Source organism: Pseudarthrobacter sp. NCCP-2145, assembly GCF_023708005.1.
Classification (GTDB): Bacteria; Actinomycetota; Actinomycetes; order Actinomycetales; family Micrococcaceae; genus Arthrobacter; species Arthrobacter oxydans.
On record NZ_BRCG01000019.1, the window covers coordinates 1 to 90,158 of the forward strand.

The window sequence follows — 90,158 nt, forward strand, 5'->3', positions numbered from 1 at the left end:
GTGTGGACGGGACGGGCACGTGGGCCGGCAGGGGGCGGGTGGGTCGCGTGGTCCGGATGGCGTCCTCAACCAGGGCCAGCGGACGGCGCCAGGCGTCGGAACCGGGCTCCATGGTGTCCACCACGCCGATGAGCATGGCGAGCAACCGGAACATGTCCGTCATGGAAATGTCCGCCCGCAGGCTTCCCTGCCCCTGCCCGCGCACCAGCAGCACGCTGATGGATTCCATGAGTGAGCCGGTAATGCCGGTCAGGAGTTCGCGCCGCCCCGCGACGGCTCCCAGCAGGTTGGCGTCAGCGCTGGCCGCGTCCATGAGTGCTTCCAGGACCCGCAACAAGCCGGCGGCCCCGTCGATGTCCGCCAGGGCGCCGTCCACCACGGGATCCACGGTGAGGCGGAGCTGCCGGTTAAGGGCGGCCAGTACCAGCTCTTCCTTGTCCGCGAAATTGCGGAAGAGGGTGGCCGGGCCAACCCCTGCGGTAGCCGCGATGGTCTGCAGCGGTACCTCAGGCCCAAATTCGCGGAAGCATTGCCGGGCCGCCGTGATGATCTTGTCCACATTCCGCGCTGCGTCGGCACGGAGGGGCTTACGGGCGACTGCGAGGCTCATGCGAAAAGGTTAGCAACGGAGCTTTCAGCGAACACCGTTACTGCGCGGTAGGGGGTTATGTGACGCTCGCGGGCGCCATCCTGCCCTGTCACCGCTCGCAAGGCGTGGCACACTGGCCTCATGTTGCTTGCGTTTTCTGTCGCCCCGTCCGGCGCTCCCAGCGAAGGTTCCCGGCCCACTGACGCGTCAGTGCACGACGCCGTTGCCGCCGCCGTCAAAATCGTCCGGGAGTCGGGCTTGCCCAACACAACGGACTCGATGTTCACCACCATCGAAGGTGAATGGGACGAGGTCTTCGACGTCGTCAAGCGGGCAACGGAGGCAGTGGGGCGGTACGGCAGCCGCGTCTCCCTGGTGATCAAGGCTGATATCCGGCCGGGTTACACAGGGGAACTGACTGCAAAGGTGGACCGCCTGGAAGAAGCGCTCGCAGACGGTTCCTGACCCGCGGAGCCCCCGGGCCCGCCGTCGGCCTTTCGCCGGCACCAGGTTATTCTCCGGGCCCCTGCCGTCGCCGGCACCCAACTTCTCTGGATTCCAACGCCACCCCGTGCCAAACTGTGGCAATGTTTGAGCACCATCCCCGTCCGGAGTGGATTGCGGCGGAAGAGTTCCTGTCCGACGTCGTGGTCCATCCGGATCCTGCGCTGCAGCAGGCCATCAGTTCCGCCGCCGAGGCCGGGATGCCCGCCATCGAAGTGGCGCCCAACGCAGGCAAGCTCCTCAAGCTTCTGGTCCAGCTGTCCAGGGCCAGGCGCGTGCTCGAAATTGGCACGCTCGCCGGCTTCAGCACCATCTGGATGGGCCGGGGCCTCCCTTCTGACGGAACCCTGGTCACCTGCGAATTCCTGCCCAAGCACGCGGAGGTCGCGTGGGCCAACATCGATGCCGCCGGCCTGGGGGAAAAGGTGGAGATCCGGCTGGGTCCTGCGCTGGAGACCCTGGCGGCGCTGGAGGAGGAGGGCCGGGAGCCCTTCGATTTCATCTTCATTGACGCGGACAAGGAGAACAACAGCCGCTACCTGGACTGGGCCGTCCGGCTGGGAAGGCCGGGAGCCACGGTGGTCCTGGACAACGCCGTCTGGGAGGGGGCAATCCTGGACCCCGGAATGGACCCGGTCAACGCGCCGGGAATCATTGAGGCACTCAGGCTTCTGGGCGGGCACCCGCGGCTCGACGCCACCGTCATCCAGACCGTTGGATCCAAAGGCTGGGACGGTTTCGCGCTTGCACGCATCCGGTAGCACCCGCGCCGGGACCTTCCTGCCCAACAAACTGCTAAGTATGCTTAGAATCAGAATCCGGCTGGCGACCAGCCGGACCAACAGCAGCAGTGGAGGAAACTGATGAAAGCGTCACCCACCCTTGCCGGCAACCTTCAGACGGTGCTTACGGACCTCATTGAGCTGCACCTGCAGGGAAAGCAGGCGCACTGGAACCTCGTGGGCACAAACTTCCGCGACCTGCACCTGCAGCTCGACGAGATCATCGCAGCCGCCCGGCTCTTCGCGGACCAGGCCGCGGAGAGGATGCGCGCGCTGCATGCCCTGCCGGACGGCCGCAGCGGCACCGTCGCCGCCGGAACCCGGCTGGACGGGTTCCCCGAAGGCCTGACCTCCACCAAGCAGACCGTCAAACTCATCACCGCCCGGCTGGAGCGGACGGTCCAGACCATGCGGGATGTCCACGACGAGGTGGATGAGGAAGACCCCACCAGCGCCGACCTGCTCCACGCTGCCATCGAGCGGCTGGAACAGCTGGCCTGGATGGTCAACGCCGAAACCATGGCACCCACAGCCTCCGTCACCGAGCCGGTCGGCACCTAGGCGCCGCCGCCACGATGCAGGAACTCTCCAAAAAACACAGCGCACCATCCGCCGGGGACGCCATGCCCGGCACCAACGCAGCGGTCCGGCTCTCCGCCGGAAGGGAAGGTCCGGACTGCCTGGATCCTTTGTTCCAGGCAGTCTCCGCCGGTGCCGGCAACGTGCCTGTTTTGCTTGGCCTGGCGCAGGAAGCCGGAAAGGAGTGGCCGCGGCCCGGTGAAGGCAGCACGGGTCTTCTCTGGGAGCTGCTGGCCACAGTTGCCGCCATCGACGTTGCAGCTGCCCGGGTCTTCGAGCCGCACCTGGATGCCCTGGCAATCCTGGCCCAGGCAGGGCATGATCCTGCCCGTGCCGGCGGCGCGTGGGGTGTTTTTGCGGCGGAAGGTCCAGGCATGCGGCTCACCGCGGAGAGCAACGGTTCCGGGGTGCTTTTGAGCGGCGCCAAGCCGTGGTGTTCCCTCGCCCAGGTGCTTGACCACGCGGTTGTCACTGCCCACACGGACGACGGCGGCCGTGCGGCTTTCGCCGTGGACCTGCGCCACGCCGGCGTGACCTGCGAGGAACCGGAGTGGGTGGCCAGGGGGCTGCAGGAAATTCCCAGCGGGACCGTTTGGTTCGACCGGGTCCCCGCTGAGCCGTTGCAGGGAACCAACTGGTACTACAGCCGTCCTGGTTTTGCGTGGGGCGGCATGGGGGTGGCCGCGTGCTGGCTCGGGGGAGCCGTGGGCATCGCCCGCGACTACCGTGACTCGCTCCGTGCCGGACGCCTTTCCGGCCGGGAGCCGGACCAGGTTGCGCTGGCCTCGCTGGGCGAGCTGGACCGCACCCTGGCCTCCGCGCTGCAGTACCTGGCAGGTACAGCGGAAGGCATCGACCGGCGGGGACAGATGCCCGCCGACCAGGGGTCTTCCCATCAGCGGGACGCCGCGCGGGTTTCGCCTTGGAGCGATGCGCTGCGCGTGCGCGGAACCTGTGCCGCCGCCGTCGAACGCGTCCTGACTGTAGTGGGCAGCAACCGCGGGCCGGGACCGCTGGCCTTCGACCGAACGTATGCCAAGCGGATGGCTGACCTGGCGCTGTACGTCCGCCAGCACCACGGCATGCGTGACGACGCCCAACTGGGCTCCCTGACCCTGAAAGGTGACGCTTCGTGGTGACCTTCCTGCACACGGATGAGGGGACTGACGAGTCGGCCTGGTCCGCTCGGGGCCTTCCGGTCATTCCTGAGCTTCCACTCGGTCCGGAGGAGCTTGCTGCCATGCGGTTCCTGGTCCTTGCCGCCCACCCGGACGATGAGACGCTCGGAGCGGGCGGCCTGCTGGCGCGGCTGCACGCCCTCGGCGCAGAGGTGGAAGTGCTGTTATGCACGGCAGGGGAGGCCTCGCATCCCGGGTCGGCAACAGTCTCCCGGGAAGAACTGACTGCCAGGCGCCTGGCAGAGTTCGCCGCGGCCCTGGACCACCTGGGGCTGAACGGCCGCTGGCGGTACCTCGGCCTGCCGGACAGCGGCCTGGCGGAGCGCACTGCCGGCATCACCCGTTCGGTCAGCGAAGCCGCCGCAGCATTGGCCGGTTCTGCCGGCCGGCTCGCCATTGTTGCGCCGTACCGCGCCGACGGGCATGCCGACCACGATGCCCTCGGCGCTGCGGCCGCTGCTGTTGCCGCCGACAATGGATACGCACTCCTGGAATACCCCATCTGGTACTGGCACTGGGCCACCCCCGGGCACCCCGAATGGCAATCCTGGGTGAGGATGCCGTTGGAGCCCGGAGTGCAGTCCGTCAAGGAGCGGGCCATGCAGGAGCATGCCAGCCAGACCCGGCCGCTGTCTCCGCACCCCGGTGACGAGGTCCTCCTGAGCGGGTCCTTCCTGCGGCACTTCTCCCGCCCGTTTGAAACCTTCGCCTGGACTGCCCCGCAGGAGTTCATGCCCGGAAAACCAGGAAGCCCCGGTACCGTGCCGCGCACCAGCAAGGAAGCACAGGGCATCTTCGACGGCATCCACAGCCGGGAGCCGGACCCCTGGAAGTACACCACCAGCTGGTACGAGCGGCGGAAGCGCGCCCTGACGCTCGCAGCGCTGCCCTCTGAACACTATTCCGCGGCCCTGGAGATCGGTTGCTCCATCGGCACGCTGACGGAAGATCTTGCCCCGCGGTGCACCAGCCTGCTGGCCGTGGACGCCAGCGGTGCAGCGTTGGCGCACGCAGCGCAACGCCTGGCCCCATTTCCAGGCGTCACCGCCAGGCAGCTGACCCTGCCTGCCGAGTGGCCTGCCGGGAACTACGACCTGGTGGTGGTGTCCGAGGTGGGGTACTACCTCGCCGCCGGTGAACTCGATGCCCTTGCCGAAAAAATTAGGGACTCGATCCTCCCGGGCGGCACCCTGCTGCTGTGCCACTGGCGCCACCCCATTTCCGGCTGGGAGCTGGACGGTGAAGCAGTCCACACCCGGGTGCGCGACCGGTTGGCGTGGCCCACCGCCGGACTCTACCGGGAGCGGGACTTCCTGCTGGAGACCCTGATTGCGCCCCCGGCGGCGGTGCCTGCTTGACGCCCATTGACAGGGTGGCCGTGGTGATTCCGGTCCACAACGAGGAGGAACACCTGGGCCGAGCCCTGGCCGGCGTGGAGGCCGCCGCATCAACACTCCGGCAGGTCCAGCCGGGAACCGATGTCAGGGTTCTCGCGGTCCTTGACTCGTGCACGGACGGTTCTGCTGCCATAGCGTCCTCATACGCCGCCCGGAACAGTTGCTTCTCTGTCCTTCCGGTCGCCTTTCGAAGCGTGGGAAGGAGCAGGCGCGCGGGAATCTGGCGGGCCCTGGGTGCCGGGGCAGATGCAAGCCCTGGCGACGAGGCCGGGTTGTGGCTGGCGAACACCGACGCCGACTCGGTGGTTCCGGACAACTGGCTCGTGGGGCAGCTCGAGTTGGCTGCGGCGGGAGCCGATGCGGTGCTCGGGTCCGTGGAAGTGGACCCCGCCGGGATGGCACCTGAACTGCTCAGCCGCTGGCAGTCGATGCACTCCTTCGGGGAGGACCACCCGCACGTCTTCGGGGCAAACCTCGGCGTCCGCGGTTCGGCGTACCTTGTGGCGGGCGGGTTCCCGCGGCACCTCTCGCATGAGGACAGGGTGCTCGCAGGGCGGCTGCGGGAACACGGGTTTGATGTCAGGGCCACGGACACAATCCGCGTGCGGACATCCGGCCGCACACAGGCCCGCGCCCCGAAGGGCTTCGGGGCCTATCTGCGGACGCTCGGCATGGAGATCGCCTTGGCGCCGGAAGCATAAAGGCAGCCCCGGGGCGGCAGGATGTGCGGGAACGTGGTTTAGCGGGAACGTAATCAACGGGACGGGGCTGCTGCGGTTGCGCAGCAGCCCCTTTGAGAAGGACTAGTCCTTCCGGAAAGCGTCCTTGACCTTCTCGCCGGCCTGCTTTAAGTCAGCCTTGGCCTGGTCCATCTGGCCTTCGGCCCGGAGGCTTTCGTCGTCAGTCGCCTTGCCGGCCGCTTCCTTGGCCCTGCCGGCCATCTTCTCGGCGGCGTTGTCGATCTTGTCGTCCAAACCCATGGCATTTCTCCCTTCGGCTGGTGACCTGCGGCGATACGCAGGTCATGCTCCCATGCTAGCTAGCCAGGGGTTGCTTCAACAGATGGCTGGCTGCACCGGGGAGCCGCTGCCTGAGGCGAACGGCGGGAACGTGTCAGACCAGGTCGGGGGCGCTGGCGACGATGTAATCCGCGGCTGCAGGACCGGTCATGGAAAGGTTGTTGCTATCCGGGTTGATTCCGTGGGTTCCCAACGCCACCCACAGTGCTTCCGGCGGCTGAAGCTGGGCTTTGTGGAGGAGGCACCAGCTGGTGTAGAGGCCATATAGCTCATCGCGTCCGAGGCCCAGCCCCGGCTCCCTGTCCGCGACAACTGCTTCGGCAAGAAAATCTTCAAAATGTGTAGCAGGCATGTTCGCTCATTCGGGCTCGACCTTGATGCCGCCGTATCTGCTTCAGCGGCCCTGCCGGCCCCGGAGGGGCTCAACAGAGTAATCATGAAGGTATGGCAGGGCGGCTCGCTTTGTCCAGTTAGGCAGCCCAGTCTGGACAGGCTCGGCAGGCAGGCGGAAAAGCCCGGCTGGTGGAGGCATCACGGCATGTGGAGTGGACCGGTGGGGTTGGCTGGACCGCGTGGATCGAGGGGGCCGACGGCGACTGGGGGGACTGGCCTCGGTCTCAGAAGAGGCCATCTCACCGCCGGCCCCGCCTGCTCCCGGATCCCTTGTTAAAACCCGGGAAACCCAAACAGGACCTCCAAGACAATTTTCTCCCATCTTGAAGGTCCTGCCTAGTCCCCGCGGAATGCCCTACCGGGCGTCGTTTCCGCCCCGGTCTTGGTTTCCGCCCAGGGCGCGGTCGCGTACCTTGTCCCGGACCCGGTCCCGGTGCGGTTCCCGGGGCTCCCCGGAGCCGCGGCCCCCGTCCTGGTCCCGGCCCTCGTCCGAGGACTCGTCCCCGCCGTTCCCGGCGCTGTACTTCTCACGGATTTCCCGTCCGTGCCGGATGTCCTCTTCCTCCTGCTTCTGCAGCTTCTCGCTCTTCTTGGTGTCCCTTGGCGGCAACTGGATGGTTTCCTCTGCCTTGATGCCCGCCTGGAGCTGGCGGCCGCGCTCCATTTCGGCGTCGAATTCCGCACCGAAGAGCAGCGACATGTTGAGGATCCAGAGCCACAGCAGCATCACGATCACGCCGCCCAGGGCGCCGTAGGTCTTGTTGTAGTTGCCGAAGTTGCCGACGTAGAAACCGAACCCCAGCGACGCCAGCAGGAAGATGAAGAGGGCGATGCCGGACCCCAGGCTCATCCACTTGAATTTGGGCTGCTTGACGTTGGGCGTGGCGTAGTAGAGGACGGCGATGATCACGATGATCAGTCCCACCATGACAGGCCATTTGGCGATGTCCCAGACAGCGAGGAAGACGCCGCTGAGGCCGATCAGGCCGCCCACCGCTTCTGCTACCGGGCCGCTCAGGACCAGCATGCCGGCCAGGATGGCCACGATGACGACGGCGAGGAGGGTGACCACCAGCATGGTTCCGCGCAGCTTGACGAAGGGCCTGCCCTCATCCACCTCGTAGACCCGGTTCATGGCACGGCCGAACGCGCCGACATACCCTGAGGCGGACCACAGGGCGGTGGCCAGGCCAAGGACAAGGGTCAGCCCTGCGGCTGGTGCGCTGGCCAATTCTTCGACAGTTCCGCTGACGGTGTTGACCGTCTCGGCAGGGGCAAAACCACTCACGATCTGCAGCAGGGCACTGGTGGTTTTCTGGGGATCGCCGAAGAGCCCGATCACTGAGATGAGGGCCAGGATGGCCGGGAACAGTGACAGGACCGCGAAGTAGGTCAGGGCTGCGGCCTGGTCGGGGCACTGGTCTTTGCTGAATTCCCGAAGGGTCTTCTTGGCAATGTATTTCCAGTTCGGCTTGACGAGGTCTTTCGGACTCTCCGGCTTCCGGGAATCATCGGGTGCCGGGGCCTGGCCTGCTTTGGCGGTGCTGCTCTCGGATGCGTCATGAGTGGCCATGGGGTGTCCTCTCGATAAGGGGCGAAAAACGGACAGGCCAGCTCCGCGGTTGGCGGGGCCGGCCTGTCAGGTAGTGCTGGGTGCCTTGCGTGTGCCGCGGTGTACTGGATGCCGCTTAGGTGTTTTTGACGTTTGAGGTGGCGTCGGTGGCGCGGTCTTTGACGTCGGTGGCGGCGTGTTGGCCTTCTGCTTTGACGTTTTGGGCGGCGTCGGTGGCGGTGGCCTTGACGTTTTCCATGGCTTCCTGGGCGGGTTCCTTGAGGTCCTGGACCATGTCCTTGGCGGCGTCGGTGACCTGGGTGGCCAGGGGCTGGGCGGCGGTTTTGAGCTGGTCCGCGGCTTCGCGTTCTTTTTGGCTGGCCGGGATCAGGGAGGAGATCAGCATGCCGGCGCCGAAGGCGATCAGGCCTGCGGCCAGGGGGTTGCCCTGGGTTTTGGCCTTGACCTGGTCCGGTGCGTTGGAGATCGCTGTTCCTGCGTCGCCGAGTTTGGCCGCGGCGGTGTCCCTGGCTCCGTGCAGGGTGTCCCCGGTGGAGTGCAGTGCGTTGCCGGTGTGTCCGGCGCCGGTGTGGACGGTGTTGTGGACGGTGGTGCTGGCTGAGTCTGCTGCGCCCATGATTTTCTCCTTGACCCCGCTGACAGTGTCTTTGAGCTTGTCGGTCTGGCGGTGGACGATGTTGGACGGGGTGACTTTGTCTGCCACGGCGTCGACGTTGGTGCCCAGGCGTGCGCGGGTGGCTTCTATGTCTGAACGGATTGCGTCCGGGTTATCGCTCATCGGGTTACCTCACCTGGTTTTAGGGTTGGGGGTATTTCGGACAGGGTTTCCCCGGTCTGGGGCAGGCCTTTGACCTGTTTGAGTTCCTTGCGGCCGATCGAGGCCAGGACCGCGGCGATGATGCCCCAGACCACGGCGACGATCAGGGCGGCCCAGCCCAGCGGCATCAGGGCGCCCAGGGCGAACATCAGGCCCAGGGACAGGAACACCAGGACGAAGTGTCCTGCCACGCCTGCCCCGGCGAGCATGCCCGAGCCCTTGCCGGCCTTCGTGGCCGACTGCTTCAGCTCGGCCTTGGCCAGCTCGACTTCCTGGCGCATCAGCGTGGACAGGTCACGGGTCACGTCCCCGAGCAGCTCACCCAGCGAGGCGTTGTCCGCCTTCTGGTGCGCCGCACTCGGAGCGGGTTCCGGAATGGAGCTACTCATCACAGCCCGCCAGACTGGCCATCCCTGGAACGGTCCCGGGTGAGGGGATCGCCTGCCATGGGATCGTCGGCAAGGTCGCGGTCGCCCAGCGGATCATTGGCAATCCGGTTTCCGGACCACGGTTCTTCGACCAGCTGCGGACTATCCAGGGGGCTGGCGGGACGCGTGGGGTCGGAGTAGCTGCTGCCTGGTGCGCCGCCGTCGTATCCTGCCGTTGTGGTGGCCGGGCCGGGGAGCTGGACCGGAGGGGGCGGTACGGTGCCGCCCGCCGGCACGTAGGACTCGGTGTACCGGTCGCCGTAGGGCGTGCCGGAGTAGAGCCCTGCCGTGCCAGTGGCGCCGCTGGTGGATGAAGACTCCGGTGCCCCGGCTGTCAGCCCGCGGGTGAGGCGGCCGGCCAGGACGCCCGCTCCGGCTGCAAGCAGGAGGAAAGTTCCGGGGTTGTTGCGGGCAAACCGCTGGACCTCGCCGAGAATGTCCCCCGGCTGCTTGTTCTCCAGCCAGGACGCCATGGAAGAGGTGCGCTCCGCAGCCTGCCGGACCAGGTCGCTGGCCATTCCCTGCTGGTCTGGAGCGGTGGCCATGCTGTGCAGTTGGCTGGAGATGTTGCGCATGCCTTCGGCGGCCTTCTGCTGCTGGGTGCCGGCCTGGCTTGTCAGCCCGGACTTCGCCTGGTGCAACAGGTCCTGCGCGCTGTGCTTCGCCTCGGACGCCACGTGCGCGGCTTCTTCCTTGGCGGTCTGGGCAACGTTCTGGGCTGAGCCCTTCGCCGTGCGGGCGACATCAGCCGCTTCCTCCTTGGCCGCATCCTTGCGGGAGGTCCCCGTGCTGTCGTCGGCCTGGCCTGCACCGTACTGGGGAGTTGCGGCTGACGGGAAAGTGGCGGCGGACCGCTCACCCGGAATTCCTGTGGAGGCCGGGGGAGCCGTGGTTGCGGGATCCTCGGGCCATTGGTTCTCTGTCATCTTCGCTCTCTCTTTCCAAGAAGGCCGGTTGTTGATCAAGAACCAGCAGTACTGGCCGTAAAATAATAAGCATGATTACTAATAAAAGGTAAGTACCCTTGCTAAAGCAGTTCAAAACAGTTCCAGTGCAAAACGAGTTCAAAACAGCTCCAGCAGAGTCAGCCGGAAGGGCGCAGTCCGTCCGGTCACGTCAAGTGGAAAGTGGTGGGTAAGTTGGAAACAGCTCCATGGGTTTGGGTGGTAGTTGCCGTTGTTGTGGTGGTGCTGATTGTGCTGCTGTTGCTGGCAAGCGGACGGCGCCGGAAGGCGATCCAGCAGAAGCGGGACGACGAACACCGGGAGAAGGCGGCGGAAATCCGCCGCGAGGCCGAGGCGAAAGAACTGGACGCCCGGGAGCGTGAAGCGAAAGCCGCGCGGGCCAGGGCGGATGCAGAACAGGCTGCGGTGGACGCAGCCAGGTTGCGCCAGCAGGCCGATCAGGAGGCAACGGAAGCCAAGGCGCTCCGCGACGATGTGAATGAACGCGCGCGGAAGGCGGACGAGCTCGACCCTGACGTTCACAGCGACCGCCGAGGCGATGTGAATCCGGACCGCCGGGACCGCAGCAACCGCGAGCGCGTCAGCCACGAGGGCGTGCGGGATGGCGCCGCTGACGCAGGCCGCGGCACTGATGGCCGGGGTGTCCCCGGGGCCCAGCCGAGCCATGATGACCGCGGCGTTGCCGGCCATGATGGCGTCCGGCGCGGGGAGGCTGCCCGTGAAGGCGTTGCCCATGACGGCGTCCGGGACGACGGGGTGCAGGATGACCGCCCCGACCGGGGTTCCACCCATGACCGCAGCAGCAGCCGTGACCGGGAGGAACCGGGTTCGGGAATCTAGTCCGCGGGCAGTGCCGGTTTCCTTGGCTTAAGCACGGGGGAGGGAGTTACTCCTTCCCCCGTTCCCATGCCCCGGAGTACTGCCCGGACGGCATCCGTGGCAGGTATCGTCGGCTCCCAGCCGAGGATGCGGCGGGCCCTGTCGGTGTCCATGATGGGAGCGCCGGCAGCCATCTCCACCCATCCGGAGTCGGTGGGTTGGAGCCTCAGCCGCCAGGTCAGTCCGACGACCCTATGAAGCAGTCCCATGGGGATGGGGAGGATCCTGCGGGCGCCCAGGATGCGGGCAAGTTCCTGGGGCGTCAGTACCGGCTCTGCCGCAATGTTGAAGGCTCCGGAAGCGCGCTGGTCGATCACGCGCCAGTATGCATCCGCCACGTCATCAGCGTGCACGGCCTGGAAAACCAGGTCGTCCGGGGCGGGCAGGAGCGGAATCCTCAGTTTCCCCGGCAAGAGACGTGGTAGGAGCCGGCCGAGGAAATACCTGCCGATTTCACTTCCGGCATCGGACTGGAAAATCAGCCCTGGCCGGAGCCTTGCCACCGAGATGCCCGGTTCTGCTGCCATGACCGCGTCCAGGGCTGCTTCCTGCTCCGCCTTGTGCCGGCTGTAGTGCGAGCCCGCCATGCCGTTGACCGGCCAGGATTCGTCGCGTCGCTGATCTTTGGGCGCCTTGCTGTAGGCACCGACGGAAGAAGCGCACACCACCTGTTTCACCCCGGCCCTGGACGCTGCCGCGAGCACGTTCCTGGTGCCCGCCACATTGGTGCGGTACAGCTCTTCCAAATCCCGGTTGGGCTGGATCTGCCAGGCCAGGTGGACAACGGAATCCACACCTTCCAGGGCGGCATCAAGCTGGGCGCGGTCACTATCCAGGCCGATATCCAGGGTGTGCCATTCAACGCCGGAGTAGGGTTCCCGGCCGGTGTCCGGGCGGCGCCTGCTGATGCCCGTCAGTTTCAGGCTTCCCGGCTTTTCAGACAGCTGGGCCTGCAGCTTGCGGAGGAGTGCTGTTCCGGCATTTCCGCTGGCACCCGTGATGGCGATGTGCATGGCAAGGACTCCTTGGCGTGGCCTCTCGGTACGGCTGACACACAGAGCCTATATCCGGGAACCATTGTTTTATAAGCAACCTTATGATTTCCTACTTCTGAGTCTTGCCGCAGGCTTTCGGACCCCTACCAGAGGGAACCAACGACAATGCCCGAGTACTTTCCCGCACTTGCCGTGGATACGATGCCCGTCCACCAGCACCAGCCAAAACCCCTGCAAACAAGCCCTTCCGGCCCCAGATCGGGACGGTTGCGCCAGACCTTCGAAAACGATCTGGTCCTGGGCTACCTGGACCTGGCTGAGGCCTTGGCTGGCCGGTTTGAGGCGCGCGGACGAGAACGCGCGGACCTGAACCAGGTGGCCTACCTTGGGCTCGTGAAGGCTGCCCGCGGTTTTGACCAGTCCAAGGGCGACAGCTTTCCCGCCTATGCAGCCCCCACCATCACGGGTGAGCTGAAGCGGTACCTGCGTGACCGCACGTGGGTGGTCCGCCCGCCACGGCACATCCAGGACCTGCGCACCCGGATGTTCCGGGCTGAGCCGGAGCTCACCCAGTCGCTGGGAAGGAATCCCAGCGTGGCCGAACTGGCAGGGGCGCTGGACGAAGATCCCGCCGCCGTGCAGGAAGCCATCTCGGCCTCGAGCAGCATGCACCCGGACTCGCTGGACGCCGTTAACCCGCACTCCGACGCACCGTCCATCGGTGAGGTGCTGGCCTGCCCCGAGACGCCGCTGGAGCGCCTCGAGGAGCTCGCCTGCCTGCGTGATGCCATCCAGGACCTGGATCCCGCGGACAGGGAACTCCTGTACCGCCGCTACTTCTGCGAGGAGACCCAGGTGCAGCTGGGCAGGCGGCTGGGCATGTCCCAGATGCAGGTATCGCGCCGGCTTGCCCGGGTACTGGTGGCTCTCCAGCGCAGGCTGGAGGGCAGCGCGCTCCCGGTACAGGGGGACGCAGCGCACGGAAACACTTCGCACGGAAGGACTTCCCGGACGCGGACGGGCTAGCCGCCCGGCTCCCCTGGCCAAACGAATCGGAAGGGGCCCGGTATCCGCAGCGCCCGGATCCGCAGCACGGGAACCCGGAGCGTGAATTTCGGAGCCCCTCTCCGGCACCCAGCACCCCGCGGCCCAAGCCGCAGGAACACCCCGAATGACGCGCAACAGGCAGGCAATAACAGCCTTATCTTGCCTGTTCAGCGCCCGGGGACGAATAACAAACGACAGTTGAGAAAACCGTCCGGCCCTGTTTAGGGGTATCGGCAGAGGGGAACAGGGAGGACATGGTAAGCACCGAAACATCCAGGCTCAGGGCTGTCCTGTTCGACCGGGACGGAACCCTGGTGGTCGATGTGCCGTACAACGGGAATCCGGACCTTGTCCGGCCAATGCCCGGCGCCAAAGCGGTGCTTGACGCCCTGCGATCCGAAGGCATAGCCACCGGGGTGGTCAGCAACCAGTCCGGCATCGCCCGGGGCATGATCACTGCCGACGACGTCGCCCGGGTGAATGCCAGGGTGGAGGAACTGCTTGGCCCCTTTGACGTTTGGGAAGTGTGTCCGCACGCCGAACAGGACGGGTGCCTGTGCCGCAAACCGGCCCCGGGCATGGTCCACAGCGCCTGCCGGAAGCTCGGCATACCGGAGTCCGGCGCGGCACTGATCGGCGACATCGGCGCCGATGTCAGGGCCGCGGAGGCGGCCGGTGCCACGGGCGTCCTGGTCCCTACCCCCGTGACCCTCTCCGCGGAAGTGGCCGAAGCGCCGCTGGTGGCGCAGGACCTGGCCGGCGCCGTGCGCCTGCTGCAGGAGGGGCGGTGACGGGCCGCGTCCTGGTGGCGCGTTTGGACAGCATGGGCGATGTCCTCCTGTCCGGTCCTGCCGTCAGGGCCGTGGCCAATGGGCGGATCCCGGACGGCAGCAGGCCCAACCACGTGGTGATGCTCTGCGGCAGGCAGGGAGAAGCTGCCGCAGCCATGCTGCCGGGGGCCGCAGAGGTGTACAGCTGGGACAGCCCCTGGATCATGAACCCGGCACCGGCGATGACCGGCCCGCACGCGGACAGGCTTATCGACTATGTCCGGAACTCCAGGATCACCGAAGCCGTCATCCTCACGTCCTTCCACCAGTCACCCCTCCCGCTGGCGCTGCTGCTGCGGCTGGCGGGCGTCGAGCGCATTACCGGGGCGTCCACCGATTACGCCGGGTCCCTCCTTGACGTCCGGCTGAAACCGGGGGAGGACTTTCCGGAGGACCAGCCTGAGGCCGAACGCGCCCTGGGCATCGCGGAAGCGGCAGGGTTCAGGCTCCCGGCTGGCGACGACGGCAAGCTCCGCCTCGCCTCCGTTCCCGATGTCGCGGACCTGGTAGGGCACGATCCGTACATTGTGGTCCATCCCGGCGCGGCCGTCCCCGCCAGGGCCTGGCCGCCGCTGCACCACGCGGCCGCCGTCGAACTCCTCCAGGGTGCAGGGCACCGCGTGGTGGTCACCGGAGGCCCAGGCGAAACGTCCCTGACCGCCACAGTGGCAGGTCCCTCGGCGCTGGACCTTGGCGGCAGGACTGACCTCACCTCGCTGGCCGGCGTCATGGCGGGAGCCGGGGCAGTCATCACCGGCAACACCGGTCCCGCACACCTCGCGGCCGCCGTCGGCACTCCCGTTGCCTGCCTGTTCTCCCCGGTGGTGCCGGCCATCCGCTGGGCACCCTACGGGGTTCCGCTGGAACTCCTGGGGGACCAGAACGCTGCCTGCCGGCTGACCCGCGCCCGCATTTGCCCGGTTCCGGGACACCCCTGCCTCGACTCCGTCTCGCCCGAGGAAGTCGTGGCGGCAGTCGAACGGCTGATGGGCGGAGTGAGCTCTTTCAGTACCCACGTCAGTACCCGTAGAAAGGCCCGCAACAGATGAGAATCCTGCTCTGGCATGTCCACGGTTCCTGGACGGACGCCTTTGTGCGCGGCCGTCACGAGTACCTGCTCCCTGTCCTGCCCGGCGGCGGGCCGTGGGGGCTTGGCCGTGCCGGCCGGGACTGGCCCGCATCAGTGCGTGAAGTGGAACTGGCGTCGCTGGACGCTGACGCCGTGGACGCCGTCGTCCTGCAACGCCCGGAGGAGGTCGACGAAGTTGCGCGGGTCCTGGGCCGCCGGCCCGGCGCGGACCTGCCGGCCGTGTACGTGGAGCACAACACCCCCAAGGGCAACTTCCCCTTCACAAGGCATCCGCTCGCGGACCAGGCCGGGATCCCGCTGGTCCATGTAACGCACTTCAACCGGCTCGCCTGGGACAACGGAGCTGCGGTTTCAACGGTGATCGAGCACGGAATACCAGACCCCGGGCAGCTCTACACGGGCGAACTGGCGGAGCTCGGCGTGGTGGTCAATGAACCCGTCCGGCGCGGCCGCGTGACGGGGACGGACCTGCTGCCGGCCTTCGCCTCGGTGGCACCCCTGCAGGTCTTCGGTATGAAAACGGACGGCCTCGCCGCTGCCACCGGCGTTGACGCGCTCCGGCTGACCTCCCGCGGCGACCTGAAGACGCAGGAATTGCACCGCGAGCTGGCACGCTGCCGGGTCTACGTCCACCCGATGCGCTGGACCTCGCTGGGTTTGTCCCTCCTGGAGGCCATGCACCTGGGAATGCCGGTGGTTGCCCTGGCAACCACCGAAGCACCTCGGGCGGTGCCGCCGGAAGCGGGCGCCGTGTCCGCCGACATCGACGAGCTGCTCCGCTGTGCGCGGCGGCTGGTGGCCAACCCGGAGGAAGCACGACGGCGGGGAGCTGCCGCGCGTGAGGCGGCACTGGAGCGCTATGGGCTGGGCAGGTTCCAGGAACGCTGGGACGAGCTCCTGGGGGACCTGGCGGCTGAACCAAGGCAGCGCGGCAACAACGGCCTGGACGAGCGGATCCTTGTTCCGGCGCGGGAGAGGAAGACCCCATGAGAATCTCGATGATTTCAGAACATGCCAGCCCCTTGGCGGCCCTGGGCGGAGTGGACGCCGGCGGGCAGAACGTGCACGTCGCCGCACTGTCCGAAGCGCTGGCCAGGCGCGGCCACCACGTCACCGTCTACACCCGCAGGGACGCAACGGAGCTCCCCGCCCGGGTCCGGGTGGGGCCCCGCCTGGAAGTGGTCCACGTGGATGCCGGACCGGCACGCCACGTTCCGAAGGACGGGCTGCTGCCCTTCATGGGTGAACTCGCCGACGGTGTGGCCAGGGACTGGAGCCTGCGGCCCCCGGACGTGGTGCACGGCCACTTCTGGATGTCTGGCCTGGCTGCCCTGGATGCCGCCAGGCGCCCCGCCTCCGGATACCGGATCCCCGTCATCCAGACCTTCCACGCGCTGGGAACGGTCAAGCGCCGGCATCAAGGCGCAGAGGACACCAGTCCGCAGGAACGCCGCTGGCTCGAACCCGGCGTGGGCCGGTCCGCGGACCGGATCATCGCCACCTGCTCGGACGAGGTGTTCGAGCTCAAGGCCATGGGCATCGACACCGGCAAGATCTCCATCGCCCCCTGCGGCGTGGACCTGGACTTCTTTTCCGCCGACGGTCCCACGGCTGCACGGACAGCAGGCCACCGGATCCTCTCCGTGGGCCGCCTGGTGCCGCGCAAGGGCGTTGACCTGGTGATCCGGTCGCTTCCCTACCTGCGCGAGTCGGGGTTCGACGACGTCGAGCTCCTGATCGTGGGCGGCGGCGGGGATTCGGGGGTGCTTGACGCGGATCCGGAGGTGCGCCGGCTGCTGGGCCTTGCCGCTGAACTCGGTGTGGCGGACCAGGTGCGGCTGCAGGGCCAGGTGGCCCGCGGTGAGATGCCCGGGATCTTCCGCAGCGCAGACGCCGTGGTGTGCGCCCCTTGGTACGAGCCCTTCGGCATCGTTCCGCTGGAGGCCATGGCCTGCGGCGTCCCCGTGGTGGCTGCCGCCGTCGGCGGTCTCCGTGACACCGTGGTGGACCATGGAACCGGGCTGCACGTGCCGCCCCGCGATCCGGAAGCCATCGCTTCTGCCCTGGCCATGCTGCTCCGCAACCGGTCCCTGCGGGCCGAGCTGGGCAACGCGGGAAAGGTCCGCGCCCGCACCCGGTACTCCTGGGACCGGGTGGCCGCCGAAACCGAAAAGGCCTACCAGTTGGCGGTGGCGGGAGCTCCTGCCGGTGTTGCCCCGATGGAAGGAGCGGCACTGTGACTCCGGACTGGTCCCTGCGTGACGCCGGCCTGAGGACCCTGCCCGCCCCTCCGGCGCTGCCGGCCGTCCTGCCCGGCTCCGGCTTTGTGGACCCGGCCACCGCGGACATCGTGCAGGCCCACCTGGACAACGTCCTGCCGGCGCTGGATTCGCTGCGCCGCCAGTCCGGCCGGCTTGCGGCGTGGGGAATGGACCTGGCGCACCGCCTGCTGCGCGGGCAGCGCCTCCTGGCCGCAGGCAACGGCGGTTCCGCCGCGGAGGCCCAGCACCTCACTGCCGAGCTGGTGGGCAGGTTCGACGGCGAGCGCGTACCGTTCTCCGCGATTTCCCTGCATGCCGAGTCCTCGGCCGTCACGGCGATCGCCAACGACTATGGGTACGACGACGTCTTTGCGCGCCAGGTGCGTGCCCACGGCCGGTCCGGCGACGTGCTGATACTGCTGTCCACCAGCGGCAAGAGTCCCAACCTGCTGCGGGCCGCGGAGGTCGCGTCCCGGCTCAACATCACCACCTGGGCGCTCACCGGGGCCGGCCCCAACCCCCTATCCGACGCGTGTGACGAGGCAGTGATGATTGACGCCCTTAACGCCAATGCGCAGGAAGGACACCTGATCGCCCTGCATGCCATGTGCCGTGCCTTCGACCTGGAAGTGGGGCGGCGAAGCACTCCCGACGCCGGGCTCCAGGGACGGGGCCGGTCATGAGGATCGTGGTGGTGGGTGACGTGATGCTGGACGTGGACCTGTCAGGGGAGGCCACCCGGCTCAGCCCCGACGCGCCCGTTCCGGTGGTGGACGTCTCCCGGGTGAAGCGGCGGGCCGGCGGCGCCGGCCTGGTGGCACGGATGCTCGCGGAGGACGGCTGGCCCGTCACCCTGGTGACTGTCATGGGCGACGACGACGCCGGGCGCCAGCTTGAAGCGCACCTCGCCGGGGTGCGGCTTGTGTCCGGCCCCAGCGGCCACCCCTCGCCGGTCAAGACCCGGGTCAGGGCGGGATCGCACCCGGTGGTGCGCTTTGACGAGGGCTGCGGCAAGGCTCCCGTTCCGGATGCCAGCCCCGCCATGCTCCGCGCGGTTGAGCAGGCAGGCGTGATCATCGTGGCCGACTACGGCAGGGGACTGGCGGCGAATCCGCAGCTCAGGGACCTCCTGGCCGGGCTTGCGGGAAGGGTGCCTATCATCTGGGACCCGCATCCTTCCGGGCCGGACCCCGTTCCGGGGGTGGCCGTGGTGACGCCAAACGCCGCCGAGGCGGGCAAGGCTGCGCAGGCTTATGCCGGCTTCCAGGACGCAGGTCCACAGGACCCAGCAGTACAGGACGCAGGTTCACAGGACCCAGCAGTACAGGACCCCGCAGTCCGGGCCGGCCGGATCCTGCTGGAGCAGTGGCAGAGCCGCGCCGTCCTGGTGACCAAGGGCGAACAGGGAGCGGTTTTGCTGCGGAAGGGCAGCGGCTCTCCTCAAGCGGTCCCGGCACCGCGGGTGGAAGCAGGTGATCCCTGCGGGGCCGGAGACCGGCTTGCAGCCAGCCTGGCGGTCCACCTCCTGGCCGGCCGCGACCTCGGTGAGGCTGCGGGCCTGGCAGTCCGTGACGCGGCGGATTTCCTCGCCAGCGGGGGAGTGTCCGCCCTGCCGGACCACGCGTCCTCCACGTCGGCTGCCCGGGATGCGCGGAGCCAGGCAGCGCCCCGCACCCAGGGAGGCAGCAGGCGCCGCACCCGCGAACCGCTGCTGCTGGCCCGCACGGTGCGGGAGGCCGGCGGGACCGTGGTGGCCACCGGCGGCTGCTTCGACCTGCTGCACGCCGGCCACGTCCGGTCCCTTGCAGCAGCCCGCGAACTGGGCGACTGCCTGATCGTCTGCCTCAACTCGGACGAATCCGTCCGCCGGCTCAAGGGGCCGGACCGCCCCATCATCGGCCAGCAGGACAGGGCCGAACTGCTGCTGGCCATGGAATGCGTGGACGCGGTGATGATCTTCGACGACGACACACCAGTGGCCGCCCTGGATCGCCTTCGCCCGGATATCTGGGTCAAAGGCGGGGACTACAAAGGCGCCCGCCTTCCGGAGGCCGAACTCGTGGAGCAGTGGGGCGGCCGCTGCCTGACCGTGCCGTACCACCCTGCCCGTTCCACCACGGGCCTCGCCGACGCCCTCGCCAAGGTGGGCTGACCGCCCCGCCGCCCAAGGTTTTTCGTTTTGCCCATCGAAAGGAACACCATGACTGCAGAAGTAAATGCGCCCGCAACCACTACCCCCGGCCGCGTGCTCGTTACCGGAGGTGCCTCCGGACTGGGGGCCGCCGTCGTCGACGCCGTCCTCAAGGCAGGCGGCACCCCGGTGGTGCTGGACCGGGATATCAGCAGCGTGTCTGCGGTGAAGGCGTTCGAAGTGGACGTCTCGGACCGCGCGGCCGTGGAAGCGGCAGTGAAGGAAGCCGCGGAGTCCCTGGGCGGACTGGAGGCCGTGGTCACCGCCGCCGGCATCGACCGCTGCGGCAAACTGGCCGACGTCGAAGCGGCCGAGTGGGAAAAAGTCATCGGAGTGAACCTCATGGGCACGGTCTCGGTGGTCCGGGCTGCCCTGCCCTACCTCAAGGCTAGCCACGGCCGGGTGGTGACGGTCGCCTCCACCCTGGGGAAGCGGGCAGTCGCTGACGCCACCGCCTACTGCGCCTCCAAGTTCGGCGTGGTGGGATTCAGCCACGCGCTGGCAGCAGAAACGGGCGGGGAGATCGGCGTGACCACCATGATCCCCGGGGGCATGAAGACCCGCTTCTTCGATGACCGCACGGAGCAGTACAAGCCGCAGGACGATTCGCGCCTCAATGACCCCGCCAACACGGCGCAGGCAATCCTCTTCGCCCTGTCACAGCCCAGGGGATGCGAGGTCCGCGAAATGCTGATCTGCCATGAGGAAGAGGGTTCCTGGCCCTAAGCCAACAGACCACCAGACCGGAAACCGACGGGAGGAACACCATGCCTACCACTGCAGTCGAAACAATCACAGGCGCCGAATCAGCAGAACGAGCCGGGATCACCATCCGCAACCCGCGCACCGGCGACGTCCTGTGGACCGTGCCGGAGGCCGGACCTGAGGCCGTAGCCCGCGCCGTGGACGTTGCCCGGAGCGCAGCTTCGGACTGGGCCGCCACCGCTCCGTCGGACCGGGGCGCCGCGCTCCGGGGCGCCGCCCGGGCGCTCGATGCCGCCGCCCGGGAACTGGCCGGGCTCAACGCCAGCGAAACTGGACGGCCGGTGGAGGAGTCGCTGGCGGGGATTGCGGCCGGTGTGTCCACGCTGGAACAGTATGCCGAGCTTGGCCCTGTCCACCGCGGCCTTAGCCTGCGCGGAAGCCAGCTCGCGTCGGACTACACCGTGGCGGAGCCCCGGGGAGTGGCAGCCCTCCTGACCCCATGGAACGATCCCGTCGCCGTGGCCTGCGGACTGATCGGTGCCGCGCTGGTCACCGGCAACACGGTGGTCCATAAGCCCAGCGAACGCTGCCCGCGCCTCGGCGAGGCGCTGGGGGAGGTCCTTGCCCCGGCGTTCCCGCCCGGGGTGTTCCAGACAGTCACCGGCGGAGCGGGCGTCGGCGCGCTGTTGGCACAGTCGGACGTGGACGTCATCGCCCACGTCGGATCCAGTGCTGCCGGTGCCCATCTTGCCCGGGCCGGGGCACAGTCCGGTGCACACGTCATCCGGGAAAACGGCGGGAACGATCCACTGCTGGTGGACCGCGACGTCGATCCCGTATGGGCGGCTGAACAGGCCGCCATGGGCGCCTTCAGCAACAGCGGCCAGATCTGTGTGGCGGTTGAACGGATCTATGTCCATGAAGCCATCGCGGCGGAGTTTTGCGCTGCGCTGGAGGCGGAAGCAGCGCTCCGGAACGGCAACGGCACGGTGGCCCCGCTGGTGGACGGACGGATGCGGGATGCGGTCCACGCCCACGTGGCCGACGCGCTGCAGCAGGGGGCGCACGCCGTGGAAGGCGGGACGCTCCCGGACGGGCCGGGCTCCTTCTACCCGGCAACGGTGCTGACCGGATGCACGGAGCGGATGGAGGTCATGACGGAGGAGACGTTCGGCCCCGTTGCCCCGGTCCAGGTGGTGACCTCGTTCGACGACGGCCTGCGGCTGGCGTGCAGCGGCAAGTACGGCCTGGCCGCCACGGTGCTGTCCGCCAACATCGGCCACATCCAGCAGGCGGTGGCCGCCCTCCCTGTAGGCACCGTGAAAATCAACGAGGTCTTCGGCGGGGCCCCGGGCGGGGCCGCCCAGCCGCGGGGCATCAGCGGCGCCGGCTTCGGGTACGGCCCCGAACTCCTGGACGAGTTCAGCCGGGTCAAAGTGGTGCACATTGCGGCGCCCCCGGCGGCTGCCCTGGCAGGGGACCAGCCGTGACCACGGCGCCGGAAACGGCGGATCTTTCGCAGCAGCGCGCCCTCGCGGAGTGGCTGCCTGGACGGATCGCTGCGGAACGGCCGGCCGTCCTGGTGCTTGGCGACGTCATGCTGGACGGCTGGTGGAGCGGCAGCATCGAGCGGCTGTGCCGGGAAGCCCCCGCGCCGGTGGTGGACGTGCAGAACCGCGAGTCGGTACCCGGCGGAGCGGCCAATACCGCCATGAACCTGGCCGCCCTGGGAGCCCGCGTCTCGGTGGCGGGCATCATCGGCACCGACGACGCCGGCGTGGACCTCCGCAACCAGCTGGTGGCAGCCGGGATCGATGTCACGCACCTGCTTGACCACCCGGACATGGTCACCACCACCAAGATCCGGATCAGCAGCGGCGGCCAGGTGATGCTCCGCATCGATGACTCAGCCGGCTCCGTGCCCGCCGAAGCGCTGGCCGAACTTGCGGCGTCGGTGCGGGCCGCCGTCGAACACCGGCAGGCGGTGATGGTCTGTGACTACGGCACCGGCGTCCTGGCGGATCCCGTCCGGCGGGCCCTGGCGGACGCCCTCGCCGGCAGGGACCGCGGGGAGCCTGGCGCGCGGCCCCTGCTGGTGGTTGACTCCCACGACCCCCGCCCGTGGGCGCCGCTCCACCCGGACCTGGTAACCCCCAACGCGCAGGAAACGGCGCGGATGCTGGACCTCCGGCTCCCGGACGGACAGGAAAGGGTGGCGGAAGTGGGCAGGCACGCCGGGACACTGCTGGAGGCCACGGGTGCGGCTGCCGTGGTGGTCACCCTGGACCGTGACGGAACCGTGCTGCTGAGGCCCGACGGCGTGACGCACCGGACGTGGGCACGCCCGGCTGCCGAGAAACAGGCATCGGGAGCCGGTGACACCTTCGTGGCCGCGCTCACACTGGCGAGGTCGGCCGGACTGCCCCTCACGGCCAGCCTGGACCTGGCGCAGTCGGCAGCCGACGTCGTGGTCCACCAGCCGGGCACGTCGGTCTGCAGCACGGCGCAGCTCAGCCGCTACCTGAAGGCGTTCGCGGACACCGCGCTGGACGCCGGCGAGCTTGAACGGCAGCTGGAGCTGCACCGCGCCCAGGACCAGCGGATCGTGCTGACCAACGGCTGCTTCGACGTCCTGCACAGCGGCCACACCCGCTACCTCAACCAGGCCAAGCAGCTGGGGGACATCCTGGTAGTGGCGCTCAACAGCGACGACTCCGTGCGGCGGCTCAAGGGTGACGGCCGTCCCATCAACGCGGTGGCGGACCGGGCGGCCGTGGTGGCGGCGCTGAGCTGCGTGGACTACGTGACGGTCTTCGACACCCCCACCGCAGCTCCGTTGATCCGGCAGCTGCGTCCCGAGGTTTACGCCAAGGGCGGGGACTACACCCCGGAGATGCTGGCCGAGACCCCTGCCGTGGAGGAGTACGGCGGCCGCGTTGCCATCCTGGACTACGTGGCCGACCGTTCCACGACGGCTGTGGTGAACAAGATCCGGGACGGCGAAGGGGCCGTGCAGACCAACTAGGGTTAAGAGCTGGACAGGTTGGGCTGGATGAAGCGGGGCACGGGCAATGGCGAAACGCGGGAAGCCGGGGGGCCGAGGCAGCCGAGCCACGGCAGGCGTGGTGGAGGTTCCCAAAGGAACCCGGCCGGACGGCCCGGTTGAGGGCGTCTACTACATCGATACCGGAGACTGCGAGCTGATCGCGGACCAGGACAATTCCACTGGCTGGCTCCTGAAGATCAATGGCGTCATGAGCTCCCACATCGACCTCGCCGACCCCCTGTTCCTGGACTTTGAGTACATGCGGTGGATGGCGGCGCTCATCGAGTCCCGCTGGCCGCCGTCGGAAGCGTCCTACGGGCCGAAGCTCCGCGGCCTGCACCTGGGCGGCGGAGCCTGCTCGTTGGCGCGGTACTTCCATGCCGCGTACCCGGATGCGCGGCAGGTGGTGGTGGAGCTGGACGGCAAGCTGGCCGAATACGTGCGGGGCTGGTTCGATCTTCCCAAGGCGCCCCTGCTGCGGCTCCGCGTGGGGGAGGCCCGCGCGGTTACCGAGACCCTGACGGCGGAGACCCGCGACTTCATCATCAGGGACGTGTTCGCCGGAGCCTTGACCCCGCGGCCCCTGACCACTGCGGAATTCACCCGGCACGCCAAGCGCGTGCTTGCACCCGGGGGGATCTACGTGGTGAATTCCGGTGACGCGCCGGACCTGAAGAACGCCCGGGAGGATGCCGCCACCATCGCGGCCTCCTTCAAGCACACCGTGATCATCGCGGACCCCGCCATGCTGAAGGGCCGGCGCTACGGAAACATGGTGATGGCGGGCAGCGACGCCCCGTTCGGCGACGATCCGAAGCTCCACCGGCGGCTCCTGGGCGGCGCGGTCCCTGCACACCTGTGGGACGACGCCCAGGTCCGGGCTTTCGCGGCAGGGTCACCGGTGCGGCACGACCCGCCTGCAACCCCATCGATTGCTCCGTAACTGTCGTTCTCACCCCCGAAAACGACAGTTACGGAGCAGCCGAAGAGGTTTGTCCACGGCCCAGCAGCCATTCCCGGTGCTCGGCCATCTGTTCCCGCAGCGCCTGGACCACCGCTGCCACCGCCGGGCGCCGCAGCGAATCCGGCCGGAGCACCATCCAGTAGGGCAGCAGTTCGGCGATGTCGGCCGGCAGCAGGCGGACCAGGTCAGGGTGGAGGTCGCCCATGAAACAGGGCAGGAAGCCGATCCCTGCTCCTGCGCGTGTTGCTTCCACGTGGACAAAGACGTTGGTTGAGGTAAGGCCGTCACGCATGGCGGGCACCAGCCGGCGCGGCGCGTCCAGGTCATCCACCTGCAGCATCGAATCCACGAAATAGACCAGCGGGTGGTCATTGAGCTCGGCCACCGTGGCCGGCGTGCCGTGCTCGGCCAGGTAGGCGCGCGAGGCGTACATTCCCAGCATGTATTCGCCCAGCCGCATGGCCTCGGCCCGGTGCACCTGCGGTTCGCCCACCACCACTTCGATGTCCAGGCCCGAGCGCTGCTGCAGTGCCCGCCGGGTCATGGTCACCACTTCAACGCTCAGCCCGGGGTGGTCACGCCGCAGCCGCGCCACCGCCGGGGCGGCGATGTAGGCACTGAAGCCATCCGTTGCCGTCATGCGTACGACGCCGGTAATTGGGTCGGGTGCCCGTCCGGCGGGCCCCAGGGCGCCCACCACCGCTTCGACCTGTTCAGCAGCCTGGACGGCTTGCGCTCCGAGGTCGGTCAGCTCCCACCCTCCGGGGGCACGGGCCAGGACCCTTCCGCCGAGTGCCTTCTCCAGGGAGGCGATCCGGCGTGAGACGGTGGTGTGGTTCAGGCCCAGTGCCTGCGCGGCGGCCGTAAATTTGGCGGTGCGGGACACCGCCAGGAGCACCAGCAGGTCATCCGGATTGACGTTCATATCTGCAATTCTGCACACAGTGCGTGCTGCTTTGGCTATTGAAGGCGCATGTCCGTGCAGTAAGACTCAGTGGAGCCATTAGTGCTGGAGATCACAGCACGTGTCGCCGTGGACACGGAGGAGAAACCCCATGAGCGCTGAAGAGCGCCCTGCAGGCAGTCCTGCCGGACCTGCCCCGGTAGACGCTGCGCTGCATGAGCGACCGGAAAATCTGTTAGAAAGCCCGAGGGGACTGCCATGGAAAACACGTTGAACGGCCGCAAGGCACTGATCACCGGGGGAGCCGGCGGGATTGGCGCCGCGAGCGCCCGGGCCCTCGCCGCCCGGGGCGCCAAGGTGGTGATTGCGGACGTGGACGCAGCCGCGGCCGAAGCGCTCGCGGATGAAGTGGGAGGCACCACCTGGGCCGTCGACCTGCTGGACGTGGAATCGCTCGCCACCCTGAGCCTTGACTGCGACATCCTGGTGAACAACGCCGGGATCCAGCGCATCAGTCCCATCGAGGATTTCGAGCCGGCCGATTTCCGCAGGCTGATCACCCTCATGCTGGAGGCGCCGTTCCTGTTGATCCGTGCGGCGCTGCCGCACATGTACGCGAACAATTTCGGCCGGATCATCAACCTCTCTTCCGTGCACGGCATCCGGGCCTCCCCGTTCAAAAGCGCGTATGTATCCGCCAAGCACGGACTTGAAGGGCTGAGCAAGGTGACGGCGCTTGAGGGCGGGGAGCACGGCGTGACCTCCAACTGCATCAACCCCGGTTACGTCCGCACGCCGCTGGTGGAGTCGCAGATCGCTGACCAGGCCAAGGTCCACGGAATTCCGGAATCGGAGGTCCTGGCCAAAATCATGCTGACGGAGTCCGCCGTAAAACGCCTGGTGGAGCCGGAGGAAGTGGCCTCACTCGTTGCCTGGCTCGCATCTGGCCATGCGGGCATGGTGACCGGCGCCAGCTACACGATGGATGGCGGCTGGTCGGCCCGCTAACCGCCCGGCGCAGGAGTTTTTGTCCGGATAGGCAGGCTTTCGAGGCCTTCAGCCCTGCATATCCGGACAAAAACTCAATCCAGCTGTTTGATTTGCCGGTGGTCGTAGAAGAACACGCCGTGGACGGTATCCACACCCACTGATGTTCCCTGCTGGAAAACCACCAATCCCTCGCGGCGGCCCTTGAACGGATCATCCGCCACCACGGCGTCACCTATTTTGTAGGGTGATCGCGGGGCGAAGGGCTTCAGCATGCGGTTCCATGTTTGGGCTGCAACCTTCGTCAGGCTGATGGGCCTGCCCATGCTCGACGGGTCCCGGACAACGGCTTTGGCCATATGTACCAACTCCTCGGAAGCGGCGCAGGCCGCTCACTCGCGGTGCAGGTTAACCGGAACGTTCCCAGCAGAGGGCGGCCCTCCACATTCCGGCTGGCACCTTAGGTCAAAGCTATGCGCTATTCACACCAGTCACACCAGTAACAAGTACTCGCTTTTGGCGGGCCCGGTACTTGCCTGCTGCGGCAACGGCTCAGCGCTGGCCGTTGACGATGTCCTCAGCGTTTTCGAAGGCCCATGCCACCAGCGGAACCAGCAGCGCGCTCAGCTCATAGCCGCGGTCGGTAAGGCTGTAATCCACGCGGGGCGGAATAACCGGCTGCGCGTCCCGGCGGACCAGGCCGTCCCGCTCCAACGTCTTGAGGGTCTGTGCCAGCATCTTCTCGCTGATGCCTTCTGCCCGGCGCCGCAGGTCGCTCCACCGCTGCTCGCCCTCGGAAAGCGCAAGCAGGATAAGGACGCCCCACTTGCTGGTGACGTGGTCCAGCACAGTCCGGCTGGGGCAACCGGCCGGGAACACGCCGTCGGCGAGGTCAACCGGAAGCGGCGCTGCCTGGGCCGTATCGGAACGGGCACTAACTTTCATGTGAGTACCTTACCTGAAAGTGCGTACTCTCTTTTAGGAAGCAATCAGGAATGTAGGTGGTTGTGCCTCATGACAGACACCCTACGGAAGGAATTTCATGAGCATCGTCATCACCGGAGCAACCGGCCAGCTGGGCCGCCACGTCGTCGAGGCCCTACTGGAGCTCAACGTCCCTGCCGGGGAGATTGTGGCCGCGGGGCGCTCCGTGGAAAAACTGGCAGGCTTTGCCGGGCGCGGAGTGCAGGTCAGGGCAATGGACTACGCGGACGCGTCCTCCGTTACCGCGGCACTGAAGGGTGCCCGGAAAGTGCTCCTCATTTCCGGCAGCGAGGTGGGCCAGCGGGTGGAGCAGCACCGTACCGTGATCGAGGCCGCCAAGGCCGAAGGCGTGGAACTGTTGGCCTACACCAGCATCGCCAACGCCGACAGCACGGGAATGAAGCTGGCGGCCGAGCACCAGGCCACGGAGGCCATCCTGCGGGAATCAGGGGTGCCCTTCGTCCTCCTGCGCAATGGCTGGTACCTCGAGAACTACACGGACCAGCTGCCCGGGACCCTGGCCCAGGGCGCCCTTGCGGGGAGCGCCCGGAACGGACAGGTCAGCGGCGCCGCGCGTGCTGACTACGCCCACGCCGCTGCTGCCGTGCTCGTGGCGGAGGGGCAGGCAGGCAACGTGTACGAACTCGGCGGTGACGAGGCCTTCAGCATGGCGGACCTCGCAGCCGAAATCAGCGCGGCCACCGGCAAGACCATCACTTACAACGACTTGCCCCCACAGGAATACGCCGGCCTGCTGACCGGGGCCGGAGTGCCGGAGGCGTTCGCGGAGATCCTGGCGGACTCCGATCTTGGCATCGCCCGCGGGGACCTCCTGGTAAGCAGCGGGGACCTGCGCAGGCTGATCGGACGGCCTGCCACCTCACTGGCTGAGGCTGTGCGGACCGCCGCTGCCGCCATCTAGCGGCCGCACCGACAGCTTTTGCGCTGATGGTGTGCCTCCGGCCGGCAGCTGGGAATGCTGCCGGCCGTCGGCGCGGGGAAAGAGGCGAAGCCTCCGCTGCGGACTGTGGTGGCCACGGACAGCGGCGGCGTCCGTCCACAAGGTGGTCCCGCCGTCGTCCGCCACCCTTGACTCGGTACCGGCTTTTCCTTACGTTGGGGGCCTGCTGCCAGCCGCGGCCCAAAGGAGATCGAGCATGAAAGCTATCGTGCAGGACGTCTATGGGACTGCGGACGTGCTTGCGCTGCGGGATATTGCCCGGCCTGTAGCGCGCGACGGCGAGGTCCTGGTCAGCGTGCGGGCAGCCGGAGTCGAGCAGGGCGTGTGGCACCTGATGACCGGGCTGCCCTACCTGGTCCGGCTCTTTGGTTATGGGCTGAAGAAGCCCAAGGTGTCCGTGCGCGGCCGGGAAGTGGCCGGTGTGGTGGAGTCCGTGGGAGCCGGCGTGACTCGGTTCAAGGCGGGTGACGAGGTCTTCGGAACGTCAGAGGGGTCCTTTGCGGAATACGTCTGCGCCAAGGAGGGCAGGCTGGCCAGGAAACCCCGGAACCTTCCCTTCGAGGGAGCAGCAGCGGCAGCCATCTCCGGCGTGACAGCTTTGCAGGCTGTCAGGGATGCCGGCCAGGTGACCGTGGGCCAGAAGGTGCTGGTCATTGGGGCGGGTGGAGGAGTGGGGTCCTTCGCGGTGCAAATAGCCAAGGCTTTTGGTGCGGACGTGACGGGAGTCTGCAGCACCGGCAAAGTGGAATTTGTCCGGTCCCTCGGCGCTGACATAGTCATTGACTACACACGTGAAGACTTTGCCGCTGCCGGGGCGCAGTATGACGTCATCCTGGACACCGCGGGCAACCGTCCGTTCTCCGTCCTCAAGCGCGCACTCGCCCCGCGGGCCACACTTGTGCTTGTCGGCGGCGAGAATGGCGGAAAGCTCACCGGCGGGTTCGAAAGGTCACTGGCGGCACCTTTGTTGTCGCTGTTCTCCCGGCAAAAATACAAAAGCCTGGTGTCGAGGGAGACGTACCTTGACCTTGAGGCCCTGGCATCCCTGATTGAAGCCGGGAGCGTCAAACCCGCCGTAGACAAGGTCTTCCCGCTTGCGGAAGCACCGGCCGCCGTCAGGTACCTCCGGGAGGGCCGGAGCCTCGGGAAAGTGGTGGTCAGGATCTGATCCGGCCGTTTTGCCGTCGCATAAAAAGTCCGGAAGTAATTCTGAGTTCGGCTCGCTGCCTGCCCATCTCCGGGCCCCTTGAATGTCAGACCCCACTGCCAGGATTGATTTATGGAAAGCACGACGGCGGTGGTGGAGGCGGAGGCGGCAGTTGACGCTTCGGTGGCTGCTTTCACGGCCGTGCTCAGCGGCGCTGCTGTTGCCGGTACGCCTGGTTCCGGTACGGCTGTTTCCGGTCTTGGTGGCGTTGAGCCTGGCGCTTGCGGGGTTGGTGATGATCCGTTGCAGCGGGTTGCTGATGGGGCGTTGGATGTTCTTGCGGGGGTGGCGCGGTCGGAGGCGAAGCTGGCGGCGGTGAAGGCGCGGGCGGTTCAGGTGCTCGCTGCCGCCACGAGTGTGGTGAACGGTCCGCCGTCCTCGCCGCAGGAGGCCACGGCCCAGGACCGGAGCCTGGTGGCCGAGGTCGGGTGTGCGCTGGTGATTGGTGACCGTGCCGCCGGTGCCTTGTTGGCCGAGTCCCACGCCCTGGCCACCGCCCTGCCCCGGACCCTCGCCGCGTTGGGGTCCGGGACGATTTCCTGGGCCCATGCCCGGGAAATGGTGAACCAGACCGTGGGGCTTGACCGGGCCGGGGCCGCCGCCCTGGAGGCTCACTTCCTGGACCCGGACACGCCACGGCCGGCCGGTGCGGCGACGATCGGTGAGATGCCGGCGTACCGGTTCAAGGCCAAGGCCCGGACGTGGCGGGAACGCCACCATCCCGAGTCGCTGGAGAAGCGCCATACCAAGGGGGTGGCGGACCGGCGGGTCGAATGCCGGCCTGACCAGGACGGCATGGCCTGGCTCTCCGCTTGTTTGCCCGCGCACCAGGCGCTGGCAGGCTGGAACCGCCTTAACGCCCTCGCGCGGGCCGCACAAGGACCCAACGAACCCCGCACCCTCACCCAACTCAGTGCCGACCACTTCGCCCAAGCCATCCTCACCAGCGGAACCAGTGCAACCTTCCATGCAGACAACAGTGCAGGTAACGGCGAGGAAGCAAGCGACAGCGACGGAGCCGGCGCAGGAACCGGTGCTGGCCTGCTTTCCCCGGGGATCCGGGCCCAGGTCCTGGTCACCGTGCCGGTGTTCTCGCTGATGGGCCTGACGGAGGAGCCGGCGGTGCTGGACGGGTTCGGCCCCATCCCAGCCTCGATGGCACGGGACCTGGTCGCTAACGGTGCTGATTCGTTCTACCGGGTCCTGGTTGATCCGCGGGACGGGGCGCCGTTGGAGATCGGGCGGAGCAGCTACCGGGTCACCAAAGCCATGCGGAACTGGCTCCGGCTTCGCGACGGCCAGTGTCCGTTCCCCGGCTGCAGCAACCCGTCTTTGGATAATGAGGCAGACCACCTCCTCGCCTGGCACCACGGCGGGACCACCGGGATCAGCAACCTGGGACAGCCCTGCCCGAAACACCACAAACTCCGGCACACCAGCGGCTGGACACCGACACCAGCCACCAAAAACCAACCACCCGGCTGGACCTCACCCACCGGACGCCACTACAAAAGCGAACACCAGGACTGGGAACCACCCCACTGGCCTGCCAGCACTCGTGTCCCTGCCATTGCCGATGCTCCGGCCCGCCCAACTGGAGACGTCCCGTACTTGGAGCCTCCCCCGGAGGAACCCGCAGGCGGAAACCTCCTGGACCCTGGCGACATACCGGCGGATGACCCCTTATGGGACGACTTCTACGCCCTGCCGCCCATTTCGGCTCAGGAGCCGTTGACGCACTGGGAACCGGCTCTGCCCTAGCTGCAACAGCCGGCTTCCCGGGAGCACTCCGTGCAGTAAGAGCGGGTCCAAAGGACGACGTCGTGGTGGCGATACAGGATTCCGGCGCCAACCCGGGCCCCTTCCGCCATCGCGGCCCGATACGTGCCCACTCTTCCGGGTGCCGGGCTGCGGGCTGTGAGGATGGGATCCCCGGCGCGATGTCCTGCCGTCCCATCGACAAGTTCGCGGAGAATGTCAGCACGGCCAAGGAAGTGAGCCCGCTCAGTAACCATATGGACCAGAACCTGATGCAGGGTGGCATGGCGCCACTCTTGCTACTCCTGAATCAGCCAACAGTGTCAGAGAGCTGCGACCCGATTCATTTTCTCCGGCCGCCTTTGAGACTGGAGCGCCCTCGTACATACCGAGCCTGGTGCCTATAGATAGCTTTTGCGCACCGTGAACCAATCGTTTGCACCCAGCTTTCCGGGGTAGGGCAGCGGCGTCATCGGCTCCCGGAATGCCGGAAGGACCCCCACCTGCCATAAATCCTGGTAAACGATCCGACCGGGGTCACTTGTAGACAGTCGCTCCCAGGCGACCTTCTTTGCATCGAGAATTGCCAGTAGTGGATCTAAGCGGGCGGTCATACTGTCCGCGGACTCCCGGAACCAAGTGATCGCACCGATCGAATTTCCATCCGCATAGAACGGTGGATTGGGCAGGTTCTCCTGGAACCAAGCGTTTGCAACGGCGTAGCAGGTGATTTCTTTCTCAAGGAGCCGCCCTGTCCGGCGCAGATGGTCTACAGCCATGAGAACGCCAACGGGTGCTCCAGTGCGCCCGACATACTTCGTTTGGAACCGCTGGAAGCCCGTCATTGCAGCCATGATCTCACTTATCGGGGAAGGGCCTTGCCCAAAGAGTCCCTAACCCTCACTCGTCGCACTTCCGGACCCTGGGGCTGGCAAATGTCGAAGAATGCGGCAACGCCATGAATTCCCACGGGCTCTACGGCGAGGTCGTGCATGTCTGTGATCCCAGACACCGTGCATACTTCAATGACGTCGAAACCCAAGCGCGGGGCGCACAGTTAAGTACGGGATACCGGACAGGGCTGCGAGGCCCGGAACAGCAATGGAGGGACCATGGCGGTCGAAACGGAGGCCAGGCCTGAAGCAGGCAGCGCACCTCAGATGGCATCAAAGGGGACATCCAAAGTCCCCGCTGCCGAAAACACGCTGCGCATCCTCAAACTTCTGGCATCCCGTCGAGGCCCCATGGCGGCGTCGCAAATCGCTTCCACCCTGGGCCTGCCACGCTCCAGCGTCTACCACCTGCTGGGGGTGATGGAAGCCAACGGTTTTGTCCTCCACCTCCACGAGGAGCAGCGCTACGGGCTCGGCATCAGCGCGTTCGAGCTCAGCTCCGCCTACTCCAGGCAGGAGCCGCTCTCCCGGCTCGGCCGCCCGTTGCTCGCCTCCCTGGTGGATGCGCTGGGTGAGAGTGCACACCTGGCGGTACTGCACGGGCGAGACGTGCTGTACATCGTTGAGGAGCGCGCCAAGAACCGCCCGTCCTTGGTGACCGACGTCGGAGTCCGGCTCCCCAGCCACCTCACCGCCAGCGGGCGTGCCATTCTTGCGGCCCTGCCCAAGTCCCAGGTCCGTGCGCTCTATCCGAACGCTGCTGCTTTCACCGCCCGGCACGAGGTGGAAGGCGCCATCATGAAGTACTCGGCGCTGTCCTCGCACCTGGACCGGGTAAGGCAGCGCGGTTACGCCACCGAACATGGCGAAGTCACACCAGGCTTTGGCTCCATCGCCGCCGCCGTGACGGACCACCTGGGATGGCCGACGGCGGCCGTCGCCGTCACCTTCCTCGAGGACAAGCTGCCGGCTGAGCAATGGCCGGCGCTCGCCGCCCGCGTCCAGAAAGTGGCCGATGAGCTCTCGGTGCGGCTCCATGGCCGCCCCGCCAAGTAGGCCCCAGCCCCACCCGAGCCGCTCCGCACTCCCAGCCACCGACCCGTCCAGTTTGGTGCCTTAACTAAAAGGGCGGCGGGGGCTCTAGGAGGGTCCGGTATCCCGGACAGCACCAATCCGCAGGCCCTATTTCTGCCACCTCGGACGGGCTTTAGTAGATACAGAACTTCCAGCAAAACCACTACACGAAGGAGCCACCATGGCACCCGCCGATTTCACCACCGGTGCCCGCCCGGTCAAAGCAGCCCGCGGCACCGGGCTCACCGCCAAGTCCTGGCAGACCGAAGCGCCGCTGCGCATGCTCATGAACAACCTGGACCCCGAGGTCGCCGAGCGCCCGGATGACCTGGTGGTTTACGGCGGCACCGGCCGCGCTGTCCGGTCCTGGGCCGCTTTCGACGCGATCACCCGTACGCTGGAAACCATGGAGAAGGACGAAACCCTCCTGGTGCAGTCCGGCAAGCCCGTCGGCGTCTTCCGCACCAACGAATGGGCGCCCCGCGTGCTTCTGGCCAACTCAAACCTCGTCGGCGACTGGGCCACCTGGCCCGAATTCCGCCGGCTGGAGGCCGAGGGCCTGATGATGTACGGCCAGATGACCGCCGGGTCCTGGATTTACATCGGCACCCAGGGCATCCTCCAGGGCACCTTCGAGACCTTCGCCGCGATCGCCCGCAAGCTCACCGGCGATGAAAACGGCACCCTCGCCGGAACCCTGACGCTCACCGGCGGGTGCGGCGGCATGGGCGGTGCCCAGCCGCTTGCCGTCACCCTGAATGACGGAGCGTGCCTGATTGTCGACGTCGACGAAACGCGCCTGCGGCGCCGCGCCGGCAAGCGCTACCTCGATGAGGTGGAGACCGACCTCGACGCCGCGATCGCCAAGGTGCTCAAGGCCAAGGAAGAGCGCCGCGGCTGGTCCGTGGGCTATGTCGGCAACGCCGCCGAGGTCTTCCCGGAGATCCTGCGCCGCCACAAGGCCGGTGAGCTCACCGTGGACATCGTCACCGACCAGACGAGCGCGCACGATCCGCTGTCCTACCTGCCCGAGGGCATCTCGGTGGCGGAATGGCACCGCGAAGCAGAAGCTGACCCGGAAGGCTTCACCAAGAAGGCGCAGGCGTCGATGGCCAGGCACGTCCAGGCCATGGTGGAATTCCAGGACGCCGGCGCCGAGGTCTTCGACTACGGCAACTCCATCCGCGACGAAGCCCGCAAGGGCGGCTACGAACGTGCCTTCGAGTTCCCCGGCTTCGTCCCCGCTTACATCCGCCCGCTCTTCTGCGAGGGACTCGGCCCCTTCCGCTGGGTTGCCCTGTCGGGCGACCCGGAAGATATCCGCGTCACCGATGAGGCCATCAAGGAGCTGTTCCCGGAGAACAAGCACCTGCACCGCTGGATCGACGCCGCCCAGGAACGCGTCGAGTTCGAAGGCCTGCCGGCCCGCATCTGCTGGCTCGGCTACGGCGAACGCGCCAAGGCCGGCCTGCTGTTCAACCAGCTCGTGAAGGACGGCAAGGTCAAGGCGCCCATCGTGATCGGCCGCGACCACCTGGATTCAGGGTCTGTCGCCTCCCCGTACCGCGAAACCGAGGCGATGCAGGACGGTTCTGACGCGATCGCTGACTGGCCCATGCTCAACGCCCTGCTGAACACCGCCTCAGGCGCCACCTGGGTGTCCCTGCACCACGGTGGCGGGGTCGGCATCGGCCGCTCCATCCACGCCGGCCAGGTCTCCGTCGCGGACGGCACCGACCTCGCCGCCCAGAAACTCGAGCGCCTTCTCACCAACGACCCCGGCATGGGCGTCATCCGCCACGCCGACGCCGGGTACGACCGCGCCCTCGAGGTCGCCAGGGAACGCGGCGTCCGCATTCCCATGCAAGAGACAGCGTCCGAAGCCCGCTGACCAGCCCCACATCCACATCGGTTGCTTCGTAACTGTCGTTTTGAGCCCCGAAAACGACAGTTACGGAGCAATCGATCCACAGAAGCAGGAACACCATGAGCACCATCACCCACGAACCGCTGACCGTCACCCTCGGCACCAGCGGTATCACCCCGGAGGACGTCGTCGCCGTCGCGCGCCACAACGCCAGAGTGACCATTTCCCCGGAAGCCCTCGAAACCGTTGCAAAAGTGCGCGCGCACATCGACGACCTCGCGGCGAGCGACACCCCGGCGTACGGAATTTCCACCGGTTTCGGCGCCCTTGCCAACCGGCACATACCCAACGAATTGCGCACCCAGCTGCAAAAGAGCCTGATCCGCAGCCACGCCGCCGGCATGGGTCCGGCCGTGGAACGTGAAGTGGTCCGCGGCATCATGTTCCTCCGCGCCAAGACACTGGCCTCCGGCCGCACCGGCGTCCGTCCGGTGGTCCTGCAGACCATGGTGGACGTCCTCAACGCCGGCATCACCCCGGTGGTCCGCGAGTTCGGGTCGCTGGGCTGCTCCGGCGACCTGGCACCCCTATCGCACTGCGCCCTGGTCCTGATGGGCGAAGGCGAAGCCGCCGGGCCGGACGGCCAGCTGTACGGCACCGCCGGCCGTCCCGCCGTCGCCGAACTCCTTGCCTTGCACGGCATCGAGCCGGTCACCCTCGCCGAAAAGGAAGGCCTTGCCCTGGTCAACGGTACCGAGGGCATGCTGGGCATGCTGCTGATGGCCATTGCGGACCTTCGGCAGCTGCTGACGACGGCGGACATCACCGCAGCGATGAGCGTCGAGGCGCTGCTGGGCACCGACCAGGTGTTCCTTCCGGAGCTGCACGCCGCGCTGCGACCCCATCCGGGGCAGGCCGCCAGCGCTGACAACATGCTGCGCGTGCTTTCCGGTTCGCCGATCGTCGCCTCCCACAAAGTCGGTGATTCCCGCGTGCAGGACGCCTATTCGCTCCGCTGCGCCCCGCAAGTCACCGGTGCGGTGAGGGATACGCTGGACCACGCGGACCTGGTGGCGTCCCGCGAACTCGCCGCGGCCATCGACAACCCGGTGGTGCTCCCTGACGGGCGGGTCAGCTCCAACGGCAACTTCCACGGCGCTCCTGTGGCCTACGTGCTGGACTTCCTGGCCATCGCCGTGGCGGACCTCAGTTCCATCGCGGAGCGCCGGACGGACAGGATGCTTGACCCCGCGCGGTCCCACGGCCTTCCTGCGTTCCTCGCAGCCGACCCGGGTGTCGATTCCGGGCTCATGATCGCCCAGTACACCCAGGCCGGGCTGGTCTCGGACAACAAGCGTCTCGCTGTACCTGCATCGGTGGACTCCATCCCGAGTTCGGCCATGCAGGAAGACCACGTCTCCATGGGGTGGCACGCGGCCCGTAAACTCCGGAAGGCAGTGGAGAACCTGCGGCGCGTCCTGGCGATCGAGCTGGTGACCTCAGCCCGGGCATTGGATATCCGCACCCAGCTCTCCGGTGGCGGGCTGACGCCGGGACCGGCGGGCGCCGCCGTCGTCACTGCACTTCGGAGCGTGGTGGACGGGCCGGGGACGGACCGCTTCCTTTCCCCGGAGCTGGAGGCGGCGGACAGGCTGGTCGCCGCAGGGGAGGTGCGCCGGGCCGTCGAATCGGCCGTGGGTCCACTGGCATAAAAGCGAACAATCTTCAGCCAATCGGCACAAAGCGTCCGCCTGGTGAAATTTCGAGCGACACGGACATCGGGCGGACGCGGAGTGTAGTAGAACTGAAGGTGTAGTGAAAGTCACATCAAAGAGGCTGTGGCGCGGAACATATACAAAGGGGTAGAAGTTCAAATGAAAGCACGTGGGGCAGTCCTGTCGAGGCGCAATGCCCATTCCGCCGTTATTTCCGACTGGAGGGGACTCCAGGCCGGGGAACGCGTCGAGATCATCAAGCAGGCGCATGTGGTGGCCACCGGTGAGGTGGAAGAAGTGTCCCAGAGCGGAAACGTTCTGTGGCTTGTGCCGGCTGGTCCGTCCGAAAAGCAGCTCTTTTTGAAGTCCGACGGCGTACAGGTCCGCCGGGCCTGATAACCCGGCCAACTGCCGATAGAAAAAGTCCCCGCCGCTGCGTATGCAGCGGCGGGGACTTTTGTCTGTGCGCGAAAGGGGCGTCCCTCGCAATCTGTCAGGCTGCGATGGCCTCGTAGGTCTCGCCGAAGGGGACCGATTCGTCCAACGCCACGGTGTAGCGGCCGGGGTGCAGCCTGGTCACCAGGATGCCGCAGGCCGCGTCCTGGGCTGCAACCTCGATGAGTTCGGCAACTGCTTCTTCCAGGCCCGTGTGGACGTCGCCCGCGGTGGAGAACTCCAGGTCGATCGACCGGACTGCCGGTGCGTCAGTGGCTGAGGAGACGGCGGGGACGTGCTCCATTGTTGCTGTAGTCATGTGTGAACTTCCTGTGTTTCATGCCTGAGGGCCTTTTCATCGTACCTGCTCGTCCGCGCAAATGTCAGATGACTGCTGTTTGGAGTGTCCAAATCCCGTCCGAAGCCAGCCGGACTCGCGGCCTCCCAGTCACAATAGGGCGCGTTGGCGGAGCGTCAGCGCATCGGCAACGATGGGGTGCAAACGTGCAACGTCAGCTCGAAGGGGATCTGGATGAAAATCATGCGCCTGGGTGAAAAGGGCAAGGAGCAGCCGGCAGTCATGGTGCCGTCCGGTCGGTACTACAGCCTCCTGCCGCTGACGCCGGACGTGGACGGTGAGTTCCTGGCATCCGGGGGAGTGGACAAGGTCCGGCACGCGCTGGAAGCCGGATCCCTGCCGGAACTGGAAGGTGTGGCGGCGCTCAGGGTTGGCCCCCCGATTGCCAGGCCCGGCTCGGTGGTGGGAATCGGGATGAATTACGCCGCGCACGCCGCCGAGTCAGGTTCCGCGCCCCCGGAAATTCCGGTGGTGTTCCTCAAGCCGGGCAATACTGTTGCGGGACCGTTCGATGCCGCTCCCATTCCGCCGAACTCCAGCAGGTACGACTGGGAAGTGGAGCTGGGAATCGTCATCGGCAGGGAGGCCTCCTACCTGGAGTCCCCCAGCCAGGCGGAGGACTGCATCGCGGGATACGTCACCGCCAACGACCTCTCCGAGCGTGAGTACCAGCTCCCCGGGGCGGCCGGCCAGTGGACCAAAGGGAAGTCCCTCCCCGGCTCCACGCCGCTGGGCCCCTGGCTGGTTCCGGCAGGCGAGATCGACGGCGGGAACCTGCCGTTGCGGAGCTGGGTCAACGGGGAGCCGCGGCAGGACTCCTGCACCTCGGAGCTCATCTTAGATGCCGCCACCCTTGTCCACCACTGCAGCCAGTACATGCGCCTGGAGCCCGGGGACGTCATCCTGACCGGAACGCCGGAAGGCGTGGCGCTCAGCGGCCGCTTCCCCTACCTCCAGCCGGGTGACGTGGTGGAGGTAGAGGTTGTGGGGCTGGGGCGCCAACGCCTTGGGCTGTTCCGTGCTGGAGAGTCCGGCTAGCCTGCCTTTACTGCCAGGACCGGGCAGTCGGCTTCCAGCAGGATCCGTTGGGAAACGCTGCCCATGATGAGCTTGCCCACCGGTGTCCGACGGCGCAGGCCGATCACAATCAGTTCAGCGTTGTGCTCCTCCGCGGCATCGAGCACCTCTGCGGCGGCATCGTGGCCACGGACCGGCTGCTTGATCACGTGGTCGATGCCCTGGGTGGCCAGGCGGTCCTCAATGCTCTGGATCTCCGGCTCCTGGGCGTAGCGGTTGTCCACCAGCGCGTCCCCCTTGGACGAGTTGATGACCAACAGTTTGGTGTTGCTCTTCCGGGCTTCGTGGATGGCCTGGGTCAGGGCTGCTTCGCCCTCGGGGGTCGGGACGTATCCCACCACGATGGTCATGGTGTCTCCTTCTTGTCTGCGTGGGCCGGGCTGTCTGGGCGGGCAGTGCTGTCCGGGTGGCTATGGCTGCCTGGGCGGGCAGTGCTGTCCGGGTGGCTATGGCTGCCTGGGCGGGCAGTGCTGTCTGCGTGGACACCGCTGCCTGAATGAACTGTGCTGCCCGGGTGGGCGGCACCCTCCGGGTGGACGGGCAGGTCTGCATGCGCGGAGCTGCCGGACGGAGCCGCCGGCCCCGTTTCCGTGGCCGGCACGGGTCCGGCCGCAGCCGGGCGGTTGCGCCGGACCAGCTTGAAGATCAGCGGCCACAGCAGGATGAGTCCCACGATGATGTAGATGACGACGGCGATCGGCTCGCTCCAGAGCCCTGCCGGGTCACCGGCGCTGAGCTGCAGGCTCTTCCGCAACTGGCCCTCGATGCGTGGCCCAAGGATGACGCCAAGGATCAGGGGCAGCACAGGCAGCCCGAACCGGCGCATCATGAATCCCAAAGCCCCCAGCGCAAGCAGGAGGACCAGGTCGAAGGCCTGCAGGTTCACCGAGTAGGCGCCCAGCGTGGCGAAGAACAGGATGCCCGCGTACAGGTACGGCCGGGGGAGCTGCAGGAGCTTGGCCCACAGGGGAGCCAGCGGCAGGTTGATCAGCAGGAGCAGCAGGTTGCCGATGAAAAGGCTTGCAATCAGCGCCCACACCAGGGGGCCCTGGCTGGAGAACAGCTGCGGACCCGGCTGGATGCCGTAGGAGGTGAACGCAGCCAGCATGACGGCGGCAGTGGCGTTGGTGGGCAGGCCCAGCGCAAGCATGGGGGTCAGGGTCCCGGCGGCGGCTGCGTTGTTGGCAGCTTCCGGACCGGCCACGCCCTCGATGGCACCCTTGCCGAACTCCTCGGGGTGCTTGCTGAGGCGCTTCTCCGTCACATAGGAGAGGAACGTGGGGATTTCCGCGCCGCCGGCGGGAAGGGCGCCGAAGGGGAATCCGAAGGCGGTCCCCCGGAGCCAGGGCTTCCAGGAACGGCTCCAGTCCTTCTTGCCCATCCAGGGACGCCCAACCGGAATGACGTGCAACGGGGTGCGGCGCAGGTGGGCCGCAACCCACAAGGCTTCGCCCACTGCGAAGATGGCCACGGCCACCACAACGATGTCCAGGCCGTCCGCGAGCAGCGGCTGGCCGAAGGTCAGGCGGCGCTGGCCGGTCACCGAGTCGATGCCCACCAGGCCGATGGCCAGGCCCAGGGCCAGCGAGGAGAAGCCGCGGAGCCGGGATGAGCCGAGCACGGCCGTGACGGCCAGCAGGGCCAGGACCATGATGGCAAAGTAGCTGGGAGCGCCCAGGCTGACGGCGAACTTAACAACAATGGGGGCGCAGACGGCCAGGAGCGCGGTGCCGATGGTGCCGGCGATGAACGAGCCGATGGCCGCCGTCGCAAGCGCCTGCGAAGCCCGCCCCGCTTTGGCCATTTTGTTGCCTTCGATCGCCGTCACCACCGAGGACGATTCACCGGGTGTGTTCAGCAGGATCGAGGTGGTGGAACCGCCGTACATGCCGCCGTAGTAGATGCCGGCGAACATGATAAAGGCGCTGGTGGGTTCCAGGGCGTAGGTGACGGGCAGCAGCAGGGCCACGGTCATGGCCGGGCCGAGGCCGGGCAGGACGCCGACGGCGGTGCCCAGGATGACGCCGATGACGGCGTAGAGGAAATTCATGGGGGTGAGGGCGGTGGCGAAACCGTCCATCAGTGAGGACCAGACGTCCATCAGAGGATTCCTTCCAGGAGTCCGGCGGGCAGTGCGATGCCCAGGCCGAGGTAGAAGCCGTAGAAGGTCAGCAGGGACAGGGCCACGGAGATGAGCCCGTCACGGATGTAGCGGCGGCTGCCCAGTGCCAGGACGCTGCCCCAGAACAGGACGGTGCCGGAGATGACCCAGCCGGCCCAGTCGATGAGCAGGATGTTCAGGATGAAAGCGCCCGCCAGGGGCAGGATGGTCTTCCAGTCGGCAGGGTGGGTGAGGTCGATGTCCTCGCCGCCCTCCGCTTCGCCCTGGCCGCCCCGGATGACGTTGACGGCCAGCAGGACTGCGCAGGCCACCAGCAAACCGGCCACGATGAACGGAACCGTTTTGGGACCAACCGGGTCCGACTGGGAATACGGGGTTACCAGGCCGTTGGCGTCCAGGAAGACAAGGACGCCAACCGCGCCGAGCAGGAGTGCAACTCCCAGCTCGGCGCGGCCTTTAAGGCCTGTGGTCAGCGAGCTCACGCCAACCCAAGCTTGGTGAGGACGTCCGCCACCCGCTTGTCCTGCTCGGTGAGGAAGGTCTCGAACTCGTCGCCGGTGATGAAGGCGTCAGTCCAGCTGTGGGTCTTCAGCGCTTCCTTCCAGCCTTCGGTTGCGTGCATCTTCTCAAGGGCGGCGATCAGGGAAGCCTTGTCCTCGTCGCTGATGCCCGGAGGGGCCACGATGCCGCGCCAGTTGGTGAACACCAGGTCGATGTTGGATTCCTTCAGAGTGGGGGCGTCCACGCCTTCCAGGCGCTCCTCGCCGCTGGTTGCCAGCACGCGGACTTCGCCGGATTCGATCTGCTGCAGGTACTCACCGGCGCCGGAAGCGGCAAAGCCAAGCTTGTTGCCGAGGATCGCGGGCAGGAGGTCTCCGCCGCCGTCGTAGGACACGAAGTTCACCTTGGTGGCGTCGATGCCAACCGCGCCGGCCAGCTGCATGGGCAGCAGGTGGTCGGGGCCGCCGGGGGAGGAGCCGCCGCCTACGGAAATAGACGCCGGGTCAGCCTTCCAGGCCGCCACCAGGTCGTCGATGGTCTTGTAGGGGGAGTCCTTGCTGACCATGATCGCGCCGGGTTCCTCGATGAGCCGGGCCAGGGGGGTGGTCTCGGTCAGCTTGGATTCGGACTTGTTGGTGTAGCTGGCGCCCACGACGCCCAGCCCCATGAGCATGGTGAGGTCGCCGTTGCCCTTTTCGTTGACCACGCGGGCCAGGCCCACGGTGCCCCCGGCGCCGGCTAGGTTGAAGACCTCGGTGTTGTTGGAGATCTTCTCGTCGTCGAGGACCTTCGCTGCGGCGCGTGCGGTGGTGTCGTAGCCGCCGCCCGGGGTGTTGGGGACCATGATCTGCAGGCCGGTGATAGGTCCGGCGGCGGCGCCGGAGCTTTCCGGGCCGGTGGAGCTCTTGCCGGTGGCACCGCAGCCGGTGGCCATCAGGGCGATGCCGGCGGCGACGGCGGCGACTCGCAATGCGCGGATCTGGCGCATGGTGTTCCTCTTCTCAGTAATGCAATTCTCTACAGGATGATCAGCGGACCTGATCTGTGCTTTCGATGCTAGGCCCGGCAGTGACTGCGATCACTCTTGTGTACGCAGAGAAAGTTAAGTTCATTGCGTTCACGTTTCCGGCACCCCACCACGCCCGGGTCCGTACCGCCCTTCGCCTCGTCGTGCATCGCCCTTTAGGCTGGAAGTTGGCCAGGGAACGGGGCGGACATGGCGGAGCGAAGCGGGCGTTACGGAACCAGGCCGGCAGCATGGATCGGCATCGCGGTGGTCCTGCTCGCGCTGGTCCCGGCAGTCATGCGGGTTGTTGATGGACGGGCGGGCTGGTGGGAGGCGCTGTACATCCTGGCCGGGGCCGGGTTGATCACGTTCCACGCAACCCGGCTGGTGCTGCTGCACCGCGCAGGCCGGATCCCGGGTGCCGGCGCCGGCACCGCCCGGAGTGCCGGCGGGGAAGGGCACGACGGCGGTCCCCGCTGACTGTGCCGCAGGCTGCGGTATAGTTCCGGTACGCCGGGAGGGGGCGGGCGGCGCGCCCCTGTGCCTGCGCGACGTGTGCCTGCGCCCAGGCACCTGAACCACCATTAAAGGAATCCACGCAGTGACGCGACGAAGAGGAATGTCCCTCGCCGGGCAGTACCTTGTGCTCCAGTTGCTGATTGTCCTGGCAGTGCTCGTGGCCGTGGTGGCCATTTCCCTGGCCCAGTCCGCTGCCGCCTTTGAGCGCACCGAGGGCAGGAGGGCGCTCTCCGCCGCGGAGGCGCTCGGCAACAACCCCGCGGTCCGGGCTTTGCTGCCGGAGGCTGAGCCGCGTGTTGGTTCAGCGCTCCCTGCGGTGGCCGAGTCCGTCCGGACCGTCTCCGGATCGTCCCACGTCACGCTCGCAAAACTGGACCGGACGGTGGTTGCCGCCTCCGATCCGGGCCTGCTGGGCAAGCCCATGGAACTCGGAGCCAGCAGGGTCATGGAAGGCCGGGCGTGGACCGGCGTCCTGAACCAGGGCGGAACCGCCGTCCTCTCCGCCCACGTCCCGGTGCTCAACGATTCGGGAAAGATGATCGGCATCGCAGCCATCAGCCGCAACTACCCGTCCACCCTTGAACGGCTCGGCGATGCCGTCCCCAACCTCCTGACCTACCTCGGCGTGGCCAGCGTCCTGGGCGTGGCGGGATCCCTGCTGTTGTCCCGCCGGGTCAAACGCCAGACCCTCGGGATGGAGCCCAGCGAGATCACCGGGCTGGTGGAAAACCGCGAGGCGATGCTGCACGGGCTGAAGGAAGGCGTGGTGGCGCTGGACCCCCATGAGCGCGTCACCGTAGCGAACGACAGTGCCAGGGAGCTGTTGGGGCTGCCGCCGGACTGCGTGGGCAGGAAACTCGCGTCCCTTCCCGTGGACCCGGCGCTCAAGGTGGTCCTGACCCGCGACCAGCCGGACCCGGACCAGCTGGTGCTTGTGGGGGAGCGGCTGGTGGTACTGAACCGCGTGCCCATCCGCTCCCGCGGCCGCAACATCGGCTCGGTCACAACCCTGAGGGACCGGACAGAGCTGTCATCCCTGGAGCGTGAGCTGGGGGCCACCCGGACCGCCACGGACACGCTGCGCGCGCAGGCCCACGAGTTCGCCAACCAGTTGCACGTCATTTCCGGCCTGATCCAGATCGGCGAGTACGATTCCGTGGTCCAGTTCGTTAACGGCGCTACGGTGGACCGGACCAGGCTCAATGATGAAGTGACCAGCCGGATCCAGGATCCCGCGCTCGCCGCACTGCTGATTGCCAAGTCCAGCCTCGCAACCGAGCGCGGCGTGGCACTGCAGCTTGACCCGGAGTCCGCCCTGCGCCCGGTCAGCGACGATTTGTCCCGGGACCTCACCACCGTTGTGGGGAACCTGGTGGACAACGCGTTCGACGCCGTCACCGGGCTTCCGGGGGCAGCCGTCCGGGTGCTTGTGGAGGACAGTGAGGACCACGTCACCGTCACGGTCCGGGACACCGGCCCGGGCGTCCCGGACGAGGCCGTGGAGGACATTTTCCGCCAGGGGTTCTCCACCAAGGAAGCCGGCCCGGCGGACGGACGCGGCTTCGGCCTGGCGCTTTCACGGGTGGTCTGCCGGCGGTCCGGCGGGGACCTCACGGTGGCCAATGACAACGGAGCAGTCTTCACCGCACGATTCAAAAGGGGTGCAACGCAGCCATGATCAAGGTGCTGATCGTCGACGACGACTTCATGGTGGCCAAGGTGCACGCCGGGTTCATCCAGCGGACGCCCGGCTTCGCCGTGGTGGGCGTGGCGCACACCGGCGCCCAGGCCGTGATCGAGACGGAACGGCTGCGGCCCGACCTGGTGCTGCTGGACATCCACCTTCCGGACATCAACGGGCTGGACCTCATGCACCGGCTGCGGGACGTCGCCCCGGAGCTGGACGTGCTGGTGATCAGTGCCGCCCGGGAAGTGGAGACCGTGCGCAAGGCCCTCCGCGGCGGAATCGTGCACTACCTGATCAAGCCGTTTTCCCAATCGGACCTGCAGGAGCGCCTGGAGCATTACCGGAGTGCGTACCAAGGGCTGGATTCAGCCAAGGACGTGGCCGAGCAGTCGGACGTCAACCGGGTGTTCGGCCTGGACCGGACCGAGCGGCCGCTTCCCAAAGGCTGCAGCATCGAGACCCTGAAGCTCGTGGAGGCCACCCTGAATGCCGCCGACGGCGATCTTTCCGCGGCTGAGGTGGCCGAGCAGCTGGGAACGTCCCGGGTCAGCGCGCGGCGTTACCTGGAGTACCTGCACGACGAAGGGACCCTCGACGTGAGGCTCAAGTACGGCGTGGGGCGTCCGGAGCGGCGCTACGTCCTCAAGGGCCAGTAGCGCGCTTACCTGCAGGCAGCGCCTTACGGGCGGGCAGCGCCGCCCGATGCGCGCCCGCAGCCTGCCGGATCAGCGCAGCAGCGTGTCCAGCAGCCGCGCGGCAACGCGTGCAGTCCGGCTGTCCACGTCCAGCGCCGGGTTCAGCTCGGCGATGTCCAGGTGCAGGAGCTTCCCGCTCCAGGCCACCTGCCGGCACACCGCGGCGATCACGGGGAGGGGCACGCCATACGCCGCCGGGGCACTCACCCCCGGCGCCACCGCAGCCGGCAGCACGTCAAGGTCGATGGTCAGGTACAGCACGTCGATCCCGGCAAGGAATTCTGCCACGAAGGTGCGGACACGTTCGGCCTCGCAGTCCTCGTCCAGCAGGTAGCGCACCCCCAGCGTCCGCGCCGTGTCGAAGAGTGCATGCGTGTTGTTGGGTTCGGATATCCCGACGACGGCGTAGCGGAAGTCGCGACCCGCGGCCGCTTCCGCGCGGGCCATCTGCAGGAACGGCGTCCCGGACGTTGCCAGTGGCTCGTCCCGCAGGTCGAAATGGGCGTCAAGGTTCAGGATGCCCAGCCGCTTCCCGCCCCGGACCGCCGCAGAGGCGGCCACCCCCAGGTAGCTCGCGAAGGCGGTTTCATGTCCTCCGCCCAGCACTGCCGTCACCTGCCCGGCGTCGAGCAGTGCCGTGACGGCCCGGCCGGCGCGTTCCTGTCCGGCCTCAAGGTCACCGCCTGACACCACAACGTCCCCGGCGTCGTAGACGGCCCGGTCGAGATGGAACGCCAGCGGCGCCAGGACCTTGCGGATGGCCGCCGGAGCGGCTGCCGCGCCGGTGCGGCCCTTGTTCCGGCGCACGCCCTCGTCGCTGGCGAAGCCCAGCAATGTTGCGGGCCTGGCATCCTCCCCGCCTGGCGCACCTGTCACACCTGCAACACCCGCAGGGCCCGCCGCCCCCGCGGCGCCCTCCGTGCGGGTAGCTGCTGCCCCGCCGTCGAACGCCGTAACTGCCTGCCACCAGCGCCGGTGGGCGGCATCATCGCCGTCGAACCTCCCTTCCCAGGGCCGGGGCGGGAGGTCAATGTCAGGTATCAGGGGGGCCATGCTCCAAGCTCACCGCATGAGGACGGCGAAAACCAGCAGCGCCGCCGTCGCCATGTCCGGTATCCAAGATCGTCAGCGTCCGCCGGCAGCAGGGGCTATTGTGGAGCAATCCCTTCCCCCGGGGACCCCATCACCTTGTGTGCCGCACCGGCGCATCATATCCAGGCCGGAGAACAGCCCCGTGTTTGAAGCCCCCAGCATCCTCTTTGCTGCCGCAGGCGCGGCCGTTTTTACCGCAGCTGTCCTCCCCAAACTCCTGCGGAACATGCCGTTCTCCATGCCCATGGTCTTCCTGGGCGCCGGCATGGCGGCTTTCGCCCTGATTCCCACGCTTCCGGACCCGGACCCCATGGCGCACAGCGACTTCGTTGTGCACCTGACGGAGATCTGCGTCATCATCTCGCTGATGGGCGCCGGGCTTGCTTTGGACCGCCCCGTGGGCCGCAAGCGCTGGGCCACCACCTGGCGGCTGCTGGGAATCGCCATGCCGTTGTGCATCATCGCGCTGACCCTGCTGGGCCTGTGGTTCCTGGGCCTCGGCCTCGGCGCTGCCCTGCTGGTGGCCTCCAGCCTGGCGCCTACGGACCCGGTCCTGGCCTCCGAAGTGCAGGTGGGTGAACCCGCGGACCACGACGAGGAGGCCAACAAGGAGGACGAGGTCCGCTTCGGCCTCACCTCCGAAGCCGGCCTCAACGACGGGCTTGCGTTCCCCTTTGTGTACCTCGCCATCGCCATCAGCATCGTGGGCTCATCCCCGCTGGCCTGGTTCCCCGAATGGTTTGCGGTGGATGTCCTGTGGCGGCTGGCCATCGGCGTGCTGCTGGGATTCCTCACCGGCAAGCTCCTGGCACGGCTGTTTTTCTCGGCCGGCGCTGAAAGCCTCCGGCTGTCCAACCACTCGGAGGGCTTCGTAGCCCTGGCCGCAACCTTCCTCGCCTACGGTGTCACCGAGATGATCGAGGGCTACGGCTTCATTGCCGTGTTTGTCTGCGCGGTGACCATCCGCTCCGCCGAGCACACGCACGGTTACCACCGGGTGCTGCACTCCTACGTGGAGCAGCTGGAGCGGCTCCTGACCGTGGTGATCCTGGTCCTGCTGGGCGGTGCGATTGCCCGCGGGCTGCTTGCCGGGATCGGTTGGGCCGAGGTGCTGGTGGCGCTGGCATTCCTGCTCCTGGTCAGGCCACTGGCAGGCTGGATCGGCCTGCTCGGCGGCAAGACCGGACCGCGCGAGCGGATCGCCCTCTCGTTCTTCGGGATCCGGGGGATCGGCTCGCTCTACTACCTCTCCTATGCGCTGGGCAAGGGCGAGTTCGCCGGCCAGGCCGAATGGCTGTGGGCCTTCGTGGGGCTGGTGGTGGCACTGTCCATCGTGATCCATGGCGCCACCACCTCGCCGCTCATGAACCGGCTGGACAAGCTTCGGGAAAAGAAGGCCCGGGCGTTGACAGGCGACGAAGGCCTGGCGCCCAACACTCCCGTGTAGGGCACCAGGCCTTGGTTCGGCGCTGGCCGCGCCGGAGCCCTGCCGCCGCGCAGGTCGCCGGGCCGGGGCTACATGCCCAGTGCGGCCTCGATGGGACCCACCGCGAAGAACAGCAGGAACGCGCCGGCCACGGCCCACATGAGCGGGTGGATCTCCTTGACCCTGCCCTGGACGGTGCGGATCAGGACAAAGGCGATGAAGCCGGCGCCCAGTCCGTTGGCGATGGAGTACGTGAACGGCATCAGGGTGAAGGTCAGGAATGCGGGGATGGCAATGCCCCAGTCCTGCCAGTCGATCCGGCCCACCTGGGACACCATCATGAAGCCCACCACCACCAGGGCGGGGGCAACCGCTTCGAAGGGCACCAGGTTGATGAGCGGGGTGAAGAACATGGCCACCAGGAACAGCAGCCCGGTGACGATTGAGGCCACGCCCGTGCGCGCGCCTTCGCCGATTCCGGCCCCGGCTTCCACATAGATCTGGTTGGAGGATACCGAGGCCCCGCCGCCCACGATCGCGCCGAGGGCGTCCACCTGGAGCACACGGTCGACGTCCGGGATGTTGCCGTGTTCGTCAACTGTCCCGGCCTCGTTGGCCAGGCCCACCATGGTCCCCATGGCATCGAAGAAGATGCTGAGGAGGATGACGAACGCGAGCAGGGTTGCGGCGACGAAGCCCAGGTGCTCGAAAGCGCCGAACGGGTTTGCCTTGCCGATCAGGGACAGATCCGGGGCGGCCCAGCCGGTGAAAGTGGGCGCCACCAGGGACCAGCCCTGCGGGTTGGAGGTCTCGCCGTCGAAGCTCGGCCCGATGTGCAGGGTCATCTCCAGAAGCACCGAAATGATGGTGGAGGTGATGATGCCGATCAGGATGGCGCCCTTGACCTTGCGCACCACCAGCGCGATGGTCAGGACCAGGCCGAAGATGAACACGGCGGTGGGCCAGCCGAGGAGCTTGCCGTCGTAGCCAAGGCCAACGGGCACGGTGGTGCCGGCGACATCGGGGATGCGGCGGACGAAGCCGGCGTTGACCAGGCCGATCAGCGCGATGAACAGGCCGATGCCCACCACGATGGCCGTCTTGAGCCCGTCCGGGACGGCTTTGAAGACGGCGGTGCGGAAGCCGGTCAGGACAAGGATCAGCATGGTAACGCCGGAGAGCACCACCAGGCCCATCATGTCCGGCCACGTCAGCCCCGGGTTGGTGGCCACAGTGACGGCCACGAAGGCGTTGACGCCCAGGCCGGTGGCAAGCGCGAAGGGGTGCTTTGCCCAGGCGCCCATAAGGATGGTCAGGATGCCCGCCACGAAAGCCGTTACGGCGGCTACGGCGGTGAACCCCAGCGTGGTGCCGCTGGAGTCGGGGCCCGAGAGGATCAGGGGGTTCAGCACCACGATGTAGCTCATGGCAAAGAACGTGGCGAAGCCGCCTCGGATCTCGCGGGAAAGGTTGGAACCGCGCTCGGTGATCTTGAAGTACCGGTCCAGGGCAGAGCCTTGCTTAAGCATTAGTCCTCCGGGGAAGTCTGTGGGGATACCTGCATCCTATGGTGGCGGCGGCAGGGCGGCAGGCATTTTCGCCTAGTCTGTAAGGAAGCCAACACAAGGAGCCGCCGCCGCATGCGTCCCATCCGCCAGATCCTGACCCTGGGGCTCGTGCTCCTTGTTTTCGCCGCCGGTGTGCTGGGCCTCGCCGGGCCCGCCTCCGCGCATGATGCCGCCGAGTCCAGCACCCCGTCGGACGGCGCGTCGCTGCCGGCGCCGCCCGAACAGGTCTCGGTGGCCTTCAACAACAAGCCGCTGGGCATTGGCGCGGCGTTCTCCGTTAAAGACGCCTCCGGTGCGGAATGGGCGGAGGGGCCGGTGGACATCGTGGACAACGTGGCATCCCAGAAGCTGAAGGCCGGAGGCCCCGCGGGGGAGTACACCGTGGCCTGGCGGGTGGTCAGCTCGGACTCGCACCCCATCGAGGGGACGTTCGCCTTTACGGCCGCCTCTGCCGGGCAGGGCGCCGCGCCGGCAGCAAGTCCGACGGCGGCGGGTACAGTCCCAGCCCCCGGTACCGGTGCAGGCACCGCCCCCGCCATGGGGACTGCCCAGCCGGGGACCACCGGTGAGCCTGAACAGGTGGGCTCAGGGGAGCCGTTCCAATGGAGCATCGTCATCTTTGCCCTCGTCGCAGTGGGGCTGCTGGCTACCCTTGCCATCCTGGCCCGCCGCCGGCTCACGGCCGGCACGGACGACGAATGATGGCGCGAGCCGGTCACGCCGGGGCCAGCAGCGCCGGGCGGCCTTGGCAGGTCCGGGGCTAGCAGGTCAGGGCCGCAAGGCTTCCGGTGGCAGGCTGGGCAACCGCATCAGGATGCACCCGGGCGGAGATTGCCTGGCCCACCGTCTTGGCCTGGCGCAGGACTTCCTTGGGGGAGGGCGTGATGAGCTCGCCAACTCCCACCAGGTAGATGCCAATGGCCCGCATGGCTGCGGTAAGGTTCCGGCCCACCGCCATGCCGAAATCATTGATCATGCGCCGGAGCTGGCTGTGGGCGCAACGGGTCAGGACAATGTGGTCCGCCACCAGGATTCCTGTAGGCGTATGCACCTCCCACTGCGGGGCTGAAGCAAGCGGCGACCCGCCGTCCACCATGGTCAGCTGGATGGCGCGGGTGGTGTTGCGCACGTCGACGTCGTGGCTGGCGGCGTAGTTCCGCAGGTGCCGCAGGATCTCGTTGCGTTCGCGAAGGCTCACGGAGTCCGCCGCGTCGCACCGCTGGAGGGAAGCTGTGTTGGCCGGTTGCGCGGCGCCTAGGAGGTCCAGTCCGTCCACCACGATCGAGTCCACGCCGCGGCGGCACAACTCGGCAGCCACGGCCAGGCCTGAAAGCCCCGTGCCAATGATCACAGTGGTGGTCTGTTCGGTCCCGGCACTCCCAGGCATGCTTGACACTACAGTTTCCCTCCTTCGAAAGTTTCGGCAGGTGCGGGCGTCCTCGCCCGCTCGCGTCCCGTTACCCCCAAAGCCCGGCCGCAGTGCGTTGCCGGGCAGCTCTGACGGAATGAGGCAGTAGGCGTCCCGGACCAACAATGTCCTGAAGACTACAGAAGATTCGCGGCCAGGGATAGCCCAATCCCGAAACAATTTCGTCCAGGTGAAGGCGCTTTCCCGAAGACTGCCCGCTACCTGTGGATAACCGCTGTTTCCAGCCCCGAAGAGGCTTGCTATGGCAGGGCCTACGGAGAATAGTGAGAAGCGGAAGCGAGCCTTTCTTCCCAGCTCAGGCGGGGGTAGGGGTGCACGTGGAATGGCCTGCTTCTGGCAGAATAGCCGCAACATCAGGCAGTATCGCGAGGAGGCGGCCCCATGGGCGCACAAGAGTTGCATCCGGACCCGCAGGACGGCGGCAGTCCTGCCGCGCCCGAGGGGATCGTAGTCGGCGTCGACGGATCGGACCACGGCCAGTGCGCACTGGTGTGGGCAGCACGCGAGGCACAGCGCCGGCGTCGTCCGCTGCACATCGTCACCGCCTATTCCGTCCCGATCTTCGCGGCTTCCGGCCTGGACGGCGGATACGCCACCGTAGACGACTCCGTCATTCGTGAAGGCGCGGAGGCGATCGTCAAGCAGGCCCTTGAGAAGGTGTCCACCTACGACATCGATGCCACCGCGTCCGTGGAGAACGGCGATGCCTCCGGCGTCCTGCTGGAGATGTCCGAAACTGCTGAGCTCCTGGTGTTCGGCACCCGCGGCCGCGGCGGCTTTGTGGGCAGGCTCCTCGGTTCGGTGAGCAGTGCACTCCCGGCCCACGCGAAATGCCCCACGGTGACGGTGCCCCTGATCTGTTCAGACCGGCTTGGCGAAACAACCGAGGACCGGCACATCAAGGCAGAGCAGGCCAAGGCCGGCCACCAGCGCGTCGAGAACGTGGTGGTGGTGGGCGTGGACGGTTCGGAGCAGGCACGGGTGGCCGTATTGGAGGCAGCAGCCCAGGCTGAACGGCTCGGGGCCACCCTCCGTGTGGTCTGCGCGGTGCCGCAGTACAGCGGCTCCCTGGCGTGGGTTCCCGCCCCCATGGACCGCAAGGCGCTGTTCGCCGACATCCAGGTGACCCTGGACGCCGGAATGGCGTGGCTGCGGAGCCACTTCCCGAACCTGCCCACCGAGTCCGAGCTGAGGGACGGCTCTCCTGTGGACGTCCTGGTGGACGCCAGCCGCCACGTGGAGCTGGTGGTGGTGGGTACCCGTGGCCATGGCGGGTTCACCGGGATGCTCCTCGGCTCAACCTCGGACGGGGTGCTCCACCACGCCAAGGGCCCCGTCATGGTGGTCCCGGACCGGGACGACCCGCGCCTGGCGGACCGTGCCCGGTTTGGGCCGGTACTCGGGGCAGCCTGACCGGATCCCGCCGCAGGGGAGCGCCACGATGGCAACTGACCGTCCAGGAAACGGTGGACGGGACTCCCGCCCTCGGGACGGAAACTCCGCCCCCGTCCTCGTCCTGCGCCTCAGCCAGGTGGACGGCAGCATGCTTCCGCTCGTGGGAGGCAAGGCCGCCAACCTCGGGGAGCTGATCGCAGCGGGACTGCCCGTGCCTGACGGGTTCTGCCTGACCACGGCGGCCTACCGGGAGGCTGCCAGTACTGTCCTGGACGGTGTGCTTGCGGAGCTCGGCCGCCTCCAGGCCGCACTGCAGCCTTCCGATCCGGGCAGGTCCGCCCAGCTCACCATGCTGGCCGGGAGGGCACGGGAGGCCATCCGCGCCCTCCCGGTTCCACCGCGGGCCGCAGCCGCCGTGGAGCAGGCGTATGCGGCCCTGGGCGGGAACACCCCCGTGGCCGTAAGATCCTCCGCCACGGCCGAAGACCTTCCTTCTGCGAGCTTCGCGGGCCAGCAGGACACGTACCTGAACGTGGTGGGCAGCACCGCCGTGCTGGACGCCGTGCGCAACTGCTGGGCCTCCCTCTGGACTGACCGTGCGGTGGCTTACCGGGCAGCGCTGGGCATCGCGCCGGCCCAGGTTGCCCTCGCCGTCGTGGTCCAGCGGATGGTGGACGCAGAGGCGGCCGGGGTGATGTTCACGGCGAATCCCCTGACCGGAAGGCGCAGCGAGGCGGTCATCGATGCAGCACCCGGGCTCGGCGAAGCTGTGGTTTCCGGCGCCGTCAACCCGGACCACTTCGTGGTGGATACGGAAAAGGCACGGGTTATTGAGCGCAAGACCGGTGACAAGCGCGTTATGGTCCGGCCCCTCCCGGGTGGTGGAACGGAGGTTCTGGAGATGCCTGGCCGGGCAGACTCCTCAAGCCTCACAGACGAACAGGCCGTAGGGCTTGCTGCCCTGGGCCTGCAGGCCGAGCGGCACTTCGGCTCGCCGCAGGATACCGAATGGGCCATCGACACGGGCGGTGCACTCTGGCTGACGCAGTCCAGGCCCATCACCACGCTGTACCCCGTACCGCAGAGCCGGTCTGCAGGTGCCGGAACCCGGCTGTACATGTGCTTCAGCCTGGCCCAGGGCCTCACCCGCCCGCTCACCCCCATGGGGCTGGCGTCACTGCGGCTCATTGCCTCTTCGGTGGCGAAGGCGGCCGGGTTTCCCGTTCCCGATCCCCGGCACGGCCCGCCGCCCTACGCAGAGGCAGCCCAGCGCATCTACGTCGACCTCACCACGCCGGTCCGGAGCAGCGTCGGCCGCCGCATCCTCCCCCGGGTCTTCGACATCATGGAGGCCAGGTCCGCCATGGTGGTCCGGGAGGTTTTCGACGACCCGGAGTTTTCGGTGATCCGCAGGACGCCATTTGGATTCCTCCGCCATGTCCTGCCGGCAGCGGCTCGTGGCCGCGTGCCGGAGACGGCGCTCCGTGCGCTGTTCCGGCCCAGGGCGGCGCTCCGCCGCCTGGACTCCTTCACCCGGCACTATGCCGAGGACCTGGAGCTTGGCGCAGGAGCAGGTCCCCTTGATCGGCTTGACCACGCGGAGCGGCTCCTGGAGGGCAGGCTCTTTGCCATCGTGCCCGCGGTCCTGCCCCTGCCCGCGGTGGGATTCGCCATGCTGTGGCTGGCGGGAAGGCTGATCGGAGGACAGGACCGCCGGAAGGACCTCGAAATGGTGCTCCGCGGCCTGCCTCGGAACGTGACAACCGAGATGGACCTCGAGCTGTGGCGCCTTGCCGCGGCTGCAAAGGACGACAGGGACTCACGGGCGGCCCTGGAGTCGCGGGAACCGTCCGCGCTCGCAGCGGACTTCAAGGCCGGCACCCTGCCCCCTGCCCTGCACGCAGGCCTGGTGCGGTTCCTCGACCGCTACGGGCACCGGGCCGTGGCCGAAATCGATGTTGGCATGCCCCGGTGGTCGGACGATCCCACGCACATCCTGGGCGTCCTGGCCAACTACCTGCGCCTCACGGATCCCGCCATGGCACCGGACGTCCAGTTCAGCAGGGCCCAGGCTGAGGCGGAGGCGGCCGTGCAGCAGCTTGTTGGGGAGGCACGCCGCCGAGGGCGGGCCCGTGCGCTGGTGGTGGGCGCGGCCCTTTCCCGGGCCAGGCTGTTCGCCGGGCTGCGGGAAATGCCCAAATACCAGCTTGTCCTGGGTTTGGCGGAGGTGCGGAAACAGGTGGCCCTGGTGGGAGCCGCGCTTGCATCCGAGGGCAGGCTGGAGAGCCCGGAAGACATCTTCTTCCTCGATTTCGGTGAGGCCAGGCAGGCCCTCCAGGGCCCGGACCCGCAAGGTTCCCGGACACTGCGCGGACTCGTGGTGGACCGGCGGGCCGCTTACGCCACCGAGCTTGGCAGGCGCCATATCCCCAGGGCCCTGCTCTCGGACGGCACCGAACCCGAGGTGCTGTACGCCGCCGCACGTGTCGCGGCGGGCAGCGCCACATTGTCCGGCAGTCCGGCATCGGCGGGATCGGTCACCGCCCGGGCCCGCGTCATCCTGGACCCTGTGGGCGCCCACCTCGAACCCGGGGAGATCCTGGTGGCTCCGTCCACCGATCCGGGGTGGACCCCCTTGTTCCTGACCGCCGGCGGCCTGGTGATGGAGATGGGCGGGCCCAACTCGCACGGCGCCGTGGTTGCCCGGGAGTACGGCATACCGGCGGTGGTGGGGGTGCCGGAGGCCACCGTCCGGCTTGCCACGGGACAGAGAATAACGGTCGACGGCGGCGCTGGAACCATCGTGCCCGGATAGGCCCCGCGTGCCCCGCACCTGCCTGCAGGCAGGTGTGGGGAGCCGTGCCGAGGCGTACCCTTGAGCTATGGACTCCCATCAAGGAGACGGCCGGACAATGAACCACCGGAATGTGGGCGCCCCGATCATAACCGGGGCCGCAAAACAGCGCCGGAACCGTGCATGGCTGCGCTGGGTTCCTGCCGTGGCCGCACCGGCAGTGATCGCGGCCGGAGTGCTGGTGGGATCCATCCCGGCACGCGCCGGCGACGCCCTGGCGGACAAGACCCCGGCTGAGGTGATTGCCCTGCTCGCCGGCAACAGGACACACACCTTCTCCGGCACGATTGAACAGGTTTCCGAACTCGGATTGCCGGAACTGCCTGCAACGGGTCCGGGTTCCGGTCCTGCATCGGATGACCCCGCCGCGTCCGCGATCGAGATGCTCACCGGTGAGCATACGGCCAGGGTCTTCATGGACGGCAAGGCCAAAGTCCGTCTCCAGGTGGTGGACCGGTTCGCCGAGCGGAACGTCATCCGGCGCGACGACGATGTGTGGTTCTACTCCTCCAGGGACAACTCAACAACGCACCTGACGCTGCCCGCCCATGCCCGCGACCTCCCGCTGGAAGACCAGGCCCTGCCCGGAACCAGCCCGGACAGCACCAGCCCGGACAGCACCGGCCCTGAAATCACCGTGGTCCCGCCGACGCCCCAGGAGCTCGCGGCGAAGTTCCTCGCCGCAGCCGACACCACGACTGCCGTGTCCGTGGGCCCGGAGGTCCAGGTTGCCGGGCGCGCTGCCTATATCCTGCTCCTCGAGCCACGCACCAGCGGCACCCTGGTGGGCATGATCGCCATCGCCGTCGATGGAGAAACCGGTATGCCGCTCTCCGTGGAGGTAACGGCCCGCGGGGGTGGGGAGCCTGCTTTCAGGACAGGTTTCACCAGCCTGTCGCTTGATGCACCGGATCCCGCCCTGTTCAACTTCGTGCCACCGCCGGGCAGTACCGTTGAAGAGCTTCAGATCCGGCATCCTGCACACCCGCCCGTTGGCCCAGGGTCCCCCGGCTACCCGGGCACCCACACCGAACCGGACCAGCTGGAGGCCGGCATCAAGGACAAGGCCGGCTCCTACCTGACCGGGACCGGCTGGGAAACGGTTGTGGAACTACCGGCGGACACCGGTGCCGGTGCAAAGCTCAGCACCGCGCTGGCGCAGAATCCGCTGCTCGCCCAGGCAGCCGCCGTCGTTCCCGGCGGGCGGCTCCTCTCCAGCGCACTCTTCAACGTCCTGCTGACCGATGACGGCCGCGTCTTTGCGGGCATGGTCCCGGCTGACAGGCTGCACGCCGCATCCTCCGCCTCGTGACGGGACCCGCAGGGGTTCCGGGACGGCGGACGTGCGGCCTGACCATCGAGACGCAGGGCCTGACCAAGCGCTTTGGGCAGCAGGTGGCCGTGGACAGCCTGGATCTCGCGGTGCCGTCAGGCGCGGTCTTCGGGTTCCTGGGCCCCAACGGCTCGGGAAAGACCACCACCATCCGGATGCTGCTGGGCCTCGCGGCGGCGTCCGCCGGGACCGTCAGGCTGCTGGGCAAGGAGATGCCCGGCAGCTTCCAGGATGTCCTGCCACGGGTGGGGGCCCTGGTGGAGGGGCCCGCCTTTTATCCGTTCCTTTCGGGGACCGCGAACCTCCACCGGCTGGACGCCGCCGGCCGGCACGCGGATCCCGCCACCCGCCGGGAACGGGTGGGTTTGGCCCTGGAACGGGTAGGGCTTGGCCACGCCGCCGGCAAGCGGGTCCACGCGTATTCGCTGGGCATGAAGCAACGGCTGGGCATCGCCAACGCCCTCCTGTCTCCCCGCGAGCTTCTGGTGCTGGATGAACCAACGAACGGACTGGACCCGCAGGGCACCCGTGAAGTGCGGAACCTGGTCCGGTCCCTGGCAGCCGACGGGACCACCGTTTTCGTCTCCAGCCACCTGCTCGCCGAAGTTGAACAGATCTGCACGCACGCGGCCGTCATGAGCGCGGGCCGCCTGGTGGCGCAGGGCCCGCTGGCCGAACTGCGCCGGTCCGGCAGTTCGCGCCTGCGCCTGGTGACCCCGGACGCGGGTCCGGCGTCGTCGGTCCTGGCCGCGCTGGGACTGTCACCGGAAACAGGGGCGGCCCAGCCGGACGGGGACGTGCTCCTGGCTGCCTTGGCAACGCCGGGATTCCAGTCGGAGGCCGGGGCGGGGCAACCCGCCGCGGAGGACATTGTTGCGGCACTCGTCAAGGCAGGCGTCCGCGTCCGCGGTTTCGCGGTGGAACGGGAGAGCCTTGAGGACCGGTTTGTTGAACTGACGGGGGAGGGGTTCGACGTTGCCCAGTAGTGTGCCGGCGGAGGCGGAGGTTGTGACGGCCGTGGCGGGGCCGCGGGGAGCCGGCCTGTCCCTCCTGTTGTCCGAAATCGCGGTCCTGTTCCGGCGGCGCCGAACCTGGGCCCTGCTGCTCGCGCTGGCCGCCATTCCGGTGCTGATTGCCGTGGCCGTGAGGGTCTCATCGGCGGTTCCTCCCGGGCGCGGCCCGGCCTTCCTGGACCGGATCACGCAGAACGGCCTGTTCGTTGCGTTCACCGCCATGCTGGTGTCCGTCCCGCTGTTCCTGCCGCTCACGGTGGGCGTGGTGGCGGGGGATACCATCGCGGGCGAGGCCAACCTGGGAACGCTGCGGTACCTGCTCGTGGCGCCGGCGGGCCGGGTCCGGCTGCTGCTGGTGAAATATGCCGGCGCCCTGGCGTTCTGCCTCGCAGCGCCCCTCACCGTTGCCCTCGCCGGCGCTGCCATCGGGGCCGCCCTTTTCCCCGTGGGCCCCGTGACCCTGCTGTCAGGTGATGTCATCGAACCGCCTGAGGCCGTGCTCCGGCTCCTCCTGATCTCGGCGTACCTGGCCGTTTCCCTGGCCGGGCTGTCCGCCATAGGACTGTTCCTGTCCACGCTGACGGTGGTTCCGGTGGGTGCCATGGCCGCCACTGTGGTGCTCTCGGTGGTGTCCCAGGTCCTTGACCAGCTGCCGCAGCTCGAGTGGCTCCATCCGTGGCTGTTCAGCCACTACTGGCTGGGCTTTGGGGACCTGCTCCGCCAGCCGGTGCTGTGGGACTCGTTCGCCAGCAATGCGCTGCTGCAGGCGGGATACGTGGCCGTGTTCGGCGCACTCGCCTACGGACGGTTCGTCACCAAGGACGTCCTGAGCTGAACGGAGCCGGGAAACCCGGCCGAATCCTCAGGCGTGCTGGTGCGCCTCGTGTTCTGAATGGCTGGCGGGCTCCAGCTGGAAGGTGCAGTGGTCGGTATCGAAGTGCGAGCCCAGGCAGGTGATCAGCTTGTCCAGCAACTGGTCGGCGCCGCGGGCGTTGAGCACACCGTCCTCCACCACCACGTGCGCCGAGAAGACCGGGACGCCGGACGTGATGGTCCAGATGTGGATGTCGTGCACGTCAGTAACGCCCTCCACGGAAAGGATATGCTCGCGGATCATCTGCACTTCCACGCCCTTGGGACTGGCCTCCAGCAGCACATCCACCACGTCGCGGAGCAGGCTCCAGGCCCTGGGCAGGATCATCAGGGCGATCACGACGGACGCGATGGTGTCCGCCGCCTGGAATCCGGTCACCATGATCACCACAGCCGCAGCGATGACGGCGAAGGAACCCAGCAGGTCACCCAGGACCTCCAGGTAGGCGCCCCGCACGTTGAGGCTCTCCCGGTGCGCTCCGCGCAGGATCATCAGGGACGCCACGTTTGCGGCAGCGCCCAGGATGGCGGCGAACAGCATGATGTCCGTCTGCACTTCCGGCGCAGCGCCGATCCTGCGGATCGCCTCGCTGAAGATGACCACCGAGATCACGATCAGGATCAGGGCATTTGCCAGCGCAGCCAGCACCTCGGCCCGCTGGTAGCCGTAGGTCCGCTGATCGCTGGCGGGCCGCCCCGCAATCCAGGCAGCCAGCAGGGCAATGGTCACCCCCGCCGCGTCGGAGAGCATGTGGCCGGCGTCGGCAAGCAGGGACAGCGAACCCGAGAGGACCGCGCCGATAACCTGGACCAGGACCACGGCGAGCGTGATGGCAAGGACGGCAATGAGCCGCTTCCGGTGCCGGCCTGTTGCGGTGATGCCGTGGGTGTGGCTGTGGTCGTGTCCCATGCCTACAAGGCTAGCCCCAGCCGAGCTCGTGCAGCCGGTCGTCGTCAATCCCAAAGTGGTGGGCAATTTCGTGCACCACCGTCACGGCCACCTCGTGGATGACGTCCTCCCGCGACACGCAAAGGTCCAGGATGGGCTCCCGGAAAATGGTGATCCTGTCCGGCAGGGACCCGGCGTCCCACCAGGAATCCCGCTCGGTCAAGGGGACGCCCTCATAGAGTCCCAGCAGGACGGTGTCCGGGTGCTCCCCGGGCTTCGGGACGTAGTCGTCCTCGATGAACACCGCAACGTTGTCCATGGCGCGGGCCAGCTTGTCCGGGATGCTGTCCAGGGCATCCTGGACAGCGGCCTCGAACTCGTCCTCGGACATGGTGAAGCGGAGGGGTTCGCTGGGGCCCTCATGGGCTGCGGGCAGGCCCGGCGGCAGGCTGGCTGGCATATTCCGACTCTAGCGGGAATTGGCCGCCCCGGTCCTCTGGTCCCGGCTCCTGCGCCGGGTCAGCGCCACGCCCACCAGGCAGACCAGGCCGCCCACCAGGCCCAGGAAGGCAGGAACCTCGCCCAGCAGGAGCCAGGAAATCAGGATGGTGGTGCCGGGCACCAGGTAGGTGGTGGCCGCCAGCTTGCCGGCGTCCACCAGCGAGAGCGCGTACGCCCAGGTGGTGAAGGCAATCGCCGTGGGAAAGATTCCGAGGTAGGCCAGCCCCCACGTTGCCGCCGGCGGCGCCGCCTGCAGTTCGCTGACCAGCTGGCCCGCGAAGGGCAGGCAGCAGAGCGCACCCACCAGGATCCCGAACCACGTGGCCTGGGCGGCAGGAAACTTGCGCAGCACCGGCTTCTGGATGATGACGCTGACGGCGGCGAGCACGGCGGCAAGGAGGCACAGCAGCACACCTGCCACGTCCGTCGTCGCGCCTTCCCCGGGCGCGGAGGACTGGGCTGATCCGAAGGCGATCAAGGCCACGCCGGCGAACGCCACCAGGCTTCCGATGATGAGCCACCGCGGGAAGCCCTCCTTGAGGAAGATGCCGGCCATGATGGCCACCAGGATGGGGTTCACGTTGATCAGCAGGGCGCTGGTGCCCGCGTCAAGCACATGCTCGGCGGCGTTCAGCGCCACGTTGTACCCGCCGAACCACATCACCCCGTAGGCCAGGATCGGCCACCACTCCCGGCCCTTGGGAAGGAGCCGGGTCTTCACCAGTTGGGGCAGCACCAGCAGGGAGAGGACGACGGCGGCAATCGCCAGCCTGCCAAGCGTCAGGGAGCCGGGGGAGAAGTGGGGACCGATCGCCCGGATGCCCACGAAGGCGGACGCCCAGAGGACCACGGTGACCACCATGGCAGCCACCCCAAGTGCCTTGACCGGGGTTGCTGCGGTGTGGGGCGGTGCGGTGGCAGCCCGGTTGGCGGGGCTGGTTGAAGGCATGCAGCAAATCTATCCGGCTGCAAGGGCAGCTGGCTGGCGGAAATCGGCCACGTCTGGGCAACTTCCTGCCAAAAGACTCCGCCCAGGGGCTATTGCGGCGCCGCCCATTCCAGCAGGCGTTCCACGGGCCACGTGGTGATGATCCGGTCCGCGGGGACGCCGTTCTTTTCCGCGCGCTCGGCACCGTACTGCAGGAAGTCGAGCTGGCCGGGTGCATGGGCATCGCTGTCGATCGAGAACAGGCAGCCGGCGTCCAGGGCGAGCTGGATCAGGGGATCCGGCGGGTCCTGGCGTTCCGGCCGAGAGTTGATCTCCACGGCGACGTTGTGTTCCGCGCACGCCGCGAACACTGCTTCTGCATCGAAGTCGGACGGCGGCCGCGTACCGCGCTGCCCCTCCACGAGGCGCCCGGTGCAGTGGCCCAGGACGTTGGTGTGCGGGTCCTGGATGCCGCCGAGCATGCGGCGGGTCATGGTCCTGCTGTCCGCGCGCAGCTTTGAATGGACGCTGGCAACCACAATGTCCAGGCGGTCAAGCAGTTCCGGGTCCTGGTCCAGTTCCCCCGATTCCAGGATGTCCACCTCGATTCCGGCGAGCAGCCGGACCGGCCTGCCCGGCTGGCCGCCGTCGCTTGGAACGGGGCCGGCATTGATTGCCTCCACCACGTCCAGCTGCCGGAGCAGGCGTTCGGCGGAAAGCCCGTTCGCAATGGTGAGGTTGGGGGAGTGGTCTGTGAGGGCGAGGTATTCCCTTCCCAGCACCCCGGCGGCAGCCACCATCAGCTCGATGGGGGAGCCGCCGTCGGACCATTCACTGTGGCTGTGCAGGTCTCCCCGCAGCATCCCGCGGAGTTCCTCCCCTCCGGACGCCAGCGGCGCGGCACCCTTTTCCCGGAGATCCGCCAGGTACTCCGGAACCTGGCCCTCCACCGCCTGGCGGATCACCTGGTAGGTCCGGTCGCCGATGCCCTTCATCGATTTCAGCCGGCCGTTTCCGGCGCGCGCGGCCACTTCCTCCGGCGGCAGCGCGCTGATGGCCGCCGCTGCCTTGCGGAATGCCTGGACCTTGAAGGTGGCAGCGCGTCCGCGCTCCAGCCAGAAGGCGATCTCATTGAGTGCTGCTACGGCATCCATTCGTCCATCTTCACCCGTCCCGCCCGCTCCGTGCCGGTGTTTTTCGCCGATTTTGGATAATTCCTGCCTAGGCCCTATAGTTTTAGAGTCCAGTTCGGAGAAACGCAAAGGACAAAGACGGAAAGCCCAGCTTGACGCCTTTTTATTTTGTTCCGGACGGGTTCTGGCCCCCATCGTCTAGCGGCCTAGGACACCGCCCTTTCACGGCGGCGGCACGGGTTCGAATCCCGTTGGGGGTACGCAAGGAACTGGTCAAACAGGCAGAAAATGTCTGGTAGGCTGGAAGCCTTGAAAAAAGCGGTAGAGATACCGCGGAAGCAAGAAACGCAAGGCCCTGTAGCGCAGTTGGTTAGCGCGCCGCCCTGTCACGGCGGAGGTCGCGGGTTCAAGTCCCGTCAGGGTCGCTCTGATTGTTGGAAGAGATTCCGGCTGTCATGGTGACTAGTCACCTAGGCTCTGTAGCTCAGTTGGTAGAGCGTTCGACTGAAAATCGAAAGGTCACCGGATCGACGCCGGTCGGAGCCACCACTGGGAAGCATCAGTTCTTCGGAACTGGTGCTTTTCTTATTTTCCGGGCCTACAGTTATAGGGCCGCACGGAGCTACGTCTCGATCCGGCATCAAAACCCCACGGGCCCGGCCATCCTCCCGCCGATGGCTTTTCAGGTTCCGTAAACTTGCAGGCTGCACCGCCGCGGACACGCGGCACCAGCACAACAAAACACCCGAACAGACGAACGTACACGAGACGAATCTGCACAAGCAGTCTGAGCGCCTACAGCGCATAAGGAGAAACTGGGAATGTCCGCCTCATCCGGCACCAGGACCATCAGCCAACCACCCGGGGAAACACCTCCCGCCGTCAAGAAGGAGGAGGAACAGCCCCCCCAAACCGACGGCCCGCAGCTCGCGCGGTGGGTCTTCTGGCCGGCAGCCGCCGTCATCATCGTTTTTGTCCTCTTTGCCACGATCTTCCCGGCGGCTGCCACCGATCTGTTCACCGCCATCCAGGGCAACGTCATTCGGTGGTTCGGCTGGTACTACGTTGCAGCCGTTGCGCTCTTCGTGGTGTTTTCACTGTGGATCGGACTCAGCCGCTACGGCGATATCAAGCTGGGCCAGGACGATGACGAGCCCGAGTTCTCGGTGGTGTCCTGGTTTGCCCTGCTCTTCGCGGCGGGCATGGGCATCGGCCTTGTCTTCTTCGGTGTGGCCGAGCCCCTGAACCACTTTGCCGCGCCCCGGCCCGGCGTCGAAGGTTCCCCGTTGGAGCTTGCCCAGCAGGCGATGACGCAGACCTATCTCCACTGGGGCCTCCACGCCTGGGCCATCTACGTCGTGGTGGGTGTATCAATCGCCTACGCCGTGCACCGCAGGAACCGCCCCATCTCCATCCGCTGGACGCTGGAGCCGCTCCTGGGCCGCAAGCGCGTTTCCGGCGGCTGGGGCAACCTGATCGACATCGTGGCCCTGGTAGGCACCCTGTTCGGCGTTGCCACCTCACTGGGCCTCGGCGTCCTGCAGATCTCCGCAGGACTTGAGCAGGCCAACATCGTCCAGGCCACCACCATGACGCAGATCGGTCTGATCCTCTGCATCATCACGCTGACCATCATTTCGGTGGTATCGGGCGTGGGCAAGGGCATGAAGTGGCTCTCCAACACCAACCTGGTCCTGGCCGCGCTGCTCATGCTGGTGGTGCTGTTCACCGGCCCCACGCTGTTCCTGCTGCGCGAGTTCGTGCAGTCGATAGGCCACTACTTCCAGAACGTCGTAGGCCTGACGTTCAACACTCTCGCCTTCTCCGGCGCTGAGGGCGAGGCGTGGCAGGCCGCCTGGACCACCTTCTACTGGGGCTGGTGGATCTCCTGGGCGCCGTTCGTGGGCATCTTCATCGCCCGCATTTCCAAGGGCCGCACCGTCCGCCAGTTCGTGGCCGGCGTCCTCCTGGTACCCACCGCCATGGGCTTCCTGTGGTTCTCCGTCCTGGGCGGCGCCGCCATCCACCGCGAACTGTTCGGCAGCGGCGGGCTCATTGGCGACGACGGCACCGTGGACACCGAGGGCGCACTGTTCAACCTGCTGGGCAGCCTGCCCGGCGGGGTTGTCCTTACCGTGGGTGCAATCCTCCTGATCGCCATCTTCTTCATCACGTCGGCGGACTCCGGTGCGCTGGTGATGGGCATGATCTCCACCGGCGGCGACGTGGAACCCAGGAACTGGCTGCGCATCTTCTGGGCGCTGGCCGCCGCGGCCGTTGCCATCGCCCTGCTCCTGGCCAATGGACTGCAGGCGATCCAGACCGCCGCCATCCTCACCGCCGTGCCCTTCAGCGTGGTGATCATCCTGATGTGCATCTCCACGGCCAAGGCCTTCCACCGGGAACACGAGACCCTGATGCGCGCACAGCGCAAGCTGGCCCGCGACCAGATGGCGGCCCATGTCACGGAGCAGGTCCAGGACTCCATGCATGACTCCGTCCAGGAGCATTACCAGGAGCACGTGGCCGAACAGATCCACGACTCTGTCCAGGAGCACTACCAGGAGCACCTGGCGGACCAGGTGCAGGACCAGGTCAGCGAAGCCGTGGAGGCGCAGCTGAGCGAACGCCTGGCCGCAGGCGAGGCCGCGGACCCGGCGCCGGGAGGACAATCCAGGACGTAGTCAAAGCACCGGACGTAGCCGGTTCCGGCCCCTCAGGGAGGCACCAGTCCAGCCGGACGGGTGCCTCCCTTTTTGTGCCCGGGCACCGGACCGGAGCCCGGGCAAGAGGTGGCATTTCTCACCTTTGCACCCCCTCGAAGGCAACATTTGATCTCGGCGGAAGGTTGTGGCACGCGCGCGTCAGGGGTTAGGTGTAAGCGCTTGCGCAAAATCGGCCCAGCCCCGGAAAGGGGTGATGAAACCTGGTTTGATCTCTCCCTCGGAGGCTGCTTACGGTGGAGCCACGGCCAGGAAAGCACCACAGTTCCGGGCCTCTTCTACGGGGACCACCCAACCCCGTTTTCCCCTTGATACAACGGCGTCCCCGATGACGCCTGCCGTGTCGCCGGGGGCCGCCGGAGTTCGAAGGGCATGGGCATCCGCCCGTCTTCCACGAATAGTTTCAACTCCGCGAGAAGAGCAACAATGCACAAGCACCCCCAATCACCCCGGATGCTGCGGTGGCGCCCCGCCGCCGCAGCACTGGCCACAGCCGTTGCTGCCTCGGCCTTCCTGGCCGTTCCCTCAGCCCAGGCCAACGAGCCGGCCGATCCGCCGGCCGCCGAGCAGATGCCGGCGCCCACCCCCGGTTTCCCCCTCCCCACGGAACACACGCAGGAAGCCTTCGACCCGGCGTCGGACTTCACCTCCAAGTGGACCCGCGCCGACGCCAAGCAGATCATGGCGCAGAGCGACCCCACTGTTGCCCCTGGCGAGAACTCCATGAGCCCGGACGTCACCATGCCGGAGATCCCCGAGGATTTCCCCACCATGAACGAGGACGTGTGGGTCTGGGACACCTGGTCACTCACCGACGAAAACGCGAACCAGATCAGCTACAAGGGCTGGGACGTCATCTTCTCGCTCGTTGCTGACCGCCACGCCGGCTATGGCTTCGACCAGCGCCACTGGAACGCCCGCATCGGCTACTTCTTCCGCAAGACCAACGCCGACCCGGCCAAGGACAAATGGAACTACGGCGGCCACGTCTTCGCCGATGGTGCGTCCATCGGCAACACCGAATGGTCCGGCTCCACCCGCCTGATGCAGGGCAACCACGTGAACGTGTTCTACACGGCCACCACGTTCTACGACATTGCCGAACGGAACGCAGGCGGCGGCGGCATCGCCCCGGATGCGTCCATCGCCAAGGCCCTGGGCAAGATCCATGCAGACGAGAATGGCGTCACGTTCGACGGCTTCGAGCACACCAACCTGCTTGAGCCTGACGGAAAGATGTACCAGACCAAGCAACAGAACCCGGGCTTCGCCTTCCGCGACCCCTACACCTTTGCCGACCCTGCCCACCCCGGCAAGACCTTCATGGTCTTCGAAGGCAACACCGGCGGCACGCGCGGCGAGTACGAGTGCAAGCCCGAAGACCTCGGTTACCGCCCCGGCGATGCCAATGCCGAGTCCGTTGACGAAGTCAACAGCAGCGGAGCCTACTACCAGACAGCGAACGTGGGCCTGGCAGTTGCAGACAACAAGGACCTGACCAAGTGGTCCTTCCTGCCGCCGATCCTCTCAGCCAACTGTGTGAACGACCAGACCGAGCGTCCGCAGATCTTCATCCAGAATGAGGGCGGCAAGAACAAGTACTACCTGTTCACCATCAGCCACCAGTTCACGTACGCCGCCGGCATGCGCGGCCCGGACGGCGTCTACGGCTTCGTCGGCGACGGCGTCCGCTCGGACTACCAGCCGATGAACAACAGCGGCCTGGCCCTGGGCTCGCCCACGGACCTGAACCTGCCGTCGGAGTCCCCTGAGGCACCCACCCCGAACCAGAACGGCCGCCAGTTCCAGGCGTACTCCCACTACGTGCAGCCCGGCGGGCTGGTCCAGTCGTTCATCGACAACGTGAACGGCGTACGCGGCGGCTCGCTGTCACCCACCGTGAAGATCAACTTCCGGGACGGCATCTCGCAGGTGGACCGCAGCTTCGGCCAGGACGGCCTTGGCCCGTTCGGCTACCTGCCCACCAACCTCCGCGTTGGCGGCGAGGGCCACTACAAGTAAATCCGACTGCCCTTGAGTGCAGTCCAGCTACAGGCAGGGACGTCCGGATCACGGGCGCCCCTGCCTGCTGCCGTTAAGGCACCGCCGGGGATAGGGTGGGATCAACAGAAGGGGGAGTGCCTGATGGAATACCAGAACTCACAACCCAGCCAGGGGCTACAGCAGCGTGCCGCGCCGGTTCCCGTACCCGGCCCCGGCCGGACCGTTATTTCCGAGACAGCCGTCGCCAAGGTGGCGGGCATAGCAGCCCGTTCCGTCCCCGGTGTCTATTCCTTGGGCTCTGTCCCGTCACGCGCACTGGGCGCCATCCGCGACGCCGTTGGCAGCTCCGACCATGCCGCCGGGGTGCGGGCCGAAGTCGGCGAAACGCAGGTTGCCGTGGACATCAGCCTTGTGGCCAGCTACGGGACACCGCTCCACTCGCTCGCCAACCAGGTCCGCGCCGCTGTCTACCGGGCGGTGGAGGAACTCGTGGGGCTGCAGGTGATCGAGGTTAACGTTGAAATCACTGACGTCTACATTCCCCCTCCGGTCAAACCCGCCGTTTCCGGACCGGCTGACGTTTCCGGCAGTGCCGGAAGGGAGGCGCTGCTGTGAACCTCACCGTGGCCGGCGCAGCAATGGGCGCGTTCGTCGCCTTCATGTCCCTCCAGTTCGGGCTATGGGGCTTCCTGGTTTCCCTCCTTTTCATGGCCATCGGGGCACTGCTGGGCCGGGCCGCCGAAGGGAAGCTGGACCTGCGCGGGGTCATGGACGCCATCATCGGCCGGCGCTCGTCCTCATGAGCTCCACAGCCCCGGCCGTCCGGGGCCAAGAGCTGAGCGGCCACAACCGCATCAGTACCCAGGCCCTGACAAGCCTCGCCAAAGCCGCAGCAGCCCAATTCCTCGGCGTGGAAGCCGACGACGTCCGCGCTGACTGGTCGGACGACGACGGCATGCTGGCGCTGTCCCTCGTCGCGCCCATCAGCATGCCCCCGCTGAGGGCGGTGGTCCTGGATCCCTTGCGCGTCGCGGGAACAGGAGGTTCCATTTGGGACCGGACCGTCAGGGCAAAGGCGGGAATCCTTGCCACGGTGGCGGAGCTTAGCGGTTCCGGGTTGAGCCGCGTGGACATCAGGATCACCGGGGCAAAGATCAGTGAAGGGGGGCGCGTGCGATGAGCCGCCGCGTTGAGGGCCAGGGCCCGGACATGGACCGGATACTGCGCCGTGAAACCCGGTCATCGCGTGCTGTGGTGGCCACCGCAGCCGCCGTCCTGGTCATGGTCCTTGCGGCCTACGGACTCCTCGAAGCAGCAGTCCATGCCATAGGGCAACCGGCCTGGCTGATCGAGCCGCAGGTGGCAGCAGAGCGCCTGGTTGCGCTGCCGGCGGGAATCCCTCCCTTGCTGCTGGGCGCCATTGGAGCGGTACTGGCAATGGCCGGCCTGGTCTTCCTCCTTAATGGGGTTCTGCCCGGACGCCGCGCCCGCCACCTTATGGGTGGCGGCAGGGACGCCGCAGGCCCGGCCGTTGTGGTGGACGATGAAGTCATTGCGTCCTCGCTGGCACGGCGTGCCCGCCTTGCTGCAAACGTCACGCCGGAACAGGTCATGGTGGTGGTCTCAAGGCGGCAGGTAGTGGTGAACGTCCGGCCCACCTCCGGCGTGCCTGTGAACCAGGACGCGGTCCTCGCGGCAGTCCGGAGCGAAGTGGATGCCATGGCGCTGGATCCCTTGCCCGAGGTGCGGGTGAACGTGGCAACCTCCGGAGTGATCGGCGCATGAACAGTACCCCCACCCTTCTCAACCGGATCCTGGTCGCGGCCCTGGGACTGCTGCTGCTTGGAACGGGCGTCCTGCTGATGTTGCTGGCGGCAGTGCCCGCGGTGGGCTCCTGGTGGCGGTCCTGGTCCGCGGACGCATGGAGCGGAATCAACGCGGCGTTCAACGCAACCCGGTTTCCGGGACGGCCCGAAAGCTGGCTGTGGATCCTGGTGGCGCTGGCCCTGCTGGTGGTTATCGGCCTCATGGTGGCCTGGGTTGCCCAGCAGGGCAAAGGACGGGCCGATGTGCTGGCCGTCGAGTACGATCCCGGTGAGGTCCCGGGAGACGTGCGGATCGGCGGGGGAGTGGCTGAGCAGGCGCTGAAACATGCCCTCGCGCACCGTCCGGACCTTGCCGGCGCCACGGTGACCACCTACGACGTCAAAGGCGCACCCGCGTTGAAGGTCCGGCTCCTTCCGCGGCAGGGCGTGGCCCCGCACCTGCTCGCAGACGAGGTGTCTGTGCTGGTATCAGCCCTGGAACAGGCCGTGGGAAAGGACATTCCCGTGCTGATCCATATCGGAGCCGGAGCGCGGACGCGCTTCCGCAGGGCAGAGCGCGTCCGCTGACCGTCCTTAGTTCCTGGTCAGGTACACGGCGCAGTCCACGGGGACCTCATGCATCAGCTCCCACTCCGCGGCGGGCTCCGGTCCGCTGAAGAGCGCCACCGACCAGCCGTCGGGTACGGGCGCGGACGCGAAGCCCATGTTGGCGAGGACCAGGACGTCCCGGTTGTGGAAGGCCAGCAGGCCGCTTTCCGGTGCATGGACCTCCGCCCACGCCAGCGAGCCCGTGCCGAGGCGCCGGGCGGACCGGAAGGCGAGGGCGGCGCGGTACAACTCCAGGGTGGAGCCTTCCTCGCCCTCCTGCTGGTCGGCGGCAAGTGGCCCAAATTCTGCAGGCTGCGGAAGCCAGGGGGACGCCGGTTCGCCCGGGAATGAATCCGCAAAGCCGAAACCGGGCTTGTCCGCAGCCCACGGAAGCGGTACCCGGCAGCCGTCCCGTCCGGTTTCTGCGCCCTGGGTACGGAAGAAGGTGGGGTCCTGCCGCGCCCCGGCCGGAAGCGTGGTGTGCTCAGGAAGCCCCAGTTCCTCGCCCTGGTACAGGTAGGCGGAACCCGGCAGCGCCAGCTCAACCATGGTTGCGGCCCGGGCCCGGGCCAGCCCCAGGGCCGTGTCCGGCTGCTCATCGTCCGCGGCGATGCCTTTCGGGAACGTGGTGGGATCCGTGAGACCGAAGCGGGTGGAATGGCGGACGGTGTCGTGGTTGCTGAGCACCCAGGTGCAGGGGGCACCCACGGCTTCGGCCGCCTTTAGCGACGCGTCGATTGCCTCGGCCATGCGCTCGGCGTCCCAGCCGGCCATCAGGAAATCGAAGTTGAAGGCCTGCTGCATCTCATCCTGCCGGACATAGAGCGCCAGCCGCTCGGCCGGTTCCACCCAGGCCTCGGCCACCATCATCCGGTCGCTGCCATACTCCGACAGGACACGGTGCCAGTCCCGGTAGATGTCGTGCACGCCGTCCTGGTCGAAGAAGGGCGAGGGCGGATACACGGGGGACACCGCGCGGTGGGGTTCCTCGGCATCAGTGTGGGCGCCGGGTGCATCGCCGGGAGGTGCCGGTTCCCTTCGCACTTCAGAGGTGCCTTCCACCATGGCGGCAACCCCTTCCCAGTCCGGAAGGCCCTGCTCCTTGACCATGCCATGGGCAACATCCACGCGGAATCCGTCAACGCCTCGGTCCAGCCAGAAGCGGAGCACCGAGCGCATCTCCTCCCGGACTTCCTCATTTTCCCAGTTCAGGTCCGGCTGCTTGGTGTCAAAAAGGTGCAGGTACCACTCTCCGGCTGAGCCGTCGGCTTCGGTGACCCGGGTCCACGCCGAGCCGCCGAAAATTGACTTCCAGTTGTTGGGCGGCCGCTTGCCGTCACCGGAACCCGGCACCTCGTCCTTTCCCGGGCGGAACATGTAACGGTCCCGTTCGGGGGACCCCGGCGGGGTGCCGAGTGCTGCCCGGAACCAGGCGTGCTCGTCCGAGGTGTGGTTGGGGACGAGGTCCACGATGACCTTCAGTCCGCGCCGGTGAGCTTCCTGCAACATGGCGTCGAAGTCCTCAAGGGAGCCGAAGAGGGGGTCCACCTGCCGGTAGTCGGCCACGTCATAGCCGCCGTCGGCCTGGGGCGACTTGTAGAACGGGGAGAGCCAGATGGCGTCCACGCCCAGCTGTTCCAGGTAGGGCAGGCGGTCCAGGACCCCGCGCAGGTCCCCCATCCCGTCCCCATTGCCATCGGCGAAGGAGCGGGGGTAGATCTGGTAGACGACGGCGTCCGCCCACCATTCGCCGGTCTGGCCAGAGGCAGGAACGCTCGGCTTGGACATTAGGTTCCTCTCAGATAACTTTTTGATGTAAACGCTTGCATTGCCGACAGCAACATTACTAGTGTGATGGTCACCACAACAACCTCACCAAACAACCGCACTGTCGACTTACTTGTCACTCAGCGAGGAGCTTCAAGCTAATGAAAACCCCTAGATTCCTACTTCCGGCTGCCACCGCCGGTGTCCTGGCCCTGACCCTCACCGCCTGCGGCGGGGGAGGTGGCGGCGGAACCACGGGAGGCGGCAGCGACGCCGAAGCAAACCTCGAGGGCCGCGGCCCCATTACGTATGTCCAGGGCAAGGACAACAGCAACGTGGTCCGTCCCCTGCTCGACAAGTGGAATGCTGCGCACCCCGATGAGCAGGTGACGTTCAAGGAGCAGACTGACCAGGCAGACCAGCAGCACGATGACCTGGTCCAGAACTTCCAGGCCAAGAACGAAAACTACGACGTCGTCAGTGTTGACGTCGTCTGGACTGCAGAATTTGCCGCCCGCGGGTGGCTGCAGCCGCTCGAAGGCAACATGGCCATCGAGACGGACGGCATGCTTGAGCCCACCATCGAGGCAGGCTCGTACCAGGACAAGCTGTACACCGCGCCTGTTTCCTCCGACGGCGGCATCCTCTACTACCGCAAGGACCTGGTTCCCGAAGCTCCCAAGACCTGGGACGAGATGATGGGCATGTGCTCCATCGCCAAGGAAAACAACATCGGCTGCTACGCCGGCCAGTTCAAGCAGTACGAAGGCCTGACGGTTAACGCATCAGAGGCCATCAACTCCGCGGGCGGCTCCGTGCTCGGCGACGACGGCAAGCCCAACCTGACCACTCCCGAGGCCGAGGAAGGCCTGAACAACCTGGTTGACGCCTTCAAGAACGGGAACATCCCGGCCGAAGCCATCACCTACCAGGAAGAGGAAAGCCGCCGCGCGTTCCAGGAAGGCAAGCTGCTCTTCCTGCGCAACTGGCCTTACGTCTACAACCTGGCCACCACTGAAGGTTCCTCCCAGGTGAAGGACGTGCTGGGCATGGCTGCACTTCCCGGCAAGGATGGCCCGGGTGCGTCCTCGCTCGGCGGACACAATGCCGCCATCAGTGTCTACTCCAAGAACAAGGCCACGGCCCTGGACTTCGTGAAGTTCCTGATCGAGGAAGAGCAGCAGAAGTTCTTCGCCACCCAGGGTTCGCTGGCTCCCGTCCTTGGTGACCTCTACGAAGACCAGGAACTCGTTGCCAAGCTGCCGTACCTGCCGGTCCTGAAGACCTCCATCGAGAACGCCGTGCCCCGCCCGGTCACCCCGTTCTACCCGGCGGTCACCCAGGCCATCCAGGAGAACTCCTACGCTGCCTTGAAGGGCGAGAAGTCCGCTGAACAGGCCTTGGCCGATATGCAGAAGTCCATCGAGTCCGCCGGCGCAGGATCGTAGCTCCATCATGGCAACCGAATTGGGCCCGACGCCGGTAAAAGGGCCGGCGTCGGGCGGGACCCCGGTCCACCACGGACCCAAGGGCGTAGGGGAAGACAACAAGATCCTCAGCCAGGGCAAGTGGGCCACTTGGCTTCTTGCACCGACCATCATTGCTCTGGGCATTGTGATCGTCTACCCGATCATCAGTGCCATCGTCATGTCGTTCCAGAAGGACGCCGGGCTTGATCCGGCGACAGGGCTCTTCACCGCCGGCGGTCCCGCCGGCATCCAGAACTACGTGAACTGGCTGGGGCAGCAGTGTGCCGCCCCCGGCGGCGGTACCGTCGCCTGCCCGCCCGGCACGCTGGGCGGCCAGTTCTGGTCAGCCACCGGAACAACCTTCCTCTTCACCGTCATCACTGTCACCTTTGAAACAATCCTTGGTTTCTGGATGGCCATGATCATGGCGCGCACCTTCAAGGGCCGCGGACTCGTCCGGGCAGCAGTGCTGGTTCCGTGGGCCATCCCCACCGCCGTCACCGCCCAGCTGTGGCTCTTCATCTTCGCCTTCGAGGGCATCGCCAACAAGCTGTTCAACGCCTCCATCCTGTGGACCGGCAGCGAGTGGCCGGCCAAGTGGGCCGTGATCATCGCGGACACCTGGAAGACCACGCCGTTCATGGCGCTGCTGATCCTTGCTGGCCTGCAGATGATTCCGGCGGACGTCTACGAGGCTGCCAAGGTGGATGGTGCCACTGCGTGGCAGCGCTTCCGGCTCATCACGCTTCCGCTGGTGAAGCCAGCGCTGATGGTCGCCATCCTGTTCCGCACCCTGGACGCCCTCCGTATGTTCGACCTTCCGTACATCCTCACCGGCGGTGCCAACAACACCACCACGCTGTCCATCCTGGTGATCAACCAGATCAGGCAAGGGTTCAATTCAGCGGCCGCCTTGTCCACCATCACGTTCATCATCATCTTCCTGGTCGCATTCATCTTCGTCCGGTTCCTTGGTGCGAACGTCGTAGAGCAAAGCGGAGCCACCGGTAAGGGGAAGAAATGACAACCACAACTGCCTCCAGGGAACTGCGGGCACGGCAGGACAAAGGCCGCAAGGCCGCCCAGAACCGGGAAAAATGGGCGCAGGCACGCACGTACATCAGCGCCGTCGTCATCCTGATCTGGTGCCTTGCGCCGGCTTACTGGATGGTGGTGACGGCGTTCCGCGAGGTGGGCTTCACCTACGACACCTCGTTGCTGCCCACCCACGTGACCCTGGACAACTTCGCCACTGCCTTCGACACCTCGTTCGGCAACCGGTTCGGCCAGGCACTGATCAACAGCGTCTTCATCGGCGTGACGGTTACGGCCATCTCGCTCCTGATCGGCGTCTTCGCCGCGTACGCACTGGCGCGCTTGAACTTCCGGTTCAAGTTCCTGGTGCTGGGCTTCATCCTGGGCGCCTCCATGTTTCCCGGCGTTGCCCTGATCACGCCGCTGTTCCAGCTGTTCACCAACATCGGCTGGATGGGAACGTACCAGGCGCTGATCATCCCGAACATCTCCTTCGTCCTGCCGCTGACCGTCTACACGCTGACGTCCTTTTTCCGCGAAATGCCGTGGGAGCTGGAGGAATCAGCCCGTGTCGACGGCTGCACGCAGGGCCAGGCGTTCCGGAAAGTGATCATGCCCCTGGCAGCTCCGGCGATCTTCACCACGGCGATCCTGGCGTTCATTTCCTCGTGGAACGAGTTCCTGATCGCCAGCCAGCTGTCGAATGACGCCACGCAGCCGGTCACGGTTGCCATCGCCAGCTTCGCCGGTGCCCAGCCCAACCAGATCCCCTACACGGCCATTATGGCCGCGGGCACGATCGTCACCATTCCGCTCGTAATCCTGGTGCTCGTCTTCCAGCGCAAGATCGTGGCCGGCCTTACGGCAGGTGCGGTCAAGTGACGGGTGACGCTTCCCGCTCCCGCCCCACGGGGGCGGGAAGCGATCGCCGTCGGGCCAGGTCCGGCGAGGATTTTGACATCATTATCGGGTTCCTCGGCTTCTGGGCCCTGGTCCTGTTCGTGGTCACCCTCTGGATGGAGGTGACGGCCCAGCCCGCACTTGGCTGGGCGTTGGGCCTGCTGGCAACGCTGCTGGCGCTGTACGGCATGGTACGGCTGCGGCGGCGCCTGCCGGACCGGAGGTAGCACTCCCGGCGGTTCGGACGCGGGCGCTGGCCTCCCGCCAGGCAGGTAACACTGCGACGCAAGGCGGTGCCCGAATACCATTGCAGGGGGCATCGCACAGAAGCAGGGCGCATGCCTGCAGGGAGTACATGAGGGGACACCGTGGCACGCACAAGTGAAAGGTCTCAACGGGGCGGCCACAGCGGGGTCAGCATCGAAGACGTAGCGGCCGCAGCAGGGGTGTCCACCGCCACAGTGTCCCGGGCGGTCCGGGGACTGCCCCGGGTGTCACCGGCAACGCGGCAAAAGATCCTCGACGTCGCAGGGGACCTGGGTTATGTGGCCTCCAGCTCCGCCTCGGGCCTTGCCACCGGCCGGACCAAGACCATCGGGGTGCTGGCGCCTTTTGTGAGCCGGTGGTTCTTTTCCAAGGCCATCGAAGGCGCGGACCGGGAGCTGCACGCCCGCAACTACAACCTTTCGCTGTTCAACCTGGGCGGGCACGGCAGCAACCGGGAACGGCTCTTCAGCAAGACCATGGTCTACAAGCAGATCGATGCGCTGCTGGTCCTGTGTATGGCGCTGACCCATGAGGAACTCGAGCACCTGCAGAAAATCGACATCCCCCTGGTGGTGGTCGGCGGCCACGTCGAGGAATGCGCCTACATCGGGATAGACGACTATGCGGCAGCCTCCACGGCCGTCCGCCACCTGATCGACCTGGGCCACCGCGACATTGCGCTGCTGCACGGCGACGACGAGACGGACCTGAACTTCGACGTTCCCCGCGTGCGCATCCTGGCATTCAAGGACGTGATGACGGCGGCCGGGCTCCCCACCCGGCCCGAATGGGACGAATGGGGCGACTTCACGGTCCGCAGCGGACAGGCGGCCTTCCGCAGGCTCTGGTCCAAACCCGGGGCCAAGCCCACCGCCATCTTCTGTGCCTCGGACGAGATGGCCATGGGCGTGATCTTCGAAGCCTCCCGCCTCGGGGTCCGGGTGCCGGAAGACCTGTCCGTCGTGGGAATCGACAACCATGACTTTGCTGAGGCCGTGGGCCTGACAACGGTGGGCCAGCGGCCCGACGAACAGGCCGAGCTGGCCACCAAGATGCTCCTTGATGAACTGGACGGGCAGGTTGGATCGGTCCAGTCCGCCGTCGCGCCCCATGAACTGATTGTCAGAAGGACGACGGCGCCGCCACAGTCCTAGGTGCATCCATCCGCGGTTGCAGCTTCAGGAGGCGCGCGCCAGCTGCCGGATGGGAATCCAGCGGGACGCTAGGCGTCGGTAGGCTGCAGCAGCGCCGGTCATGTCGCCCTCCGCGAGGCACTCGATGCCCAGCCTGATGTCCATGGGGGATTCGTCCGGGTACACCTTGTCCGCCACTGCTCCGTAATCGAGCTCCACCATCGAGTCCACGTGGAACATCTCAAGCCACTCGGTGAGCTGGGCAAGATCGTCCAGCATGTCCAGGTCCGGCGCCGCCAGCGCCAGGTTGGCCACCGCGTAGCGGGCACGCTCCAAGGCCTCGGTGATGGGCGCCCACACCCGCACCGTAACGATCCGCCCCCCGGACTCCACAACGTCCTTGTGGTCCGACTCCATGAACAGCGAGAACCAGCTGAACGGGATTCCCCACGTGGATGCCCGGGTGTGCACGCGGGTTGAGCCGTCGCGGGCCTTTACCTGGTCAATCCGTTCCTGGTGCTTGTCCCGCTGTTCCTCGGGGATCAGCAGTTCCGCCAGCGGGCCGTGGATGCCCTCCATCAGTGCGTTGGCGGCCAGGCCGGCGCGCAGCACCAGCTGGCTGGGGCAGTACAGCAGCACAGGCTCGGCGCCGGCTCCGTCAGCGGATGGTTCGCTGTCACTCCCTGCGACAGGTGCCGGGGCGGTGGTGACGCGCACCAGGTCTGTGCGTCCGGTGGGGAAGGGGTCGCCTCCGGAGCGCGTGATGCGCCCCAGGGAGGCAAGCAGTTCGGCGTTTTCGACGGCGGCGCGGGAGGCGGCACGCGCCCCTGCCTCCTGGATCGCCTTGCGTTGCTCTTCGGGGAAGGCCTCCAGCGGTTCGTAGACGCGCAGGGTTGACGAGAATGGCAGGCCGGCCTGGCCCCGGTAGAGGTTTCCGGTCACGACGGCCTCCTTGCGTGGGTCCAGGTCGCAGTCATCAGTCCGCCAGTTCCACCAGCACGGGTGCGTGGTCCGAAGCGCCCTTGCCTTTACGCTCCTCGCGGTCGATCGAAGCGCCGGTGACGCGCGCTGCCAATGCCTGTGAGGCCAGCACGAAGTCGATCCGCATGCCTTCCTTCTTGGGGAAGCGCAGCTGGGTGTAGTCCCAGTAGGTGTAGACGCCCGGTCCCGGTGTGTAGGGACGCACCACGTCGGTGAAGCCTGCCGACTCGAAGGCGTGGAAGGCGGCGCGCTCCGGCGGGCTGACGTGCGTGTACCGGTTGTTGACGAAGAGGTCGATGTCCCACACGTCCTCGTCGAAGGGCGCTATGTTCCAGTCACCCATCAGGGCCACCTGGGCACCCGGGTCCTGCGTGACGAGCTCCTGGGCGTGGGTCTTCAGGCTCTCCAGCCACTTGAGTTTGTAGGGCATGTGTTCGTCGTCCAGGGAACGGCCGTTGGGGACGTAGAGGCTCCAGATGCGGATTCCGGCGCAGGTTGCTGCCATGGCGCGGGCCTCCTGGACCGGGTCCTTGCCCGCCTTGCCGAAGGAGGGCTGGTCCAGGAACGTCCGCTCAACGTCCTCCAGCCCCACGCGGGAGGCGATGGCAACTCCGTTCCACTGGTTTACGCCGAAGTGGGCCACCTCGTAGCCCATGCGCTCAAAGAGTTCCCACGGGAAGTTGTCGTCCTTGCATTTGGTCTCCTGGATGGCCAGGACGTCGCAGTCGCTGCGCTGAAGCCAGGCCTCAACGCGGTCGGCGCGGGCACGGAGCGAGTTCACATTCCAGGTAGCTATCTTCACAGTTCCTAACCTACCTTGAGCGCCGGAAATGCGGACCCGGAAGTGCCGCCGAAACGGGGCACAACGGCGCGGACACACCGCCGCACGCAGCTCCCTTCGGCCGGGCCAGGTCCCAATGTGCCCCGGCACGGCGAAGCCTGCCATGTGGCTGGGACAGCGGAACAGGGACGGAGCGGGGCCCGGTGGAAGTTAGTAGGAAGTCCGAGTATATTCGCAACCAGAAATGACCTGGATCACATGCGAAGGAGCGTGCAGTCATGGTCCGTGAACTCTCCCACTACATCAACGGCCAGCATGCGGCAGGCCTGTCGGGCCGCTTTGGCGACGTCTTCGACCCGTGCGCCGGCCAGGTCCAGGCGCGCGTGCCGCTTGCCGGCCGGGATGAGGTGCAGAACGCTGTTGCCGTCGCGGAGAAGGCGCAGGTGGAGTGGGCGGCCATGAACCCCCAGCGCCGGGGGAGGATCCTGCTTCGGTTTGTGGACCTGGTCAACCGGGACCTGGACGCGCTCGCCCGGTTGCTGTCCTCCGAACACGGGAAGACACTCGCCGACTCGAAAGGCGACATCCAGCGGGGCCTGGAGGTGGTGGAGTTCGCCGCCGGGGCGCCGCACCTGCTCAAGGGAGAGTTCTCCAGCGACGCCGGACCGGGGATAGACATCCACTCGCTGCGCCAGCCGCTGGGTGTCGTCGCCGGCATCACCCCGTTCAACTTTCCGGCCATGATCCCGTTGTGGAAGTCCGGCCCTGCCCTGGCCGCAGGCAACGCCTTCATCCTGAAACCCTCCGAACGGGACCCCTCGGTACCGCTGCGCCTGGCCGGGCTGTATACCGAAGCGGGCGTCCCGGACGGGGTGTTCAACGTGGTCAATGGCGACAAGGAGGCCGTGGACGCGTTGCTGGAGGATCCGCGCGTCAAGGCGGTGGGCTTTGTGGGTTCCACCCCGATTGCCCACTACATCTATGCCACGGCCGCCGCCCACGGAAAGCGGGTCCAGTGCTTCGGCGGGGCCAAGAACCACATGGTGGTCATGCCCGACGCCGACCTGGACCAGGCGGCGGACGCCCTCATCGGCGCCGGCTACGGCTCCGCCGGGGAGCGCTGCATGGCCATCTCCGTTGCCGTACCCGTGGGGCAGGAAACGGCGGACCGGCTGGTGGCCAAACTCCAGGACCGCGTCGCAGCCCTCAAGGTGGGCCACAGCCTTGACCAGGCGTCCGACTTTGGCCCGGTGGTGTCGGCCGATGCCAGGGAACGCATCGAGGGCTACATCCAGGCGGGGACTGACTCCGGAGCCACGCTCCTGGCGGACGGCCGGGGACTCAGTGTGCCGGGCCATGAGGACGGCTTCTGGGTAGGCCCCACCCTTTTCGACCACGTCACCACGGACATGGCGATCTACCGCAACGAGATCTTCGGTCCTGTCCTGTGCGTGGTCCGGGCTGCAGACTACGACGAAGCGCTCGAGCTCTGCACCAGGAACGAGTTCGGCAACGGCGTGGCCATCTTCACCCGGGACGGTGACGCCGCCCGCGATTTCGCCACCCGCGTGGACGTGGGCATGGTGGGGATCAACGTCCCCATCCCCGTGCCCATCGCCTACTACACGTTCGGGGGCTGGAAGGCGTCGGGATTCGGCGATTTGAACCAGCACGGTGCGGACGCTTTCCGCTTCTATACCAAGACCAAAACGGTGACCACGCGGTGGCCCTCGGGAATAAGGCACGGAGCCAGCTTCGTGATGCCGGAAGGAAGTTGATGACGCACAGCGCACCGCAGGGCACGGCTGATACAGGGGTTTCAGTGGACAGCCGGGAGGTGCTGTTCGAGCGCCGCGGCCGGCTGGGCGTCATTACCCTCAACAGGCCCAGGGCGGTCAACGCGCTCACGGCCGGCATGGTGGGGCAACTTTTGGAGCAGCTCACCGCCTGGGCGGACGACGACGGCGTTGCCACGGTGCTGGTGCAGGGCGCCGGAGACCGGGGCCTTTGCGCCGGCGGCGACATTGTGGCCATCTACCGGGACATGCTGGAGGGCGGGGAACGGACCGCCCGTTTTTGGGCAACCGAGTACCGGGTCAACTCCCTGATCGCCCGTTATCCCAAACCTTACGTGGCACTGATGGACGGGCTGGTGCTGGGCGGCGGCGTCGGCATATCCGCCCACGGGTCCGTGCGGGTGGTCACCGAACGCACCCGCGCGGGGATGCCGGAAACCACCATCGGCTTCGCGCCCGACGTCGGCGGGACGTTCCTGCTGTCCCGCGCCCCCGGTGAAACCGGAACCCACGCAGGCCTGACCGGCGCACACCTGGACGGAGCGGATGCGCTGTACCTCGGCCTGGCCAGCCACTTCGTCCCGTCGGAAAAGCTGCCCGCCCTGGTGGCGGCGCTGGAACACGAAACAGCGGAAGCCGCCGTCGGGCGTTACAGCACGGAAGCGCCGCCCTCGGCGCTGCAGGGACAGCGGGAATGGATTGACGCCTGCTACTCCGCGGATGACGCCGGGGACATCGTCCGGCGCCTGCGGGGCTACGAGGGCGTGGGCAGCGACGAGGCCGCTCAGGCGGCAGACGCCATCGAGGCGAAATCGCCCACGTCGGTGAAGGTCACGCTGGCCGCCCTGCGCCGCGCGAAAGGCCACACCCTCGATGAGGCCCTGGCGCAGGAGTACCGGACGGGCCTGCGGTTCCTGGAAGCGCCGGATTTCCGGGAGGGCATCCGGGCGCAGGTTGTGGACAAGGACCGAAACCCCCGCTGGAACCCGGCCACCCTGGCGGACGTGGCGCCGGAGCAGGTGGAGCGCTTTTTTGAGCCCCTGGGGAGCCGGGAACTGGACCTTCGGGGCGTGGACCCGCAGCTAAAGGAGCCTGACCATGACTGAAAAATACACTGTCGCCTTCCTGGGCCTCGGCCACATGGGCGGTCCGATGGCTGTGAACCTGGTCAAGGCAGGCTATTCCGTGGCCGGCTTCGATGTGGTGCCGGCAGCCCTCGAAGCCGCCACAGCCAGCGGCGTCCCGGTCGCGGCGGGCGCTGTTGAAGCCGTCTCCGGGGCTGACGTGGTCCTCACCATGTTCCCCAGCGGCCGGCATGTCCTGGAGGCCTATCGCGGCCAGGCGGGGCAACCCGGACTGCTGGCGGCGGCGAAACCCGGGACCATGTTCCTGGACTGTTCCACCATCAACGTGGACGAGGCCAGGGAAGCAGCATCCCTCGCCATCGAGGCCGGCCACCGCTCCGTGGATGCCCCGGTCTCCGGCGGCGTAGTGGGGGCCGAAGCAGGCACCCTCACCTTCATGGTGGGCGGGGACGCCGCAGACTTTGAGGCGGTGCGGCCGCTGCTGGACGTGATGGGCAGGCGCGTTGTCCACTGCGGTGCCCATGGCGCAGGCCAGGCCGCGAAGATCTGCAACAACCTGATCCTGGGCGTCTCCATGATCGCCGTCAGCGAGGCGTTTGTCCTGGGGGAGAAGCTGGGCCTGAGCCACCAGGCGCTCTTCGATGTGGCCTCCGCGGCTTCTGGACAATGCTGGGCCCTCACCACCAACTGCCCGGTGCCCGGCCCCGTCCCCACCAGCCCGGCCAACCGTGACTACCAGCCGGGTTTCGCCGGGGCCCTGATGGCCAAGGACCTCTCATTGGCCGTCAACGCCCTCAACAGCACCGGGGTGGCTGCCCGGATGGGCCCGCTCGCCGCGGAAATCTACGGTACGTTTGCGGCAGGGGAGGGCGCGGGAAGGGACTTTTCCGGCATCATCACCGACATCCGCGACATGTCCGGCCGCCCGGCGGGCGGCGGACCAGAGAACTCAGCAGGCAGTGCGCCACAGAGCGCAGCGCAGGACGACGGGAGCCCGGAGTGACGGAATACGCGAACATCCTTGTGGAGCAGCGGGGCCGGGTGGGCCTGGTGACACTGAACCGCCCGCAGGCACTGAACGCCCTGAACAAAGCCACCATGGAGGAACTGGTGGCCGCGGTCAAGGCGATGGATGCCGACCCCGGGGTGGGGGCGGTTGTTATTACCGGCTCCGGCAAGGCCTTCGCGGCCGGCGCCGACATCAAGGAGATGGCGGCGCAGGGCTACATGGACATGTACGCCGCCGACTGGTTCCGCGGCTGGGAAGACTTCACCAGGCTGCGCATCCCTACCATTGCGGCCGTCTCGGGATTTGCCCTGGGCGGCGGCTGTGAACTTGCCATGATGTGCGATCTGGTCATCGCCGGAGACAACGCGAAGTTCGGGCAGCCGGAAATCAACCTGGGCGTCCTGCCCGGCATGGGCGGCTCACAGCGGCTGACCCGCGCCGTGGGCAAGGCCAAGGCCATGGACCTGATCCTTACGGGGCGGTTCATCGGGGCGGAGGAGGCCGACCGCTGCGGCCTGGTGTCCCGGGTGGTGCCCGCCGAGGACGTGGTGGACGAGGCCCTGAAGGCCGCCGACGTGATCGCCTCCAAGTCCAGGCCAGTGGCCATGGTTGCCAAGGAAGCCGTGAACGCCGCCTTCGAGACCGGGCTCGCCCAGGGGGTGCTGTTCGAGCGCCGGCTGTTCCACTCCCTCTTCGCCACCGAGGACCAGAAGGAAGGAATGGCGGCGTTCACGGAGAAGCGCCAGCCGGAGTTCAGGCACCGGTAGGGGCCAGCGCCCTCCGGTAGGCGTCGACGTCCGCTGCCAGCTCCTCCGCCATGAGGTGGTTGTTAATGACGACGGCGGTCCAGGCGGCAGCGGCCGCAGAGGCCAGCACCTGGGCCTTCAGGTCCGTGACATTGCCTGCCGCCCAGACACCGGGAACGGGCGTGCCGCCGTCGGCATCCGTTTCAAGGAAGGTTCCCGCTCCGGACGGATGTTCGGACGGGGCCAGGCCAAGGCCGGCAAAGGCTTCCAGCCGGGCATGGGCGCGCGGGCCCACCACCAGCGCCTCCACGGCAATCTCCGGACCTCCGGCCAGGGCGACTCCGCGCAGCCGGTCACGTTCAACCCGGACGGCTTCGGCAGCCCCGTCCACCACCCGGATCCCGCGCGCCGCCAGTTGCTCGGATTCGGCGTCGGACGGGGCAACCCTGTTGTTCAGGAACAGCGTAATGTTGCTGCTCCACTGCCGGAAGAGCAGGGCCTGGTGCACCGACCACGGGCCGTTCCCAAGGATGCCGATGGCCTGGTCCCGCACTTCCCAGCCGTGGCAGAACGGGCAGTGCAGCACGTCCCTGCCCCAGCGCTCACGCAGCCCATCGACCGCGGGCAGCTCGTCCGTGAGCCCGGTGGCAACCAGCAGGCGCCGGCCGCGCAGCTGCGTGCCGTCGTCGAGCGATATTTCGAAGCCCTGCGCCAGGCCGCCGGCGGCAGCCACGACCCTGCCGTTGACCACGGCAGCCCCGTAGCTCTCAGCCTCCGTGCGGGCGACAGCAAGGAGCTCACCAGGGCTGATCCCGTCGCGGGACAGGAAGCCGTGGACACCTGCGGCAGGGGCGTTGCGCGGTTCCCCGCCGTCCACCACGGCGACGGAACGGCGGCTGCGGCCCAGCATCTGGGCCGCACTCAGTCCGGCAGCGCCGCCGCCAACAATCAGGACGTCATGGAGTGTTTCGAAGTTTTCAGTCATGGCTCCAATGCTGCTGCGTTCCCGTCAGGACTGGCAAAGTATTTTGCCGGAATGGCAATATGGTGCCATGGATACAGGAGCAGAAAGCGGCAGGGAGTCGGGAACGGACGCTGTGCTTGCGGCGGTGGGGCCGCGCCTCAGGGCGCTCCGCCTGGCCCGGGACATCACCCTGTCAGCAGTGGCAGACGCCACCGGTATCTCGATGAGTACCCTCTCCAGGCTGGAGTCCGGCCATCGCCGCCCCAACCTCGAGCTGCTGCTGCCCCTGGCGAGGGCCTATCACGTCCCGCTTGATGAACTGGTGGGTGCGCCCGCAACGGGAGATCCCCGGGTCCACCTGCGGCCCATCACGGCGCGGGGGATGACCATCATTCCGCTCACCCGGAAGCCGGGCGGCATCCAGGCCTACAAGCACATCCTGCCGGCCGGGCCGCTGGACCAGCCCAACCCGCAGGTACACGAAGGCTACGAATGGCTGTATGTCCTCAACGGAAAGCTCCGTATGGTGCTGGGCAGCCAGGACCTCGTTTTGGGCGCGGGGGAGGCCGCCGAGTTCGATACCCGCGTCCCGCACTGGTTCGGCCGGGCGGATGGAAAACCGGTTGAGTTCCTCAGCCTTTTCGGCACCCAGGGGGAGCGGATGCATGTCCGTTCCCGCCCGTCCTGAACCTGGTCCAGCTTTTTCCCAGCTGCGTAAGGTAGACAGGACGGGACGGCCGGAAGCAGATGGGGAGTTCTATGTGGGGAATGGCGGCAGGCGCTGGCGGCTCAACTGACAATTTGACCGGCCTGGTGGGCGTTGCTGCCCGGACCATAGAGCACATGGGTGAGTGGGGCGTCGGTGCTTTTACCCTCGCCGAAACGGTGGTTCCGCCTATCCCCAGCGAGGTGATCCTTCCCCTGGCCGGCTACCTCGCCAAACAGGGTTCCCTGCAGCTGATCCTCGTCTTTGTGACCAGTACCCTCGGGGCCTACCTCGGTGCCCTGTTGCTCTACTGGCTGGGCGCGAAGCTGGGCCTTCAACGTTCCATCCGCGGGCTGTCCAGGCTCCCCCTGGTGGACCAGGAGGACTTCGAGAAAGCGGCGGGATGGTTCCGCCGCCACGGCAGGTCCTCCATCTTTTTCGGCCGGCTGCTCCCCGGTGTCCGCAGCCTGATCTCCCTCCCGGCCGGAGCATCCGGGATGCCCCTGGCCACCTTCAGCGTGTACACCCTGGCGGGCAGCGGACTTTGGAACGGGGCCCTGATCGGCCTCGGGTACCTGCTGGGCACCCAATACCAGTTGATCGAGCAGTACTCCAGGTTCCTGAACTACGCGGTCTACGCCGCGCTGGGCGTGACGGTAGTCCTGCTCGTGGTGCGGCGGCTCAAGCGGGAAAAAGTCCGCCGCTGACGGGCCTATCCCGCAGGCCGCCCGTCATGCCCCTGGCCAGGCGTTACTCCTCGAAGTCGCCGGCGTTCCGGCGGAAGGATCCCAGGATGCGGATCAGGTGGTCCACGTCGCCGGGATCAAACCCCGGGGCGCTGAACACCTCGGCGTTGAGAGCCGCCGTCGAGCTCTTCGCCAGGGTGCGCCCCGCGGTGGTGAGCTCAATCAGCGTGGTCCTGCCGTCGGTGGGATGCGGGGACCGGTCCACCAGGCCTGCGCGTTCAAGCCGGTCCACGGCATTGGTGATGGACGTGGGGTGGACCTGGAGCAGTGCGCTCGCCTTGTTCATGGGCAAGGAGCCTTTCCTGGCGAAGCTCAGGAGTGCCAGGAGTTCATAGCGGGCAAACGTCAGCCCGAACGGTTTGAGCGTGGACTCGATCCTGGCCAGCAGGATCTGCTGCGTCCGCATGATGGCGGTGATGGCAGCCATGGGGGCCGCGACGTCCGCCCAGCCATGGTCCTCCCAGTTCCGCCGGGCTTCGGCAATGGGATCGCGGGACAGTGGGGTACCCATCGAACACCTTTCGTCCGAGTGATGCGCATCACTCTTTTATGAGCGATGTGAATATACTAGGACATCCAATGGTTGGGCGAAGCGGAGGTGGGTGCCGGTGGGTCCCCAAGGACGCGGCGAATCGCCCCCCTTTCCCGACGCCGACCTCATGTACGTCGTGGACCTCCTGGCAGGGCCTGAGCGGGAGCGGTACCTCCGCGTCCGTGAATTCCTGCAGGACCATGTGCGGGAGCAATCCATACCGTACTGGAACCGCGAAGAGTTCCCCTTCGGCCTTCTGGCGGAGATGGGCGTATACGGACTGGGTGCCCTCCAGGTGGATGGCAGTTCCGTCCTCCTCAAGGGCCTGATGTACGTGGAGCTGGCCAGGGCGGACGTGTCCCTCTCCGCCCTCACGGGCATCCACAATGAGCTGATCGTGGGAACCATCAAGGAGCTGGGATCCGAGGAACAGAAGCTCCGCTGGCTGCCGGGCCTTGAGGCGTTCACCAGCCTTGGCGCGTTCGCGCTGACTGAACCGGACCATGGGTCCGATATCTCCGGCGGACTCGAAACGTCAGCCAGGCTGGACGGCGCCGAATGGGTCCTCAACGGTGCCAAGCGCTGGATCGGGGCAGGCACCATCGCCGACTTCGCCCTGGTCTGGGCACGCGACGTGGAGGACCTGCAGGTCAAGGCCTTCCTGGTGGAGGCGGAACGGCCCGGCTACACGGCTGCAAAAATCTGCAACAAGATCGGCCTGCGGATCATGCAGAACGCGGACATCACGCTGAAGGACGTGCGGATTCCGGCGGCCAACCTGCTGCCCGGGGCCACATCCTTCGCCAAGGCCAACGACTTACTGCGGGACTCCCGGGCCTGGGTGGGCTGGCAGGCCGCCGGAATCCAGCTCGCCGCGTTCGACATAGCCCGCTCCTACTCACTGGCGCGCCGGCAGTTCGGCAAGGAGCTGGCACAGTTCCAGCTGGTCCAGCAGCAGCTTGCGGACATCCTGGGGAACGCCACGGCCTCGCTCGCGCTGATGGTACAGCTGGCACGTATCCAGGAGGAGGGAAAGCTGGAGATGGCACAGGCAGCCCTGGCCAAAGCCACCACCACCAGGCTTGCCCGCGCGTCGGTGGCCATGGGCCGTTCCCTGCTGGGCGGCAACGGCATCAGTGCCGACTTCGAAATGGGCAAGCTGTTCGGCGATGCAGAAATCCTCTACACCTACGAAGGCAGCTACGAGATCAACTCCCTCATCGTGGGGAGGGCCGTAACCGGAAAGTCGGCGTTCGCCTAGAGGCGCTTCTCCGCATAAGCCAGCAGTGCATCCCGCACAAAGCCTGCTCCTTGCATGCCGCCATAATTGGCCGCGAACCGGGCATCGGCAACGTACATCTCCGCCAGGCCCACAACATACCCCTTGATGTCTCCGCCGTCCTCAGCGGCAGGGGTGCCGGGAATGGACGTCAGCCACTCAATGTGCCGCCGCGCCAGGTCCTGCGCTTCGGGACCGGCAGGGGAAAGCCCTGAACCTGCAGCGGCGATCCAGTCGCTGCCCAGCTTCGCAGCGCGGGACTTCCACTCCCGCTGTTCCGCCGCATCCATTCCACGCCACCAGGCGTCGCTTTTCGCATAGGAGTCCTTGCCCCAGCGCTCTTCCACCTCGTCCTTGTACTGCGTGTGGTCGAAACCGTCGAACATCTTTTCCGCCACCATGTCTCCTCCGCCTTTCACTGTTTCGATTGTTTGCCGGACGGATGCCATCTGCCGCGCGAGCCGCTCCTGTTCCTGCGCCAGCCATTCCAGGTGCCGGCCCAGGGCCTGGACGGGATCCGCCTGCTGCTGGAAGACCTCGGCAATAGCCGGCAGGCCAAGGCCAAGCTCCCGCAGCAGGAGGATCCGTTGCAGCTGCAGGAGGGCGTCGCCGTCGTAGTAGCGGTAGCCGTTGCTGCCCACCCGGCTGGGCTTCAGCAGGCCGATCTCGTCGTAGTGCCGCAGTGTACGGCTTGTGGTGCCCGCCAGCCGTGCCACGTCCTGGATGGACCAGTCAGGGCCGGTCTTGGCATCCGTTGCTTCCATGGTTTGAGCGTAGGGGTTGACGCTGCGTCAAGGTCAAGCAGGCTTTTCCGGGAAACCGTGACCGCGCGGACGGCGGCGGCCGGCCCGGTTCCTGGCCTGCGCAACGAGGCGGCTGAAGGCGAAAACAAAGACGGCCTCGATGGCCAGCATCAGACCCACGAGCACCCATTGTCCCCGGGCGGCGAAGACAATGCAGCCGGTCAGCGCCAGGACAGTTCCCAGCGCAAGGGTGTAAATGGCGAACCCCACCGCGACGCGCGCGCTGCGGACACCGGTCCGGAACCCGAAGCCCAGGGGTTCACCGCCAGGGTGCCCGGGAACGCGGTCGGGCACGGCCGGCCCCAGTTTGTCGAACTCTTCCCAAGGGTCCTGGTCCTGTCCCGTCACTCTCCGATTGTCCCAAATTTCAGAATCCGAAGGGTGGTGGAGCGGCGGGCAGCAGCCGGGGAAGCAAAACAGCGGCCCCTCCAGCAAAATGCTGAAGAAGCCGCTGCAGGATACCGGGTTCCGCCGGCACTGCCGGCGGTCACCTAAACCTTAGAGCGGGCGGATGTTCTCCGCCTGCGGGCCCTTGGGGCCCTGGGTCACATCGAATTCAACCTTCTGGTTCTCATCGAGTGAGCGGTATCCGCTGCTGGCGATTGCCGAGTAGTGGGCGAAAACGTCAGCGGACCCGTCATCGGGGGCAATGAAGCCAAAACCCTTTTCGGCGTTGAACCATTTAACTGTGCCTGTTGCCATGGCTGCATTCCTTCGTGTGACTCTGATTCTCTCCCCGTGCCATCGGCCCGGAGTGCGAGGAGAACGTCCCCCGCAGTCCCCAACGTACGGGGCGCAGGCCGCGCTTGCAAGGGTTGTGCAACATTTGGCGAGGTCAGCGCATCCCTTCGCGGCGGATGGCGGTGGCAATCGCGGCCGCCCGGGTGTCCACCCCAAGCTTGGCGTAGATGTGGGCAAGATGCGTTTTCACCGTGGCTTCGGAGATAAAGAGGCGCCGGCCCAGTTCACGGTTGCCCAGCCCTTCCGTCAGGAGGCTCAGCAGTTCGGCTTCGCGCGGAGTGAGGATTTCTTCAGGGTTGCGCAGCTGCTGGAACAGCCGCGATGCCACCGGCGGGCTCATGACGCTCTTGCCTTCGGCAGCACCACGGATGGCAGTAAAAATTTCTTCCGGCGTGGCATCCTTCAACAAATACCCCATGGCGCCGGCGTCCACGGCCCGCACAATATCGGCATCGGAGTCGTAGGTGGTGAAGACGAGGACCGCCTGGCCGCTGTTGCGCTCGCGGATCTTCCGGATTGCTTCGATCCCGTCCATTCCGCTGCCCATGGCGAGGTCCATGACCACCACGCCAGGGGAGTGCTCCCGCACCCGCTCGAGCGCTTCTTCCCCGGATGCTGCCTCTCCGATGACCTCCAGGTCGGGCTGTGTGCCCAGGAGGGCCCGCAGCCCGCTCCTCACTACGAGGTGGTCGTCCACCAGCAGGACGGTGATTGAGCTCATGCCGGTTCCCCCGAAGTGAACTGTATGGCGGAGGGCAGGGGCAACTGGGCGGCAACGATGGTCCCTTCCCCGGGCGAGCTTTCCACGGACAGGGTGCCGCCCAGCTGTTCCACCCGCTGGCGCATGGCCCTCAGCCCGTACCCTCCCGCGTCCGACGGCGGTGCTGCCGCCGCCGGATCGAAGCCGGTGCCGTCGTCGTAAACGTCCAGGGTGACCCCCTCTGGAAGAAACCCCAGGGTCACGGTGGCGGCAGTGGCTGACGCATGAAGCTTGATGTTGGAGGCGGCGCTTTGCACGACACGGAGCAGGGCATGGCGGAGCTCCGGGGGCACGGGGCGCGAGTCCCCGGTGACCAGGAGCCTGGCCTCCGGGACATACTGCCTGGCCGCGAGGAGCAGGGCCTCGGACAGCGGAGACCCGTCCAGCCCCGGGGAGGCGAGCTCGTGCACCAGGCTGCGGGTCTCGGACAGATTGCCCCGCAGCAGTGCAGTGGCACGGCGGAGATCAGCCCGCGCCGCATCTCGTGGCCAGGCCCGCCCCGCGGCCTCGAGCAGGAGCAGGCTGCTGGCCAGTCCCTGGGTGACGGTGTCGTGGATTTCCCGGGAGACCCGTTCCCGCTCGGCAATGGTGCCCGCGCGGCGTTCGCTGGCTGCCAGCTGTTCCTGCGCCGCGGACACCTCGGCGTGCAGGCGGCGCTGCTCCTCGGCGTCGTGCTGGATCCGGTCATAGATGAGAGTCAGCATGGCGCCCACGGCCAGCGGGCCAAGAAGCATGGCGAGGTCCGTGCCGTTGCTCATCCGGAACAGTCCGGCCGCCGTGGCAGCGGCGGTGATTCCAGCGGCCGCGTACGAGGCGGCACCGGCCAGGGCGCTGCGGCTGAGGAAGAAGAGCGCAAACGAGCACCAGGCAAAGCTCGGAGCTGCAATCACCAGCACTGCCCAGACCGCCACCAGGGCGAACATCCAGGGCGCGCCTGGGCCTCCGCGCCAGCCGAGCACGGCCACGGCGGCATAGAGCAGGCTCGCCGCGGCTGCCAGGCCCAGGATCATCAGGTTGTCGGCCGGGCTGTGCCGCATCACGTAGCGGACCAGCGAGGCCACCAGCAGCACGGCGAAGCCCAGGTGCACCGCGGTTTCGATGCTGCCCAGGCCGGTGCGGGGTGCACTCCGCCGGGGTGTGGTTCCCGGGGCGGCAGCGGTGGCCGGGGCAGTGCCGGCGGCTCGGGTAGGCATGGGATGTCCCGTTCTGGCTGGTGGGAAACGCTACCTTCCATGCTATTGCCCCCGCCAATGCTGGTCTCTCGGCCATTTGGCTGATACGGCTGGCCATTGGGGGGAGGCCTCTGCAGCCGAAGGCCCGATGCCGGGTGCCGCCGCCCCCGGAAGGATTGGTGCGTACCCACCATGACCTCCAAGGAGACACTGTGAAGAAGTCGCACAAAGCCTTTGCCGCCGCCGCTGCCGGCGCCCTCGTCCTGACCGCAGGAGCGACGGCGGCAGCCAACGCCGGGACCAGCCCCGCTCCGGCAGCCGTCCCCGCCGTCGATGTCCAGCCTGCGCCCGAAACCGTGGTGCAGCAGAACCGCATCAGCGTTGGGGCATCGGCCACAGCAGTCAGCGCCGCCCTGGCCAGATGCCAGGCTGACAAGCTGCCCTTCGTCACCGTCGCTCTGGTGGACCGCTTCGGCACCGTCCAGGCGCTGCTCCGCGGTGACAACGCAGCCGAACACACCATCGAAGCGGCCAAGCAAAAGGCGTATACCGCTGCCGCTTTTGGCGCCCCCACCAGTGAACTGGCCAAGCGCATCAACGGCACCGGCCCTTCCATCGCCGACCTCCCCGGCACCCTGTTCCTGGCCGGCGGCGTCCCGCTGAAGGTTAACGGCGTCTCGGTGGCAGGCATCGGCGTCGGCGGTGCTCCGGACGGTGCGCTGGACGAAGCCTGCGCCACGGCAGGGGCGGATGCCGTCGCCGGAACTGCCAAGTAGGCTCCGCATATGAGGCGATTCCGGACTGCCGTGATGCTTGCCGCCGCGGGGTTGCTGCTCAGCGCCTGCGGCTCCGGTTCACCGGAGCCGCAGGCGGTTGAATCCTCGCCCGCCACGGCATCCAACAGCCCCCGGCCCGCCCCCGAACAGCCC

92 protein-coding genes and 3 tRNA genes are annotated in these 90,158 nt (G+C 67.2%); 60 read left to right on the plus strand and 35 right to left on the minus strand.

Annotation, left to right across the window (positions count from 1 at the left end):
* Positions 1-610, minus strand: a 610-nt coding sequence (locus NFU08_RS15640; RefSeq protein WP_251424562.1) for a TetR/AcrR family transcriptional regulator, incomplete at its 3' end; no start/stop codon positions are given.
* Positions 611-730: 120 nt separating this feature from the next.
* Here NFU08_RS15640 and NFU08_RS15645 point away from each other — a divergent pair.
* The 6 genes from NFU08_RS15645 (at position 731) to NFU08_RS15670 (ending at position 5,730) form a co-directional block, all read left to right on the plus strand.
* Positions 731-1,054 carry a thiamine-binding protein gene (locus NFU08_RS15645; protein WP_174182222.1) on the plus strand — a complete coding sequence of 108 codons (324 nt, stop codon included), beginning with the start codon at positions 731-733 and terminating at the stop codon, positions 1,052-1,054.
* 122 nt (positions 1,055-1,176) lie between these two features.
* On the plus strand, positions 1,177-1,854 hold the full coding sequence (locus NFU08_RS15650; protein ID WP_174182221.1) for an O-methyltransferase: 678 nt from the start codon (positions 1,177-1,179) through the stop codon (positions 1,852-1,854).
* 102 nt (positions 1,855-1,956) lie between these two features.
* Positions 1,957-2,436 (plus strand): Dps family protein, encoded by a 480-nt coding sequence (locus NFU08_RS15655; RefSeq protein ID WP_251424563.1) that lies wholly within the window; start codon positions 1,957-1,959, stop codon positions 2,434-2,436.
* Positions 2,437-2,498: 62 nt separating this feature from the next.
* A complete protein-coding gene (locus NFU08_RS15660; protein WP_174182217.1) occupies positions 2,499-3,593 on the plus strand; it encodes an acyl-CoA dehydrogenase family protein in 1,095 nt (364 codons plus the stop codon).
* Positions 3,587-4,990, plus strand: coding sequence for a bifunctional PIG-L family deacetylase/class I SAM-dependent methyltransferase (locus NFU08_RS15665; protein ID WP_251424565.1), 1,404 nt, complete (start codon positions 3,587-3,589; stop codon positions 4,988-4,990). Before NFU08_RS15660 ends, NFU08_RS15665 begins: the two co-directional genes overlap by 7 nt.
* The gene (locus NFU08_RS15670; protein ID WP_251424567.1) at positions 4,987-5,730 is read left to right on the plus strand and encodes a glycosyltransferase family 2 protein; all 744 of its coding nucleotides are present in this window, start codon (positions 4,987-4,989) and stop codon (positions 5,728-5,730) included. Before NFU08_RS15665 ends, NFU08_RS15670 begins: the two co-directional genes overlap by 4 nt.
* A 102-nt stretch (positions 5,731-5,832) precedes the next feature.
* Here NFU08_RS15670 and NFU08_RS15675 read toward each other — a convergent pair whose 3' ends face one another.
* The 6 genes from NFU08_RS15675 to NFU08_RS15700 form a co-directional block, all read right to left on the minus strand.
* Positions 5,833-6,009: a CsbD family protein gene (locus NFU08_RS15675; RefSeq protein ID WP_174182211.1), complete on the minus strand. Its 177-nt coding sequence runs from the start codon at positions 6,007-6,009 to the stop codon at positions 5,833-5,835.
* A 133-nt stretch (positions 6,010-6,142) separates the two neighbouring features.
* Positions 6,143-6,400 (minus strand): hypothetical protein, encoded by a 258-nt coding sequence (locus tag NFU08_RS15680; RefSeq protein ID WP_174182209.1) that lies wholly within the window; start codon positions 6,398-6,400, stop codon positions 6,143-6,145.
* Between the two features lie 396 nt (positions 6,401-6,796).
* Positions 6,797-8,014 (minus strand): YihY/virulence factor BrkB family protein, encoded by a 1,218-nt coding sequence (locus tag NFU08_RS15685; protein ID WP_174182207.1) that lies wholly within the window; start codon positions 8,012-8,014, stop codon positions 6,797-6,799.
* A gap of 115 nt (positions 8,015-8,129) precedes the next feature.
* On the minus strand, positions 8,130-8,792 hold the full coding sequence (locus tag NFU08_RS15690) for a DUF3618 domain-containing protein (protein WP_251424569.1): 663 nt from the start codon (positions 8,790-8,792) through the stop codon (positions 8,130-8,132).
* Positions 8,789-9,220: a phage holin family protein gene (locus NFU08_RS15695; RefSeq protein WP_251424571.1), complete on the minus strand. Its 432-nt coding sequence runs from the start codon at positions 9,218-9,220 to the stop codon at positions 8,789-8,791. The genes NFU08_RS15690 and NFU08_RS15695 overlap by 4 nt, the downstream gene beginning before the upstream one ends.
* A complete protein-coding gene (locus tag NFU08_RS15700) occupies positions 9,220-10,185 on the minus strand; it encodes a hypothetical protein (RefSeq protein WP_251424572.1) in 966 nt (321 codons plus the stop codon). The genes NFU08_RS15695 and NFU08_RS15700 overlap by 1 nt, the downstream gene beginning before the upstream one ends.
* Positions 10,186-10,398: 213 nt before the next feature.
* On the opposite strand from NFU08_RS15700, the gene NFU08_RS15705 reads away from it, so the two are divergent.
* Positions 10,399-11,064: a hypothetical protein gene (locus tag NFU08_RS15705; protein ID WP_174179343.1), complete on the plus strand. Its 666-nt coding sequence runs from the start codon at positions 10,399-10,401 to the stop codon at positions 11,062-11,064.
* Here the strand turns inward: NFU08_RS15705 and NFU08_RS15710 are convergent.
* Complete coding sequence (locus NFU08_RS15710; protein WP_251424574.1) at positions 11,061-12,116, minus strand: NAD-dependent epimerase/dehydratase family protein; 1,056 nt, start codon at positions 12,114-12,116, stop codon at positions 11,061-11,063. The two genes, NFU08_RS15705 and NFU08_RS15710, sit on opposite strands and share 4 nt — an antisense overlap.
* 147 nt (positions 12,117-12,263) lie before the next feature.
* Here NFU08_RS15710 and NFU08_RS15715 point away from each other — a divergent pair, with 147 nt between their 5' ends.
* From NFU08_RS15715 to NFU08_RS15765, 11 genes are all read left to right on the plus strand, one after another.
* Positions 12,264-13,124, plus strand: coding sequence for a sigma-70 family RNA polymerase sigma factor (locus NFU08_RS15715; protein WP_174179347.1), 861 nt, complete (start codon positions 12,264-12,266; stop codon positions 13,122-13,124).
* A 275-nt stretch (positions 13,125-13,399) separates the two neighbouring features.
* Positions 13,400-13,936 (plus strand): HAD-IIIA family hydrolase, encoded by a 537-nt coding sequence (locus tag NFU08_RS15720; RefSeq protein ID WP_251424576.1) that lies wholly within the window; start codon positions 13,400-13,402, stop codon positions 13,934-13,936.
* 32 nt (positions 13,937-13,968) lie between these two features.
* Positions 13,969-15,024, plus strand: a complete 1,056-nt coding sequence (locus NFU08_RS15725; protein WP_174179474.1) for a glycosyltransferase family 9 protein — start codon at positions 13,969-13,971, stop codon at positions 15,022-15,024.
* Positions 15,021-16,055: a glycosyltransferase gene (locus tag NFU08_RS15730; RefSeq protein WP_251424578.1), complete on the plus strand. Its 1,035-nt coding sequence runs from the start codon at positions 15,021-15,023 to the stop codon at positions 16,053-16,055. The genes NFU08_RS15725 and NFU08_RS15730 overlap by 4 nt, the downstream gene beginning before the upstream one ends.
* Positions 16,052-17,305: a glycosyltransferase gene (locus NFU08_RS15735; protein WP_174179353.1), complete on the plus strand. Its 1,254-nt coding sequence runs from the start codon at positions 16,052-16,054 to the stop codon at positions 17,303-17,305. The genes NFU08_RS15730 and NFU08_RS15735 overlap by 4 nt, the downstream gene beginning before the upstream one ends.
* Positions 17,302-18,009, plus strand: a complete 708-nt coding sequence (locus tag NFU08_RS15740) for an SIS domain-containing protein (protein ID WP_251424580.1) — start codon at positions 17,302-17,304, stop codon at positions 18,007-18,009. The genes NFU08_RS15735 and NFU08_RS15740 overlap by 4 nt, the downstream gene beginning before the upstream one ends.
* Positions 18,006-19,478: a PfkB family carbohydrate kinase gene (locus NFU08_RS15745; protein ID WP_251424581.1), complete on the plus strand. Its 1,473-nt coding sequence runs from the start codon at positions 18,006-18,008 to the stop codon at positions 19,476-19,478. Before NFU08_RS15740 ends, NFU08_RS15745 begins: the two co-directional genes overlap by 4 nt.
* 48 nt (positions 19,479-19,526) lie before the next feature.
* Positions 19,527-20,243, plus strand: coding sequence for an SDR family oxidoreductase (locus NFU08_RS15750; RefSeq protein ID WP_251424583.1), 717 nt, complete (start codon positions 19,527-19,529; stop codon positions 20,241-20,243).
* A gap of 41 nt (positions 20,244-20,284) precedes the next feature.
* Positions 20,285-21,712 (plus strand): aldehyde dehydrogenase, encoded by a 1,428-nt coding sequence (locus NFU08_RS15755; RefSeq protein ID WP_251424585.1) that lies wholly within the window; start codon positions 20,285-20,287, stop codon positions 21,710-21,712.
* Complete coding sequence (gene rfaE2, locus NFU08_RS15760) at positions 21,709-23,247, plus strand: D-glycero-beta-D-manno-heptose 1-phosphate adenylyltransferase (protein ID WP_251424587.1); 1,539 nt, start codon at positions 21,709-21,711, stop codon at positions 23,245-23,247. The genes NFU08_RS15755 and rfaE2 overlap by 4 nt, the downstream gene beginning before the upstream one ends.
* A gap of 46 nt (positions 23,248-23,293) precedes the next feature.
* A complete protein-coding gene (locus NFU08_RS15765; RefSeq protein WP_251424589.1) occupies positions 23,294-24,211 on the plus strand; it encodes a spermidine synthase in 918 nt (305 codons plus the stop codon).
* A gap of 28 nt (positions 24,212-24,239) precedes the next feature.
* Here the strand turns inward: NFU08_RS15765 and NFU08_RS15770 are convergent, their stop codons facing one another.
* The gene (locus NFU08_RS15770; protein ID WP_174179367.1) at positions 24,240-25,157 is read right to left on the minus strand and encodes a LysR family transcriptional regulator; all 918 of its coding nucleotides are present in this window, start codon (positions 25,155-25,157) and stop codon (positions 24,240-24,242) included.
* 237 nt (positions 25,158-25,394) lie between these two features.
* On the opposite strand from NFU08_RS15770, the gene NFU08_RS15775 reads away from it, so the two are divergent.
* On the plus strand, positions 25,395-26,144 hold the full coding sequence (locus tag NFU08_RS15775; protein WP_251424591.1) for a 3-hydroxybutyrate dehydrogenase: 750 nt from the start codon (positions 25,395-25,397) through the stop codon (positions 26,142-26,144).
* Between the two features lie 74 nt (positions 26,145-26,218).
* On the opposite strand, the gene NFU08_RS15780 is transcribed toward NFU08_RS15775, so the two are convergent.
* Both NFU08_RS15780 and NFU08_RS15785 read right to left on the minus strand, forming a co-directional pair.
* Complete coding sequence (locus NFU08_RS15780) at positions 26,219-26,482, minus strand: hypothetical protein (RefSeq protein ID WP_251424593.1); 264 nt, start codon at positions 26,480-26,482, stop codon at positions 26,219-26,221.
* A 193-nt stretch (positions 26,483-26,675) separates the two neighbouring features.
* Positions 26,676-27,068, minus strand: a complete 393-nt coding sequence (locus tag NFU08_RS15785; RefSeq protein WP_174179373.1) for a helix-turn-helix domain-containing protein — start codon at positions 27,066-27,068, stop codon at positions 26,676-26,678.
* A 97-nt stretch (positions 27,069-27,165) separates the two neighbouring features.
* Between NFU08_RS15785 and NFU08_RS15790 the strand changes: the two genes are divergently transcribed.
* The 3 genes from NFU08_RS15790 to NFU08_RS15800 all read left to right on the plus strand — a co-directional run bounded on the left by NFU08_RS15790 (position 27,166) and on the right by NFU08_RS15800 (position 31,036).
* Positions 27,166-28,029, plus strand: coding sequence for an SDR family oxidoreductase (locus NFU08_RS15790; RefSeq protein WP_174179375.1), 864 nt, complete (start codon positions 27,166-27,168; stop codon positions 28,027-28,029).
* Positions 28,030-28,264: 235 nt separating this feature from the next.
* The gene (locus tag NFU08_RS15795) at positions 28,265-29,236 is read left to right on the plus strand and encodes an NAD(P)-dependent alcohol dehydrogenase (RefSeq protein ID WP_251424595.1); all 972 of its coding nucleotides are present in this window, start codon (positions 28,265-28,267) and stop codon (positions 29,234-29,236) included.
* 111 nt (positions 29,237-29,347) lie between these two features.
* Complete coding sequence (locus tag NFU08_RS15800; RefSeq protein WP_251424597.1) at positions 29,348-31,036, plus strand: HNH endonuclease signature motif containing protein; 1,689 nt, start codon at positions 29,348-29,350, stop codon at positions 31,034-31,036.
* Here NFU08_RS15800 and NFU08_RS21035 read toward each other — a convergent pair.
* Together NFU08_RS21035 and NFU08_RS15805 are read right to left on the minus strand one after the other, a co-directional pair.
* Positions 31,033-31,290, minus strand: a complete 258-nt coding sequence (locus NFU08_RS21035; protein ID WP_174179380.1) for a hypothetical protein — start codon at positions 31,288-31,290, stop codon at positions 31,033-31,035. The two genes, NFU08_RS15800 and NFU08_RS21035, sit on opposite strands and share 4 nt — an antisense overlap.
* A 144-nt stretch (positions 31,291-31,434) precedes the next feature.
* Complete coding sequence (locus tag NFU08_RS15805; RefSeq protein ID WP_251424599.1) at positions 31,435-31,887, minus strand: hypothetical protein; 453 nt, start codon at positions 31,885-31,887, stop codon at positions 31,435-31,437.
* Positions 31,888-32,145: 258 nt separating this feature from the next.
* Here NFU08_RS15805 and NFU08_RS15810 point away from each other — a divergent pair, with 258 nt between their 5' ends.
* From NFU08_RS15810 to NFU08_RS15825, 4 genes are all read left to right on the plus strand, one after another.
* Positions 32,146-32,982, plus strand: coding sequence for an IclR family transcriptional regulator (locus NFU08_RS15810; protein ID WP_374724854.1), 837 nt, complete (start codon positions 32,146-32,148; stop codon positions 32,980-32,982).
* A 199-nt stretch (positions 32,983-33,181) separates the two neighbouring features.
* Complete coding sequence (gene hutU, locus NFU08_RS15815) at positions 33,182-34,891, plus strand: urocanate hydratase (RefSeq protein ID WP_174179385.1); 1,710 nt, start codon at positions 33,182-33,184, stop codon at positions 34,889-34,891.
* Positions 34,892-34,986: 95 nt separating this feature from the next.
* A complete protein-coding gene (hutH, locus tag NFU08_RS15820) occupies positions 34,987-36,579 on the plus strand; it encodes a histidine ammonia-lyase (protein WP_174179387.1) in 1,593 nt (530 codons plus the stop codon).
* A 162-nt stretch (positions 36,580-36,741) separates the two neighbouring features.
* Positions 36,742-36,978, plus strand: a complete 237-nt coding sequence (locus NFU08_RS15825) for a hypothetical protein (protein WP_104188045.1) — start codon at positions 36,742-36,744, stop codon at positions 36,976-36,978.
* Positions 36,979-37,075: 97 nt separating this feature from the next.
* Here the strand turns inward: NFU08_RS15825 and NFU08_RS15830 are convergent, their stop codons facing one another.
* A complete protein-coding gene (locus NFU08_RS15830) occupies positions 37,076-37,336 on the minus strand; it encodes a hypothetical protein (RefSeq protein WP_174179391.1) in 261 nt (86 codons plus the stop codon).
* A gap of 213 nt (positions 37,337-37,549) precedes the next feature.
* On the opposite strand from NFU08_RS15830, the gene NFU08_RS15835 reads away from it, so the two are divergent.
* Positions 37,550-38,413, plus strand: coding sequence for a fumarylacetoacetate hydrolase family protein (locus NFU08_RS15835; RefSeq protein ID WP_251424601.1), 864 nt, complete (start codon positions 37,550-37,552; stop codon positions 38,411-38,413).
* Here the strand turns inward: NFU08_RS15835 and NFU08_RS15840 are convergent.
* The 4 genes from NFU08_RS15840 to NFU08_RS15855 are packed head-to-tail and all read right to left on the minus strand — an operon-like array spanning position 38,410 to position 42,063.
* Positions 38,410-38,802 carry a universal stress protein gene (locus NFU08_RS15840; protein ID WP_066273479.1) on the minus strand — a complete coding sequence of 131 codons (393 nt, stop codon included), beginning with the start codon at positions 38,800-38,802 and terminating at the stop codon, positions 38,410-38,412. The genes NFU08_RS15835 and NFU08_RS15840 overlap by 4 nt on opposite strands.
* On the minus strand, positions 38,799-40,553 hold the full coding sequence (locus NFU08_RS15845) for a tripartite tricarboxylate transporter permease (protein ID WP_251424603.1): 1,755 nt from the start codon (positions 40,551-40,553) through the stop codon (positions 38,799-38,801). Before NFU08_RS15845 ends, NFU08_RS15840 begins: the two co-directional genes overlap by 4 nt.
* Complete coding sequence (locus NFU08_RS15850) at positions 40,553-41,056, minus strand: tripartite tricarboxylate transporter TctB family protein (protein WP_066273481.1); 504 nt, start codon at positions 41,054-41,056, stop codon at positions 40,553-40,555. Before NFU08_RS15850 ends, NFU08_RS15845 begins: the two co-directional genes overlap by 1 nt.
* Entirely contained in the window at positions 41,053-42,063 is a 1,011-nt protein-coding gene (locus NFU08_RS15855) for a tripartite tricarboxylate transporter substrate binding protein (RefSeq protein WP_174179398.1), read from the minus strand. Before NFU08_RS15855 ends, NFU08_RS15850 begins: the two co-directional genes overlap by 4 nt.
* 228 nt (positions 42,064-42,291) lie before the next feature.
* Between NFU08_RS15855 and NFU08_RS15860 the strand changes: the two genes are divergently transcribed.
* From NFU08_RS15860 to NFU08_RS15870, 3 genes are all read left to right on the plus strand, one after another.
* Entirely contained in the window at positions 42,292-42,561 is a 270-nt protein-coding gene (locus tag NFU08_RS15860; RefSeq protein WP_174179399.1) for a hypothetical protein, read from the plus strand.
* Between the two features lie 139 nt (positions 42,562-42,700).
* On the plus strand, positions 42,701-44,278 hold the full coding sequence (locus NFU08_RS15865; protein WP_251424644.1) for a sensor histidine kinase: 1,578 nt from the start codon (positions 42,701-42,703) through the stop codon (positions 44,276-44,278).
* Positions 44,275-44,943 (plus strand): response regulator, encoded by a 669-nt coding sequence (locus tag NFU08_RS15870; RefSeq protein ID WP_174179401.1) that lies wholly within the window; start codon positions 44,275-44,277, stop codon positions 44,941-44,943. The genes NFU08_RS15865 and NFU08_RS15870 overlap by 4 nt, the downstream gene beginning before the upstream one ends.
* A 69-nt stretch (positions 44,944-45,012) precedes the next feature.
* On the opposite strand, the gene hutG is transcribed toward NFU08_RS15870, so the two are convergent.
* Complete coding sequence (gene hutG / locus NFU08_RS15875; protein WP_251424605.1) at positions 45,013-46,035, minus strand: formimidoylglutamase; 1,023 nt, start codon at positions 46,033-46,035, stop codon at positions 45,013-45,015.
* Between the two features lie 181 nt (positions 46,036-46,216).
* On the opposite strand from hutG, the gene NFU08_RS15880 reads away from it, so the two are divergent.
* Positions 46,217-47,521, plus strand: a complete 1,305-nt coding sequence (locus NFU08_RS15880; protein ID WP_251424607.1) for a sodium:proton antiporter — start codon at positions 46,217-46,219, stop codon at positions 47,519-47,521.
* Positions 47,522-47,589: 68 nt separating this feature from the next.
* On the opposite strand, the gene NFU08_RS15885 is transcribed toward NFU08_RS15880, so the two are convergent.
* A complete protein-coding gene (locus NFU08_RS15885; RefSeq protein WP_174179407.1) occupies positions 47,590-49,029 on the minus strand; it encodes an NCS2 family permease in 1,440 nt (479 codons plus the stop codon).
* Positions 49,030-49,140: 111 nt separating this feature from the next.
* Here NFU08_RS15885 and NFU08_RS15890 point away from each other — a divergent pair, with 111 nt between their 5' ends.
* Positions 49,141-49,770 (plus strand): copper resistance CopC family protein, encoded by a 630-nt coding sequence (locus NFU08_RS15890; protein ID WP_174179409.1) that lies wholly within the window; start codon positions 49,141-49,143, stop codon positions 49,768-49,770.
* A gap of 58 nt (positions 49,771-49,828) precedes the next feature.
* Here the strand turns inward: NFU08_RS15890 and NFU08_RS15895 are convergent, their stop codons facing one another.
* A complete protein-coding gene (locus tag NFU08_RS15895) occupies positions 49,829-50,455 on the minus strand; it encodes an FAD-dependent monooxygenase (RefSeq protein ID WP_174179480.1) in 627 nt (208 codons plus the stop codon).
* A gap of 423 nt (positions 50,456-50,878) precedes the next feature.
* Here NFU08_RS15895 and NFU08_RS15900 point away from each other — a divergent pair, with 423 nt between their 5' ends.
* From NFU08_RS15900 to NFU08_RS15920, 5 genes are all read left to right on the plus strand, one after another.
* Positions 50,879-51,910 carry a universal stress protein gene (locus tag NFU08_RS15900; protein WP_251424609.1) on the plus strand — a complete coding sequence of 344 codons (1,032 nt, stop codon included), beginning with the start codon at positions 50,879-50,881 and terminating at the stop codon, positions 51,908-51,910.
* 28 nt (positions 51,911-51,938) lie between these two features.
* The gene (locus NFU08_RS15905) at positions 51,939-54,707 is read left to right on the plus strand and encodes a PEP/pyruvate-binding domain-containing protein (protein ID WP_397425984.1); all 2,769 of its coding nucleotides are present in this window, start codon (positions 51,939-51,941) and stop codon (positions 54,705-54,707) included.
* 97 nt (positions 54,708-54,804) lie between these two features.
* A complete protein-coding gene (locus tag NFU08_RS15910; RefSeq protein ID WP_251424611.1) occupies positions 54,805-56,058 on the plus strand; it encodes a hypothetical protein in 1,254 nt (417 codons plus the stop codon).
* The gene (locus NFU08_RS15915) at positions 56,055-57,065 is read left to right on the plus strand and encodes an ABC transporter ATP-binding protein (RefSeq protein WP_251424613.1); all 1,011 of its coding nucleotides are present in this window, start codon (positions 56,055-56,057) and stop codon (positions 57,063-57,065) included. Before NFU08_RS15910 ends, NFU08_RS15915 begins: the two co-directional genes overlap by 4 nt.
* Positions 57,055-57,927: an ABC transporter permease gene (locus NFU08_RS15920; protein WP_246256322.1), complete on the plus strand. Its 873-nt coding sequence runs from the start codon at positions 57,055-57,057 to the stop codon at positions 57,925-57,927. The genes NFU08_RS15915 and NFU08_RS15920 overlap by 11 nt, the downstream gene beginning before the upstream one ends.
* 27 nt (positions 57,928-57,954) lie before the next feature.
* Here NFU08_RS15920 and NFU08_RS15925 read toward each other — a convergent pair whose 3' ends face one another.
* The 4 genes from NFU08_RS15925 to NFU08_RS15940 all read right to left on the minus strand — a co-directional run bounded on the left by NFU08_RS15925 (position 57,955) and on the right by NFU08_RS15940 (position 61,437).
* Positions 57,955-58,875, minus strand: coding sequence for a cation diffusion facilitator family transporter (locus tag NFU08_RS15925; RefSeq protein WP_174179417.1), 921 nt, complete (start codon positions 58,873-58,875; stop codon positions 57,955-57,957).
* A gap of 10 nt (positions 58,876-58,885) precedes the next feature.
* Entirely contained in the window at positions 58,886-59,314 is a 429-nt protein-coding gene (locus NFU08_RS15930) for a metallopeptidase family protein (RefSeq protein ID WP_251424615.1), read from the minus strand.
* 9 nt (positions 59,315-59,323) lie between these two features.
* Positions 59,324-60,304 (minus strand): DMT family transporter, encoded by a 981-nt coding sequence (locus NFU08_RS15935; RefSeq protein WP_285835604.1) that lies wholly within the window; start codon positions 60,302-60,304, stop codon positions 59,324-59,326.
* A gap of 89 nt (positions 60,305-60,393) precedes the next feature.
* A complete protein-coding gene (locus tag NFU08_RS15940) occupies positions 60,394-61,437 on the minus strand; it encodes a PHP domain-containing protein (RefSeq protein ID WP_251424617.1) in 1,044 nt (347 codons plus the stop codon).
* A 166-nt stretch (positions 61,438-61,603) separates the two neighbouring features.
* Here NFU08_RS15940 and NFU08_RS15945 point away from each other — a divergent pair.
* The 10 genes from NFU08_RS15945 (at position 61,604) to NFU08_RS15990 (ending at position 68,536) form a co-directional block, all read left to right on the plus strand.
* A tRNA-Glu gene (locus NFU08_RS15945) sits at positions 61,604-61,676 on the plus strand.
* 91 nt (positions 61,677-61,767) lie between these two features.
* A tRNA-Asp gene (locus tag NFU08_RS15950) sits at positions 61,768-61,841 on the plus strand.
* A gap of 48 nt (positions 61,842-61,889) precedes the next feature.
* Positions 61,890-61,965 (plus strand) — tRNA-Phe (locus NFU08_RS15955).
* Between the two features lie 272 nt (positions 61,966-62,237).
* Positions 62,238-64,100, plus strand: coding sequence for a BCCT family transporter (locus NFU08_RS15960; RefSeq protein ID WP_251424619.1), 1,863 nt, complete (start codon positions 62,238-62,240; stop codon positions 64,098-64,100).
* A 465-nt stretch (positions 64,101-64,565) separates the two neighbouring features.
* The gene (locus NFU08_RS15965) at positions 64,566-66,161 is read left to right on the plus strand and encodes a glycoside hydrolase family 68 protein (RefSeq protein WP_174179427.1); all 1,596 of its coding nucleotides are present in this window, start codon (positions 64,566-64,568) and stop codon (positions 66,159-66,161) included.
* A 123-nt stretch (positions 66,162-66,284) separates the two neighbouring features.
* Entirely contained in the window at positions 66,285-66,758 is a 474-nt protein-coding gene (locus NFU08_RS15970) for an Asp23/Gls24 family envelope stress response protein (RefSeq protein WP_251424621.1), read from the plus strand.
* Positions 66,755-66,946: a hypothetical protein gene (locus tag NFU08_RS15975; protein WP_251424623.1), complete on the plus strand. Its 192-nt coding sequence runs from the start codon at positions 66,755-66,757 to the stop codon at positions 66,944-66,946. The genes NFU08_RS15970 and NFU08_RS15975 overlap by 4 nt, the downstream gene beginning before the upstream one ends.
* Entirely contained in the window at positions 66,943-67,323 is a 381-nt protein-coding gene (locus NFU08_RS15980; RefSeq protein WP_251424625.1) for a hypothetical protein, read from the plus strand. Before NFU08_RS15975 ends, NFU08_RS15980 begins: the two co-directional genes overlap by 4 nt.
* A complete protein-coding gene (locus tag NFU08_RS15985) occupies positions 67,320-67,928 on the plus strand; it encodes a hypothetical protein (protein WP_251424626.1) in 609 nt (202 codons plus the stop codon). The genes NFU08_RS15980 and NFU08_RS15985 overlap by 4 nt, the downstream gene beginning before the upstream one ends.
* Positions 67,925-68,536 (plus strand): hypothetical protein, encoded by a 612-nt coding sequence (locus NFU08_RS15990; RefSeq protein ID WP_174179434.1) that lies wholly within the window; start codon positions 67,925-67,927, stop codon positions 68,534-68,536. Before NFU08_RS15985 ends, NFU08_RS15990 begins: the two co-directional genes overlap by 4 nt.
* Before the next feature lie 6 nt (positions 68,537-68,542).
* On the opposite strand, the gene NFU08_RS15995 is transcribed toward NFU08_RS15990, so the two are convergent.
* Entirely contained in the window at positions 68,543-70,345 is a 1,803-nt protein-coding gene (locus NFU08_RS15995) for a glycoside hydrolase family 13 protein (RefSeq protein WP_174179436.1), read from the minus strand.
* 140 nt (positions 70,346-70,485) lie between these two features.
* Between NFU08_RS15995 and NFU08_RS16000 the strand changes: the two genes are divergently transcribed.
* From NFU08_RS16000 to NFU08_RS16020, 5 genes are all read left to right on the plus strand, one after another.
* The gene (locus NFU08_RS16000) at positions 70,486-71,772 is read left to right on the plus strand and encodes an ABC transporter substrate-binding protein (protein ID WP_174179438.1); all 1,287 of its coding nucleotides are present in this window, start codon (positions 70,486-70,488) and stop codon (positions 71,770-71,772) included.
* Positions 71,773-71,779: 7 nt separating this feature from the next.
* Positions 71,780-72,817, plus strand: coding sequence for a carbohydrate ABC transporter permease (locus tag NFU08_RS16005; RefSeq protein WP_174179440.1), 1,038 nt, complete (start codon positions 71,780-71,782; stop codon positions 72,815-72,817).
* Complete coding sequence (locus NFU08_RS16010; protein ID WP_251424628.1) at positions 72,814-73,710, plus strand: carbohydrate ABC transporter permease; 897 nt, start codon at positions 72,814-72,816, stop codon at positions 73,708-73,710. The genes NFU08_RS16005 and NFU08_RS16010 overlap by 4 nt, the downstream gene beginning before the upstream one ends.
* Positions 73,707-73,955, plus strand: coding sequence for a hypothetical protein (locus NFU08_RS16015; protein ID WP_174179442.1), 249 nt, complete (start codon positions 73,707-73,709; stop codon positions 73,953-73,955). Before NFU08_RS16010 ends, NFU08_RS16015 begins: the two co-directional genes overlap by 4 nt.
* Before the next feature lie 141 nt (positions 73,956-74,096).
* The gene (locus tag NFU08_RS16020; RefSeq protein WP_174179444.1) at positions 74,097-75,149 is read left to right on the plus strand and encodes a LacI family DNA-binding transcriptional regulator; all 1,053 of its coding nucleotides are present in this window, start codon (positions 74,097-74,099) and stop codon (positions 75,147-75,149) included.
* A 24-nt stretch (positions 75,150-75,173) separates the two neighbouring features.
* Here the strand turns inward: NFU08_RS16020 and NFU08_RS16025 are convergent, their stop codons facing one another.
* Positions 75,174-76,070, minus strand: a complete 897-nt coding sequence (locus NFU08_RS16025; protein ID WP_174179446.1) for a hypothetical protein — start codon at positions 76,068-76,070, stop codon at positions 75,174-75,176.
* Positions 76,071-76,104: 34 nt separating this feature from the next.
* On the minus strand, positions 76,105-76,911 hold the full coding sequence (locus NFU08_RS16030) for an exodeoxyribonuclease III (protein WP_174179448.1): 807 nt from the start codon (positions 76,909-76,911) through the stop codon (positions 76,105-76,107).
* Positions 76,912-77,168: 257 nt separating this feature from the next.
* Between NFU08_RS16030 and NFU08_RS16035 the strand changes: the two genes are divergently transcribed.
* The 4 genes from NFU08_RS16035 to NFU08_RS16050 are packed head-to-tail and all read left to right on the plus strand — an operon-like array spanning position 77,169 to position 81,547.
* Entirely contained in the window at positions 77,169-78,668 is a 1,500-nt protein-coding gene (locus NFU08_RS16035) for a CoA-acylating methylmalonate-semialdehyde dehydrogenase (RefSeq protein ID WP_251424631.1), read from the plus strand.
* Complete coding sequence (locus NFU08_RS16040; RefSeq protein WP_251424633.1) at positions 78,668-79,792, plus strand: enoyl-CoA hydratase/isomerase family protein; 1,125 nt, start codon at positions 78,668-78,670, stop codon at positions 79,790-79,792. The genes NFU08_RS16035 and NFU08_RS16040 overlap by 1 nt, the downstream gene beginning before the upstream one ends.
* On the plus strand, positions 79,785-80,774 hold the full coding sequence (gene mmsB, locus NFU08_RS16045; RefSeq protein WP_174179458.1) for a 3-hydroxyisobutyrate dehydrogenase: 990 nt from the start codon (positions 79,785-79,787) through the stop codon (positions 80,772-80,774). Before NFU08_RS16040 ends, mmsB begins: the two co-directional genes overlap by 8 nt.
* Entirely contained in the window at positions 80,771-81,547 is a 777-nt protein-coding gene (locus NFU08_RS16050) for an enoyl-CoA hydratase (RefSeq protein WP_174179459.1), read from the plus strand. The genes mmsB and NFU08_RS16050 overlap by 4 nt, the downstream gene beginning before the upstream one ends.
* Here NFU08_RS16050 and NFU08_RS16055 read toward each other — a convergent pair.
* Positions 81,534-82,511: an NAD(P)/FAD-dependent oxidoreductase gene (locus NFU08_RS16055; RefSeq protein WP_174179460.1), complete on the minus strand. Its 978-nt coding sequence runs from the start codon at positions 82,509-82,511 to the stop codon at positions 81,534-81,536. The genes NFU08_RS16050 and NFU08_RS16055 overlap by 14 nt on opposite strands.
* Before the next feature lie 67 nt (positions 82,512-82,578).
* Between NFU08_RS16055 and NFU08_RS16060 the strand changes: the two genes are divergently transcribed.
* Both NFU08_RS16060 and NFU08_RS16065 read left to right on the plus strand, forming a co-directional pair.
* Positions 82,579-83,178, plus strand: coding sequence for a helix-turn-helix domain-containing protein (locus NFU08_RS16060; protein ID WP_251424635.1), 600 nt, complete (start codon positions 82,579-82,581; stop codon positions 83,176-83,178).
* 71 nt (positions 83,179-83,249) lie between these two features.
* Positions 83,250-83,903, plus strand: coding sequence for a DedA family protein (locus NFU08_RS16065; RefSeq protein WP_174179461.1), 654 nt, complete (start codon positions 83,250-83,252; stop codon positions 83,901-83,903).
* Positions 83,904-83,946: 43 nt separating this feature from the next.
* On the opposite strand, the gene NFU08_RS16070 is transcribed toward NFU08_RS16065, so the two are convergent.
* Positions 83,947-84,453 (minus strand): MarR family winged helix-turn-helix transcriptional regulator, encoded by a 507-nt coding sequence (locus tag NFU08_RS16070; RefSeq protein WP_174179463.1) that lies wholly within the window; start codon positions 84,451-84,453, stop codon positions 83,947-83,949.
* A gap of 148 nt (positions 84,454-84,601) precedes the next feature.
* Between NFU08_RS16070 and NFU08_RS16075 the strand changes: the two genes are divergently transcribed.
* Positions 84,602-85,735, plus strand: coding sequence for an acyl-CoA dehydrogenase family protein (locus tag NFU08_RS16075; RefSeq protein ID WP_251424649.1), 1,134 nt, complete (start codon positions 84,602-84,604; stop codon positions 85,733-85,735).
* Here NFU08_RS16075 and NFU08_RS16080 read toward each other — a convergent pair.
* From NFU08_RS16080 to NFU08_RS16100, 5 genes are all read right to left on the minus strand, one after another.
* Positions 85,732-86,517 (minus strand): MerR family transcriptional regulator, encoded by a 786-nt coding sequence (locus NFU08_RS16080; protein WP_251424638.1) that lies wholly within the window; start codon positions 86,515-86,517, stop codon positions 85,732-85,734. The two genes, NFU08_RS16075 and NFU08_RS16080, sit on opposite strands and share 4 nt — an antisense overlap.
* Before the next feature lie 33 nt (positions 86,518-86,550).
* Positions 86,551-86,904, minus strand: a complete 354-nt coding sequence (locus tag NFU08_RS16085; protein WP_251424640.1) for a hypothetical protein — start codon at positions 86,902-86,904, stop codon at positions 86,551-86,553.
* A gap of 150 nt (positions 86,905-87,054) precedes the next feature.
* On the minus strand, positions 87,055-87,258 hold the full coding sequence (locus NFU08_RS16090; RefSeq protein WP_013599688.1) for a cold-shock protein: 204 nt from the start codon (positions 87,256-87,258) through the stop codon (positions 87,055-87,057).
* A gap of 133 nt (positions 87,259-87,391) precedes the next feature.
* Entirely contained in the window at positions 87,392-88,018 is a 627-nt protein-coding gene (locus NFU08_RS16095) for a response regulator transcription factor (RefSeq protein ID WP_174179469.1), read from the minus strand.
* The gene (locus NFU08_RS16100) at positions 88,015-89,250 is read right to left on the minus strand and encodes a sensor histidine kinase (RefSeq protein ID WP_251424642.1); all 1,236 of its coding nucleotides are present in this window, start codon (positions 89,248-89,250) and stop codon (positions 88,015-88,017) included. The genes NFU08_RS16095 and NFU08_RS16100 overlap by 4 nt, the downstream gene beginning before the upstream one ends.
* Before the next feature lie 191 nt (positions 89,251-89,441).
* Between NFU08_RS16100 and NFU08_RS16105 the strand changes: the two genes are divergently transcribed.
* Positions 89,442-90,005, plus strand: a complete 564-nt coding sequence (locus tag NFU08_RS16105; protein WP_174179472.1) for a heme-binding protein — start codon at positions 89,442-89,444, stop codon at positions 90,003-90,005.
* The last annotated feature ends 153 nt before the right edge of the window (positions 90,006-90,158 follow it).

Coding starts and splice junctions, on each gene's coding strand:
- NFU08_RS15790 (WP_174179375.1), top strand. CDS start 27,166: ATGAGCATCGTCATCACCGGAGCAACCGGCCAGCTGGGCCGCCACGTC.
- NFU08_RS15700 (WP_251424572.1), bottom strand. CDS start 10,185: ATGACAGAGAACCAATGGCCCGAGGATCCCGCAACCACGGCTCCCCCG.
- NFU08_RS16080 (WP_251424638.1), bottom strand. CDS start 86,517: ATGGAAGCAACGGATGCCAAGACCGGCCCTGACTGGTCCATCCAGGAC.
- NFU08_RS15805 (WP_251424599.1), bottom strand. CDS start 31,887: ATGGCTGCAATGACGGGCTTCCAGCGGTTCCAAACGAAGTATGTCGGG.
- NFU08_RS15735 (WP_174179353.1), top strand. CDS start 16,052: ATGAGAATCTCGATGATTTCAGAACATGCCAGCCCCTTGGCGGCCCTG.
- NFU08_RS15925 (WP_174179417.1), bottom strand. CDS start 58,875: ATGGGACACGACCACAGCCACACCCACGGCATCACCGCAACAGGCCGG.
- NFU08_RS15940 (WP_251424617.1), bottom strand. CDS start 61,437: ATGGATGCCGTAGCAGCACTCAATGAGATCGCCTTCTGGCTGGAGCGC.
- NFU08_RS15900 (WP_251424609.1), top strand. CDS start 50,879: ATGGGCGCACAAGAGTTGCATCCGGACCCGCAGGACGGCGGCAGTCCT.
- NFU08_RS15965 (WP_174179427.1), top strand. CDS start 64,566: ATGCACAAGCACCCCCAATCACCCCGGATGCTGCGGTGGCGCCCCGCC.
- NFU08_RS16070 (WP_174179463.1), bottom strand. CDS start 84,453: ATGGGTACCCCACTGTCCCGCGATCCCATTGCCGAAGCCCGGCGGAAC.
- NFU08_RS15860 (WP_174179399.1), top strand. CDS start 42,292: ATGGCGGAGCGAAGCGGGCGTTACGGAACCAGGCCGGCAGCATGGATC.
- NFU08_RS15750 (WP_251424583.1), top strand. CDS start 19,527: ATGACTGCAGAAGTAAATGCGCCCGCAACCACTACCCCCGGCCGCGTG.
- mmsB (WP_174179458.1), top strand. CDS start 79,785: ATGACTGAAAAATACACTGTCGCCTTCCTGGGCCTCGGCCACATGGGC.
- NFU08_RS15650 (WP_174182221.1), top strand. CDS start 1,177: ATGTTTGAGCACCATCCCCGTCCGGAGTGGATTGCGGCGGAAGAGTTC.
- NFU08_RS15990 (WP_174179434.1), top strand. CDS start 67,925: ATGAACAGTACCCCCACCCTTCTCAACCGGATCCTGGTCGCGGCCCTG.
- NFU08_RS16005 (WP_174179440.1), top strand. CDS start 71,780: ATGGCAACCGAATTGGGCCCGACGCCGGTAAAAGGGCCGGCGTCGGGC.
- NFU08_RS16095 (WP_174179469.1), bottom strand. CDS start 88,018: ATGAGCTCAATCACCGTCCTGCTGGTGGACGACCACCTCGTAGTGAGG.
- NFU08_RS15755 (WP_251424585.1), top strand. CDS start 20,285: ATGCCTACCACTGCAGTCGAAACAATCACAGGCGCCGAATCAGCAGAA.
- NFU08_RS16010 (WP_251424628.1), top strand. CDS start 72,814: ATGACAACCACAACTGCCTCCAGGGAACTGCGGGCACGGCAGGACAAA.
- NFU08_RS15980 (WP_251424625.1), top strand. CDS start 66,943: ATGAGCTCCACAGCCCCGGCCGTCCGGGGCCAAGAGCTGAGCGGCCAC.
- NFU08_RS15765 (WP_251424589.1), top strand. CDS start 23,294: ATGGCGAAACGCGGGAAGCCGGGGGGCCGAGGCAGCCGAGCCACGGCA.
- NFU08_RS15680 (WP_174182209.1), bottom strand. CDS start 6,400: ATGCCTGCTACACATTTTGAAGATTTTCTTGCCGAAGCAGTTGTCGCG.
- NFU08_RS15825 (WP_104188045.1), top strand. CDS start 36,742: ATGAAAGCACGTGGGGCAGTCCTGTCGAGGCGCAATGCCCATTCCGCC.
- NFU08_RS16040 (WP_251424633.1), top strand. CDS start 78,668: ATGACGCACAGCGCACCGCAGGGCACGGCTGATACAGGGGTTTCAGTG.
- NFU08_RS15685 (WP_174182207.1), bottom strand. CDS start 8,014: ATGGCCACTCATGACGCATCCGAGAGCAGCACCGCCAAAGCAGGCCAG.
- NFU08_RS15715 (WP_174179347.1), top strand. CDS start 12,264: ATGCCCGAGTACTTTCCCGCACTTGCCGTGGATACGATGCCCGTCCAC.
- NFU08_RS15830 (WP_174179391.1), bottom strand. CDS start 37,336: ATGACTACAGCAACAATGGAGCACGTCCCCGCCGTCTCCTCAGCCACT.
- NFU08_RS15660 (WP_174182217.1), top strand. CDS start 2,499: ATGCCCGGCACCAACGCAGCGGTCCGGCTCTCCGCCGGAAGGGAAGGT.
- NFU08_RS15910 (WP_251424611.1), top strand. CDS start 54,805: ATGAACCACCGGAATGTGGGCGCCCCGATCATAACCGGGGCCGCAAAA.
- NFU08_RS15885 (WP_174179407.1), bottom strand. CDS start 49,029: ATGCTTAAGCAAGGCTCTGCCCTGGACCGGTACTTCAAGATCACCGAG.
- NFU08_RS15870 (WP_174179401.1), top strand. CDS start 44,275: ATGATCAAGGTGCTGATCGTCGACGACGACTTCATGGTGGCCAAGGTG.
- NFU08_RS15775 (WP_251424591.1), top strand. CDS start 25,395: ATGGAAAACACGTTGAACGGCCGCAAGGCACTGATCACCGGGGGAGCC.
- NFU08_RS15780 (WP_251424593.1), bottom strand. CDS start 26,482: ATGGCCAAAGCCGTTGTCCGGGACCCGTCGAGCATGGGCAGGCCCATC.
- hutG (WP_251424605.1), bottom strand. CDS start 46,035: ATGGCCCCCCTGATACCTGACATTGACCTCCCGCCCCGGCCCTGGGAA.
- NFU08_RS15720 (WP_251424576.1), top strand. CDS start 13,400: ATGGTAAGCACCGAAACATCCAGGCTCAGGGCTGTCCTGTTCGACCGG.
- NFU08_RS15905 (WP_397425984.1), top strand. CDS start 51,939: ATGGCAACTGACCGTCCAGGAAACGGTGGACGGGACTCCCGCCCTCGG.
- NFU08_RS15855 (WP_174179398.1), bottom strand. CDS start 42,063: ATGCGCCAGATCCGCGCATTGCGAGTCGCCGCCGTCGCCGCCGGCATC.
- NFU08_RS15810 (WP_374724854.1), top strand. CDS start 32,146: ATGGCGGTCGAAACGGAGGCCAGGCCTGAAGCAGGCAGCGCACCTCAG.
- NFU08_RS15695 (WP_251424571.1), bottom strand. CDS start 9,220: ATGAGTAGCTCCATTCCGGAACCCGCTCCGAGTGCGGCGCACCAGAAG.
- NFU08_RS15970 (WP_251424621.1), top strand. CDS start 66,285: ATGGAATACCAGAACTCACAACCCAGCCAGGGGCTACAGCAGCGTGCC.
- NFU08_RS16065 (WP_174179461.1), top strand. CDS start 83,250: ATGTGGGGAATGGCGGCAGGCGCTGGCGGCTCAACTGACAATTTGACC.
- NFU08_RS15800 (WP_251424597.1), top strand. CDS start 29,348: ATGGAAAGCACGACGGCGGTGGTGGAGGCGGAGGCGGCAGTTGACGCT.
- NFU08_RS15865 (WP_251424644.1), top strand. CDS start 42,701: ATGTCCCTCGCCGGGCAGTACCTTGTGCTCCAGTTGCTGATTGTCCTG.
- NFU08_RS16055 (WP_174179460.1), bottom strand. CDS start 82,511: ATGACTGAAAACTTCGAAACACTCCATGACGTCCTGATTGTTGGCGGC.
- NFU08_RS16090 (WP_013599688.1), bottom strand. CDS start 87,258: ATGGCAACAGGCACAGTTAAATGGTTCAACGCCGAAAAGGGTTTTGGC.
- NFU08_RS15890 (WP_174179409.1), top strand. CDS start 49,141: ATGCGTCCCATCCGCCAGATCCTGACCCTGGGGCTCGTGCTCCTTGTT.
- NFU08_RS15835 (WP_251424601.1), top strand. CDS start 37,550: ATGAAAATCATGCGCCTGGGTGAAAAGGGCAAGGAGCAGCCGGCAGTC.
- NFU08_RS15960 (WP_251424619.1), top strand. CDS start 62,238: ATGTCCGCCTCATCCGGCACCAGGACCATCAGCCAACCACCCGGGGAA.
- NFU08_RS15690 (WP_251424569.1), bottom strand. CDS start 8,792: ATGAGCGATAACCCGGACGCAATCCGTTCAGACATAGAAGCCACCCGC.
- hutH (WP_174179387.1), top strand. CDS start 34,987: ATGAGCACCATCACCCACGAACCGCTGACCGTCACCCTCGGCACCAGC.
- NFU08_RS16100 (WP_251424642.1), bottom strand. CDS start 89,250: ATGCCTACCCGAGCCGCCGGCACTGCCCCGGCCACCGCTGCCGCCCCG.
- NFU08_RS15730 (WP_251424578.1), top strand. CDS start 15,021: ATGAGAATCCTGCTCTGGCATGTCCACGGTTCCTGGACGGACGCCTTT.
- NFU08_RS15655 (WP_251424563.1), top strand. CDS start 1,957: ATGAAAGCGTCACCCACCCTTGCCGGCAACCTTCAGACGGTGCTTACG.
- NFU08_RS15770 (WP_174179367.1), bottom strand. CDS start 25,157: ATGAACGTCAATCCGGATGACCTGCTGGTGCTCCTGGCGGTGTCCCGC.
- NFU08_RS15845 (WP_251424603.1), bottom strand. CDS start 40,553: ATGGACGTCTGGTCCTCACTGATGGACGGTTTCGCCACCGCCCTCACC.
- NFU08_RS16035 (WP_251424631.1), top strand. CDS start 77,169: ATGGTCCGTGAACTCTCCCACTACATCAACGGCCAGCATGCGGCAGGC.
- NFU08_RS16075 (WP_251424649.1), top strand. CDS start 84,602: ATGTACGTCGTGGACCTCCTGGCAGGGCCTGAGCGGGAGCGGTACCTC.
- NFU08_RS15785 (WP_174179373.1), bottom strand. CDS start 27,068: ATGAAAGTTAGTGCCCGTTCCGATACGGCCCAGGCAGCGCCGCTTCCG.
- NFU08_RS21035 (WP_174179380.1), bottom strand. CDS start 31,290: ATGGTTACTGAGCGGGCTCACTTCCTTGGCCGTGCTGACATTCTCCGC.
- NFU08_RS15840 (WP_066273479.1), bottom strand. CDS start 38,802: ATGACCATCGTGGTGGGATACGTCCCGACCCCCGAGGGCGAAGCAGCC.
- NFU08_RS15675 (WP_174182211.1), bottom strand. CDS start 6,009: ATGGGTTTGGACGACAAGATCGACAACGCCGCCGAGAAGATGGCCGGC.
- NFU08_RS16060 (WP_251424635.1), top strand. CDS start 82,579: ATGGATACAGGAGCAGAAAGCGGCAGGGAGTCGGGAACGGACGCTGTG.
- NFU08_RS15930 (WP_251424615.1), bottom strand. CDS start 59,314: ATGCCAGCCAGCCTGCCGCCGGGCCTGCCCGCAGCCCATGAGGGCCCC.
- NFU08_RS15985 (WP_251424626.1), top strand. CDS start 67,320: ATGAGCCGCCGCGTTGAGGGCCAGGGCCCGGACATGGACCGGATACTG.
- NFU08_RS16000 (WP_174179438.1), top strand. CDS start 70,486: ATGAAAACCCCTAGATTCCTACTTCCGGCTGCCACCGCCGGTGTCCTG.
- NFU08_RS15935 (WP_285835604.1), bottom strand. CDS start 60,304: ATGCCTTCAACCAGCCCCGCCAACCGGGCTGCCACCGCACCGCCCCAC.
- hutU (WP_174179385.1), top strand. CDS start 33,182: ATGGCACCCGCCGATTTCACCACCGGTGCCCGCCCGGTCAAAGCAGCC.
- NFU08_RS15895 (WP_174179480.1), bottom strand. CDS start 50,455: ATGCCTGGGAGTGCCGGGACCGAACAGACCACCACTGTGATCATTGGC.
- NFU08_RS15745 (WP_251424581.1), top strand. CDS start 18,006: ATGAGGATCGTGGTGGTGGGTGACGTGATGCTGGACGTGGACCTGTCA.
- NFU08_RS15710 (WP_251424574.1), bottom strand. CDS start 12,116: ATGCACATCGCCATCACGGGTGCCAGCGGAAATGCCGGAACAGCACTC.
- NFU08_RS15995 (WP_174179436.1), bottom strand. CDS start 70,345: ATGTCCAAGCCGAGCGTTCCTGCCTCTGGCCAGACCGGCGAATGGTGG.
- NFU08_RS15725 (WP_174179474.1), top strand. CDS start 13,969: ATGGGCGATGTCCTCCTGTCCGGTCCTGCCGTCAGGGCCGTGGCCAAT.
- NFU08_RS15795 (WP_251424595.1), top strand. CDS start 28,265: ATGAAAGCTATCGTGCAGGACGTCTATGGGACTGCGGACGTGCTTGCG.
- NFU08_RS15645 (WP_174182222.1), top strand. CDS start 731: ATGTTGCTTGCGTTTTCTGTCGCCCCGTCCGGCGCTCCCAGCGAAGGT.